Source organism: Kribbella sp. VKM Ac-2568 (genome assembly GCF_004345365.1).
Classification (GTDB): Bacteria; Actinomycetota; Actinomycetes; order Propionibacteriales; family Kribbellaceae; genus Kribbella; species Kribbella orskensis.
The window spans coordinates 1-111,645 of the sequence record NZ_SLVF01000009.1; the positions used below are offsets into that span (position 1 = coordinate 1).

Below are 111,645 nucleotides of genomic sequence, written 5' to 3' on the forward strand. Positions count from 1 at the left end.
GTTGAACGCCTTCGAGATCACCTTCGACGGGCGACTGTCCGCCGGACGCAAGTAACCCAGAGATCAACAGTTACACCGAAAACTAGACAGACCCGCGCGTCGGCCTGGACACGGGGCATCGGGTGTTCAGTCTTCGTGGGGTAGGCCGATGGTGAGGACGTTTCGCCGTGGTTGCCAACTCCGGTGAGGATGTGCAGCTTGGCCGGTCGCGGTTGGGTGTCGCGGCCGGTAGCGGGTACGCGGCAGAGCCGGACCTCGAGGCGGTTTTCGCCGGCGTTGTGGCGCTAGATGGCCTAGCGGGTCATGGATAGGACGTCCCAGAGGCGAATGCCGTCGCCAACGGCTCACTCTGGTTCGGGTCCAGGCTTTCCAAACGGATCGAACACCCCGCCACCGTTGTCGTCGCGACGGCAACCGGTCACCGCCAGGTGACGCGGCGCCCAACTGTTCGCACGGCAGACCTCGCCCTGGATCTGGGTGACGAGGTGGTCGACCTTGAAGTGCTGATTGAGGTACGTGAAGCCGGTCGCGCCTTCGTAACGGTCGGTGCTGCCGGTGAACTCCTGGGTGCCGCCGGCGTGGCCGAGGCCGGAGGCGGTGTCGACGTTGCCGATACTCGTCTCGAGCGCCATCAGCGTCGACCGCACCACTAAGAGCCGCGGCCAGGGCGATCCGCGAAAGGGGTGAACGCGCAGTTCTCAGCCGTTGTGGCGAGCGGTGAGTCCGAGCCCGAACGGTCTGGCGAAGGCGATCGTCTTCGCGACGTCGCCGGCAGACGCGCACTGCACGACCTCGCCGGGCGGAATGTCGTCGAAGTTCGCGATCGCCGGCCGGTGCGCCGCGTCATACCACTGAGAACCGGGCCGGTACATGACACCGCCGACCGCCCGCCAAGAGCAGCCCAGTGCGCGTCCGACACACCGTCCCCCGATTCTCCCGGCACCGTGGTCGTGCATGGTACGGGTCGGCGCCGGGGTGCGCGCTACGCCTCGACAAGCATTGGTTCGCCGGCAGTCACCGCTCGCGCCCTTCACGATCGCCTTCGAGCCCGAGGCGGACTGCCGCCGCCGCGGCCTGGACCCGGGTCTGCACCCCGAGCTTCTCGAGGATGTGCGTTACATGCACACTCGCGGTCTTCGGGCTCATGTACAGGGCGGCCCCGATCTCACGGTTCGTCTTGCCGTCCGCGACCAGTGCGAGGACCTGCCGCTCGCGGTCGGTCAGCGGCGCGATGTTTCCGGCCTGCTCAGCGATCGCCTGAACGTGGTGCTCGCCGGCGGACTCCTCGAGCTGGATCCGCGCGACTTTGCCGAGGTGCATGATCTGCTCCAGCAACGGCGCGGCGCCGAGCACCTCGGCGGTCTGACGTGCGGCGTCGAGCTCGCGGGCTGCCTGTTGGCGCGCCCCTCGCTGAGCGCGTCGGCCGAGCATCGCTTCGGCCGCCCGGAAGCGGGATCGCGCCTCCGGGTATGGCTGGCCCAGCCTGTTCCACTCCTGCGCCGCGGTGAGCCAGGCGGCGGGGTCGGGGTCGCCGAGCAGCCGCGCCCGCTCGCCCTCGACCGTCGCTGCGACGGCCGTTCCGGTCCTGTACTCCAGCGATCGTCCCAGCAGATCCACCAGACGCTCGAACGCCTCGCGGGAACCGACATCGACCGCCGCTTCGAGACCGACCAGCAGCAGGACTCCACAGCCTTGCTCGTCCGCGGTTCCGTGCAACACCTCGGCAGTCGACAGTGCAGCCGACAACGCTTCGGACGCTCGACCTTCCAGCAGGAGCACGGGCACCTGCGTTTCGGCGAAACCCAGCTTGAAAATGGGCTGGTCACCCTGTTCGAGGCGCAGCGACCGCTCCCGCAGCTTGGCGGCGGCGGCGAGGTCACCGCGCGCGGCGTGAACCTGCGCGAGCGGGATCTCGATCATGCCGAGCCCCGCCCACTCGGCAGGATCGGCGCCCCACGTCAAGGCCTCGTCCCAGCGTCCCGCATCGAACAAAGCGGTGACCAGGTTGCCCTCCATGACGTCCTCGAGCCAGTAGCGCTCGATCGTGAGGCGACGCAGCTCCGGCCGGACCAGATCCACGATTCCGAGGACCCGATCGGTCTGGCCCAGCCGCCAGAGCAGATCGGTGAGGCAGACCGCGGCGAGAGCAATGTCCTCGGGCTGGGCGAGTTCGCGGGCGATCGACAGCGCGCCTTCCATGTGTTCGCGGGCCTCGTCGAACCTCAGCCTGCGGTTGGCGATGGTGCCGAGGGAGGCCTGACAACGACAGATCGTGCGCCTGTCGCCGAGGCGACGAGCGATATCGAGTGCGAGCAGAGTCACCGGCTCCGCCTCGGTGTCACGCGTGCAGGTGCTCAGTGCCACACCTCGCTCGCAGAGAATCCGGGCGCGGGTCGCCTCATCCGCGGGTGCCGTCAACTGCTCGGCTCGCGCGAGGTCATCCAGCGCGCCGTCGGTGTCGCCGAGGCCGACCCGCAGCCAGCTACGGCCGAGCAGGGCCCGAACGACGACGGCGTCGGGCGCGTCGGGGTGGGCGAGCGGGTCGTCCAGCACTGCGAGCGCCCTGTCCTGCTGGCCAACGCCACCGAGCAGCGAGGCGGCCATGTCTGCCAGCTCCAGGGTCCCTGGCAGCTCGTCGCCCGGGGATGCGGCGAGGTTCCGCACCGACGATGCGACCGCGTACCAGTGCCCGGCCTCGGCGGGCGCATATGCCGCCTCCGCGGCGCGGGCCGCCCGCACCGACCACCTGAGGGTGGCGTCACGATCGTCGGCGCGACGGTACTGCTCGGCCACCTCCGCCACCGCCGACGCGCTCGCGTTCTCCGTCAGCTGATCCTCGAGGTGCTTCCCGAGCCTGGCGTGCAGGCCGCGCCGCTCCGCGGACAGCAGTTGCTCATATCCGACCTCCGCGAGGACGGGATGCCGTGCGGTCGTACCACGCGCAACATCGCGGATGACCAGTCCCGAGTCGCACGCTTCCCGCACGGCGCCGGTGTCACCACCGACGGCGGCCGACATGTCCTCGTCGGTCAGGGGACGAGCCAGGGTTCCGGTCGCAGCGACAACGAGCCGTGCGGCAGGCGACAGATCCTGCAACCGGGCCGACAGCACCTGACGTAGCGACGTCGACACCGTCGAGTCGCCGTCGACCAGCTCGGCGCTCAGATAGGGGTTGCCGGTGCTGCGTTCGTAGACGCTCGCCACCTGGGCCCCCGACAGGACAGGCTTCAGCCCGCTCAGCTGTTCGGCGGTCTCGTCGAGTGTGAGCCGGCGCAAGGTCAGGTCCACGACCGCGGGATTGCGCAACTGCTCGGCAAGCCAGCTCCGGTGTTCGGGCCCACCGTCATCATCCCGCCACGTGAGCATGACCAGCAGCCTGCGTTCTGGCAGGTTGCGCGTCATAAATGAAAGAAAGTCCAGGGTCGAGCGGTCGGCCCAGTGCACATCCTCGACCACCAGCACCGTCCCCGCTGGCGAGCGGTCGTCCAGCCCTTCGCGGAGCGTGTCCAGCGCCCACGCGCGGCCCGCCGCAGCAGACGGGAAGGGCTCCGCGGTAACACCGCCGCCGAGCACACCCCCCAACGCGGCATCGAGTCCGCTGTACGCCGTCGTACCAGACATCGGGGCGCAGGCACCGCGCAGGATCCGCACACCGTCGCCGGATTGCGCGTCGAGAACCGACCGGACAAGGAAGGTCTTTCCGATCCCCGCCTCACCGCGGACCATCGCGGCCGCCGACCGATTCGGCAGATCCGCGATCAACCCCCTCAGAACTGCGACCTCGACCCCTCGTCCGACCAACAGGCTGGCCATGCTCCATCATGCGCCCGATCGCAGGCTCGTCTGGCACCCGGGGCGCCGGTTTGTGCCGCCGGCGTCCCAGGTCCTCGCTCAGATCAACGCCCCTCACGTCGGGCCACGTCGGCTACGCACACCGAGAGCGAAGACGCACGCACCTCCCGCGGCCGCGGCATGAACCGCGGTCGCCGCGAACCGGTCGGCGCGGATCGTGCAGGTCAAGACCCCCACCCGTGGGTGGCGTGGTCGCTCCTCTGATTGATCCCGACCGACCGGCACACTGCGAACCCCATCATGCCGCTACCTGACCGCGGCGAAGGGATGACGGCAGCCCACTCCCGGGCCTGCCACCGCTGGGGGATACCCCGGCCATGACGAGCGCTACGTCCACACCCCAACGAATCCCCCACAGGAGTTCCGCAGGCTCTCATTCTCCGCTGTTCAGAGATCATGCGCCGGACGGCGCCGACGTCAAGGCCCTTCGACCGCTATCGCGGTCGGGCTACGCCCGAGCCCTGACCCCGACGCCTTACCTCGGCGCGTGCCGATCCCCAGCGAACAAGCAGAACAACGGTCACAAGCACCTCATGACCGGCCCCGCTCCTTCAGGGATGACCTGCGGTTTCTTGGGTGGGGCGGGTGGGACTCGAACCCACGACCCAGGGATTATGAGTCCCCTGCTCTAACCGGCTGAGCTACCGCCCCCGTGCGCGGAAGGATGCGCTCGCAGATGGTATCGGGTTTGGTGGGGGGTGGGGAGAGAGGGCTTGCCGTACCGCGGGGGGTGGCGGCGGGGAAACCAGGGGTGGGTCAGGGGGATGACGGACGGGGTGTGGGCCTGGGGTGGGGGATGATGGGGGTCAGGTCCTACGAAGGGAAGTCTGATGGGCTGGTTCATTCTGCTCGTGCTCATTGTGGGCGCGGTGGCGGCGTACAAGTATCGGGTGCCGTTGATCGCGAAGCTGACCGGGCAGCCGCAGCACCGGATTCAGCGGGCTATCGACAAGCGCAAGGAGAACCGCGGCTGACGGGGGCCTTGGACGGCAAAGAGGCCGGTTCCTGAGTGGAACCGGCCTTCTTGGTTGCTCCCGCGACTGGACTCGAACCAGTAACCTGCCGGTTAACAGCCGGCTGCTCTGCCAATTGAGCTACGCGGGATCGTTCTACTTCCCTGCCCTCGATCCCCGAAGACCTGAGTAGGTTAGCAGGCGCCCGGCGAACTACAAAAACGGGATTCGCCTGCCGGACCGGGGGTCTGAGGTCGCTGCCAGGTCAGATTCCGAACTCGTCGCGGACCGCCGCGAGAGCCGCCTCGGCGCCGTCGACGACACCTGGCTGATCGGGCTCCAATCCCTTGTCCAGAACGAAATTCCAGAACACCGTGTCGTTCAGGTCGGCCGGGTTGCGGCGGCCGACGACGCGGACGCCCTTCTTGCCGGCCAGTGGGACGTGGCGCTGGATCAGGACGCTCGCGTCGATGCGCTCGCGGAGCAGTTGCCCGAAGCGGCCGGGGTCGTCCACCTTGAGCTCGGTGGCGCGCAGCGGAGTACCGAAGGCGGTGGTCTCGTAGACGTGCAGGACTGACGCCTCGGAGTCCCAGCCGGCCCGCTCGATCTTCTCCCAGCCGACCCGGCGGACGGCACCCTCCGTGTCGGTCGGGAGATACACCGCCGCACGACCGCCGGCGACCCACTTACCGTCGGTGAGCTGTACTGCGGCAAGGATGTCCTCCTTGCCGCCCGCGGAGTGCCTGGAGGCGACCTGGACCGCCTCGGTGAGCTCCCGCGGCCACGACGTACGACGAAGTTTCAGCACAGCGCCATAATCGCAGCCGGGTCCAAGCGTCAGGCGGCGTACTCCCGCAAACCGATGCGGCACCTCTTTCGGAGCTCGCGGAGGGCCTCTGCCTCCAGGGCGCGAACACGGTCAGGATCAAGCCGGAGGATCGCCGCGGTCTCCTCGACTGTGGACTCCGCCACACCCCGCAGGCCGAAGCGGAGCCCGAGGATCGCCTGTTTGAGGTCGTCCAGGAACTCGAGCTGGTAGTGCAGGTCGCGCCGCAGGGCGGCTCGCAGGACGATAGCCTCGTCGTCCACGAGCTGGTCGGTCTCGTCTAGGTCGAGGGACTCCGGGCGGATCTTCCAGGCGTGAGCTCGTTCGACCCGGGCGACGGTCAAGGATGCGCCGACGGCCAGCTCGGCGGTGGACGGCTCGCGGCCTAGCCGTTGAGTGAGCTCGCGCTGTACTGCGGTGACGCGGCCGGCGTCGGTGTACGCCTGGGCCGGCATCCGGACGAGCCGCGACCGGTCGGAGATCGCGCGGCCGATGGCTTGGCGGATCCACCAGATCGCGTACGTCGAGAAGCGGTTCCCCAGCCTGTGGTCGAACCGCTCCACCGCCCGCATCAGCCCCAGGTTGCCCTCCTGGATCAGGTCGAGCAGCGAGATTCCCTTGCCGGTGTAGCGCTTGGCAAGTGAGACGACCAGCCGGAGGTTCCCCTCGATCATTCGCTGCCGCGCCGCTTCGCCGAGCAGGACGATCGCCTCCAGGTCCGCGAAGCTCGACGAGTCCGCGACGTCCAGATCCGCGATGGTCGGAGGGTCCGGGGCATCGAGTAAGCGCTCGGCGGCCAGCAGCCCCGCCTCGATCCAGTAAGAAAGCTCGTTGACCTCCTCGACGGTCAGTAGTTCATGACGTCCGATCCCGCGCAGATACGCCACCAGCGCGTTCACATCGGCGGAGTCGCAGTCCAGCTCGGCCATATCGGTTTCCCCTCTGTCACAAGGGATACTGCCGCGATTCACCCGCCCGGAACGGACTACTTCGAGATCGGTGGACAACTACCCTAAGTAACCACCGAGTAACAGAAGGCCTGTGGATGACCGCCCCGGCAACCCCCCGAAATGGCTTACCCTGCCGGCTTGCGAGCCTCGATCAGGAACGCCACCAGTCTGCAGGTCGAGGGCCGACTCGACACCCGCCAGCCGCTCACCGATCAACCACTGATACGCCCAGGACGGCCACTGCTCGGTCGCGCCCCTCGAACCAGGAGAGTCCCACCCCTCGGTCGGTACGGAGTTCCCTCCGCGACCAGATCCTCGAGGCTCCTTATCCAGAACCCGTCAGATGGCGCCTGAGATGGCTTGTTCGCGGAGTTCGGCGCGGTAGCGTTCGAGGGCGATGAGCTCGCCGAACATGCGGTTGTAGTCGTCGGCCCGGTCGATCGGGTTGGTGCGCTGGAGCTTCGACTTCAGGTCGGCGATGCGGCGCAGACAGGTGAGCTCCTGCAGTCGAGCAACGTGGGCTCGCGCGTACTGCTCGTCAGGCTCACGCCCGAGTCGCAGCGGATCCACCGCAAGGGCACTCACCACAGCAGCGGCCGGATCGTTGCCCATGGCCTCCCGTACTGCTACCACCCACGCCTCCCCCGGCGCAGCCAGTGCCGGACCACCCGCCTTCGCCATGGCGGCGCGTACTGCGGCCAGCCAGGGATGCGTGAAGTCCTGGTCGTCCAGTTCGTCGAAGGAGGCACCCACCAACCGCGGGTGCTGCATCAGGATCTTCAGGACGTCCCACTCGATCACGAAGCGCTGGTCCCGTGGCGACGGCAAATCCACGCGCGGCGGCGGAGGCGGCTCGGTCGTCACCTGCACGGGCCCACGCTCGGGAGCGGAAGGCACCGGCGCGGGACGGGAAGCAGCGCGGTGTACTTCGGTCCGGACCTGGTCGACCTCCATGCCGAGATGCCCGGCCAGTTCGCGCGTGAAGGCGTCCACCTTCGACCGGTCCCGGATCGAGATCACCAGGCGAGCCGCGTCGCGCAGCGCGTCGATCCGCGTATCCGCCCGGTCGAGGTCGTACTTCGACAACACGTTGGACAGCACGAACCGGTACAGCGGCACCCGCCGCCCGATCAGTTCGCGAACAGCCGCGTCACCCTTCTGCAGCCGCAGGTCGCACGGGTCGAGCCCGTCCGGTTCCACCGCCACGTAGGTCTGCGACGCGAACGCCTGATCACCTTCGAAGGCCTTCAACGCAGCCCGCTGACCAGCGCTGTCCCCGTCGAAGGTGAAGATCACCTCGCCACGGAACTGGTCGTGGTCCAGCAGCAACTGCCGAAGCACCCGCGCGTGGTCGTCGCCGAACGAAGTACCGCACGTCGCGACAGCGGTCTGTACCCCGGCCAGGTGACACGCCATCACGTCGGTGTAACCCTCGACCACGACGGCCTGGCGGCCCTTGGCGATCTCCCGGCGCGCGAGATCCACGCCGTACAGGACCTTGGACTTCTTGTAGATCGCGGTCTCACCGGTGTTGAGGTACTTGGCCTCGATCTTGTCGTCGTCGAACAACCGGCGCGCGCCGAAGCCGATCACGTCGCCACCGGCATCGCGGATCGGCCACATCAGCCGGCCGCGGAAGCGGTCGTACAGCCCGCGCTGCCCGTCCGCGGAGAGCCCCGCGGCGACGAGTTCGCTGTTGGTGAAGCCGCGGCCGCGCAGGTGTGCGGTCAGCGCCTCGCCACCGCGCGGTGAGAACCCGACGCCGAACAGCACCGCGGCGTCCCGGTCGAAGCCGCGCTTGTCCAGGAACTGCCGGCCGAGCATCGCCTCCGGAGCCCCGAACAGCTGCTCGGCGTAGTACTCCGCGGCGACCCTGTGAGCCTCGACCAGCCGCGGCCGCTGGTTCGGCTGCGACCGCGGCATCGGCGCGCCGGAGTCCTCGTAGCGCAGCTGGATGCCGACCTTCGCGGCCAGCGTCTCGACCGCCTCGTGGAAGCTGATCTGGTCGATCTTCTGGATGAAGTCGATGACGTCGCCGCCCTCTTGGCAGCCGAAGCAGTAGAAGAAGCCCCGGGCCGGCGTGACGTTGAACGACGGCGACTTCTCGTCGTGGAACGGGCACAACCCCTTGAGCGACCCACCGCCGGCATTCTTCAAGGTCACGTACGAGCCGACCACGTCGTCGATCCGAGCACGCTCGCGCACGACCGCGATGTCCTCTTCCTTGATCCTGCCTGCCACGCGGTGAGTCTACGGTCCAGCCGCAACGATCGGGACCACTGGGCCCTAGACCTCCGAGAGGTCGGTGGACGAATCGGCCAAACGAGCGGGGTCGACCTGCTTCTTGGAGCGGATCAGGTCCTGTACTGCGTCCAGCGAGCCCCAGGTGTTCACGTGCATGCCGGCCAGCACGTGATTGTCGTCGTCCAGCCAGAACGCCAGGTACGCGCCCGACGCCGGGTCACCCCGGAGCACCACGTGGTACGACGTGCCGCGCGGTACGTCGCCGGCGTACTCCATGCCCAGGTCGTACTGATCCGTGAAGAAGTACGGGAGCGCGTCCTGGGTCACCTTCTGGCCGAGCATCGCCTTGGCTGCGGTCTTACCGCTGTCCTTCGCGTTCTGCCAGTGCTCGACGCGGATCGAGTGGCCGAGCAGCGGGTGATCCCAGCGGACCACGTCACCGGCGGCGTAGACCTCCGGTACGGACGTGCGCAGGTCCGGCCCGGTGACGATGCCCGAGCCGTCTTCGCGGCTGGCAACCTCGATACCCGCGGCCTCGGCGAGCTCGGTGTTGGGCTGTACGCCGACTCCGACCACCACCAGGTCTGCCGGGAGCACGTCGCCGGTGGAGGTACGCACCCCGGTCACGTGGTCGTCGCCTTCGAAGCTCTCGACGCCGACACCGAAGCGCAGGTCGACGCCGTGCTGACGGTGCAGGTCCGCGTACAGGTCCCCGACCTGCTCCCCCATCACCGACGCGAGCGCGGTCGACTGCGGCTCGATCACGGTGACCTCGCTGCCACGCTCGCGCGCCGCCGAGGCCGCCTCCAGGCCGATCCACCCGGCGCCGACGACGACCACCCGCGGCTTCGCGGCGTACGCGTCGGTGAGGGCCTTGGACTCCGCCGCGGTCCGCAGGTAGTTGATGCCGGGCAGGTCCGCTCCCGGCACGTCGAGCTTGCGGACGCGGCTGCCAGTGGCGATCAGGAGCTTGTCGTACTCGACTTCGGAGCCGTCCGCGAGTGTCACCTTGCGAGCGCCCGTGTCGATCGCGGTCACCTTCGAGCCGAGGCGCAGGTCCACGTTGTTGTCGTCGTACCACGCGCGGTCGTGGAGCTGAGCGACCTCCGGCTGGTCCTTGCCGAGCAGCACGCCCTTGGACAACGGGGGCCGCTCGTACGGCAGCTCGTTCTCCTCCCCGATCAGCACGATCGGTCCGGTCCAGCCCTCGGTCCGCAGCGTCTCCGCCGCGGTCGCGCCCGCCAGGCTCGCTCCGACGATTACCATCCGCTCTGAGTCGCTCATGGCAAGACATTAATCCTTCAAGCGTCTTCGGGCGCGTTCATCCGGAGATGCGGACGGTAGGAGACACCATGCGGATGCGCCCGGGCGCGACTTCCGGGCCCGCATGCGTACTGCGTCAGCGGGTGACGAGTTGGGCGTGCCATGCCTGGGCTGAGGGATCGGTCAAGGAGGCGACCTGGTCGATGATCACGCGGAGCCTGGCGTTGTCGTCGGCCGCCTCGGCGAAGTCGGTGGCGAACGGCAGATCCAGGTGACGCGGCGCCGACTTCCAGAGCGCCTCCACCAGTTCGGTCAGCAGTTCGCGCTGGACCGCCCTGCGAGCCTGCCGCTCCGGGGAGTTGAGCACGTGGAACATGCCGATCCCCTTGAGCAGCGCGATCTCGGTGCGGATCCCGTCCGGCACGATCAGGTCGGCCTCGTAGCGAATCAGCCGGGACCTGCCGAACTGCGCGTGCGTCGCCTGCTCGGCCGCAGTACAGAACCGGCCGATCAGTTGGCTGGTCAGGTCCTTGAGCCCGCCGAGTGAGCGCCGGCTGTCGTCGAAGGCGGCCCTCGGCCAGTACGGCAGCCCGGTCAGCCGCCGCCAACCCTCGTCGAGGTCCACATCCGTTGCCTCGGACAAGTAAAACCGCCGCACCGTATCCCAGTACGGCGCCCGCTCGGCGCCGACCTCGTCCAGATCGATGTGATGGGCAACGATCCCGTCCTCCACGTCGTGCACGGAGTACGCCACGTCGTCCGCGAAGTCCATCACCTGCGCCTCGAGACACCGCCGGTACTGCGGGCCCGGGCCGGCGGCGGAGTCCACCCCGCGGCGCAACCACTCGAACACCTCGGCGTCATCGTCGTACACCCCGAACTTGCGCTCCCCGTCACGCCGGGGCCACGGGTACTTGGTGGCGGCGTCGAGGGTCGCGCGGCTGAGGTTGAGCCCGACGCTGCGACCGGCCGGGTCGAACGTCTTCGACTCCAGCCGGGTCAGCAGTCGCAAGGTCTGCGCGTTGCCCTCGAAGCCGCCGATCTCCTCGGCCAACTGGTCCAGCGCCCGCTCGCCGTTGTGCCCGAAGGGCGGGTGGCCGAGGTCGTGCGCAAGGCAGGCCGCGTCCACGATGTCTGGATCGCAGCCGAGGGTGCTCGCCAGTTCGCGACCGATCTGGGCGACCTCGAGGCTGTGGGTCAGCCGGTTCCGGACGAAGTCGTCGCTGCCGGCCGTGACCACCTGGGTCTTGGCGGCGAGCCGGCGGAGCGCAGCGCTGTGCAGCACGCGGGCACGGTCGCGCGCGAAGGCCGTGCGGCCGGGCCGTTTGACCGGCTCCGCCACCCACCGCTCCGCGTCGTGCTCGTCATACCCCTCATGCTGCTTCCTCATCAGGGCCCAGACTAACCACCGCGACCGACACTTTCGCCAACTCCAGTTGGCTTGCGTCCGAAGAACTGCCGAGCCGTCTCCGCGGTTCATCGGACGCAAGCAGACGGTCAGCCCCAGCCGCCCTGGACCATCGTCTGGAAGTGCCACTCGCCGGCGACCTTGAGCAACAGGTCGCCGTACCGGATCGGCTGGGTGTGGCCGCCGTACGTCATCGTGCCGTCGGTGATCACGAAGACCAGGCTGGCGGACAGGAAGTGCGGCGTCCGGCTCGTCTCCATCGTGACGTCACCGCCGCCGCCCATCACCTCGGCCATCTGGGCCACGAACCCGGCCCGGTCGAACTGCTCCGCCTTCGCCTGCCCCTTGCCGTCGTCGGTCACCTCGTTCAGAGGAAATAAGGCCTGGTCGGCCATCCCCTCGTAGTCCTGCGCCGCCGCCAGCCCGTCGTACCGCTCGAACCAGGCCTGGACGCCGGCCAGATCCGCCGCGTCCGGAACGTACCCGGACGTGCTGGGCATGCTCTGCGTCTCGCTCAAAACGAACTCCTCCACACCGTCGAGAACCAAACTTCGTACAGTGTACCCAGTTAGCCGATCCGTTCAAACCTCTGCCCTCAAGAGAGCCGGAAGGACAGGATCAGGCGGTGCAGTAGCGGAGCCAGACGACGCCGCCCTCGAAGGTCTCGCTGTTCGCGAGCCGCAGGTCCAGGCGATCGGCGAACGACCCATGCCACCGCGCAGCCGAGCCAACGACGACCGGATGCACGAGCAGGCTGACCTCGTCGATCAACCCCAGCTCCAGCAGTACTCCGACCAGCGCGCCGCCGCTGTCGACGCGGACGACCTGAGCGCCTCGCCGGCCGAGCAGCTCGAGGGCCTCGGCGAGGTCGACCCGGTCATAGCCGGTGACGATCTCCTGGATCTTGCTGTCGGGTTCCCGCGCCGGGGTCTGGTCGGAGTACAGCGCGATCACGTCCGACCAGTAGCCGAGCTCGCGCAGGATCTCCAGGGAGCGGACGCGGCGGCGGCTGTCCACCACCGCGAGCAGCGGACCGGCGGCGCGTGGACCCGGCCGCTCGGCGACACGGACCGCGCTCTCCTGGGCCAGGATCGTGTCCGCGCCGGCCAGCGTCACGTCCTCCTGCCACAGCGTCGCCATCGCGTAGAAGCGCGCTTGATCGGCCTCGAACCCGGTTGTCGCACCGTCGATCGAGACCGCCAGATGAGCCACCACATGAGGCCGCATATCCCCGAACCTAGAGATCACCGCCGACAGAAATCTTCCAGAGGACCCTTTGCAGAGGACTCTTGGCAAGTTACCGTGAGGCCATGGACCGACCGATGCGACGGATCGACGCGCGCAGCCTCCGCGGACTCGCTCATCCCCTGCGCATGCAGATCCTGGAGTTGCTGGAGCTCGACGGGCCGGCCACCTCGACCGGCCTGTCGGCGCGGCTCGGCGAGAGCACGGGCACGATCAGCTGGCACCTGCGGCTGCTCGCGGAGCACGGCTACATCGAGGAAGAGGTCGACCGCGGGACCAAGCGCGAGCGCTGGTGGAGGGTGCCGCAGGGGCAGACCGTGCTGAACCCGGCCGACTTCCGCGACGACCCCGAGACCAGCGGTGCGCTCAAGGTCTACCTACGGCATTTGGTAGAGCAGTACTTCGAGCGCGTGCGGCGGTATGTGGCTGAGGACTGGCCCGGCGAGTGGCAGCACGCGGCCGCACTCTCCGACTGGCGAGACCTCAAGCTCACCCCGGAGCAACTGATCGCACTCAACGACGACCTCACCGCCGTCATCGACCGCCACACCGAGCAGAACAAGACGGCCCTTGCGGAAAACACCGGCGACGAGCGGGCCATGCCTGTTGTGGTGCAGTTGCAGTCGTTCCCGCGGCGGCGGCAGTGAGTCTGCTGGTCCGGCACCGCGACTTCCGGTTGCTGTGGACGGGCGAGACGGTCAGCCGGTTCGGCAGTGCGGTGTCCACCGTCGCACTCCCGCTGATCGCCGTATCGGTGCTACAGGCAACAACCTTCGAGGTCGGCCTGCTGAGCGCCGCGGCCTGGCTGCCGTGGCTCGTCATCGGCCTGCCGGTCGGCGCCTGGGTCGACCGCCTGCCCCGCCGCCCGCTCATGCAGCTCGCCTCGGCGGCCTCTCTGCTCCTCTTCGCCACCATCCCCCTCGCAGCCGGAGCAGACCTGCTCACAATCCAACTATTACTGCCGATCGCGGTCCTGACAGGCATCGCGGCCGTGCTCTTCCAGACCGCCTACACCGCCTACCTCCCCACCCTCCTCGACCCACACGACCAGGCCGAAGGCAACGCAAAGCTCCACGGCAGCGCCTCCGCCGCGCAGATCGCCGGAGTCGGCTGCGGCGGCCTGATCGTCCAGCTGACCGGAGCCGTCAACGGCATGCTCGTCGACGCCTCGACCTTCCTCATCGCCCTGCTCTGCCTGACCCTGATCCGCCACCGCGAGCCAGCCATCCACACGGCGAACCACCCAGCCCTGGCCAAGGAGGTCCTCGCCGGACTTCGGCTGGTCGCCGGTGACGTCTGGCTCCGCACGCTGACAATCTTCGGCGGCGTCTCGAATCTCGCACTGATGGGCTACCAGTCGATCATCGTGGTCTTCCTGGTCCGCGAGGTCGGCGTCTCGGCGGGGGTGGTCGGCGCGATGATCGCCGTCGCCAGCAGCGGCGGAGTCGCCGGCGCTTTCGCAGCCCGCCGCGTCGCCGCCAGAGTCGGTACTGCGCGCGCCACCCTCCTGTTCGAGCTGATCCTCCCGACCGCGGCACTCCTGATTCCCCTGACCAGCAAGGGCGCAGGACTGACCCTCTACATGGTCGGCGGATTCTGCATCGGCGTCGGGGTGGTCGGCGGCAACACGATCAAGGCGACCTTCCACCAGTCCTACTGCCCACCCGAACTCCGCGGCCGACTCGCAGCGAGCGCGTCGTTCCTCAACTTCGGCACGATCCCCCTCGGCGCCGTCCTCGGCGGCACGCTGGGCGAAGTACTGGGCCTCCGTACGGCGCTGTGGATCACCACCGCGGGTGTTCCCCTGGCCGGTCTGATCCTGCTCTTCTCCCCGATCAGAGGAACGCGGGATCTACCCGATCACCACGGCAGCGCAGTACCGGCGGTGGCTGCCGCTTCGAGTCGGGCACGGATGGACTGACGCGCCTGGGCATAGACCCGGCCGTCGCCGTCCCGCAGGAGTGACGCCATGTTCGCGGAGTCGTAGAAGGCATTCAGCTCGAAGGCCAGCTGCACCGGATCGGCTGCGAGCTCGCCGCGATCGACCGCTTCGGTGATGGTCTGCTCGACGAGCTGGATCCACTCGCGGTTCACCTCGGCCAGGAAGTCGTGCACCGGGCCGCGGCGAGCGCCGTACTCGTGGGAGGCCTTGGCGAAGAAGCAGCCGCCCGGGAAGACGCGGCGCTTCGAGTACTCGAGCCAGCTCTCGCTCAACGCCCAGACCCGGCCGAGGCCGGGCTCGACCGCGAAGGCGGGCTCCACGACGGAGGTCGCGTAGATCCGCCGGGCCGCGCGGATGGTCGCCAGCTGCAGCTCCTCCTTGGAGCCGAAGTGCGCGAACAGGCCGCTTTTGCTGATCTCCAGCTCCTTGGCGAGCCGGCCGATCGACAGCCCTTCGAGGCCGTCCACCGAGGCGATGTCGACCGCCTTCCGCAGCACAGCCCGCCGCGTCTGGTCGCCCCGCACCAGCCGTCCGTCGACACGCGTCTCCACCGCCACCTCCTGTTCGGGTGATCTTAGTTCGGTTGACGGGAGCACAGACACGAACTAATAATACGATCGTTCGTATAGTTTCCATAGAGCTTCCACGCCGTCAGGAACGGACCTCATGACCTCAGTGCTGAGCGACCTCGATCCCCGCACCCTCGACCAGTCCGCCACGTCCCTCTGCCTGACCGCGGTCACCGCCGTCCGGCCGGACCAGCTCGATCTGCCCACGCCCTGTTCGGAGTGGAATCTGGGCGAGCTGATCGCTCACCTCGTCGCGGAGAACCGCGGCTTCGCGGCGAACGCGACCGGCGTGACCGATCGCGTCGCCTGGAAGCCCGGGCCGCCCGACGAGATCACGCTGGCGAAGTTCCCGGCCTCGGTCGACAAGGTCACCGCGGCCTTCGAGGAGTACGCCGTACTGGAGCGGCCGGTGGAGGTTCGGGAGTTCGGGGTGTTCCCCGGCCGGGTCGCCGTGGCGATGCACTTCGTCGACTATCTGGTGCACGCGTGGGACGTCGCGCGAGCGATCGGACGGCCCGACCCCATTCCCGACAAGCTGGCCGAAGCCGCCCTGCGATTGAGCCCGCTGTTCCCGGTCGAACGACCCGCGGGCGGCGCATTCGCGGCCGTAGTACCGGTGGATGCGGACGCTCCGGCGAGTGAGCGGCTGCTCGGGCTGGTCGGGCGCGACCCGAAGTGGAGCGCGCGATGATCCTCGAGGCGGTGCGAGCGAGCTTGAAGGTATTACCGCCGACCATCGCGGGGCGGGTCGCGTTCGAGCTTTGGCGGCGGCCGTTCAAGCGCGGCCAGGTGCGCGAGAGCGAACGCGAGGTCCACGAGGCAGCCACGGTCGAGGTGGTCGATGGAGTCGTCACCTACGCGTGGGGCGACGGCGCCCGGCCGGTCTTACTCGTGCATGGCTGGCGCTCCCGCGCATCCCGGTTCCACAAGTTCGTGACGCGCCTGGTCGAGCTCGGCTACAGCCCGGTCTCGTACGACGCACCCGGGCACGGCGACTCACCCGGCGCGGCCGGCACGATCCTCGACCACCAGCGGATCATCCGGGGCCTGCAGGACCGGCACGGACCGTTCGAGGGCGCGATCGCACACTCCCTCGGCGTGCCCTTCGTCCTGTACGCGATCCGCGAGGGTGTCTGCGTCGAGCGCGTGGTGACGATCAGCGGCCTCGCCGACTTCGGCTATCTCGCCGACGCCTTCTGCCGGGAGCTCGGACTCGGAGCCAAGGCGAACGCATCGCTGCGGCGCTCGATCGAGCGCCGGCTGTTCGACGGGGACGACGGGATCTGGACCAGGTACTCCGTGGCCGCCGGCGACGTCGACCTGCTGGCGATCCACAACGACGAGGACGACGTCGTGGATCCCACCCAGGCGCCGGTGCTGCTGGCGAAGTACGGGCCGCGGGCGCACTTCCTGCAGACCAACGGCCTCGGTCATCGCCGGATCATGACCGATCCGGAGGTGATCACCGAGGCCGTGGCCTTCGTTCAGGACTCGCTCGGCGTGGACTCAGATGTCGCGGAACGTCTCGATCTGGGCGCCTAGCGAGTTGAGCCGGGTGGCGAGTTCCTCGTAGCCGCGGTTGATCACGTAGACCGACCGCAGTACCGAGGTGCCCTTGGCCGCCATCATCGCGATCAGCGTGACCACCGCGGGCCGCAGCGCCGGCGGGCACATGATCTCGGCGCCGGACCAGTGCGTCGGGCCCTCGACCATCACCCGGTGCGGGTCGAGCAGCTTGACCCGGCCGCCGAGCTTGTTCAGGTCGGTCAGGTAGATCGCCCGGTTCTCGTAGACCCAGTCGTGGATCAGCGTCTGCCCGGTCGCCGACGCCGCGATCACCGCGAAGAACGGCAGGTTGTCGATGTTCAGGCCGGGGAACGGCATCGGGTGGATCTTGTCGATCGGCGCGTGCAGGTTGGACGGCCGGGTGGTCAGGTCGACCAGCCGGGTCCGGCCGTTCTCGGCCAGGTACTCGTCGGAGCGGCTGTAGTCCAGGCCCATCTCCTCGAGCAGCGCGAGCTCGATCTCGAGGAACTCCACCGGCGCGCGCCGGATGGTGATCTCGGAGCCGGTCACGATCGCGGCGGTGAGCAGGCTCATCGCCTCGATCGGGTCCTCCGACGGCGCGTAGTCGACGTCCACGTCGATCTCCGGCTTGCCGTGCACGGTCAGCGTGGTGCTGCCGACGCCGTCGATCTTCACGCCGAGGAGATCGAGGTAGAAGCAGAGGTCCTGGACCATGTAGTTCGAGCTGGCGTTGCGGATCACGGTGACGCCGTCGTGCCGGGCCGCGGCCATGATCGCGTTCTCGGTCACGGTGTCGCCGCGCTCGGTCAGCACGATCGGCTTGCCCGGCGTGACGGCCCGGTTCACCAGCGCGTGGTACTCGCCGCCGGTCGCCTTGATGTCCAGGCCGAACGGGCGCAGCGCGGACATGTGCGGCTCGACGGTCCGGGTGCCGAGGTCGCAGCCCCCGGCGTACGGGAGCTGGAAGGTGTCCTCGCGGTGCAGCAGCGGACCGAGGAACATGATGATGCTGCGGGTACGGCGGGCCGCCTCGGCGTCCATCGCGGCCAGGTTCAGGTGCTCCGGCGGCACGATCTCCAGGTCGCCGGCGTCGTTCAGCCAGGTGGTCCGGACGCCGATCGAGTTCAGCACCTCGAGCAGCCGGTTGACCTCTTCGATCCGGGCGACCTTGCGCAGCGTGGTCCGGCCCTTGTTCAGCAGCGAGGCGCACAGCAGCGCGACCCCGGCGTTCTTGCTGGACTTCACGTCGATCGATCCGGACAGCCGGCGTCCGCCCACCACACGGAGGTGGACCGGACCGCCACCGAGAGAGACAATTTCGGAGTCGAGTGCCTCGCCGATCCGGGCGAGCATCTCGAGAGTGAGGTTCTGATGACCCTTTTCGATCCGGTTAACCGCGCTCTGACTGGTGCCGAGCACATCGGCGAGCTGGGTCTGCGTCCAGCCACGGTGCTTACGGGCGTCCCGGATGAGATTGCCGATCCGGCTCAGGTAGTCGTCAGTCATGCGCCGCACGTTATCTCACATGTGAGATATCGCTTCATCGACCCGCCGCTCACAGCGTAGCCAATGTCACGCCGCACCGACCGGCCACCCCCGGTCACACTGCGGCCCCCTACAGTAGACGCCACCCTGCCCCGCCCGGAGAGGACCAGCAGATGCCCGACGACGTCGGCACCTCGTCAGGTGTGACCGAGTTCGAGGCGGAGTCCTGGCCGCTGGAGGCCGCGGCCGACGGCCTGGCCGCGGTCATCGACGGATTCCAGAACGGCGACACCCGGCCGCTGGTGATCGGCGACGGCGACCAGCCGGTGCTCGTGGTGCTGGCGGTCGCGGACCTGGCCGACTTCCGCGCCCGGATCGCCGACCTGCTCGGCAATCCGGTCGACGCGGGCTGGCTGCGGTACTACCTGCGCTCGAACTTCGACATGAGCTCCGAGACGCTGGTCGAGCAACTGGGGGTCGACACGGACCACGGGCTCTCCTCGCTCGCGAGTCAGGTGAACGTCGAGCAGGCCGCGGTACTGCTGCCCGACCATCTGCGCCGGACCGAGGCGGGCGGCAACCCGCTGATGCTGATCGGCGACGGGATGCTCGCCACGGCCGCGCTGATCGCGTTCCCGGCCTTCTCCGTGCTGCTCGCGATGGAGAACGAGGGCAAGACCGACGACGACTCCTGCGCGTACGACGAGGATGAGAAGCCGACCACTCCGCTGGAGGTGCTGGCCGAGCGGCTCGGGCCGATCTCCACCCAGCTCGTCGCACAGATCAACGCCGGCCGCGAGCCCGGGCTGCCGCGGTTCGACCTGCACTTCGAGGACGACCTGGTCGAGCACCTGCGCGATCTCGAGAAGCGCGCCCAGGCTGCTCCCGGCGGCGGCGCGTACGACGAGCTGAGCGATCTGCTGCACTCGTTCGACCAGATGCGCAGCGGGGAGCTCGAGGAAGAGGACGAGGAGCCCCACGAGGCGCCGTACATCGAGATGTCCGATCTGGCGGCCGCGCTGCCGCTGGTGCGGGACGCGTTCCGCGACGGCGCCGACGACCCGTACCTGATCGGCGTCGACGGGAGCCCGTTCGCCGGGCTGATCTCCTACGACCTGTACGAGATGCTGCAGCAGGTCTCGGTGGACCTGGACGGCACCGACGAAGCGCCGGTGCTGCCGCTCCCCCACCCGCTGTGGGAGAGCGGCCCGCAGGTGCGGACCTTCGAGGCAGCGCTCGAGGTCTGCGGCTCGGTGCTCGAGGACATCTCCAGAGGCGACGGGTCGATGCTGTTCGTGGCCGACGACCAGGGCGATGCCGAGATGGTGCTCGCGCCGCTGGTCTGGCTGTGGGCCTACGTCGACTTCCTCGACCTGGAGCCGACCGAGGTCTGACCTCGGGGCGTTGGGCCCCCTATACGGGCTTGACCGGAAAGAGCGGCTGCCACTCCTGCAGCGACGCGATCTCGTAGACGTCGGCCGGCGTGTAGGGGTCGTCGGCAAGGATCTCGCGCAGCTCGGCCTCGTCGGCGACGTCGTAGATCAGCAGCGCGCCGCTCTGGTCGGCGAAAGGCCCTGCGGTGAGGAGCTTCCCGGCCGCCCGCAACGTGGTCAGGTACTCCCGGTGGGCCGGGCGGACCTGCATCCGCCGGTCGGTGTCGGTGAAGGTCAACTGGAGTGCGAAGAGAGCCATGCCGTCGACCTTATAAGGGAGGCTCGCGGCTCGCGAGGAGAAGTTTGGTGCGGGAAGGGAGTCACGAGCCGCCACAGCGGCTGGTTCAGGTCAGACCCGAAAGTCGACGAGTGATCGCCCTTCCCGCTCGGATATCTTGACCACTCAATCAGCTGGATGCAAGAGGTTGGTTAAGGAGATTTGCTGCAGCCAGTTGAGTAAGGTAACGCTTCGTGATCGAGCCTCCCGCCGCGGCGATGAGAGCGCTGATACAGCCGTACAGTCCGTCACGAGCCTCAGCTGTCAAGGCCCGATGTCCCGAGTACGACGACAGCAGATCGAGGTACTCCGCGGTCGTGTAGCGCCGTTCCCACTCGTAACGGCGGAACTCCACCGGCCCGAACCGCCCGCTCGCGTCGAATTCCGCCGAGTCCGTCGGGATGGCGTCCGCCGGGAGCAGGCCCTCGCCGGGTGGGTCCGGGTTGAAGCGCTGGTAGCAGTCCTCGAAGTCGACGAACAACTGGTGGCTGCCGCCGGCGATGTGCTCGGTCGAGATCACCGCGAGCATCCCGCCCGGGCGCAGTGCGTCGGCTGCCTTCTGCACTCGAATGTCCGGGTCGATCCAGTGGAACGCCGTCGCCGAGAACACCAGGTCGAACTTCTCCGGCGGCAACTCCCAGCTCTCGAAGTCCGCTGTGATCACTTCCAGGTCCGGGAGCTTGGCTCGCGCGACCCGGGCCAGGTCCGGGCTCAGCTCGACCGCCTTGACGGACCAGCCGCGCTTGAGCATCGGGGCGGTCGCCTGGCCGGTGCCCGGGCCGATCTCCAGCACCCGCGGCCGGGTCGGATTCCCGAGCAGCCGGTCGAGGTCGTCGTACAACTTGTGGGGGTAGGTCGGCCGAACCCGGTCGTACAGTTCCGCGTCCTCGCCGAAGGTCTTGCGCAACTCCTGCCGGCTCATGGGGTGGACGCTAGTGCATGACGGCCTGAGAGCTCGATGAATTTGGTGCCGAACTGAGACGGGACCTCGGACACCAACGCGGCACCTCGGACACGAAACAGCCTGCCCCCCAACTCCCCGCGAGGTGTTCCAGGTCCCCGCAACTGCACGCCATCGGGGCTCGCTCGGCGATCGGCCTGCCCGATGACGGGTCGTTCGGCGGCTGGCACTTTGCAAGCCGCCAGCCGGCCAACAGCCAGCCAGCCCAAGCCCGAGTCCGTGCCCCCGGAATCGGCGGAAATCACCACGCACCTGGCGATACCCCCCCGGGGAGCCTGCCGCGTACCGAAGGGCAGTACGTAGTCGCCGAACAGACCGCCCCGGCCAGCAACCCACGCCTGAGGCCTCGGCGACTGCACCAGTACCGCCTGTCGCTCGGTACACCCCACCCCGAACACCACCCCGCACACCGACCTGGGCGCTGCGGTTCGTCCGCCGCTCGGGGACCCGGCGCCACGCGGCGAATCCCGCGGCCTCCCCCCGGAGCAACTCCACCCGATCCGGCTCAGACCTCCCCGCGGGATCCGCGTACCACCCGCGCTGATGCCAAGGGACGACCCTTCCGGCGTACAACCGCCCCGGCGCGATCGATGATCGGGCCGGGGCGGTCGGGACCTCGGGGGTCAGAGCAGGGTGGCCCGGCCGGCTTCCAGGCGCGCCACCGGGATCCGGAACGGCGAGCAGGAGACGTAATCCAGGCCCACCTCGTGGAAGAAGTGGATGCTGTCCGGGTCGCCGCCGTGTTCGCCGCAGATGCCGAGCTTGAGGTCGGGCTTGGCCGCGCGACCACGCTCGGCCCCGGTCCGGACCAACGCGCCGACGCCTTCCCGGTCGATCGACTCGAACGGCGAGACCGCGAAGATGCCCTTCTCCAGGTAGCGGGAGAAGAACGCGCCCTCGACGTCGTCTCGGCTGAAGCCCCAGGTGGTCTGGGTCAGGTCGTTGGTGCCGAAGGAGAAGAAGTCGGCCGCCTCGGCGATCTGATCCGCGATCACCGCGGCGCGCGGCAGCTCGATCATCGTCCCGATCGGCGTCTTCCACTCCACCCCGCCGGTGCCATCGGCCTCCGTCGATCGGTCGACCTCGGCGAGGACCGCGTCCACCTCGTCGCGGGCCAGCTGGAGTTCCTGGACGGCGCCGACCAGCGGAATCATGATCTCCGGGCGCGGATCCTTGCCCTGCTTGCGCAACTCGGCCGCCGCCGACGCGATCGCCCGGACCTGCATCGCGAACAAGCCCGGCACGACCAGGCCGAGCCGCACCCCGCGCAGACCGAGCATCGGGTTCTGCTCGTGCAGCCGCTCGACCGCGGCCAGCAAGGCCTTGTTGCGGCCCGGGTCCTCGCCCCGCTCCTCGGCGATCGCAACCTTGACCGCCAGCTCCTCCATCGACGGCAGGAACTCGTGCAGCGGCGGATCGATCAGCCGGATCGTCACCGGCAGCCCGTCCATCGCGGTCAGCAGCTCCAGGAAGTCCCCACGCTGCAAGGGTTCCAGCTCGGCCAGCGCGGCCTCGCGCTCCGCCGCGTCGTCGGCCAGGATCAGCCGCTCGACCGCTTCACGCCGCTCCCCCAGGAACATGTGCTCGGTCCGGCACAGACCGATGCCCTCGGCACCGAACCGACGAGCCCTGCTCGCGTCGTCGGCAGTGTCCGCATTCGTCCGTACGCCGAGCCGCCGGATCTCGTCGGCGTGGGTGATCAGTCGGTGCACCGCGGCCACCAGTTCGTCACCTGCATCGGGCGCCAGCGAGCCCTCGAAGTACTGCACCACCGGGGAGGGAACCACCGGGACCTCGCCGAGGAACACCTCGCCGGTGGTCCCGTCGATGGAGATCACGTCACCCGCGTTGATCGTCGTACCGTTGACGAGGATCTTGCCGGCGGCTACCTCGACGTCGAGCTCCTCGGCTCCGCAGACGCAGGTCTTTCCCATGCCCCGGGCAACTACCGCCGCGTGCGAGGTCTTGCCGCCGCGACTGGTCAGGATGCCCTGGGCGGCGATCATGCCGTGCAGGTCGTCCGGGTTCGTCTCGCGCCGGACCAGGATCACTTTCTCGCCGCGGTCGGCGGCCTCGACCGCGGCGGCGGAGGTGAAGACGACCTTGCCGGAGGCGGCGCCCGGGGAGGCCCCGATCGCCTTGGTGACCAGGTCCTTGTCCGCGTCGCTGTCGAACCGCGGGAACATCAGCTGGGCGAGCTGGGCGCCCTTGACCCGGCGCAGCGCCTCGTCGGTGTCGATCATGCCCTCGTCGATCAGGCTGGTCGCGATCCGGAAGGCGGCACCCGCGGTCCGCTTGCCGACGCGGGTCTGCAACATCCAGAGCTTGCCGCGCTCGACGGTGAACTCGATGTCGCACAGGTCGCGGTAGTGGCCTTCCAGCTTGGCCATGATCGCCATCAGGTCGTCGTACGACTTCTTGTCCAGCTGCTCCAGCTCGGCCAGCGGGACCGTGTTGCGGATGCCGGCGACGACGTCCTCACCCTGTGCGTTCTGCAGGTAGTCGCCGTACACGCCGGGCTGGCCGCTGGACGGGTCGCGGGTGAAGGCGACGCCGGTGCCGGAGTCCATACCGAGGTTGCCGAACACCATCGAGCAGATGTTCACCGCCGTGCCGAGGTCGGTGGCGATCCGCTCCTGGCGGCGGTAGAGGATGGCGCGCTCCGAGTTCCAGGAACCGAAGACCGCCTCGATCGCCAGGTCCATCTGCTCGCGCGGATCCTGCGGGAACTCGCGGCCGGTGTGATCCTGCACGGCGGCCTTGAAGGTCTTCACCAGCGCCTTGAGGTCGTCGGTGTCGAGGTCCAGGTCGTTCTTGGTGCCCTTGGCCTTCTTGGCCGCCTCGATCGCGCCCTCGAAGACCTCGCCATCCATGTCGAGCACGGTCTTGCCGAACATCTGGATCAGCCGGCGGTACGCGTCCCAGGCGAACCGGGGGTTGCCGGAGTGGTGCGCGAGGCCGTTCACGGAGTCGTCGTTCAGGCCGACGTTGAGCACCGTCTCCATCATGCCGGGCATCGACACGGCGGCGCCGGAGCGGACCGACACGAGCAGCGGGTCGTCCGCCTGGCCCAGCTTCTTGCCCATCTTCTGCTGCAGCGAGTCGACGTGATGGTCGATCTCGTCGGCCAGTTCGGGCGGCACCGAACCGGTCGCCAGGAACACCTTGCAAGCCTCGGCGGAGATGGTGAAACCAGGCGGCACGGGCAGGCCGAGATTGGTCATCTCGGCGAGATTTGCCCCTTTGCCGCCGAGCAACTCCTTCATGTCTTTGTTGCCTTCGGCGAAGTCGTAGACGAGTTTCGGCACGGTGACTCCCTGAGGATGTGGGCGGCGAGTGGTCGCTCTGTCCGGTCGCGGTGTGGTGACCGCTGGCCCGACGACTCCGATGGCGAGGGACGTCTTTTCAGGGTAAGCCCAAAAACCAGTCCAGTTGAACACTGGTCTCACGATGAGATGGTGACGCTGCCCACATGTCGATGGCCGGAAAACCCTTACCCCGTTGACAACCATGGACAATGGCAGGTTTTTCCGAGGAAACGCAAAGGCAGGGAGTACCCCACCTTCGAGATGGGTACTCCCTGCCGGATGAGCGCCCGTCAGCGCCCGGGACGGGCCTGCGTCAGAGCCTGCGGCGGGTTCTCAGGTAGTCGCCTACGACGGCTGCGCCGAGGCCGTCTGCGTCGGGGGCGAGCACCCGTCCGCCGCTGCGGCGGGCGAGCAGGTCGACGAAGGCGTTCAGTCGCGGATCGTCCCCGAGCCGGAACACCGTCAGGGATGCTCCGAGCTTGGCCAGCCGGTCCACCTCGGCGACGGTCTTGCGCAGTGTCGCCGGCCGCGGCGGGTAGTCGAACTCGGCCGTGCCATCCGGTTCGAGGTGAGCCGTCGGCTCCCCGTCGGTGACCATCAGGACCACCGGCTGGGCGTCCGGATGACGCCGCAGGTGCCGACCCGCAAGCAGCAACGCGTGGTGCGCGTTGGTGCCCTGCTCCCAGGTACCTTCCATGCCGATCAGCTGCGGCAGTTCCACCACCTCGGCGTACCGGCCGAAGGTGATGAGCTGCAGGGCATCGTTGCGGTAGCGGGTCGAGATCAGCTGGTGCAGGGCGAGCGCGGTCCGCTTCATCGGCAGCCAGCGACCCTCCTGGACCATCGACCATGAGGTGTCCACCAGCAGCGCCACCGCGGCCCGGGCCCGGTGCTCCGTCTCGGCGATCTCCACGTCGGCCACGTCGAGCTTCACCGAGCCACCTCGCCCAGCGCCCGCAGTACGCAGTACTGCGTTGCGAACCGTGCGCGACACGTCCCACGGCTGGGTGTCGCCGAACTGCCAGGCCCGGCTGGACCCGCTCAGCTCGCCGGCTGCTCCGGCCGAGGCTGCGTCGCGTTCACCGGACTGGCCGCGAGCCGTCCGGAGTACGTCGGCGAGCGCTGTCTGGCCTAGCTGGCGCAACGCCTTCGGGGACAGCTGCAGCGTGCCGTCGGGCGCACGCTCCAGCAGACCCTGGTCGCGCAACTGCCGTTCGAGCTCGGACAACCGCTTGGCGTCGACCGTCGCCTCGTCGCCGAGTTGGCGGGTGAGCGCGTCGAGGTCGATGTCCTCGAGCCTGGCACCCGGGTACGACTGGGCCAGCTGCTCGGCCAGCGCGTCCAGCTCCGCCAGATCGGACATGGCCCGCGCACCCTCGGCGAGGCCGAGCGGGTCGTCGCCACTCATCCGCTCGGACCCGGACCAATCCTCGCCCGGTCTGAGCCCCTGGAGCTGGGCATCCAGGTTGGCCAGCTGCTGGGACAGCTGCGGGTTGCCGAACGCCTGCTGCGAGAGCTGGGCCAGCTCGGCTCGCTGCTCCGCCGTCATCGAGTTGAGCATCCGCTGCGCGGCCGCCGCTCGCGCGGCCAGTACGTCGATCAGCTCGTCGACGTTGCGCGGGTTCTCCGGGAAGAACTCGCCGTGCTTCGCCATGAACTCGTTGAACAACTCGTCGATCTGCGGATGACCCTGCGCGTGGGCGGACAGCAGCGCGTTGAGGTCGGACAACATCTCGTTGATCCGCTCGATGTCCTCCGGCGTCGTGTTCTGCAGGGCCTCCTTCATGCCCTCGAAGCGCGACCCGAGCAGCTCCCGGCCGAGTGTCTCGCGGATCTCCTCGTACTTCTGCCGGGCCTCCTCGGACTGCCAGTCGTAGTTGGCCAGCTCCCGTACCGCGGCCGCCGTACCGGCGGGAAGCGCGTCGAGCTGCGCCTCCCGGAACCGGGCATCGTCGGACGGGTTCGGGAACAGCTCACGCCGCTCGGCCTCGAGTGCCTCGTCCAGCAGCCGCTGCACGTCCCGCAGCGTGCCGTCGAGGTTGTGGCGTCGCTGGATCTCGCGACGTCGCTCCCACAACCTGCGGGTCAGGTCGTCGAGGCCCTGGGTGTTGCGGGTGCCGCGCCGGAGCAACTCCTCCAGCGCGGACCTGGGTGACGACCCGGCCATCACGTCCCGGCCGAGCTCGTCCAGCGCGTCCCGCAGATCCACCGGCGGCGCCAGCGGATCCGGCCCTTCGTGCCACGGGCCGTAGAACCAGCCTTCGGGTATCGCGGCGGTCATGTCAGATCCCGTAGATCGTGGTGTCGTCGTCGGCGTCCTTGGCCAATCGCTTGGAGAGGTAGAGCGCCTCCAAGGCGAGCTCGACCGCGGCCGCGATCCTGCCTGGCGAGTCGTCCGGCTCGACGCCTGCGCGGGCTGCCACGTCGTGGAGGACGGGGAGCTCGGGAAGCGCCGAGAGTACGTCGCGGCCGGGGATCCGCTCGCCCGTGGTGACAAGGTGGCCGTTGGCAACGGCATCCGCGAGTGGGGTGAGGTCGAGCCCGGCGAACCGCTCGCGCGCGGTGTCGGCGACGGACCTGCGCAGGAGGTACTCGAGCAACTCGGTCTCGCGTCCCTCCTCCCCCGGCTCGAACTCGAGCTTGCCCCGCAGTACGGCGGGAACCGCGTCGAGGTCGACCGGCCGGGCGACGGCCGGCTCCTCACCGGTGATCGCGCTGCGGCGGAGCGCGGCGGCCGCGACCGTCTCGGCGGCGGCGACCGCGAACCGGGCCGAGACACCCGAGCGCTGGTCGATCGCGTTCGACTCGCGCAGGTGCCGGACGAACCGGGCGAGCACCTCGAGCAGTGGTTCGCCGACCTCGGCGGTGAGGTGGCTCTCCTGCCGGACGACGTCCACCTCGGCGTCGATGTCCAGCGGGTAGTGGGTCCGCACCTCGGCGCCGAAGCGGTCCTTCAGCGGGGTGATGATGCGGCCGCGGTTGGTGTAGTCCTCCGGGTTGGCCGTTGCCACCAGCAACACGTCGAGCGGCAGCCGGAGGGTGTACCCGCGGACCTGGATGTCGCGCTCCTCCATCACGTTGAGCAGCGCGACCTGGATCCGCTCGGCGAGGTCCGGCAGCTCGTTGATGGCGACGATGCCGCGGTGCGCCCGCGGTACCAGACCGAAGTGGATCGTCTCCGGGTCACCCAGGCTGCGCCCCTCGGCCACCTTCACCGGGTCGACGTCACCGATCAGGTCCCCGACGGAGGTGTCGGGCGTCGCGAGCTTCTCGGCGTACCGGAGGCTGCGGTGCAGCCAGGCGACCGGCAGATCGTCACCGAGCTCGGCCGCGCGGCGCTTCGACGCCGGCGTGATCGGCTCCAGCGGGTGCTCGGGCAACTCGGCGCCCTCGATCACCGGCGTCCACTCGTCGAGCAGGCCGACCAGGGTGCGCAGCAGGCGCGTCTTGCCCTGACCGCGCTCACCGAGCAGTACTACGTCATGCCCCGCGAGCAGGGCGCGTTCCAACTGAGGGATAACAGTGCGGGAGAACCCGACGATGCCGGGCCAGGGATCACGGCCGGCGCGCAACTCGGTCAACAGGTTGTCGCGGATCTCGGCCTTGATCGTGCGGGGAAGGAATCCGGCGGCGCGAAGCTCACCAGCCTTACGAGGAAGCTCAACAGGTGCACTAGTCACCCTGCTGACGTTAGCTCGCCCACCCCAACCCCCACACGCAATATCTCACCCCCTGTACTACGCCCCGCCCCGCCCGACAGCGGGACCTCGGACACCCCGCCGGGGGTTCGGACACCATGACGGGGGTTCGGACACGCCACGTCGAGTTCGGATATGTCGGGGGTTCGAACACTAGGCCGGGGGGTCGGACACTAGGCCGGGGGTTCGGACACTAGGCCGGGGGTTCGGACACCACGTCGGGTTCGGACATGTCGGGGGAGGTTCGGACACCACATCGGGGGTTCGGACACCACGTCGGGGGGTTCGGACACCACGTCGGGGGGTTCGGACACCACGTCGGGTTCGGACATGTCGGGGGAGGTTCGGACACCACGTCGGGGGGTTCGGACATGTCGGGGGGTTCGGACAGCGCGTCAGGGGTTCGGACACCACGTCGGGGGGTTCGGACATGTCGGGGGGTTCGGACAGCGCGTCAGGGGTTCGGACAGCAGGTCGGGGGTTCGGACACGACGTCGGGGGTTCGGACACCACATGACGTGTCCGAAGCCCCGACAACCTGTCCCAGGTCACCATCACCTGTCCGAGGTCACCACCACCTGTCCGCACCCGCGGCGCTAGGCCCCAGCACCAACCACCAACAGCCCGACCGCACAACCACCCGAAGGCTCCGGCAACCCCTGTCGCACAACCAACCGAAGGCTCCGCCGACCCCCGCCGCAACCGTCCGAAGGCTCCGCCGACCCCCGCCGCACAACCATCCGAAGGATCCGCGGACCCTTGCCGCACAACGAGCCGAACGCCAGGGCGACCGCCGCCGGCGACCTTAGCTGCTTCTGTCTTCCCAGGCCCCGGGGCACCCTGAGCCCCGACCGCCTGCGACGTTTTGCATAATCATTCAGGAGAGTGCATACTCTTCCTATGTCCAAGGTCCTTACTTCCCTTCCCATCGGTGAGCGGGTCGGTATCGCTTTCTCAGGCGGTCTCGATACTTCGGTGGCGGTCGCGTGGATGCGCGACAAGGGCGCCATCCCGTGCACCTACACGGCTGACATCGGCCAGTACGACGAGCCCGATATCGACTCGGTGCCGGGGCGCGCGGCGGCGTACGGGGCCGAGATCGCGCGGCTGGTCGACTGCCGCGCGGCGCTGGTCGAGGAAGGGCTGGCGGCGCTCGCCTGCGGTGCGTTCCACATCCGCTCGGGCGGTCGCGCCTACTTCAACACCACGCCCCTCGGCCGGGCGGTGACCGGCACCCTGCTGGTCCGGGCGATGCTCGACGACAACGTCCAGATCTGGGGCGACGGGTCGACCTTCAAGGGCAACGACATCGAGCGGTTCTACCGGTACGGTCTGCTCGCGAACCCGCAGCTGCGGATCTACAAGCCCTGGCTCGACGCGGACTTCGTCACCGAACTGGGCGGCCGGAAAGAGATGTCCGAGTGGCTGCTCGCTCACGAGCTGCCGTACCGGGACAGCACCGAGAAGGCCTACTCGACCGACGCCAACATCTGGGGCGCCACCCACGAGGCCAAGACACTGGAGCACCTCGACACCGGCATCGAGACCGTCGAACCGATCATGGGCGTCAAGTTCTGGGACCCGAACGTCGAGATCCTCACCGAGGACGTCACGATCGGCTTCGAGCAGGGCCGTCCGGTGACGATCAACGGCAAGGAGTTCGCCAGCGCGGTCGACCTGGTGATGGAGGCGAACGCGGTCGGCGGCCGGCACGGCATGGGCATGTCGGACCAGATCGAGAACCGGGTGATCGAGGCCAAGAGCCGCGGCATCTACGAGGCACCCGGGATGGCGCTGCTGCACGCGGCGTACGAACGGCTGGTCAACGCGGTCCACAACGAGGACACCGTCGCGAGCTACCACAACGAGGGCCGGCGGCTCGGCCGGCTGATGTACGAAGGTCGCTGGCTCGACCCGCAGGCCCTGATGGTGCGGGAGTCCCTGCAGCGCTGGGTCGGTACCGCGATCACCGGCGACGTGACGCTGCGGCTGCGGCGGGGTGAGGACTACTCGATCCTCGACACCTCCGGCCCGGCCTTCAGCTACCACCCGGACAAGTTGTCGATGGAGCGGACCGAGGACTCGGCATTCGGCCCGGTGGACCGGATCGGCCAGCTGACGATGCGGAACCTCGACATCGCCGACTCGCGCGCCAAGCTCGAGCAGTACGCCGGTCTGGGCATGATCGGCACGAACCACCCAGCGATCATCGGCGCGGCGCAGGCCGCCTCGACCGGCCTGATCGGCGCGATGCCGCAGGGCGGCGCCGAGGCGATCGCCTCCCGCGGCGACGTCTCCGACGACGACCAGATGCTCGACCGGGCCGCGATGGAGTTCGGCACCGACTGATCTCCACCACACAGGCACCTCCACACCATCGGCCCCAGGCGACCCCCTCCACCGCCTGGGGCCGTGTCTTGTCTCTCTGAGGATCTAAGGGGTTCGGCACCGTATCTGCGGGGGTGCGCCCGATGTGGCTGAGGTACCTGGCAGCCGAGCGTGAGAGCAGGCGGCAACTCCGTCGTCTCAGCTCACCGGGAGACACCATGAACCACACGTACTCAGCCCTCGCCCTGTCCGCACTCGCGCTGGGCACCGTCGTACTCACGACACCCGAGGCATCAGCCCTGCTCAAAGATCCAGGCGGCGCGTCCGCTCCCTACGCCGAAAGCCGGGACGACTAGCCGGCTCGGTGCGAGAGGAGGTGCAGACCGATGATGGCTATCCAGCTAATGGTCCTCGCCGCAGTGGCTGCCGGGGTGGGTCTACTGATCATGGTCAGCTGGTTCAGCCGACTCGAAGAGGACCCGTACGTCGAGTGCGCGAACTGGCGCCGAGTCAACGCAGAAGTGGTCTCCGTACTCCGGGCCGGCGACCGCGTCTTCCTACGAGTCCGCTTCACAGTAGGGACCTCGCTCATCCAGAACGACGTCCGGTACGACGTACCGGGCCCGCTGCCACACGCCGGAGAGCGAGTCGCGATCAAGTGGGACCCGACGGCCCCCGCTCGGCTGGTAGTCGCCCGACCCCCAGCCGCTCAGCAAACGTCGCAACTTCCACCCGGCTAGCGGTGCCGGTCTTCCGCAAGATGTTGAACACATGCACGCTCACGGGGGTCAGGCGGTACGCGGGGTCAAGTGATGCGCGGGGTGACTCGGCCGCTGGTGAAGAGGTGGGTGTTGGTGAAGGTGATGGGGGTCCAGGGCTGGTTGGGGGCGCTGCGGGTGACGAAGTGGTTGCCGTCGGCTGGGGTGGTTGGTAGGAGCTCGTATTCCTGGATCGGTTCCTCGGCGAAGGCGAGGCGGTCGCCTGTTGCCTGGTAGGTCAGCACCAGTTGGTCGTCACGGCGGAGGACCTCCAGCCGAGCGCTGGCCCGTTCGTACACGCCGATGTGCTCGTCACCGGCCCGAACGTCCTCGAGGGGTTCGGGAGGAAGCGGCGCCGCGGCGCCGACATAGTGGGTGAAGACCTCGGAGGCGATGGCGTCAAAGAGGGCCGGAGCGTACGCCGAGTTGGTCAGCAGGCACACCGCCAGCCGGGCTTCGGGGTCGATCCGGAGGAAGGCGAGCTGCGAGATCGTGGTGCCGTCGTGGCCGAAGAGCTTCCGGCCGGACCAGTCGTACAGCCGCCAGGCCAGGCCGATCGCCTCCACGCCGTTCGCGCCGCCCGGGAAGGACACCTGCGGCTCGCGCATCCCGGCGTACAGGCCGTCCGGGTCGTCGAGATGTAGTTGGGCGAAACGGAGGAGGTCGCCGGCGCTCTGGGTGATGAGTCCGGCCGGGCCGATGGAGCGCGGCAGGTTCCAGGTCTGGACCGGGGAGCCGTCCGCGACGTGCCCGAGGGCCGACCTGTGCAGGATCGCCTCCTCCGGCAAGGTCATGGTCGCCGACAGCCCGAGGGGGTCGATCAGGCGGGACCGCAGGGATTCGTCCCAGGTCCGTCCGTCGAGCACCTCGATGATCCGGCCGAGGACGACGAAGCCGGCGTTGCAGTAGGAGTACGCCGTCCCCGGCGCGAACAACTGGTCCACGTCGGCCAGCAGCGCGACGTACCGCTCGAGGCAGTCGTCGCCGCGGCCGGTGTCGGTGAACAGGTCCCCGTCGATGCCGCTCTGGTGGGTGAGCAGCTGACGGACGGTGATCCGTGCGTCGATCGGTGCCTCAGGCAACAGCTTCACCACGGCGTCGTCGAGATCGAGCCGGCCCTCGGCGGCCAGCTGGACGATCATCGTGGCGGTCCACGTCTTGGTGATCGAGCCGACCTGGAAGACCGAGTCGGCCGTCACCTCGACGCCGGTCCCCCGGTTCAGGACGCCGTACGGCGTGATGGTCTGCTCGCCGTCGGCCCAGATCCCGAGTACTGCGCCGGGCACTCCGGCGTCGGCGGCGAGTGCTTCCAGGCGCGAGGTCCAGTCAGGCATGACGCCTAAGTTACTTGGCCGTCTCCAGCTCGTTGAGCACGGCCCGGATCGCAGCCCAGGCAGCCGATTCGTCCAGGCCGAGCCCCTGCAGGACGGTGGTCGCGACACCGGCCTGGTCGCGGTAGAACGCGAGCAGCAGATGCTCGGTGCCGACGTAGTTGTGGCCCAGCGCGAGCGCCTCACCCGCGGCGCCTTGCAGGACGTGCGATGCGCGCCGGGTGAACCCGAGCTCCTCCTCGTTCACGGGTCCCTCACCGGCGGGGACTGCCGCGTTCACCGCTTCGGACACCGCCTGCTCGGTGACGCCGTGGGCAACGAGCACCTTCGTGGCGAGGGCCTCCGGCTGGGTGTAGAAGGCGAGCAGCAGGTGCTCGGTACCGACGTACGAGTGGGTGAGGCCGCGGGCGACATCGGCCGCCGCCTCGACGGCCGCGCGGGTCCGCGGGGTGTAGTGCTCGAACGCGGGCCGGCTCGTCCACGACTCGGCGAAGCGTTTGTGCGCGGCCTGCTTGCTGACGCCGAGCACGGTGCTGATCTCGACCCACGACTTGCCGGCGCCGCGGGCCCGGTCGACGAAGTAGCCGAGCGCGGCGTCGCTGGTGCTGGTCAGTTCGCTGATCGTGCTCGCGGCGGTGCCGAGCTGGTCGAGGACGTCGTCGGTGCCGGCGTCCGCACGGATGGTGTCGATGAGTTGTTGCAGATCGGGCCCAGGAGTCATCCGTCAACCCTAGGTTGACGCGGCGTGGTCGTCAACCCTAGGTTGACAGCCCCGCCGCCCTCAACAACCAGAACGACTGACCCGGCTTCGCCCACCACTCCTCCGCCCCGGAGTGGTGGGCGGACCGCCACCACTCACCAACCACCTCTGACGCGCACCCCAGGAGCCTCGGCAGGCGGACGCAGCATCGCTGCAGCGGGGTTGGTGAGTGGTGGCGGTCCGGCTTCGGAAGGTTAAGGTTCCGGGGTGCAGGAATTGCCCGACATCATCGCGCCTGGACTACGGGTGCTGTTCTGCGGGATCAACCCCGGCCTGGTGTCGGCCGAGACCGGGCACCACTTCGCCCGGCCCGGCAACCGCTTCTGGCCGGCGCTGCACCAGTCGGGCTTCACGCCGAGGCAATTCCGGCCCGACGAGCAGAAGGAACTCCTCGAGCTCGGCCTCGGGATCACCAACATCGTCGATCGGCCGTCAGCCCGGGCCGACGAGCTGAGCCGGGCGGATCTCGCCGCGGGTGGCGAGAACCTGGTGAACAAGGTCCTCGCTTATGAACCCGAGTGGCTCGCGGTCGTCGGCGTCACGGCGTACCGGGTCGCTTTCGGGGACAAGAAGGCGGCGATGGGGCGGCAGGATCGCCTGATCGGTGCGACCAAGGTCTGGATCCTGCCGAACCCCAGCGGCTTGAACGCCCACTACACGCTCCCCAAGCTCGCCGCCGCCTTCGCGGAACTGAAAGCCGCTGCCAGCTCACCGCACTGACAAGTCGGCGACCACCGAGAGAGCCCCGACGAGCGACCCCGGAGGCGGCCGCCGACGCCGGTCAGGCGAGGCCGGAGCGAGGGTGGTGATCGCGAGGTTGATCGCGGCCGTGACGGCGTGCTCGACGCGCAACGCATCGAGCATGACGAAGTCGTGGATGATGCCGCCGAACCGGACGGCTGTGACGGCGACGCCGGCCTCGCGGAGCTCGCGTAGGCCTCGCCCCTCGTCGCGGAGCGCTGATGGCGGCCAATCTGCCCGCCTGACTCCCCTGTTCGGCAGGATGTGGGGATGCATGCGACCGATCTGCTGAGCGCTCTCGATGGACTCCCGTACGGCGAACGCGCCCGGCTGATCGCGCAAGAGGCGAGGCGGCTACGCGGTACTCCGGACCTGGCCGAACTGATCGCCGAACTCGACACCGGCGAGCCCATCGAGCGCGCACTCGGTCTGCAGCTCGCGCAGATCGCGGGCGACACCGACCACGTGGCCCGGCTGCTCGCGGACCCTGATCCGGTAATCCAGGCACGCGCCCTCGCGGCGGCCGGTCGCGGTGTCGCGGTCTCCGACGACGCTCTGCGTGCTCTGTACGACGATGCGCCGGCCGCCCTCCGCGCCAGGCTCCTGTCGGTGATCCGCCGGACGGGTCGGCAGGACCTGGCGGCCCGGCTGATCGACGACCAGCGCGACCGGTGGGGCGACCAAGCGGCGAGCGCGTTGCTCAGCAGCACCGACCGATCCACCGTCCAGCGGCTCCTTTCGGATCTCGCCTACTGCCTCACCGCGGGCATGTGGGAGCGGTTGGCCAGAAGACACCCGGAATCGGTGCTCGACCACGCGACCCAGACTCTGCCCGGCGACGAAGGGGCGCGAGAGGAATGGTGGGGTGGGGTCGGCTTCGGAGTGGTCGGCGCCTTCGATCACGACGCGGAGCGCGTGTTCGCGTTGCTGAAGAATGCGCTCGCTCCGGATCAACTGCCGTCCGCGGTGGTCGGGATCCTTGGCCGGTTGGTTGATCTCGATCCGAGTGGTGTGCTGGCGATCCTGACGACGCCGGAGCGCGCCTCAGCAGTACGGGAGGCGCTGACGCCGGCTGTCCGGCGACGGCTGCATCGGTTCTCCGACGACGAGCTCGCTGCACTGGGCCGACTGCTTTGGCCGGCCGTGGGCGGGTTGCTGTCCGACCTGCCACCGGCTCGTCGTGGTGTCGTGTTCGAGAAGGCGACGAGCTCGATCGAGCTCGCCCGGACCGCGCTTCCCCGTTCTGTCCTGCGGGTTCTCCCCCAGGCCGTCCGGCAGGAGCAGGCACGCCGGATGCTCACGCTGCCGACGATCCGCGAAGACCATCGGCAGAGCTGGGAGGTCACCAGTCATCTGCCGTTCGCGAAGGCGTTCGCCTTGCTCGAGCCGGAGGTCCGCCGACCGGACGTCGACGACCGCGCGGCCGTGTACCGGACCGTCATCAACTCGGCCGGGCTCTCCCGGGAGCCCGCCTCGATCGAGCAGGCGCTCACCTGGGCCACGCGGGTCCGCAACGAACGGGACCAGGTCCGCAACACCGTCCTGCTCGCCGCGGCCGGACTCCCTCCCTCTCTCCTGACCGATCAGCACGTCGCCGCGCTGCAGACCCTCCTGACCGACGCACTCGAGGCGCGCGACCTGTCCTGGAGCTCGCGCTCGGCGCTGAACCAGCTCGCCGAGCTCGCCGTCAGACAAGGAGCCCTAGGCAACCATCAGGGATTGCTCCGGTGGGGACTCGATGCCCATGCCCGGCTGACCGAGAGCCGCGGCACCGTCGGACTCTACGGCCTGATCGACGGCCTGCCCCGCGGCCGCGAGCTCGCGATCTACGAAACCCTGCGCCCGTACGTCGAGAGCGCGGTGAAGCGGCGGGAATTCGACCTCGCCTTCGCGATCGCCGGCGCGTTCGGCCGGCGCGGCTGGACCATCGTCCATCTCCACGCGATCCTCGAACAGGCCGTCTGGTCGAACCAGGAGTACACCGTCGAGCGAGCCGCCCAGCTCTGGCTCGAACCAACCGCCACTCGCTCCGAACGCACCGCCCGGATCATCGGCCGCGATGTCGGCATGGCCCGCTGGCAACCCGTCTGGAATGCCGTCACCGAATACCGCACCGACCTCCTCGATCCGGTGCTCGCCGAGCCGGATCGGATCCGCCGGTTCACCCGCAACCACCCCGCCTGGCAGGTCTCCGACGCGGCTTTGCGCCGCTGGCTCCCCCGCCAGCACCGCCGGTACGCCGAACTGGTGGCCGCCGCCGCGAACGACTCCCGCATGCCCGAGTGGGCTCGCGCGGCCGCGGTGTCGACGCTCGGGCACATCCCCGGTGTCGGACGGGCCGCGGTCGAGCCGTTCCTCACCAGCGACGCGGTCCTTCTCCAGGAGGCTGCACTGGCCGCGCTGGCGTGGACGAACCGACCCGAGCAGGTGTTGCCTGCCTTGCTGCGCCACGGTGGGGACGACCGTGCGCGAGTGGCGCTCTACGCAGCCACCCGGGCCGCGCGATTCGTCAGGCCGAGCTTGCTGGCCGAGACGTTCCGGCCCGTGCTGGTTGGCGAGGGCGTCAAGGTGACCTCGCGCAAGGAGGCCGCGCGGCTCCTCGGCGAACTCCGCGCACCCGGCGCCAGCGAAGTACTGACTGAAGCCTGGGCGGACGCGCATCGGGATGTGAAGGCGGCGATCACCAGTACGGCGTCGCAGTACCTGCTGCATGAGCCGGCGAGTTGGGCGCTGTTGCAGGAGGCTGTGCACGATTCGCCTGCTACTGCGACGGTTCTGGCCCAGCGATCGCCGTCCACGATGGCGTCGAAGTACCGCTCGCACTACGCGGACCTGCTGATCGCCGTGACGAACAGGTCCGAGCCGGAGGTGGTGCGGCTCGCGCTGCTGTCGATGCGGTTCTGGGCGCGCTTCAACCCCGCCGCCGTGCCGGTGTGCGCCGCCTTCATCACGGACCTCAGCATCCGCAACAGCACCTGGTCCGATGGAACCAGCACCCTCGCCACCATTGCCGCCGCCACCCCGGAACTCGCCCTCGACGAAGTGCTCTCGGTGGTCCGTCTCCTCGTCCGGCTGGAGACCAACCCCAACATCCCCAACGCCACCCCGGACCGCGATCGCCCGGCCCGGCAGCGGCTGACGGCCTTCATCAACAGCTTGACCGCGGCCTTCGGCATGAAGTCCACCGAAGCCCGGCAGGCGTTGCGCTTGGTCGCCGACGAGGTCACCGCGCCCGAGTACGTGCACTGCCGGCTGCAGTTGCTCGTCAACGCGCTCCGGTGGGAAGTGCTGTACGACGAACTGTCGGCGCTGGCGAGCCTGGTCGCGGATCGGCCGGTGGCGACGTTTGATGCGGTGGACCAACTCAGCAAGAGGCTGAGCAACTCGCACGCCTACTGGACGCCCGACGACCTGGTAGAGCCGGCCGCCAGGCTTGCGGCGAGGTCCCGTACCGTCGATTCCCTGCTGGCGCTCTCGCTGACGGCGGCAGCAGGTCGGCGAGCGGGCTGGCCGCTGACCTGGCGAACGCAACTGGCCGAACTCCGCAACCATCCCGCTGCTGACGTTCGCCACGCTGCTCTGGATCTCGTCACGGCGTCCGAAAGCTAGCCCTTTTCCTCAACCTCTGACGCGGCCTCGCCTTCTGACTCGGCGGCTCGGCGGGCCGCGGCCTTGCGGCGTTTGCCTTCGTGCATGGCGACGACGCGGGCGATCGGGATGGTGTGGCCCTCCTCGATCAGCTCGGCGGGCAGCGTCTGAGGCGCCGGCAACTGCTCGGCCCACGGGTCGCCGTCGCCCAGGAGCGCTGGAGCCGTGTGCAGGGTGAAGTCCTTGGGTGTCACCTGATCGATGTCGTCCCAGCCGACGGGGAACGACACCGTTGCACCTGGCCGGATGCGCGGGCTGTACGCCGCGACAACCGTCGCCCCGCCGGAGCGGGTCGAGTCGACGAACACCTTGCCTTGCCGCTCTTCCTTGACGTACGCGGTGGTCGCCAGTGCCGGGTCGATCCGCTCGGCCCGTGCAGCGATAGCGCGGGTGGCCGCGGCTGCGTCCTCGATCGAGGCCCGGTCGTCGATCGGGACATAGACGTGGACGCCCTTGGCGCCGCTGGTCTTGACCGCCCCGCTCAATCCGATGTCTGCGAGTGCCTGCCGCACCAGATGCGCCGCCTGCACTGCCAGCTGGAAGGTCTCGCCCTCCGGCGGGTCGAGGTCGAGCACCAGTTGCGTGACGCGATCCCAGCGGGAGGCACGGACCAGCGTTGGGTGGTACTCCACCGCACGCTGGTTCGCGAACCACAGCAGCGTCTTCCGGTCATCGCAAACGGCGTACGACACCTCGCGCTTGGACGCCTCGGCCCACATCGGCACCGTCCGCACCCACTCCGGCGTGTACTTCGGAACGTTCTTCTGCATGAACGGCTGCTGCCCCGGCCGCACCCGGATCACCGACAACGGGCGCTCCCGCAACTCCCGCAGGATCCGCTCGTGCACGGCATCGAGGTAGTCCACCAGATCCCGCTTGGTAGCCCCGGCCCCGTCGAACAGCGGCTGATCCAGATTGGTCAGCGGCACCCCATCACGCGTCTCATCCGGCTTACTCGCCATGACAGGAGACTACGGGCAGACAGGCTCGTGGTGGTGCTGCCGAACAGGTCAGCCGTCAGAACCAAGACGGTCCATGCGGTGTGTACGGCTCTTCGAGTGCCTGGATCTCGTCGTCGGCGAGGTGTACGTCGAGCGCCGCGACGGCTTCGGGCAGGTGGTGCGGCTTGGTCGCGCCCACGATCGGAGCGGAGATGGCGACGTTGTTGAGCACCCAGGCGAGGGCGACCTGTGCCATCGGGATGTGACGCGCTTCGCCGACCCTCTGGACGGCGTTGACGACCGGCTCGTCAAGAGGTGAGTCGAACGACTTGACGACGTCGTCCACCGTCGAACGGTGAGACTGTTCGCCCCAGGGCCGGGCTAGGCGGCCCTTGCCCTGGGGTGAGTAGGGAACGACGCCTACGCCCATATCAGCGCACATCGGCAACAGTTCGCGCTCTTCCTGGCGCCTGAGCAGGTTGTACTGGTTCTGCATGGCGACGAAGCGGGTCCAGCCGCCGAGCGCGGCGGCATGCTGGAGTTTGGCGAACTGCCAGGCGTACATGGAGGAGGCGCCGAGGTAGCGGACCTTGCCTGCTTTGACGACGTCGTGCAGAGCCTCCATCGTCTCTTCAACCGGGGTGTCGGGGTCGAAGCGGTGGATCTGGTAGAGGTCGATGAAGTCGGTGCCGAGCCGGATCAGCGAGGCGTCCACCTGCTCGAGGATCGCCTTGCGGGACAGGCCTTGCCCGCCGGGGCCGTCGTGCATCTTGCCGAAGAGCTTGGTGGCCAGCACGACGTCCTCACGTCGGGAGTAGCGCCTGATGGCTCGTCCGACCAGTTCCTCGGAGGTGCCGTGCTGGTAGACGTTCGCCGTGTCCCAGAACGTGATGCCCAGCTCGACCGCCTGGCGGAAGAACGGCTGAGCCGCTTCGTCGTCCAGTGCCCAGCGATGCGCGGCACTGCTCGTGGGGTCGCCGTAACTCATACAGCCCAGCGCGAGACGACTGACCTGCAGTCCGGTGTTACCCAGCCGGGTGTACTCCATCATCGATCTCCTTTGGCGGCAGTCAGCGCGAGGGCTTGGTGGCCTGATCCGGCTGATGGCCCCAGGAACGAAGCGCCGGAATTACGCCATGCAATCAGGCTTCGGGCGGAGATGGGAGGCACTGGCTATCGGGGTACCGACACAACCCCCTCCATCGGGTGAGTCGTCGTAGCGGCATCAGTCAGCCGCCGGAGACTCCTATTTCGGCGTCAGCCAGGTCGGTGTTGAGGCCGTCGGTGTCGTCCAGCCAGCCTTGGGGGAGGACGACGTGGTCGCGGGGGCTGCCCTGGCGACCGCGGGGGGAGCCGAGCTCCTGGACGGGGAACGGGGCGGTCGGGTCGAGCTGGGCCAGGAGTTCGTCCAGGTGGACCAGGGAGTCGACCATGCCAAGGGCAGCGCGGAGTTCGCCGCCGGCCGGGAAGCCCTTCAGGTACCACGGGACGTGCTTGCGGAAGTCGCGGAGGCCGCGCTGCTCCCCCATCAGGTCGGCCAGGAGCTCGCCGTGCCGCCGCATCACCGCGGCGACTTCGCCCAGATTCGGCAGGTTGAGCGCCTCACCACCGGCGAACGCCACCGCCAGGTCGCGGAACAACCACGGCCGGCCGAGGCACCCGCGCCCCACGATGACCCCGGCACAACCCGTCTCGGAGACCATCCGGAGCGCGTCGGACGCCTCCCAGATGTCGCCGTTGCCGAGCACGGGGATGTTCACGTGCTCCACGAGTTCGGCGATCTTGCCCCAGTCGGCCTGGCCCGAGTACGCCTGGGCCGCGGTACGGCCGTGCAGCCCGATCGCGGCCGCGCCCGACTCCTCGGCGATCTTGCCCGCGTCGAGGTAGGTCTGGTGCGCGCTGTCGATCCCGATCCGGGTCTTCATCGTCACCGGGATGCCGTACGGCGTGGCCGCCTTCACCGCGGACTGCAGGATCGCGCCGAGCAGATTCCGCTTCCAGGGAAGGGCCGCGCCGCCGCCCTTGCGGGTCACCTTCGGCACCGGGCAGCCGAAGTTCAGGTCGATGTGCGCGACGCCGTACTCCGCGCACAACAGCTCCACCGCGCGCCCGACGTACACGGGGTCGACGCCGTACAACTGGACCGACCGGACCGTCTCGCGCTCGTCGAAGGTGAGCATGTCGAGGCTCTTCTGGTCCCCCTCGACGATGCCGCGCGACGTGATCATCTCGCAGACGTACAGCCCGGCGCCCTGCTCCGCGCACAGCCGCCGGTACGCCGCGTTGGTGATCCCCGCCATCGGCGCGAGCACCACCGGCGTATCGATCGTCAGGTCGCCGAGCTTCAGCATGTTGCTCAGGCCTTCGTCACCAGGATCTGGCCGTTGCCGGACACCTGCGCCTTGTAGGGCTGTACTGCGTTGGCGGTCGTCGTCACGTCGCAGGAGATCCCCTCGGACGTGTGCTTGACCACGGCGACGTCGTCCATCGTGCAGGTCACCTTGGCCGCGCCGGCGACCGTCCGCTGCACCGCGTCGACGACCTTCGCCTTCGCGACCGCCACCGAGTCCGAGGTGAACTTGTACGACGCGCTGTACTGCTTGGCGTCGATCGTCAGCTTGCCCGGGTACGACTTGCCCGCATAGGTGACCGTGCACGTCAGGTTGTGCGTGCCCGGCTTCTCCGCGTTGTCGATCCCCGGGCAGTTCACCGTCGTGGTGGCAGCCTTGCCCGCGGCGATCTGGGCCTGCTTGGAGATCGCGAAGCGGATCCGCTGCGCCAGCGGGGCATCCGATGCAGGCTCGCCCTTCACCTTGGGAGTCGGCCACGGCTTCGAGGGCGTCGGCAACGGCTTCAGCGTCGGCGTCGAGGCGGTCGGGATCGGCGCGGTCGAACCCGGCGCACTCGGGTTGGACGCCGACGGGGTGCCTGCGGCGTTGTTGTCCGGAGGTGAGTCCGAGCAACCGGCGACCAGGAAGACCAGCAGCGCGCTCAGACCGAAGACGGCCAGGCCGAACTTGGTGTGGCCCGGCGTCAGAAGTCCCCGCAGCGTCCGTTCGCTCATTGTCAGCAACCCACCAGACGCTGCGCGAGGTAACCGGTGACCTCGGTGAGGGCGACTCGTTCCTGCTTCATCGAGTCCCGCTCGCGGATCGTCACGGCCTGGTCGTCGAGGGTGTCGAAGTCGACGGTGATGCAGTACGGCGTACCGATCTCGTCCTGGCGGCGGTAGCGACGGCCGATCGCGCCGGCGTCGTCGAAGTCGACGTTCCAGTTCTTCCGCAGCTCGCCGGCCAGGTCTTTCGCCTTCGGGGACAGGTCGGCGTTGCGGGACAGCGGGAGCACCGCCGCCTTGACCGGGGCCAGCCGCGGGTCGAAGCGCAGTACGGTCCGCTTGTCCACGCCGCCCTTGGCGTTCGGGGCCTCGTCCTCGGTGTAGGCGTCGAGCAGGAACGCGAGCACGTTGCGAGTCAGGCCGGCCGCCGGCTCGATGACGTACGGCGTCCAGCGCTCGCCCTTCTCCTGGTCGAAGTAGGACAGGTCGACGCCGGAGTGCTTGGAGTGGGTGGACAGGTCGAAGTCGGTCCGGTTCGCGATGCCCTCGAGCTCGTCGAACTCCTTGCCGCCGAAGTGGAACCTGTACTCGATGTCGACGGTGCGCTTCGAGTAGTGGCTCAGCTTCTCCTTCGGGTGCTCGTAGAGCCGCATGTTGTCCGGGTTCAGACCGAGCCCGGTGTACCAGTCCCAGCGCGCCTTCAGCCAGTACTCGTGCCACTCCTCGTCACTGCCCGGCGCGACGAAGAACTCCATCTCCATCTGCTCGAACTCGCGGGTCCGGAAGATGAAGTTGCCCGGGGTGATCTCGTTGCGGAAGCTCTTGCCGACCTGGGCGATGCCGAACGGCGGCTTCTTCCTGGCGGTGCCCATCACGTTGGCGAAGTTGATGAAGATGCCCTGCGCGGTCTCCGGCCGCAGGTAGTGCAGGCCTTCCTCCGACTCGACCGGGCCCAGGTAGGTCTTCAGCAGGCCGTTGAACATCCGCGGCTCGGTGAAGGTGCCCTTGTTGCCGCAGTTCGGGCAGGCGATCTCGTCCAGCTTGACCTCGTCGGCGTCCTTGTTCTTGCGCCGGGCGAAGTCCTCGCGCAGGTGGTCGTCGCGGAAACGCTTGTGGCAGGACTGACACTCGGTCAGCGGGTCGACGAACTCCGACAGGTGGCCGGACGCCTCCCACACCTTGGTGGGCAGGATCACCGACGAGTCCAGCCCGACGATGTCGTCGCGGCTCGTCACCATCGAGCGCCACCACTGGGTGCGCACGTTGTTCTTCAGCTCGACGCCGAGCGGTCCGTAGTCCCAGGCCGACTTGGTACCACCGTAGATCTCGCCGCACGGGTAGACGAAGCCTCTCCGCTTACTGAGGCTGACGACGGCATCGACGGTATCCACGGGCACTTTTCGACTCCAGTTTGGTGGTACGGGAAGGGTCCAGGCTATCGGGCCGGGGAGGCCCTCGTCGCATTCGTGCTCGCGACGATCGATCGCCGCTCAGCGCAGCGGGGCGAACTCGCTCAGGTCGTCGTAGGCGGTCGGCTCGTCGATCGCCTGCGACAGCAGCGGCACCGCCGCCAGCTTCACCTCGTACGGCGAGAGCGCGCGGCGGTAGCTGCCGATGTTCTCCCACTCCATGCTCAGCGCGAGAAGTTCGGGGTCGTCCGCGTTCCGCCCGGTCCGGGCCGCGACGAACCCCTTCTGTCGCGACAACACCTCGACAGCCGTCTCCAGCCGCCCCAAGAACTCCGGCTGCGCGGTCTCGTCGACCCGGAACCTGATCACCACGAACACGCGCGCAAGCGTACGGCGTCACGCAGCGCGATCCACACCGCCCCGGTACGGCGTACTCCCGGCACCCGTCAGCGTTCCTGCTTCGGCCCACTCCGGGACGGTCCAGCCGAGGTGGTCGGACCCCCCGCCCGCCGAACTGCGCCGGATCAAGCGGCCTCGAACTCGAGAGCGGCTGCTGCCCCGCCCAAGCCTGAGCCACAGCCCGCTTCGCGTCGAGCTCGGGCTGCCGCTGCGACTGATTGCCTCAGGACGAGGCCGGGCGGTCGCCGAATCGGTTCAGGCCTGGTTGCCGGTCGTTCGGGTGCCGGTTCAGCCGCGCGCAGGTGTGCTCATAGATGTTGCCGCTCCCCTGCCGCGGCTTGATCGCCAGCAGCTCGCGCCTTGGCTGACCACCTGGCGTCGCCGGACCGCTCTCCCGGAAGACCAGCCGATGGTCGGCCTTCTTCTGCGGATCCGACTGCACATAAGCCGTCACACAGTCCCGCAGATCCCCCTTCCCCGACTCCATACCCCAACGGGTGATGCCCGTCGGTCTTGCCCTCCGCCAGATTCTTGATCTGACTCAGCACTTGCTTCCGGAGAAAGGCTCCTCGACCACTCGGATCCCGACGAGCATCAGCCGCGAGGCGCTGCAGGTCCTGGGCGAACCTCTCCCCCAGGACGATTTCGTACTTCGGCTCGGTCACTGGTCGGGCCGTCTTCGCGGCGGAGGTCCTCCAGATCCTGTACGGCCTCTGGGCCTATCAGGGCGGCGATCTCGTCGAGACTGAACGGTCTGCTGTCCGGGAGGGGCTCCGTTGCGTAGGTGCGCTTGGTGGGGTCGTCGACCACGCCGGCCGGGGGCTCGTCGTCACCGCGGAGGAACCGGTACTGCGACGTCGACAGCACCACCGCCTCGGGCTCGCCCTCTTCACCCCACACCAGCGGGGTCGGGGAGGCGCCGGCCCGGACCGCCGTGAGCTGCCTCGGCAACTCGGACGCCACCTGGGCCGGCTCCAGCACCGACGGCCCGAGGTCGAACTTGGCCTCACCACCGAGATCCTCGAACTCGTCGTACGTCAGGACCACAGCCTCCGGCACCTCGGCGCCGAAGCTGAAGGCACGGGTGGATCCCTCGCGGAACCGGCCCAGGATCCCCGGCAGGTCGCGGCTGATGTCGTCGACTGATGGCGAACCGTTCATCCACAGACTGTAACCAAAAGGCGGTCCGCGCGGAGGCGACTATCCACAGACGACCAGAGGGCTGGAACACTGTGGAGATGAGCAGCGCATCTCCCAGCAGTCAGCCGTCGAGTCCGCTCCGCGCGCGGATCACCAAGTTGAGCTACCCGGTGGTGGCGAAGCTGCACGAGATGCCGAAGCTGACGTTGCCCGGAATCACCCTGGTGCTCGCCCTGATCGGGGTGTTCGCGCCTGTCGCCGCAGGCGTCCCCGCGCTTATTCTGCTCGCGCTGCTGCTCGCCTGGCTCGGCTTCCTGTCGTGGCCGGTGGTGTCGAACGGCCAGCGCGCCATCCGCGTCTTCTCCGTCCTCGTCATCCTGCTCTTCGGCGTCTCCCGCATCGCCAACGGCTGAGCGACACCAACTGGGTCTGGCCTGCAGGGGTGCGGTCAGGCCTGCAGGGTGTCCACAGCGGCTGCGACAGCGGCGGCTCGAAGGTCGGTCGGGTCGACGTGTTCGAACATCACCGCGCAGTCGGAGAGACCGCCGAGGGCGACCATGCCGCGGACCTGCTGGTCCAGGGACGGATCCGGGCCGATCAGCAAGGCGATCAACCGCTGCCGCCAGTCGATGAACTTCGACGCCAGGTCCAGCTGGTGCAGCACGGTCATGTCGCTGAGGGCGACCTGGATCAGCCGCCGGTGCTTGTAGGCCAGGTCGAAGTACGACTCGAGCAACGCGCGCGGATCCGCTGACGCCGCGGCCTCCTGCGCTTCGACATAGGTGTTGAAGTCGTCGAACAGCGGTGTCACCAGGCTGCCGACCAGTTCTTCGCGGGACGCGAAGTGGTAGTACAGCGCGGGCTTGGTCACGCCCAGCCGGTCGGCGATCTGCCGCAGGCTGGTCTGCTGCAGGCCCTGCTCGGCGAACAGGTCCAGCGCCACCGCCTGGATCCTCGCCTTGGTGTCCCCGCTCCGTGCTCTCGGCATGCTGCGAACTTTAGCTGACCTACCGTTAAGTAAGCCATTGACAATGGCCTTCACGATTGCTTACCTTCCGTTAAGTAAGCAATCGGGCGAGGGGGTGGAGGCAATGCAGAACGTACTGATCTCCGGCGCGAGCGTGGCCGGGCCGGTGCTGGCCTACTGGCTGCGGCAATACGGCTTCGAGCCGACGATCGTCGAGCGCACGCCGGCTCTGCGCCACGGGCTGGGAGGTCACGCGGTCGACCTGTTCGGCTCCGGCGTCGAGGTCGCCCGGCGGATGGGGATCGGCGAAGCCGTCCAGGCGGCGCGCACCCGGACCGAGTTGATGACGCTGTTCCGCAACGGCAAGAAGCCGGTCGAGATCAACGTCGACAAGCTCAGCTCCGGCATCTCCGACCGCCACGTGGAGATCCTCCGCGGCGAGCTCACCAGCCTCCTGTACGACGCGACGCGCGACCGGGTCGAGTACCTCTTCGGGGACTCCATCGCCACCCTGAACGACGACGGCCAGGGGGTTGACGTCACCTTCGAGCACAGCGAGCCCCGCCGGTTCGACCTGGTGATCGGTGCCGACGGCATGCACTCCACGGTCCGGCGGCTTGCGTTCGGGCCGGAGGAGTCGATGCGCCGGCCACTCGGCGGCTACCTCGGCGTGTACTCGATGCCGGACGAACTCGCGCTGGGCAACCGGATGTTCGTACACATGGAGATCGGCAAGATCGCCAGCACCTACGGCGTGCACCAGACGGGCCAGGCCCGGGCCGCCTTCCTGTTCCGCCGGCGGGAGGAGTTGCAGTACGACTACCGCGACAAGGACCAGCAGAAGCGGATCCTGGCGGACGAGTTCCGCGACTACGGCTGGGAGGTGCCGCGCCTGCTGAAGCACCTGGACGCGGCCGAGGACTTCTACTTCGACTCGATCACCCAGATCACCCTCGACTCCTGGCAGCGCGGGCGGATCGGCCTGGTCGGCGACGCGGGGTACTGCCCGGGCCCGGCCGTCGGTGGTGGGACCAGCCTCGCCGTCGTCACGGCGTACGTGCTGGCAGGTGAGTTGGCGGCGGCCCGCGCCGATCTGCCGTCCGGGCTGCGGAACTACGAGAACAAGATCCGCCGGTTCGTCGACCTGAGCCGCGCGGTCGGCCCAAAGGTGATGGGATCGATCATCCCGGACAGCGCGACCGCTCTACGGGCGGTCCCGATCGCGGCAAGCGTCCTGCCGCACCTACCTCTCTGGGTGCAACGCAAGCTGTGGTCCCAGAACGGCGTCGGCAAGGCGCTCGACTCCTTACCGCTCCCCGACTACAGCGATCTGATCAGAGTGCCGCAGTCGTAGTCAGGTCGTCAGGTAGGCAACCTGGCCGACTTGCGCGACCTTGGTGAGAGAGAGCTGGGATGAGGTCTACACCGCGCCGGCGCTGAGATCAGACGGTTACCGCGGGATCAGAGCATCTTCTCGGCGCCGGATTCCGCACCGGGCGGAACGGACTCCGGCAGGCTGACCAGGTCGCGGGAGCGGTCGGCGACGGCCAGCGCGGCGAGCGCCGTGGTGAGCGGGACGGCGGCGATGATGCCGAGGCTTCCGACCAGGCCGCGGACGATCTCCTGGGCCACGATCTCGGTGGTGATGACATAGCCGGTCGACACCCCACCGATTGCGAAGGTCATGAGGATCGGCAGCGCGGCTCCGGCGTACGCGAGCACCAGGGTGTTGACGACCGACGCGACGTGCGCCCGGCCGATTCGCAGGCCGGCGCCGATCAGGCTTGCGCGACTGGCTGACGGGTTCGCGGCGGACAACTCCCAGACCGCGCTCGCCTGCGTCACCGTCACGTCGTCGAGCACGCCGAGTGCGCCGATCACCATGCCGGCTACCAGCAGGCCAGTGAGGTCGAGACCGGGCACGTAACTCTTGATCGCCGACGCGCCCTCGGTGGCGAGGCCGGAGAAGTCGCCGACCTTCACGAAGGCCCAGCCGAGGAATGCCGTCAGCCCGAGGGAGGCGATCGTACCGGCCAGCGCCACCGAGGACTGGGCGTTGATGCCGTGGGTCAGGTACAGGGCGATCACCATGATCACCGAGCCGCCGACCACCGCGACCAGCAGTGGATTCGAGCCCTTGAGGATGGCCGGCAGGATGAATTGCGTCAGGGTCAGCGCGGTGACGCCCAGAGCGATCAGCGCGCTGACGCCTCGCCACCGGGACAGGGCGATCACCGCGACCGCGAAGATGCCGGCCAGCAGCATGAGCGGGATCGAGCGGTCGTGGTCGACGTACTGGTACCTGCTCTTCAGCGGCGCGTCCTTCTGTACGCCGAGCAGCACCTTCTCGCCGACCTTGATCGGCACCGCGGCCTGCTTGCCCTTCGGCACCTCAACCGGTACTTCGAGTCCCTTGTCCGAGCCGGGCGCCTTGCGCAGTTTCACGGTCGCCAGATCACAGTCGGCCGGGGTCTTGGCGCACGGCTTGAGCGACACGACCGTGCCGCTCGCGCCGGTCTGCTCGGCCGCCGGCACCTTCAGATCACCGCCCGGCCACATCACGATCATGGCGATCACCGCGGCGGCGATCAGCGGGATCAAGAGGGCGGCGACCACTATTCGGACACGTCGGGCGACCACCGCGTCCGAGTCCACCACCGAGGTATCGACCACCGCGTCGCCATGGCCGTGACCGTGTCCGTGCCCGTGACCGTGCGGAATTTCGATCCGGCGCCCGCGGTTCGACCTGTTGTCGGCTCGCCTGCGCCCCACGTTCCGCCTTGCCATCCGTCAACTCCCTGTTTTGACAACCATCCCCACTTAAATGAAAATGATTGTCATGAGATTCGGTACTCGTGCGGCCGTCGCCGGCCTCGCCGCCCTTGCCACGATCACTCTGGCAGGTTGTGGCGACTCGTCCGCAGGCGGCTCCGGCGGCAAGCTCGACGTCGTCGCATCGTTCTACCCGCTCGAGTTCATCGCCAAGTCAGTGGGGGGCGACGCCGTGAACGTCACCACCTTGACCGCGCCGGGCGTCGAGCCGCACGACCTGGAGCTCACCCCGAAGCAGGTCGGGACCATCGCCGAGGCGAAGCTGGTGGTGTTCGAGAAGGGCCTGCAGCCGGCCGTGGACGAGGCCGTCGAGCAGAACGCGAAGGACGCCGGTTTCGACGTGGCACCCGCCGCCAAGCTTGAGGCCACGGGCGCGAACTTCGAGGAGCACGAGGAAGGCGAGGCAGCCGGCCCAAGCGGTTCCACTCCGACCGGCACGACCAAGCCCGCGGCGTACGTCGAGCCGGCCGCCGCCACCCAGTCCGCGGCGCACACCGAGGACGCGGCGCACACCGACGACGCGCTCGACCCGCACTTCTGGCTGGACCCGGTCCGGTACGCCGGGGTGGTCCAGGCCGTCACCGACAAGCTGGTCGAGGTCGACCCCGCGAACGCCGAGGCCTACAAGCAGCGCGCGACCACCTTGCTCGGCGAGATCACCAAGCTCGACACGGCGTACAAGACCGGTCTGGCGGACTGCAAGCTGAAGACGTTCGTGACCAGCCACGAGGCGTTCGCCTACCTCGCCAAGCGGTACGGTCTGACGATGGTCGGCATCGCCGGTTTCACCCCGGACGCCGAGCCCACCCCGTCGCGGATCAAGGAGGTCCAGGACATCGTGCGCGAGCAGAAGGTGACCACGATCTTCTACGAAGAGCTCGTCAGCCCGAAGGTGGCCGAGTCGATCGCCCGCGACGTCCACGTCAAGACCGCGGTCCTGAGCCCGATCGAGGGGCTCTCGGACGCGAACTCCCAGGAGACCTACCTCTCGCTGATGCGCGAGAACCTGCAGGAGCTCCGGAAGGCGAACAGCTGCGCGTGACACAGGACTCAAGCTCTACCGCGAACGCCGTCCAGGTCGCCGATCTCTCGGTCGACCTGGGCGGTCGGCTCGTACTCCGGGGCGTCGATCTGCAGATCCACCAGGGTGAGGTGGTGGCCGTGCTCGGCACCAACGGCTCCGGCAAGTCCACCTTGATCAAGACCATCGTCGGCCTGCTCCCGGCCGCCCGGGGCGAGGTCAAGCTCTTTGGTACTCCAGTGCCGCGGTTCCGCCAGTGGCAGCGCATCGGTTACGTACCGCAGCGGATCACCGCGGCGGGCGGCGTACCGGCGACTGTCCAGGAAGTCGTGTCATCCGGGCTGCTGTCCAAGCGGCGGTTGTTCCGGCCGTTGAAGGCTGCCGACCGGGCTGCCGTCGAGGAAGCGCTGGAGATCGTCGACATGGCGGACCGGCGCAAGGACGGCGTCGCCGAGCTGTCGGGCGGCCAGCAGCAGCGGGTACTGATCGCCCGGGCGCTCGTGTCGGACCCGGACCTGCTGATCCTGGACGAGCCGACCGCCGGGGTCGACCTGGCCAGCCAGGGCATCTTCGCCGAGGCGATCCGCGAACGCGTCGCCCGCGGCACCACGGTGGTCATGGTCAGCCACGACCTCGGCCCGATGGACGCGCTGATCGACCGCTCGGTGGTGCTGCGCCGCGGGCGGATCGTGTACGACGGACTGCCGCACGCCTCCCAGACGCACGCACACGTCCACCCGCACGGTTCCGCCGACGACGAGGCGGGGTGGCTGTCATGACGATGTTCGAGCTCGAGTTCATGCAGCGGGCGCTGATCGCCGGGCTGCTGACGGGGTTGTCGGCCCCGGCCATCGGCACGTATCTGGTGCAGCGCCGGTTGTCCCTGATGGGCGACGGCATCGGCCACATCGCGATCACCGGTGTCGCCCTAGGCCTTCTGACGGGGACCGCGCCGGTGCTGACCGCAGTGCTGGTCGCCATCGCAGGCGCTACCGCCATCGAGCTGGTCCGGGCGCGTGGAAAGGCCAGCGGTGACGTCGCGCTCGCTCTGCTTTTCTACGGCGGTATCGCGGGCGGGGTGTTGCTGATAGGCCTTGCCGGGCAAGGTGCGGCCACGCTGAACACCTATCTGTTCGGCTCGCTGACCACCGTGTCGCCCTCCGACCTGTACGTCGTCGTCGGGCTGGCCGTGACCGTGCTGGTGGTGGCGATCGGGCTTGGGCCGCAGCTGTTCGCGGTGTGCCAGGACGAGGAGTTCGCCCGGGTCACCGGGCTGCGGGTCCAGCTGCTGAACCTCCTGATCGCCGTGATGGCCGCGGTCACGGTCACCGTCGCGATGCGGACCGTGGGGTTGCTCCTGGTCAGCGCGCTGATGGTGGTGCCCGTGGCTACCGCGCAGCAGTTCACGCGGTCGTTCCGCACGACGTTCATGACCGCGTGTGCCATCGGGGTCACCGCCTGCCTGGCCGGGATCATCACCTCGTACAACGCGAACGTCGCCCCCGGCGCCACCATCGTCGTACTGGCCCTGGGTGGCTTCGTGGTCGCCGCCATCGCCGGCACCCTGGTACGGCGACGCCGTGGCGTCCTCGCGCCGCTGGCCGACGAGGAGCCCGAGATCGGCGTACCGGAGCCCGCGCCGCACGTCGTGAGCACCACCCACCAACACGCCCACGACAAGAAGTGCGGCCACCCGGCCGTCGAGCACGGCGACCACGTCGACTACGTCCACGACGGACACCTGCACGCCGCGCATGGAGACCACTGGGATGAGCACTAGTGCCTCGGGCTGGGGATCCTCCCAGCGATTGCGGTGTCCAGGTACGTGCATCGCGGTGCTGGGTAAGCACCCTCGATGCGGAGCATCGTGGGTGCTTGACCAGTGCCGCGAGGTGCGTGCCTGGCGCCGCAAGCGCGGGAGGATCCCCAGCCCGAGGCACTCAGTTGTTGACTTCTGAGAGAATTGGGCGGGTTGCCGGGGAAATCGCGGTGACGGAATGACAGGAGGAACGGTGGCCATCGGAACACGCTCGACCCGTCAGCGCGCAGCGGTCGCTTCCGCGCTCGACAATCTCGACGACTTCCGGACCGCCCAGGAGATCCACCAGGAGCTCCGCGGCGCGGGCGAGGCCGTCGGCCTGACCACGGTCTACCGGACTCTGCAGGCGCTCGCCGACTCCCGCGAGGTCGACGTACTGCGCACGGCCGACGGCGAGACGGCGTACCGGCGGTGCTCCAAGGGACATCACCACCACCTGGTCTGCCGCAACTGCGGGCGCACCGTCGAGGTGGAGGGCCCGGCCGTCGAGCGCTGGGCGGACAAGGTCGCGGCCGAGCACGGCTACGCCGAGATCAGCCACACCCTGGAGATCTTCGGCACCTGCGCCGAGTGCCAGCAGCCCGGCAAGGCCTGATCAAGCGGGCAGGTGCCGCCGGGACGAGGCCACCACCACGCCGGTGCATGCCAGCGTGATCAGAGCGATCCCGGCCAGCAGTACGGCGTACGGGGCGAGGTCGGCGATCGCCGCCAGGATCGACAGCAACAGGAAGCCCACGTAGGCGACCGAGTAGTAGACGCCGGTCAGCCCGGCCAGATCGGCTCCGCCGTTCGCTGCGGCGATGCGCTGGATCTCGAGGAGGCCGGACACGACCGCGATGCCGTAGGCGGCCCCGAGCAGGACTCCGTCGATCAGGCCGAGCCAGGGCAGGCCGACCTTCGCGACAACCGCGCTGAGGGCTACACCGGCTGACATCAGGATCATCGCGACGACGATGGCCCGGGCGGTCGAGACCGAGTCGAGGCGCTTCGCCAGCGGTTGGACGAGGGCGCCGGTGCCCAGCGTGCAGACCGTCAGCAGCGTCGCGTAGGCCAGGCCCCAGCTGCCTACTCGGTCGCCGACCAGTTGCGGAGTGACGGCGTAGGCGATGCCCGCCGAGCCGAAGATCCACGGTGCCATCGGGAGCACTACTCGCAGGAATCTCCTGTGCGCGACGGCGGGCACCTTCAGGAGCGACCACAGGCTGTCGGCCGAGCGCTGGGTGCGTCCGGGCCGGGTCCGGTGCGACGTGCCGCCTTTGGGGGTCCGGCTGTGCCAGGCGGCCTGTGCGGCGGTGGACTACTCGATGTTCCCGAGCTCCGCGGCGATCGTTGTGGTGTCGCCGTGGCCGGTGTGGACGACCGTGCCCGTGGGCAGGGTGAGCAGCTTGGTGCGGATCGACGTCAGGATCGTGGGTTTGTCCGAGTACGAGCGACCCGTTGCGCCGGGGCCGCCGTGGAAGAGGGTGTCGCCGGTGAAGACGGCCTCGAGCTCCTCCGCGTAGAGGCAGGTGCTGCCGGGGCTGTGGCCGGGCGTGTGGATCGCGCGCAGCGTCGTACCGGCGACCTCGAAGACCGTGCCGTCCTCGAGCTCGTGATCGGGCGCCACCTCGTACTGCGTGTCCCACAGCATCCGATCGGCCGGGTTGAGCCAGATCGGCGCCTTGGTGGCGTCCCAGAAACCGCCGGCGGCGTTGATGTGGTCGTTGTGGCCGTGCGTGCAGACCAGGGCGACCACTCGGCGGTCCCCGACCGCCTCGACGATCGCGGCGGCGTCGTGGGCCGCGTCGATGACGAGCACCTCGTCGTCGTTGCCGACCAGCCAGACGTTGTTGTCGACGTCCCAGGTCCCGCCGTCGAGGCTGAAGGTTCCCGAGGTGATGAGGTGTTCGATCCTGGCCGTCATCAGAAGAGCACCACCGAGCGCAGTACGTCGCCGCGGTGCATCTTGTCGAAGGCGGCCTCCACCTCGTCCAGCGCGATCGTCTCGGACACGAACCGGTCGAGCGGCAGCCGCCCCTGCAGGTGCAGGTCGATCAACAGCGGGAAGTCGCGGCTCGGCAGGCAGTCGCCGTACCAGCTCGACTTGAGCGAGCCGCCCCGGCCGAAGAAGTCCAGCAACGGCATGTCGAGCTGCATCTCCGGCGTCGGCACGCCCACCAGGACCACGGTCCCGGCCAGGTCGCGCGCGTAGAACGCCTGCTTCCACGTCTCGGGACGGCCTACGGCGTCGATCACCACGTCCGCACCGAAACCACCCGTGAGTCCCTGGACGGCCTCGACCACACCGTCGTGATCCAGTCCCTTCGAGTTCACCGTGTGGGTCGCGCCGAGCTCCTTGGCGACGTCGAGCTTCCGCTCGTCCAGGTCGATCGCGATCACCCGGGCGGCTCCGGCGAGCCGCGCGCCGACGACGGCCGCAGTACCGACGCCACCGCAACCGATCACGGCGACGGTGTCACCGCGGCCGACGTCGCCGGTGTTCACGGCGGCACCGAGGCCGGCCATCACGCCGCAGCCGAGCAGGCCGGCCACCTCGGGCTTGACGGCCGGGTCGACCTTGGTGCACTGACCGGCGGCGACCAGGGTCTTCTCGGCGAACGCGCCGATGCCGAGCGCGGGCGACAACTCGGTGCCGTCGGCAAGGGTCATCTTCTGCTTGGCGTTGTGCGTGTTGAAGCAGTACCAGGGGCGACCGCGCAGGCAGGCCCGGCAGTTGCCGCAGACCGCCCGCCAGTTCAGTACGACGAAGTCGCCGGGCTCGAGGTCGGTGACCCCCTCGCCGACGGACTCGACGACACCGGCCGCCTCATGGCCCAGCAGGAAGGGGAACTCGTCGTTGATGCCTCCCTCCCGATAGTGCAGGTCGGTGTGGCAGACGCCGCACGCCTGCACCTTCACCACCGCCTCCCCCGGACCCGGGTCGGGGATCGTGATCTCTTCGATGGTCACCGGTGCGCCCTTGCTGAGGGCGACTACTCCACGCACGGTCTGGTTCATGTGCCCGAACCTAACCGGCGCCGCCACCTCTCGTCTGCCCCAGCGCGCGTCATGCCGCGGATTTCCCGTACTCCGGACCGCCCGCCGCCGGTACTCCGAGCCGCCGCCGGTGGGCGGATCCCCGGCACCCGGCAGCTCGTAGTGCGGGGAGCACGTGGACCGGAGTACAGGGTCTGTCCCCCGATCGGTGGACAGCCGGTCCGTCGTCCGGCGCTCCCGGGCGGGGGTGCGCGGACGGGAAGGTTGACCCATGACCGACAACGACATCGCAGTACGGGTCCGCGGACTCGTCAAGCGCTATCCGGACAAGGTCGCCGTCGCGGGCGTCGACCTGGACATCCACCGGGGCGAGGTCTTCGCCCTGCTCGGGCCGAACGGCGCCGGCAAGACCACGACGACGGAGGTGCTGGAGGGGTACCGCCGAGCGGACGAGGGCGAGATCACCGTGCTCGGCGTCGACCCGGCCCGGGGCGACCGGCACTGGCGCAGCCGGATCGGCATCGTCGCCCAGTCCTCCCGGGACGAGGCCGAACTGTCGGTCGCCGAACTGGTCAGCCACTACGCCGGCTACTACCCCTCCCCGCGCGACCCGGAGGAGGTGATCGCGTGGGTCGGGCTGCAGGAGAAGCGCAAGACGCGGACCCGCAAGCTGTCCGGCGGTCAGCGCCGCCGGCTCGACGTCGCGCTCGGCGTGATCGGCAACCCCGAACTGCTCTTCCTGGACGAGCCGACCACCGGGTTCGACCCCGAGGCCCGCCGCCAGTTCTGGACGCTGATCGAGAACCTGCGGACCGAGGGCACCACCATCCTGCTGACCACCCACTACCTGGACGAGGCCGAGCACCTGGCCGACCGGGTCGGCGTCATCGCGGACGGCCGGATGATCGAGATCGGTACGCCGGAGACGCTCGGCGGCCGCGGCGCCCGCACCGCGCGGGTGTCCTGGCTGGACGCCGACGGAGCGCACGAAGTACGGACCGACCGGCCGACCGCGGAGGTCGCGGCGCTGATGGCACGGTTCAACGGCGAGGTACCCGAGCTCGAGGTACGCCGGCCGAGCCTGGAAGACATCTATCTGGAACTGATCGCGTCCGTGGGCGTCGAGCCCGCTGTTCTCGAAGGAGCCGTCCGATGAGCACGATGACCACCACGACCGCACCGACGCGCACCGCCAAGCCGTTGCCGACGCCGCTGAAGGTCGGACTGTCGCGGACCGGGCTGGAGGTGAAGCAGTTCTTCCGGGAGAAGGAGCAGCTGATCTTCACCTTCTTCTTCCCGATCATCTTCCTGGGCATCTTCTCCGCCGTCTTCAGCGGTACGGAATTCGCCGACGGCGTGGACGCGGCCACCTACTTCACGCCGGGCATGATCGCCTCCGGCATCTTCCTGACCAGCTTCCAGTCGCTCGCCATCACGATCGCGATGGAACGCGACGAGGACCTGCTCAAGCGGCTGCGCGGTACGCCGATGTCGCCGCAGTCCTACTTCATCGGCAAGATCGGGCTGGTCCTGGCGACGTCGGTCATGCAGTTCGCTCTGCTGCTGGTGATCGCCGGGCTCGCGCTCGGGGTGGACATCCCGACGGAGCCGGTTAAGTGGATCAACTTCATGTGGATCTTCGTGCTCGGTACGGCGTCGGGGTCCGTGCTCGGCATCGCCTTCTCCGTCGTACCGAAGTCCGGCAAGGCCGCCTCCGCGGTCGTCACCCCGGTGGTCCTGCTGCTGCAGTTCATGTCCGGCGTGTACTTCGTCTACGGCAGCCTGCCGGCCTGGATGCGGACGGTCTCCGAGTTCTTCCCGCTCAAGTGGCTCGCCCAGGGCATGCGGTCGGTGTTCCTGCCGGACAGCTTCGAGGCGAACGAGCCCGGCGGCTCCTGGCAGCTGGGCACCGGCGCGATCGTGCTGAGCCTCTGGCTGGTGGCCGGACTGTTGATCGCCCAGCGGGTCTTCCGCTGGACCCGCCGGGACGCCGGCTGACCGTCATGAGCGAGCGGCTGCGGTACTGGAGCAAGATAGTGGCCATGGAGCCCACGAGCGACAAGATCGACCAGCCGGTCTGGATCCGCACGCTGGTTGCCTGGCACATCGTCTTCTGGGCACTGCTGGGCGTCACCGCGATCGCGTCGCTGGTCTCGGACCTGAGCAACCGGGACCAGCTCATCTTCCTGGGCCTGCTGGCTACGCTCGGACTCGGCTACGAGTTCGTCGCCAAACCCGCGATGCTCTCCCGCCGCCTACTGCCGTCGTACCTGTATCGCCTGCTGATGATCGGTTGCGTCGCCGGAGCGGTCGCGATCTACCCGCAATCGGTGTTCATCCTGTTCATCGTCTCCCCGCAGATCTGGCTGCTCAGCGACCGGGTCCGCGACGCGATCTTCTTCAGCTTCCTGGTGCTCGCGGCGGTCGGCGCCGCCCAGCTCTGGTCGGCCGGCTGGACCCTCGACGCGTTCTGGGAGATCTTGCCGTGGATGCTGATCAGCCTGGTGGTCAGCATGCTGCTCGGCATCTGGATTGAGAAGGTGATCTCCCAGAGCCAGCAGCGTGCCGAGCTGATCGAGGAGCTCGAGGCCGCCCGCGACGAGCTGGCTGACGCGCACCACACGGCGGGTGTAATGGCCGAGCGCGAGCGGATGGCCCGCGAGATCCACGACACCCTGGCGCAGGGCATGACGTCGATCGTGATGCTCGCGCAGACCGCGGCCGTGGAGCTGTCCCGGGGAGCCACCGATCCCGCCGCCGCGCGACTCGCCGCGATCGAGGACACGGCCCGGGAGAACCTGGCCGAGGCGCGGGCGCTCGTGGCCGCGTTCACCCCGGTGGCGTTGTCCGGCGCCACGCTGACCGAAGCACTGCGCCGGCAGGCCGAGCGGTTCACCGCGGAGACGGGAGTCGACGTACAGGTGTCTCTCGACATGCCGGACGATGAGGTGGCCGCGTTGCCGCAGGGACAGCAGGTGGTGTTGCTGCGGGCGGCGCAGGAGTCGTTGGCGAACGTCCGCAAGCACGCCGGAGCCACCCGGGTGCGGATCACGTTGGGCATGTCGTCCGACGGGGTGGCGATCGAGATCAGCGACGACGGGTCCGGGTTCGAGCCGTTGGCGCCGGCCGCCGGGTACGGACTCGCGGCCATGCGCGGACGCGTCGAGGAGTCCGGCGGCACGGTCCAGGTCGACAGCGCCCCGGGTCGCGGTACCCGCGTGCAGGTGCTCATCCCAGCCACAGGTCAGGAGAATTCGTGACGGACAACGTGCGCGTGCTGGTGGTCGACGACCACCCGGTGGTTCGCTCCGGGCTGATCGGCATGCTGGCCGTCACGGACGACATCGAGGTGGTCGGTGAGGCAGGCGACGGCGAGGAAGCACTTGCCCTGGTCGAGTCCACCCGGCCGGACGTGGTTCTGATGGATCTGCGGATGCCGCGCCGCGACGGCGTCTCCGCGACCGGCGCGATCGTTTCGGGCTACCCCGCGACGAAGGTGCTGGTCCTGACGACGTACGACACCGACACGGACATCCTGCACGCAGTCGAAGCCGGCGCTGCCGGATATCTGCTGAAGGACACCCCGCACGCTGAACTCCTGGACGGGATCCGCGCCGCATCCCGTGGCGAGACGGTCCTCGCACCACCGGTCGCAGCCCGGTTGATGAGCCGCCTCCGTACTCCGGCCGCCCCCGCCGCGGTACAACCGTCTCCCCGCGAACTGGAGGTCCTGGCAGCGGTCGCCCGGGGTCTGAGCAACGCCGAGATCGGCCGCGAACTCTTCATCGGCGAGGCCACGGTGAAGACCCACCTCCAACGCCTCTTCACCAAGCTAGACGTCGACGACCGCACCCGAGCAGTAACAGTCGCCTTGGAGCGAGGCCTACTACCCTCGCCCCGCCGCTAAGCCCGGCAGCTACCTGTCGCGGTCGGCGCCTTGGGACGGGCCGGCGGATCGGTGCCTCAGGTCTTGCTCGGCGGTGCCTTGGCTGACACGTTGCGCAGCGGCCGGCGTCGGGTTCAGGCCGGCACGCGCCGCCGTCGCCAACTCGATGCTCTCCCGCGCGGCGGCATTGGCCTCTTGGCCTCCATCCTCGAGACCCTGCTGGAGGCCGCGCAACCCACCGCGGACGTCCATCACCCCTTCGTCGACGTTCCGACCGGCCCGCCTGATCGCGTCGGCCGCCTCCTCGCGATCCTGCACGCGCTCAGGCGACTGCCGCAGCCTGTCGAGATCCCGGCTCGTCTCCGCCAGCCGCTCACCCGCGCGGTCGGTACCCCGCCCAGCCGCCTCGACGACCTCGCTCAGCGAATCCAGCCGACGCCGCAACCGCGTCGTCGCCTCGCCCTGCTGCCCCGGCAACTGCTCGAGCTCCCCGAGCGACCGCCGTCCAGCTTCCAGCGCGCCCGAGGCCCGCCCCAACTGCCGCCGGACCTCGTCGAGCCCCTCATGCCCACGCCCGATCCGCCTGCCGATCTCCCCGGCCGCTTCCTGGGCATACATCATCTGGCGATCCGGCACGTCCGAGTCGTACATCCGGTTGGCCTGGCTGGCGAGCTCGCCGATCTCGTCCTCGGCCCGCCGCAACCCGGCGTCGACGTCCTGCGCGGCATCGGCTGCCAGCGTCAACGCGGTCTTCGCCGTCACCAGCGCGCTCGCGGTCTCGTCGGTCAGTTGAGCCGCGGCCTGCTCCTGCTGGGTGCTCATCGGCCCGCGTCCTCGTGCCCGGCGAGCTCGTCGTCCTCGGCGATCGCCTTCCGCAGCATCGACTCGACGTCGCGAATCTCCTTCCGCGCGGCTCGAAGACTAGGGTCCGGCGCCTGCACATCCGGTACTCCGGGCATCGGCTCCGTCGGCTGATCCTGCACGCTCGGCCCTTCCTCTCGATCACGCTGAACAATCCCAAGGAGCCTAGACGCCCTCCGGTCCACCGCCGTTCCCACCAGTTCCGCCCTCGCGGAACGCCCTACGCGAGCTTGCGCAGTACCGGCAACTGCACCCCGCCCGCGCAGTACCGGCGTCCGGGCGTGCGGCACACACGAGTGCGGTCGCCCCGCGTTCGCAGTACTGGTCAGGCGGGCTTGACCTCGTTGGGGATGGCGCCGCCGTAGCGGCGGTCGCGCTGGGCGTAGAGCTCGATCGCGCGCCAGAGGTCGCGGCGGTCGAAGTCCGGCCAGAGCGTGTCGAGGAAGACCATCTCGGCGTACGCCAGCTGCCAGACCAGGAAGTTCGACGTGCGCTGCTCACCCGACGACCGGACGAACAGGTCGACCTCGGGGATGTCCGGCGCGTAGAGATGCCGCGCGATCGTCTTCTCGTTGATGCGATCCGGCTTGAGCTTGCCCGCGGCAACTTCCGCGGCGATCGACTTCATCGCGTCGGCGATCTCCGCCTGCCCGCCGTAGTTCACGCAGAACTGCAGCGTGATGGTGTCGTTGTCCTTGGTCCGCTCCTGCGCGTACTCGAGCTCGGAGATCACGCTCTTCCACAACCGCGGCCGCCGCCCCGACCAGACCACCCGCACACCCATCGCGTCGAGCTCGTCGCGCCGCCGGTGGATCACCTCCCGGTTGAACCCCATCAGGAACCGGACCTCCTCCGGCGAGCGAGCCCAGTTCTCGGTCGAGAACGCGTACGCCGAGATGTACTTGACGCCGATCTCGATCCCGCCCTTGATCACGTCCAGCAGCGAAGCCTCGCCGGCCCGGTGCCCCTCGGTCCGCGGCAGATTCCGGGCCTTCGCCCACCGCCCGTTCCCATCCATCACGATCGCCACATGCCTCGGCACCAACTCCCGCGGAATCGCCGGCGGCCTGGCCCCCGAAGGATGCACCTCCGGCGCCACCACCGGCCCCCGCCGACCCGACCCCACCACACCCCGACGACGACCAATAGGCGACATACCCAGATCTTCTCTCATCCCCGTCCTACCCCCAGCAATGGCCCAGGTAGTTGTCCACAGGCCCTCCGACGGCAGCCTCGAGATCCTGTCAGGCTGGGTCTCGTCACTGTCCGCGATTGAAGAGGAGATATACACTTGGGTGCCATTTGTATATACGGAGGTGCGCCGATGACCAAGACGCTGATCGACATCGACGATGCCCTCCTCTCCAAGGCAGCCGAGGCGCTCGGGACCACCACCAAGAAGGACACCGTCAACGCCGCGCTGGCCGAAGTACTGCGGGTGCGCGCGGCCGGCCAGTTCCTGCAATCCGCGCAGGACGGGCTGTACGACGACCTCCTCGACCCCGAGGTGATGAAGGGCGCATGGCGGTAGCGCGCTTCATGGTCGACAAGAGCGCGCTGGCGCGGTCCGCGAGTCCGCCCGTCCAGCAGGTCCTCGCACCACTGCTGGAACGCGGCCTGCTCGCGATCTGCGGCGTGATCGAACTGGAGATGCTCTACAGCGCCCGCAACGGTGACGCTCATCAGCAGATGCGCTACGAACTCGAGTCAGGTCTCGAGTGGCTGGCGACCGAAGACGCCGACTTCCGCCGCGCGACGGAGGTCCAGGGCCTCCTCGCCGCCAAGGCGAACCACCGAGCGGCCTCGATCCCCGACCTCCTGATCGCAGCCGTCGCCGAACGCCACCGCGTCACGCTCCTCCATTACGACGCCGACTTCGACCTGATCGCGCGCCAGACCACCCAACCGACCCGCTGGATAGTCCCCCGAGGCACCCTGCCCTGATCCTGCTGCAACTACCTGCAGCCTGTGGACAACCTCCGGGACGAACACCCTCCGTATGGCAACCTTGTACGGTCTGCAACAGCCATCGAACGGAGCCCCTCCCGCATGATCCGCCGACCGCTTCTCCCCGCCGCGGCCCTGTGCGCCACCCTCGCCCTAGCCGCCTGCAACAACTCCCCCGAAGCCGGTCGCCCGGACACGACCCCCACCTCAACCACCGCCACGCCAACCGCGTCGCCCACCCCGAAGTACACAGCCGAAGAAGAGGCAGCCATCACCGCCGCCAAGTCGCGGTACGTCGCTGCGCGCGGGGCGATCGACATTGCGCTGAGCGCACCAGAGAAGTCCAAGCGCGCGGATCTAGAGAACGCAGGCAACGGCGGAAACTGGCTCATCGGTGTCGTGGACGATGTCGAGTTCCAGCGCAAGAACGGCTGGTATCAGGCCGGCAAGGTCCAAGTTACCTTTGCCGGAGTTACGTCGGTGACGCTGTTGGGCCAGCAGCCTCGGGTCACTCTCAAGGTGTGCGTTGACGCTTCGAAGACTTCAACGCTGTTTCAGAAGACCAAGAAGCCAGTACCCATGGGTCCGAGCGACGGTAACCGGCACCTGACGGAGTCCGTGCTCGTCTACGCGCCGCCGACCGGGAAGACCACGAAGATGTGGTTCCTCATCGACGAGAAGGCCACTGGCTCATGCTGAGACAGGTCAGTCGGCTGCTGATACTCGGCCTGGCGGTAGCTGAACTGTTCTCGGCAGCCCAACTCCCCGCGAGCGCCATTTATCCGGTCGCGATCCCGCCCAAGCCCGAAGGCGACTATGTACTGATTTGCAGGTCGAATCACATCTGCACCTGGTATCTGCGCTCAATGATCCAGGGCGATGAGGAAGACGCGAACACGGGCAAGCCGGCTGCCGAAAAGGCGAAACAGGTCTGTCAGCACCACGGCGCTGCTCAGGCCTGCACCTCGAGTCACGGCAACTGGTCAAACAGCCAGCAGTGTTATCTGCAGTCGCTCAGTCCGCAGCCGCCCCTTTCTGATCCTGCGTGGCAAGGGCATACCGATGGGGCCGTATGGGCCTGCGTGCTCGAGCAGGGGTACGACGAGGGGCGGCACTTGGTGACCCGGTGGGTTTGGTTGCCGGGGGCGCCGGACACGGTTGTGGCTGATCCGGTGACGTTGGCTTATCGGGCCATTGCGGAGATGCAGTTGGCGCCGCCGCCGGTTAGGAGTGCGCCGGGGGTGGGGCAGGTCGGGTTGGTGAATATGCCTGTTTGGTTGTGGGTGGTGAAGTCGGAGAACACTTGGGGGCCGATTGTTCGGGAAGCCAGTGTGCCGGGGTTGACCGTTACTGCCAGGGCGCAGGTTAGGGCTATCAACTGGAATATGGGGGACGGTAAGACGATCCGTTGCGAGGGGCCCGGTACGGCGTACGGCAAGGCGACGGGAGTCAAGGATTCGCCGGATTGTGGGCATCGATATCGGAAGACTTCGCGTGAGCTGGCCGACTGCAAATACAAGGTCACCGCGACGGCTGACTGGGACATCACCTGGCAGAGCACGCTTGGGGATACCGGGCAAATCTCGATGACTCAGCAGGCCGGCATGCAGCTTCGGATCGGCGAGGCTGTGCCCGTGCTTGTCGACCCAGATGGGGATCAGGCCAGTCGGCCGAGCCCGCCGGTTGGATGTTGATCGGCTGGCATGTCACCACCTTCTCCCGCTCGCTCGTTGGTGAGGTGCCGTGGGGTGTACCTAGCGACAGGCAGTACTGGGGCTGGTCGCAGAGGTCGCGGGCGTGAGCCGGCCGTCGGCGTGCCCTGGGTGGCGACTACTTCCGTCGGTACGCCGGCGGTCCCAATGAGTTTCGCCCAATGCTGGTGGGTTGCGCCGATTCCGGGGCTGGCGCTGGCTGGTTGGTCGACGGCTGGCTGGCTGTTCGACGGCTGGCGGCCTATTAGGCGCCAGCGGCCGAACAACCCGACATCGGGAGGCCGGATCGCCGCCCGGGAGGCGAGGTTGCACGGTGGTGGGGACCGGGGACACCTTCTGGCGAGTTGGATCAGGGCATTTCGTGTCCGAGGTCCCGATTGGGTGTCCAAGGTCGCACCTTGTGCGCCAGTTGAGCGTCCGGGGCGGCGGGATCTGCTCAGGGGGTGCACAAGGTGCCGGTTTGGAGGCCGCTCGCCCTCCGGGAAGAGGCCCGGGCCCGGCGCCGTACGTACGGCCAGCGGGAGGAGCGGCAGCAGGTGGCCAGGCCGGACGGGGTCGGCCGGCGGGAGTCAGGCTGGCGGGAGTCAGGCGGGGGGGCAGGCCGGTGGGGGGTCAGGCGGGCGGGGGCAGGGCTTCGGCGGACGGGACCGCGTCGGGGGTTAGGTCTAGGTAAGGGAGGGAGCGGAGTTGGCGGTCTAGGTGCCAGGTTACGAAGGCTGAGACTAGGCCGGACGCTTCTCGGCGGGTTCGGGGGTCGGTGGATTCGGCGGTGGGCCAGTCGCCGGAGAGGAGGGCGGCTAGGAGGGTGACGGTGGTGGGGGCCGGCATGGCGGAGGCTGGGGGGCGGCAGGTGGTGCAGACCATGCCGCCGGCCGCAGGGTTGAAGGCTCGGTGGGGCCCTGGTTCGCCGCATTTCGCGCAGTCGGCGAAGGACGGGGCGTAGCCCGAGATCGCCAAGGAACGAAGCAAGAAGGAGTCGAGTACCAGGCCGGGGGTGCGTTCGCCGCTGGAGAGAACGCGGAGGGCGCCGGCCAGTAGGAGGTGTTGCTGGGTGGCGGGTTCCTTCTCCTCGACGACCAGGCGGTCGGCCGTCTCCAGCAGGACGGTGCCGGTGGTGTACCGGGCGTAGTCGCCGACGATGCCCTCGCCGTACGCCGCGATCGACTCGGCCTGGGTGACCACGTCGAGGGTCCGGCCGGTCGCGAGTTGCAGGTCGACGTAGCTGAAGGGTTCGAGCCGGGCGCCGAACCGGGACGACGTACGGCGGACGCCCTTCGCGACGGCGCGGATCTTGCCGTGACCGCGGGTCAGGAGCGTGGCGATGCGATCGGCTTCGCCCAGTTTCTGGGTGCGGAGCACGATCGCCTCGTCACGGTAGAGCGGCACTGGCCCATTCTCTCAGGTCGCGGACGAATACTCGGTCTCTCAGGTCGTGGACAGGTACTCGGGCAGCCCGATCGGCGGCTGGCCGGTGAGGTCCTCGACGGCGCTCGTCACCACGCTGAGTTCCCCGCTCGCGATCGCGGCGTACGACGTGACCCAGCCGGCCACCTCCCACGCCGGGGCGCCAAACCCTTCGCGCGACCGATAGGCCTCGTCGAGCGTCTCCGCCTCGTACCGCACCGGTCGCCCCTGGGCCTCCGAAATCCACGCGGCAGCCTCCGCCAAGGTGAAAGCGGTCGGCCCGGTCAGGTCATAGGTCATCCCCGAGTGCGCGTCCGAGGTCAGCACCCGAGCCGCGACGGCGGCCACGTCGTCCCGGGCGACAGCGGCGACCCGGCCGTCCCCGGCAGGCCCGCGGATCACCCCGTCCTCACCGGCGAACCCGGGGATGAAGTCCAGGTACATGTTGTCCCGCAGGAAGGTGAAGTCGATGCCGGCGGCCCGCAGATACTCCTCGGTGTGCCAGTGGTCCCGCGCGAAGGTGAAGGTCGCACCCGGCGAAGCACCGACGAACGACGTGTACACGATTCGCTGTACGCCGGCCGCCACCGCGGCGTCAATCGTTGCCTTATGCAAGGACACTCGATCGGCGGTCTCGGACGCGCTCACCATCAGCAGCGTGTGCACCCCGTCGAACGCGTCCAGCAGCGCGTGCTTCTCCCCGTACGGCGCCTGGGCCACCTCCGCGTCCCGCACCGACGGAGCGCGCGCCGGATCCCGCACGAGCAACCGCTGCCGTACTCCGGAGTCCGCCAGCAGGCGGGCGATCCGCGAGCCCAGCTGCCCCGTCGCCCCTGTGACCCCGATCAGCCCGGGCACATCCCCGGGCAGCCAAGACCCCGGAGCAGGCTCGGGATCGGTCTCGAAGCTCATCTGCCGACCAGCTTCATCCCACCCGGGGCGTACCGGTCCCCCGCCACCGCGTCCGCCGGGAACGCCTCGTCCAGCGCGGCGAGATCCTCCGCGGTCAGCGTCACGTCCACCGCGCCCAGGTTCTCGGCGAGGTACTTGCGCCGCTTCGTCCCCGGGATGGGCGCGATGTCATTGCCCTGCGCAAGCAGCCAGGCGAGCGCGAGCTGGCTCGGCAGCACACCCTTGCTCTCGGCGAGTTCCCGCACCTTGGCGACCAGGTCGAGGTTGCGCTGGAAGTTCTCGCCGGTGAACCGCGGCAGCCCGCGCCGCATGTCGTCCGGCTCGAAGTCGTCGGGCGACTTGAGCTGCCCGGTCAGGAAACCCCGGCCCAGCGGGCTGAAGGGGACGAACCCGACGCCGAGCTCGCGCAGCGTCGGCAGCACTCCCGTCTCCGGGTCACGCGTCCACAGCGACCACTCGCTCTGTACGGCGCAGATCGGGTGCACGGCGTGCGCGGCGCGGACGGTGTCACCCGACACCTCCGACAGGCCGAGGTACCGGACCTTGCCCGCCTGGACGGCCTCGGCCATCGCGCCGACGGTCTCCTCGATCGGCACCTCCGGGTCGCGCCGGTGCAGGTACCAGAGGTCGACGTGGTCCACGCCGAGCCGCCGCAGCGACGCGTCGATGGCGGTCCGCGCGTACTCCGGGCTGCCGTTCACCACGTTCGGTACGGCGACGCCGGCCGCGGAGCGCTGGAAGCCGAACTTGGTCGCCAGCACCACCTGGTCCCGGCGGCCGGCCAGTGCCCGCCCGACGAGTTCCTCGTTGGCGCCGTCGCCGTACACGTCGGCGGTGTCCATGAAGGTGCAGCCGGCGTCGATCGCGGCGTGCACCGTGGCGATCGATTCGGCGTCGTCGCCCTGGACGCCGTACGACTGGGACATGCCCATGCAGCCGAGCCCGAGGGCGGAAACGGTCAGTTCTCCGAGGTGGGATTCACGCATACTCCGAACCTACCTTCGCCGGACCGGCCGCGATCGGAGGGGCCGCGGTCGGAGGGAGACGAGATCACCCTCGGCGACCATCCGATACCAGCCCGCCACAGACAAGCCGGGTGCAAGCAACAACTAGGCATCGTTGTCAGCCGACTCCCTGCCGACGACCCTCACGATCCGTAGGTTTCGGCCGGAGGCAAGAAGTCACGGCGGCTGGGGGTTGTCACGCATGTTCCTGCGGCGAGCGCTGAGCTACCGGAGGTCCCAAGCTCTGGTGCTGGCGGGAGTCAGCCTCCTGATCGGGACCTGCGCGACCTTCGCACCGTGGTTCTCGCGGGCGGTGGAACAAACGGTGACCACCGAGACGCTCAGCAACCAGTACCTCTCGGCCAGCTGGCAGGTGGAGGCCAAACCGCCGAACAGTGTCGGCGCCTCGACCCCGAAGCAGCCCGAGGACCTGACTCAGCTCATCCCGGCCGACCTCAAGCCTCTCTTCACCCCGCCCGCCTACGGCCTGAGCGTGGACGTCCTCTGGGGACTCCGCGGGCGGGACCGTGAGATCAGCACCAAGGTGATCTGGCGGGACGGCTACTGCGCCCAGCTCGTGATCGTCCAGGGCCGCTGTCCCCAGGCCGCCGGCGAGGTCGTCGCCTCGATCGTCGACGAGAAGTCGTACGACGCCAAACCGGGCGCGGTGCTCGACGCGACCTCGGACAACTACGCGGGCGGCGGATCGCTGAAGGTGGTCGGCCTCTACCGGCCGGTGGACCAGAACGCACCGTACTGGTTCGGGCGGGGGCCGATCGGACGTTCGGGTCCGGCCACGGCCAAGACCCCGGCGACCTCCGACTACCTGCTCACCGTGCGGGAGACCTTCAACACCGGGGTCTGGGGCTACCGCTCCACCATGGACACCCGGCCGATTCCGGGTGTCGCCACCGCGGACCACCTGGAGCGCATCAAGGCGGTCACCAACCAGGTCGACGGCAACGCGGCCGAACAGGAGCTGGAGGCCCAGAACAGCACCGGGCTGGACGGCCTGATCGACACGATCCAGGCCGAGCGCAAGCAGGCGACCACGATCATCCCGCTGGTGATGGTGCAGGTCGCCCTGTTCGGGGTGGTCGTCCTCGCCCTCGCACTGGGCGCCGTGGTCGACCAGCGACGCCCCGAGGTCGCCGTTGCCCGCCTGCGCGGATCGAGCGCACGGCGTACGGGCAGGTCGCTCTTCATCGAGCTCGGCGCGGCGGTGCTGATCGGCACGCTCGCCGGGATCGTGACGGGCTTCGGCCTGCTGATGATCGTTCGTGCCACCTGGCTGAACGACGGCGCACCGCTCGAGTTCCCCTGGACAGTGCCGGCCGCACTTGCGGTGGCGGCGGTGGTCGGGCTCGCGGTGGTCGCCTGGTCGGTCCGCGCCGTCGTCCGGCAGCCGATATCCACCCTGTTGCGCCGCGTCGCGCCACGCCGTCGCGGGCGGGCCATCGGCATGATCGACCTGTCGATCATCGTGCTGGCCTCGGCCGGACTCGTCGCCGCGCTGACCGGCGGCGGCCGGGGTCCGCTGCCCGTGCTCACGCCGACTCTGCTCGCGCTGGCGGTCGGCCTCACCTTTGCCCATCTCCTGCTGCCGGCCGCCGGCCTGGTCAGCCGACAGGCGCTGGGCAACGGACGAGTCGGCCTAGCACTCGGTGCCCTGCAGGTCTCTCGCCGCCCAGCCGTAACTCGCATCGTCGCGGTCGTCGCGGTCGCGACAGCGCTGGTGTCCTTCGCAGGGCAGGCATCGTCGGTCGCCGGTCACAACCGGGAGGTCCGAGCCGGGTACGAGACCGGCGCCGACGGCATCCTCCTGATGAAGTTCCTCGACCTGGGCGACTTCACCCGGGCGATCGACAAGATCGACCCGGACCGGCACTGGTTCACCCCGGTGGTGTTCGGCCGGCCGCCGTCACCGGATGCGCTGCGCACGCTGATGATCGAGCCCGACAGCTTCCAGCGGATCGCCTTCCGCGGTGACCAGCTCACCGATGCGGAGGGATTCCAGCAGCTGAAGGCGCCCACCGGCCTCGGCCCGATCGACCTGCGGAGCGACCGCCTGCAGGTCACGGCGACCCCCGGCAAGATGACGCCGGTGCTGCCGCGGAGTGCCAGCGGCGAGGCTCCTCCCCCGCAACCGCCCGCGAAGTCCGTGATCATCGAGGCGAACGTGGTCAGCCTCCGCAACGGCGCGCGGTACCTGGTCCGGTTCGACCCGATGCCGCTGGTCACCGGCAAGACGTTCATCCTGAGCACCTCGATCGACTGCCTGGGCGGCTGCCGGCTGCTCCGTCTCGGGATCGGCCGCGACGTGAACGACTCGTCCGGCGTCCGCGGCGAGATCGCGATCAGCAAGCTCGGTACGCCGCGGCAACCGTCGCTCGCGCTGGGCAAAGCTGCCGACTGGAAGCCGATCCCGCAGCTCGGCGGCGACCTCGGCTCCTTGGCGACGAAGGACGGACCGGCCGGTGGACTCACGCTCGACGTGACCAGCCTGTCTGCCGAGCAGTTCGTTCAGTACGGCACCGTGCCGCCGACGATGCCCGCGCTCGTCACCCCGGAGTACTCCGTCGACGAGTCGACCTCCACGCCGGGCGTCGACGGCGGCGCGATGCTGATCCAGAAGATCGACCGCCTGCGCGGCCCGGCCAACCGGTACTCCGAGAAGACCGCCGTCGTCGACCTGGAGACGGTACGCCGGCTGGGTGGTTCGCTGGACTCGGGCAGCACGGACTTCCAGCTCTGGCTGAACGCCGATGGCCTCGCGAACCTCGACAAGATCACCAAGGGGCTCGCCGACGCGGGAGTCACCGCGAGCCTGGTCGACAAGCAGTCGGACCGGACGGACAGCTACGGGCGCTCCGCGAGCTCGCTCGCCCTGCAGCTGACCCCGGTCGTCGGTGTCGCCGGCTGGTCCCTGGCGATCATCGTGCTCCTGCTGATGGTGGTGACCTCGTGGCGGTCGCGCGCCCAGGACTACGCGAGCCTGCGGCTGACCGGCGTACCGGTGGGCACTACCGGACGGGCTGCTCGGTGGGAGCAGACCGGGCCTGTCGCGCTGGCGACGTTGCTCGGCACGGCCTGCGGCATCGTCGGCGCGCAGATCGCGCTGCCGTTGATCCCGCTGTTCGCAGAGACGTTGCAGGCTTCACCGATTCCGCTCGAACTGAGTACGAACTGGACTGTCGCTCTCGTGCTGTGGTTGATCGGCACCCTGGTGCTCACCACGACGACGCTGCTGCTGGGCACCGGCGTCAACCGGCGAGCGCAGTACACCCGGATCCGGGAGGAGCTGTCATGAGCGGGCTGGCGATCAGCACCAGCGGCCTGGTGCACATCTACCGCAGCCAGGGGCATGACGTCGCGGCTCTGTCCGGCATCGGGATCTCCGTACGGCCCGGCGAGCTGGTCGGGCTGCTGGGACCGTCAGGCGCCGGGAAGTCCACGCTGCTGCAGTTGTGCGGCGGGTTGCTGACGCCGAGCGCCGGGCGGTTGCAGATCGGCGAACACAACGTCGCCACGATGACCGAGGCAGAGCTCGACCGGATGCGGGCCGGCGATGTCGGCATCGTGCTGCAAGGAGCCGCACGCAACCTCGTCCCATACCTGACGCCCGAGGACAACGTCCGCTACGCCCAGGGCGCCGCTCCCCGCGACCGGACCCTGCCGTCGCCGGCCGAGGTTCTCGAACTCGTTGGCCTGAGCAACCAAGCCCGTACTCCGCTGGGCTCGCTCACGCCCGGGCAGATCCAGCTCTGCGCGGTCGCCGTGGGGATCGCGACCTTCCCCGGGTTGTTGCTCGCCGACGAGCCGACTTCCCAGCTCGACCACCACGCCCGGGACGAGGTGCTGGCCGCGATCTCGACCATCAACGCGACCACCGGGACGACAGTGCTGCTGATCACCCACGACCCCGAGGTCGCGGAGGTCCTCCCCCGGACCATCACGATCCGCGACGGCCGGATAGCGTCCGAAGGCCGTGCGGGCGAGGAGTTCGCTGTGGTCGCCACGGACGGGTCGTTGCCGCTGCCACCGCACGTCGCCGAACTGCTGCCGCCCGGCACGCTGGTCCGGGTCACCACTGCCGACAACGGCGATGTCCGCCTCACCCCGGTCGAGCAGGAAGGCCAAGCATGATCTCGGTGACGAACCTGACCGTTGCGTACGACGAACTGGTCGCCGTGGCGGAGGTGTCCCTGCAGGTGCCGCCGGGGTACGTCCTCGCGGTCAGCGGGCCGTCCGGCGCGGGCAAGAGCTCGTTGCTGTGGGCAATCGCCGGGGCGGTGCCGGTGAAGTCGGGCGAGGTACAGGTGGACGGGCTGACGATCACCGGGCGTCCCGCCGCCGCCGCTCACGGGGTGGTGCTGATCCCGCAGGGCAACGGTCTGGCGCGGGTGCTCACCGCGCGGGAGAACCTGTCGCTGCCGTTGCTTGCCGACCGCAAGTTGTCCGCCGACGAGGTCGAGCGCGAGGAGGCGCTGGAGTCCGTCGACCGGATCATCGAGAGAGCACTCACGGCGGTCGGGCTCGAGGAGAGCGGCGACCACCTGGTCGAGGAGCTCTCCGGCGGCGAGCAGCAGCGGGTCGCGGTGGCGCGCGGACTGGCTCAGCGCGGCAAGGTGATCCTCGCCGACGAGTCGACCAGCGAGCTCGACAGCTCGAACAGAGAGCGCGTTCTCGAACTACTCCGTGCCGAGGCGGACCGGGGTACCGCCGTCATCATCGCCACCCATGACCCGAGCGTGGCCGCCGGCGCCGACGGCCACGCGACCATGGATGAAGGCCGCCTCAGCTGGGAACGCCGGCTCTAGTCCAGCATGTAGAGCAGGACCGAGAGCGCGGCCATCACGACGATGATCCGGACGATCGCGACGAACTCCGGGTCGAAGCGCTGCCGCCGCGCCCTGTGGGGATGCGGGTCATAAGGCTCAACGGCCACCGTGACCTGCCAACACCGAATCCCGCACCGCCGGAGCCGGTGCCGGTGTACCGACGTCCGGGCCGACGAGGACCGGGTCGAGCTGGATGATGCTGATCCCGGACGGGGCCAGCAGCTCCCGCAGTACGGACTCGTGCATCCGGATCCACTCCTGCCGCGGGCCTGTTGCCGCCCGCAACAACTCCATACTGCTGAACGCGATGCCCACCCGGACCCCATCGGGACGTCGCCCGAACTGCAGCGCCGCCACATCAGCGGCGCCGGCAACCCGGGTGGGCACGAATAACGGAACGCTCATCGACTCTCCTGGCAATCGGCAACTCACATCACCGACGCTAGGCCGCGATCCACCCCCGAACGTCTTCTCTCACAGACTTCCCACACGGTTTCTCACACCCTCAAACACCGCTTCAGAGCTCGAGTTGGAGGGGGTGCTCGGGTGGGCCTTCGGCCAGGAGGGTCTCGAGGAGAACGCCGAGAGAGCGGGGCGAGAAGACGGCGGGGCCGGAGTAGGACTTGAGGTCGGACACGCTCCACCACTGGTGGCCGTGGACGTTCTCGGCGCGGAGCTCGTCGGCGGTGAGGTCGCCCGACGGGGTGAAGGAGTCGATACGAACGAGGAAGTAGTCGTTGATCACGCCGTCGTAGCCGTTGGCGTGGCCGTCGGCAACCACCACCTGGTGCCACAGATGCGGCGGATCGTCCGGCGCCTCGATGCCGACCTCCTCGCGAAGCTCGCGGACCAGAGCGTCATGGGCCGACTCCCCCGGCTCGACGCCACCACCCGGTGCGGCCCACACCGTCGGGCGGTCGTCGAACTCGAACCGCAGCAACAGAATCCGGTCGTCCTGATCCAGCACTACGCCCCGCGCGGCCGGACGCAGGCGTGGTACCGGGACCTTCAGCTCACACTCGACCAGCTTCTCCACCGGCCGGAAACCGAAGCGGGTATTCACCTTCTGCATCGCCGTGTTCGTCTCGGCGGTCCATGTGTGCAACAGCTTCTGGGTGGTCCGGTGCTTGGCCAACTGCTCGAGGTTCCTGAGCTTGAGGTGGGCGCCGAGGTTGTGGCCGCGGTGCTCACGCAGTACGAGGGTGTCGAGTTGCTGCGCGGTGTCCGGGTCGGTCCGCGGCAGGTAGATGACCGTGTAACCGGCCGGTCGGCCATCGGACGTCCGCGCCAGCGTCAGCAGGGACAGCCAGGTCTTGTCGACCCGCTCCTCCTGCGCGCGAAGCTTCTCGACGTCCCAAGGCGCCGGGTCCTTGGTCATGCCACCCGTCGGTATGTCGCGGTCCATCGCGGTCCGCAGGTCGGCGAACGCCTGCAGGTGCTCCTCCGGACACGGCCCCGCCCACGACGTCAGCTCGTATCCGTCAAGTGCCTCCACCTGCACGGAACCCTCGTAGGGAAGCGGCACGACGAGGTGATCCTCGATGTGCTCGACGGTGAAGCCGAGCTTGGCCGCGAAGATGCTCCCGGGCCAGGTCTGGGTGGTGAACCCCTCCGGCACCCCCAGCTCGCACTGGAAGATCGTGCGCTCCACGACCGCGGCGCGGGACCTCGCCCAGCCCCACAGCGCCGTACCGATCCCGCGACGACGTTCGGCCGGTGGGACACAGATCTCCACCTCGATCGAGTCCAGGTTGCTCTCGGTCCAGGTCTCGAAGAGCATCGCGCCGACGACTCGGTCCCCTGCGAAGGCGGCCACCGGCAGCCGCTGCTTCAGCGGGTTGGGAGTGCGCAACGAGTACGCGAGGGCGTCGTGGCTGCTCAAGATCGCGGCCGGCCGGTCGGCGACCGCGCCCGCCCGGTAGACGTCGTACCAGCTGTCGAAGAGGGTCTCGTCGGACGGGTCGATCTCGCGCACGGTGATCACCCGCCCGACCCAACCAAACGACAGGGCCACCCGCCACTGAATATGGCGGGTGGCCGTGGAGTCATCGGAGTCAGCGGGTGGCGCGGTTGATGGCGGAGACGACCGCCTTCAGCGACGCGGTGAGGATGTTGGCGTCCCGGCCGACACCCCAGAAGACCTCGTCGCCGACCTCGCACTCGACGTACGCCGCGGCGAGCGCGTCACCTCCGGCCGAGAGCGCGTGCTCGTGGTAGTCCAGCACCCGTACGTCGTACTTCAGCGGCTGGATCGCGTCGACGAAGGCCGACACCGGGCCGTTGCCCTCGCCGGTCAGCTCGTGCGGTACGCCGCCGGAGTACACCTGCACGCGGAGCTGGTCGCCCTGGCCCTCGCCGGACGTCGAGTTGACCGTGAGCAGCGACAGCTTGCCCGGCGCCAGGTACTCGGCCGCGAAGATGTCCCACATCTGCTGGGGGCCGACCTCGCCGCCCTCGGAGTCGGTGTGCTGCTGGATCACCCGGCTGAACTCGATCTGCAGCCGGCGCGGCAGGTCGAGCCGGTGCTCCGACTTCATGATGTAGGCGACGCCACCCTTGCCGGACTGCGAGTTGACCCGGATGACGGCCTCGTACGAGCGGCCGACGTCCTTCGGGTCGATCGGCAGGTACGGCGCCTCCCAGGCGATCTCGCCGACCGGCTTGCCCTCGGCCGCGGCCTGCTTGTCGAGCGCCTCCAGGCCCTTCTTGATCGCGTCCTGGTGGGAGCCGGAGAAGGCGGTGTAGACCAGGTCGCCCGCGTACGGCTGGCGCTCGGGGACGCGCATCTGGGTGCAGTACTCGACGGTACGGCGGATCTCGTCGATGTCGGAGAAGTCGATCTGCGGGTCGATGCCCTGGCTGAACAGGTTCATCCCCAGCGTGACCAGGTCGACGTTGCCGGTCCGCTCGCCGTGACCGAACAAGCACCCCTCGACCCGGTCCGCCCCGGCCATCAGGGCCAGCTCGGTCGCGGCCACCGCAGTACCGCGGTCGTTGTGCGGGTGCAGGCTGATCGTGCTGTGCTCGCGCCGGGTCAGGTTGCGGCCGAACCACTCGATCTGGTCGGCGTACACGTTCGGGGTCGACATCTCGACGGTGGCGGGCAGGTTGAGGATGATCTCGCGGCCCTCGGCGGGCTGCCAGACGTCACTGACCGCCTCGCACACCTCGAGCGCGAACTCCAGCTCGGTGCCGGTGAAGATCTCCGGGCTGTACTGGTAGCCGAACTCGCAGTCGCCCAGCATCTCGTCGGCGTACTTCATCACCGTCTCGGTGCCGCGGACGGCGATGTTGCGGCACTCGGCCTTGTCCACGTTGAAGACGACCCGCCGGAACAGCGGCGCGGTCGCGTTGTAGAGGTGGATCGTCGCCTTCGGCGAGCCCTGCAGCGACTGCACGGTCCGCTCGATCAGCTCCTCGCGGGCCTGGGTCAGCACCGAGATGGTGACGTCTTCGGGGATCGCGTCCCCCTCGATCAGGCTGCGAACGAAGTCGAAGTCGTACTGGCTGGCGCTCGGGAAGCCGACCTCGATCTCCTTGTACCCCATCCGGACCAGCAGGTCGAACATCCGGCGCTTGCGGGCCGGCGACATCGGCTCGACCAGGGCCTGGTTGCCGTCGCGGAGATCGGTGGACAGCCAGCGCGGCGTCCGGTCGACGGACTTCGTGGGCCAGGCCCGGTCCGGCAGCTGGATCGGCGGGAACGCGCTGTAGCGCTGGACCGGCATGCCAGAGGTCTGCTGAACGGGCTTGGGCTGATTCTTCGGTGCCATGATGCGGGTTCTCCTCGCGGGAAGCGTGTACTACGGGGTCGGGATGCGACCGGCGTACGACGAAACTCCGCGGCGAGGGAACCGGCCTACGTCAGGCCTCGCCGCGGCAGCGAAGGAGAAGAAGCTGGTGCCGCATGATGCCAGCGAGTCTATGCACAACCCCATCCAGAGGTCGAGCCGGGGGTCTCGCCAACCGAGACAAATCCGTCACCGGGAGTAGTACTTCCGAGTGTCACGGTCCGGCCCCTGATCTTGCGTCAGCGCCGGATCAGCGTCACAGTCCGTAACATGGGGACGTGTTCGAGATCCATGAGACCCAGTCGGCGACAGGTCTTACTGGCCGGCACCGTCGTGGCTGCTTCGACTGTCGCGGTCACCGAGACGGCTACCGCCGCCGGGGGCTACGGATCCGGTGACATCGTCGACTGGCGCGGGTTCAGCCGGGCGATCTCGAGCGAGGCGATCATCAGGAGCGTCCTGGCCCGCAACGGGGTTTTCATGTTCGGCGACAGCATCGCGGTCCAGGACGGCAGGTCCCTGGCGACCCGGCTGGCCGGACGGACGGGTGATCCGCTGGCCGTGCACAACTGGTCCGGCCGCCCGACGACCCCCGCCGTCGACGTGCTGGCGCAGTGGGCCCAGAACTATGGACTCCCCCGCCGCATCCTGATGGCGACCGGGACCAACGACATCTTCAATCCTCCGGTCTTCGCCGGCCAGGTCGACCGGACGATGGCCATCGTGGGCCGCACCCGCACCGTGGTCTGGGTCAACGTGCAGATCGCCCGGACCACCCAGCCGGCGGCTGTCCAGGTCGCCGACCAGCGCAACGGCGCCTGGATCAACCTGCAACTGTGCGAGGCGCAGCGACGCCACCCGAACCTGCGCCTCGTGCGCTGGGCCGAGTACCTCGCCGCCAAGCCCACCCGCCTCACGGTGTACCTGCGGTCAGGCGTCCACACCACGGTCCCGGCCGGGCAGAATGCCCGCAACGAACTGATCGTCCTGGCACTGGCGGCAGCCAGGTAGGTCACGACCGCGACCAGGCGAGAACTCTCGGCTACCATCTTCCGGTCTGGACCCGGGAACCGACCCGGGGCAACCGTGTAAGACGATCGAGGGGAACCGGGTGTCCGAGAAGTCGACGCCGGCCAAGCCGCATGTGGTGATGATGGTCGCCAACGACATCAGCAACGACGCGCGGGTGATCAAGGAAGCAGTGGCGCTGGCGCAGACCGATGTGCGGGTCACGCTGCTCGGCGTCGCTCCGGCCGGCAGCGCAGCCAACCTGGACTCCCTCGACCACCGGGTCGTGATGATGCGGTTGCAGGGCGCCTTCCCGCTGCGGGACGACCGGATCCGGCGGCGGAAGCAGCGGCGGGCCCGCCGGCTTCCGCTGGTGGGGTACCGCCTGACCTCCGACTCGGTCGTGCAGCAGATCCGGATCGACGCCCAGCTGGCCGATCTCAAGGCCGAGTCCGGGCGAGCCGCCGCGGACCGCAGGGCGGGATCGGCCGGTGCGCTGGGCTACAAGCTCGGAGTGGTGGGCCGCGGGCTGCGGCAGCGGAGGCTGCGGCTCGGCCAGCAGAGCATCACGGTTCGCAAGGGCCTGACCCGCCGGCAGAACAAGCTGTTCGCGTCCGGCTGGAAGACCTGGGACGACGTCCAGGCCAAGACCGAGCGGCCGGTGAACTGGCGCAAGGTCGTGCCCGAGGCCTACGACTACGAGAAGATCTTCGGTCCGGTGCTCGACGAGCTGGCGCCAGATGTGCTGCACGCCCACGACATGCACCTGATCGGCGTCGCCACCCGCGCCGCCGGTCGCGCATCGCTGCGGGGCCGCAAGCTGAAGGTCGTCTACGACGCGCACGAATACGTTCCGGGCCTTTCCAGGTACCACCCGCGGACACCGCGCTTCATCGCCGCCTGGGCCCAGCACGAGCGCGAGTACATCCGCAGCGCCGACCGGGTGATCACGGTCAGCCCGGCGATCGCGCGCAGGTTGCAGACCGAGCACCGGCTCGACCGTGAGCCGACCGTCATCATCAACACGCCCAGCCAGTTCGAGGGCACGGCCGACGTCGACGACCTGCGCAGCCAGGTCGGGCTGGCTGACGACGTCCCCCTGCTGGTCTACAGCGGTGGCGTCACCCGCGCCCGCGGCGTCGAGACCGCGGTCCAGGCGCTCCCCCAGCTCCCCGGTGTCCACCTCGCCGTGGTCTGTGTGCCGACCACGAAGATGAGGCCCGTCGACGAGTTGCGGACCCTGGCGGAATCGCTGGGCGTCGAGGACCGGGTGCACTACGTCGAGCCGGTCGGGCCGGACGAGGTCACCTCGTTCCTGCGCACCGCCGACATCGGGCTGATCCCGATCCTGCGGTTCCCCAGCCACGAGATGGCCTTGCCGAACAAGGTGTTCGAGTACATCTTCGCCGGGCTGCCCGTGGTCACCAGCAACATGCCGAGCCTGACCGAGTTCGTGAACGAGACGAAGATCGGCGAGGTCTTCGAGGTCGAGAACCCGACCGACCTGGCCGCCAAGGTCTCCCGCATCCTGGCGGACCCGGCGCCGTACCGGGAGCGGGCCGGCGACACCGAGCTCCGCCGCGAGGTCTCCTGGGAAGGCCAGGCCGACCAGCTGCGGAACCTGTACGCCGACCTCGTCGGCAGGGAACTGCCGGTGGATGCCGCTCAGCCGGCCCCACGGCAGGTCTTCATCGGCCCCGCCAACATCGCGGGCCAGGCCGGCCAGTGGGCCAAGGCGATCCAGCGCAACAACCCGGGCAGGTCGGCGGTGTCGATGCGGATCGAGGCCGGCCTGCAGGACTTCCCGGCCGACTGGACCGTCAGGCGGGAGCGGTACAAGTCGAGCGCCGCCTGGCGGGCGGAGACCGCGGACTACCTGCTGCACAACGTTTCTCACGTGCTGTTCGAGAGCGGCAGGCCGATCCTCGGTCAGTCGTCCGACGCCTGGTTCGGCAACGACCTGCCCGTGCTCGACACCGCGGGTATCAAGCACGGCGTGATCTTCCACGGGCCGGAGGTGCGGGACCCGCGCCGGCACGCCGAGATCTACCCGCACTCGCCGTTCACCGACCGCGAGGACAAGGCGACGACTCAGCTGCAGGTCGCCGTCGAGCTGATGCAGGCGCACCTGAAGGACTACGCAGGACCGCGCTTCGTCGCCACCCCCGACCTCCTCGAGTTCGTCGAAGGCAGCGTCTGGCTGCCCGCGGTCGTGGACCTGGATGACGACGCTCCGGCGCAGCCGGTCCTCGAACGCGACAAGCCGGTGGTCCTGCACGCACTGTCCAGGACAGATCTCAAGGGCACGGCCGACATCGACGCCGTCCTCACAGAACTGCACTCGAAGGGCCTGATCGAGTACCAGCGGGTCGAAGGTGTCTCCCATGCCGAGCTGACCAAGCTGGTCCGGGACGCGGACATCGTCGTCGATCAACTGCTGCTCGGTGCCTACAGCGCCTTCGCGGTAGAGGCGATGGCCGCCGGACGAGTCACCGTCGGCCACGTCGCCAAGCATGTCCGGGACCTGCTCCCGCTGGAGCTCCCCATCGTCGAGGCAACCCCGGACACCCTGGGCGACGTCATCGAGCAACTCGTATCCCAGCGAGGACCCGCCCGGGCAGCAGCCGCCGCCGGACCGCAGTACGTCAAGGAACTGCACGACGGGCGCAAGTCCGCCGAGGTCCTCGCGACCTTCCTGCAGTAGCCGGGGAGCTCAGCGGATCGGTTCGAGGAAGCTGAGCACCCGGGTCATCAGGAGGGCGGTCGCGTCCCTGTCGAAGGCCGGCAGGGACGAGTCGGTGAAAAGGTGCTCCTTACCGGGGTAGAGGAACAGTTCTGCCTGGTCGGTGGAGGCGACGAGAGCGCGGGCCGAGGCCAGGTCGCCGTCCTCCTCGGTGAAGAACGGGTCGGCGTCCATCCCGTGCACCTGGACGGGAACACCCTCGGGCCAGGCCTCGCCGAACTCCGAAACCGGGACGCACGAGTGGAACAGCAGCGCTCCCTTGGCTCCCGGACGGGTCTGGGCCAGCTCCTGAGCCGGCATGCCGCCGAGTGAGAAGCCCGCGTAGACCAGCGCGTCGCCGAGCCCCTCGGCTGCGGCGATCCCGCGCTGGCTGACCGTGCCGAAGCCGGTCTGCCGCGCGTAGTCCAGTCCCTCGTCAAGGGTGCCGAAGGTCTTCCCCTCGTACATGTCCGGCAGGTGCACGGTGTGACCCGCCTGGCGCAGTTCGTCGGCGAAGGCCCGCACCCCCTCGGTCAGTCCCTGCGCGTGGTGGTACAGCACTATCTCGGCCATGGTCTGCTCTCTTTCGGCGCGAATGATCCAAATATCTCGAACAAACCGTGATGCTAGTCTAATCCGATCATGGCGATCAATCCCCCGGTCCCGGACTACGACCTCAAGGACACCGTCGAACTCACCACGGCCGAGCAGGTGCGGGCAATCAGCGACCCGCTCCGGACGACGATCCTCGGCCTCCTGCACGAGCGCGCCGCGACCGTGACCGAACTGGCCGCCGCGGTCAAGCGGCCCAAGAGCACCGTCGCGCACCACGTCAACGTGCTCGCCGACGCCGGCCTGCTGCGCGTAGTACGGACCAGGCGGGTCAGGGCGATCGAGGAGCGGTACTACGGGCGCGCCGCGCGAATGTTCTACATCGGCCTGGGCCGGCGGCGCTCGGACGGCAAGGAGCTCCCGAAGGACTTCAACGACTTCGAGGTCGCCGCGAAGGAGTCCGCGACCGCCTATGACCTGGGTCAGCTGCGCTCCTTCATCCGGCACGCCCGGATCCCCGAGGAACGCGCGGCCGAGTTCTGGAAACGCGTCGACCAGGTGATCCACGAGTTCGACAAGCTCCCCCGCTCCGGCGACACGACCTACGGCTTCACCGTCGGTCTCTACCCGATGATCGACTACCCCACTCTCCCGCCCCGCCCCGACGAAGAGGACTGACCAGGCCCCCTCGGCACCCGAGGAGTCCTGGTCGAGCAGTGCCAGTGCGACGGCGGGGGCGGGGGCGGGGGAGACTCCCGAAACCGGCACCTTGTGCACCACTTGAGCAGATCCCGGCGCCCATGCCACTCAACCGGTGCACACAGTGCCGTCCCCCAGACACTCAGCCGGACCCCGGGGTGGCAGAAACTCCCGCAACGGCACTTTGTGCACCAGTTGCTCAGGTCCCTCCCCCACCCGGACGGGGGGCGGCGGTAACTCCCGCGAAATCGGCACCTTGTGCACCACCTGAGCAGACCCCCGCGCTCCGGCTGCTCACCCGGTGCACAAAGTGGCACCTCAGACACGAAGGCGGGTCCTCGGACACCAAGTGGGGTCCTCGGACACGAAGGCGGGACCTCGGACACCAAGGCGGCACCTCGGACACCAAGGCGGGACCGCGGACACCAAGGGGGGTCCTCGGACACGAAGCAACCTGTCTCCAGCCCCCACAAGGTGTCCGCGGTCCCCACAACCGCACCGGCCACCGGCCCCCCGGGCTCCCGGGCTCCCCGAAAGGTGTCCCAGGCCCCCCACTAGGTGTCCCCGGTCCCCATGACTGCACGCCAGCTGGTCTGGGCCGGTGATCGGGGTCCGATGGCGGGCTGTTCGGCCGCTGGCGCCTTATACAAGCCCGCCAGTCGGCGAACAACCTGCCAGCGCCAGCAGGACGAGCGGTACCCGCGCGAGAGCCGCAGGATTCTCGAGCAGTCCGCCGAGGACGCCCTGCTACTCCAGGTTCCGGCGGCTCACCTCGGCCAGGCCCTCGGTGGTGCTGGGCTCTGGCGACCGCTTCAGCGTCCAGTTGAGGAACAACGCCCGCAGGTCCTCGTACCGGGTCTCGGGCATCTCGGTTCTCCTTCGTGGCACAGGATGTCTGTGAAGACTCAGTGCCGCCAGCGTCCCCCAGGCGTTACAGCGGAGACGGATCCGCCTGCGCGTCGTGCCGGGCTGCAACTCGGCTGAACACAGCGCTGGTGAATTTCGTCCTGTTCTGTCCAGAATCGGTTGTCAGCTCCGATCACTGGGCGAGCCGGTACACCGTGACCGGACGCAGCCCGAGGAGAGATGGCCGATGAAGTACATGATCATGATGTTCGGCGGCATGGGCGAGACCCTGCAGGACCGGTCGCCGGAGTGGATCAGCGACATGCAGAAGCTGCTGATGGGCCTCGACGCGGAGCTCCGGGAGTCCGGCGAGCTCGTCGACAGCCAGAAGCTGATGGACCCCGCCGCCGCGAAGACGGTCCGGTACGTCGCGTCGAAGGCCGCCCCGACGGACGGCCCGTTCGCCGAGGTGAAGGAGTCCCTGGCCGGCTACTGGATCATCGAGGCGACCGAGGAACGGGCGCTGGAGATCGCCTCCACCGTGGTCGACTTCATCGAGTTCCCGATGGAGGTCCGGCAGATCATGGACCAGCCCCCGGAGATGTGACGATCCAGCATGGAGCAACCTGTCGAGGACCTGCTGCGCGAGCTCGCCCCGCAGGTCCTCGCCACGCTCGCCCGGCAGTACGGCGACCTCGACAGCTGTGAGGACGCCACCCAGGAGGCGTTGCTCGCCGCCCTGACCCAATGGCCGGGCGAGGGTGTCCCGAGCCGCCCGCGCGGATGGCTCCTGACCGTCGCCCGCCGATCTCTCGTCGACCACTGGCGCCGTGAGAGCGCCCGTCGGCAGCGTGAAGCGCGGGCCGGCGACTCACAGCCCCGCGCCCTCCCGATCCCGGGTGCGGACGAGCAACCGGCGGATGCCGACGACACGCTCACCCTGCTGTTCCTCTGCTGTCAGCCGACCCTCGCGCCCGCCGCACAGATCGCGCTGACGCTGCGGGCGGTCGGCGGTCTCACCACGAAGGGGATCGCCGGCGCCTTCTTCGTCTCCGAGGCGACCATGGCCAAGCGCATCAGCCGGGCCAAGCAGAATATCGGCCACACCTTCGAGCGCCCGAAGGATCTCGCCGCCGGCCTGGGAGCACTGCTCAGCGTTCTCTACCTGATCTTCAACGAGGGATACACCGCGAGCTCCGGGCCCACCCTGCACCGGGTCGATCTGTCCACCGAGGCGATCCGCATCACCAGACTTCTCCGTCGGTTGATGCCCGGCGACGGCGAGGTGGCCGGCCTGCTCGCCCTGATGCTGCTCACCGACGCGCGCCGCCCGGCCCGGACCGACTCCCACGGCTCGCTGATCCCTTTGGAGGACCAGGACCGCTCACTCTGGGATCAGGTTGCGATCCAGGAGGGCATCACGTTGCTGACCGAGACCCTCGGGCGGTTCCCGGTCGGCCAGTACCAGATCCAGGCCGCGGTCGCCGCCGTACACGACGAAGCACCGACGGCCGCCGACACCGACTGGCCACAGATCCTGGCGCTCTACACCACCCTGGAGCACGTCGCACCGGGGCCGATGGTCACCCTCAGCCGCGCGGTCGCCCTTGCGAACGTCCACGGACCACGGGCCGGCCTGGCATTGCTCGAGACCTGGAACGACGAGGACAAGACCACCCACCGCCTGGACGCCGTCCGCGCCCACCTGCACGAACTCGCCGGCGACACCGGTCGAGCCCGTGACCATTACCTTCGGGCCGCCCGGACGACCGCCAGCCTCCCCGAACAGCGCTACCTCCACCTGCGAGCCTCCCGACTCAACCCGCGGTCGATGCCTGGGAGCCGCTCATGAACCGGCACGGCGGCGGTGTGATCATCGAGGAGGACCTCAAAGCTCCGAGCAACATCCGACGCAGGGCACTAGGAGTGACCGATGCAGGATTACCCAGCGATGAGCGCCGCGGTCGACCGGGTGGAGCCGGTGCCCCGGCGGGTGCGGGCGATGGTCGGCGACGAGGTGGTGATCGACACGACCCGGGCGTTGTACGTGTGGGAGTGGCCGAGCTACCCGCAGTTCTACATCCCGGTGGAGGACGTCAAACCCGGCGTGCTCGTCGACGAGGACCATGTCCAGAAGCTGAAGCGTGGCACCGCTCGCCAGCAGGCCTTGCGGGTCGGCGACATCCATCGTCCGGCGGCGGCCCGCCTGTACGGCGACGACGCGGTCACCGGGTTGTCCGGCACCGTGCGGTTCGAGTGGAGCGCGCTGGACGCGTGGTACGAGGAGGACGAGGAGGTCTTCGTCCATCCACGCAATCCCTACACCAGGGTCGATGCGCTCCGCTCCACCCGGCACGTACAGATCGAACTGGACGGCCTGCCGCTCGCTGATTCGTCCTCGACCGTGATGGTCTTCGAGACGGGGCTCCCGACCCGGTACTACTTCAACCGCACCGAGGTCGACTTCAGCCACCTCGAATGGTCGGACACCGTCACGGCGTGTCCGTACAAGGGAAAGACGACCGGCTACTGGTCGGTCCGTTCCGGCGACGTCCTCCACGAGGACCTGGCCTGGGCCTATGACTTCACCACTGCGGCGCTCGAGCCGATCGCCGGTCTGATCGCCTTCTACAACGAGAAGGTGGACATCACGATCGACGGCAAGGCATTGACCAGGCCGGTGACGCCCTTCTCCAAGTGATCCGCTCAGGTGCCCCAGGCAACAGCTCGAGGGCTACCGCGGCCGACGCTCGCGCCAGGCCGAGTACGCCGTACTGGCGACGGCCAGATCCTGCCAGGCCATGCCGACGCCTTTGAAGACGGTGATTCCGTCGGCGGGTGGCACCCGCGGCCGATCGACGAGATCGACGAGGCGGTCCGCCTCGAGAGCACCGGCAGCGATCGCCTGGATGACGTCGCCGGCTTCGCGAAGCGCCGTCACACGATCCTCCACGACCACGTGACGCGCTCGGCTGAAGACCTTGTCGTCGAGCTCGCGAGCGTCCGGCTCGTGCGACCCGACGGCCACGACGCAGGCGTGGTCGGCGAGCAGCGCGCCATCGAAGACCGGCTGCCGAGCCGTGGTCGCGCAGACCACGACATCGGCACCACGAACGGCTTCGGCGGTACCAACCTCAGCCACCAGGTCGTCGGCGCGGAGCTGGTCGACGAGTGCCCGGACTCGTTCGAGGTTGCGTCCGACGACGGTGACCTTGCGGATCGGCCGCACCGCGCGGATCGCCTCCACGTGCCCCCATGCCTGCGGCCCGGAGCCGAAGACGACAAGCGATTCCGCGTCCACCGCGGCCAGGTCACGGACGGCCAGTGCGGACTGGGCCGGCGTCCGCAGCGTGGTGAGCGCCGTACCGTCGATGAAGGCCTGCGGTGTCATCGTGACAGCGTCGAACAGCACGTACACGGCCTGGATCCTCGGCAGCCCGGCTGCGGGGTTGCCCGGTGCGATCCCGGCCAGCTTGATCCCGACGACCTCACCTGTGGCGGCCGGCATCAACAGGAGCTCCCCGCCCGCGGTGGGCAGGGAGCTCCTGGGTGGACCTGACGCGATCCCCGCGGACAGCGCGTCCGCTATCGCCGTGATCGCGTCGCTCCACGAGACCAGCGACATCAGTTCGGACTCATCGATGTACGGCGGCGTCATCCAGCTCCTCAGGTCGGCGTCAGCGGCTGATCACCTTTCCGAGCATTATCGACGCTGGTCAGAAGAGGCGCTCGGCCCTGACTGCCTCCGGCTCCTCGAGGTCGAGTAGCTTCTGCTTGCGCTTGAGGCCGCCGGCGTAGCCGGTCAGCTTGCCGTTCTTCCCGAGGACCCGGTGGCAAGGCACGATGATGGAGACCGGGTTGTGCCCGACCGCCTGGCCGACCTCCTGGGCCAGCGACTTGTCGCCCAACCGCTCCGCGAGCTCCCCGTACGTCGTGGTCTCGCCGAAGGGGATCTCGTCCAGCAGGGCCCAGACCTGCCGCTGGAACTCGTCGCCCGACAGCTCGATCGGCAGGTCGAAGGTGGTGCGCTCGCCCGCCAGGTACTGCTCGAGCTGGCGGGCCGCCTTCGACAGCAGCACATCGGTGTCGACGGCAACCTCTTCGCCGAGCTGCGCGCGCTCCGGCCTGACCCAGTGGTGCGGGAAGTACAGACCGGTCAGCACGCCGTCCGACGCGACCAGGGTGAGCTCGCCCAACTCGGTCTCGACCACCGCGTGGCGGTTGTTCATGACCTCGAATCCTCTCCTCGATTCAGCTCTCACCTGTTGAACGTCTGAACCTGGCGAGGATGTGAGGCTAGCGGCGCTTGTTCTGCAGGTGGACCGAGTGCCAGGCGGTGTCGTCGACCGACGGTCCCCAGGTGCCGCGCTCGTACGAGGTGGGCTGGTCGGGGAGGTCGAGGACCGGTTCGACGATCCGCCACTGCTCCTCGATCAGGGCCTCGTGGACGAAGCGCTCGGGACGGCCGTCCATGGCGTCGTCGAGGAGTCGCTCGTACGCCTCCTGCTGCGGGCCGAGGGCGGTGGCGAAGTCGACGAGCAGGTCGATCGGCTGGCTCTCCGTCCGCGGTCCGGGCGTCTTCGCCTGTACCTCGATCGCGACGCCGCTGTCGTGCCCGAGGCGGAAGCGCAGCAGGTTCGCGTCCGGCACCTCGAGGTGGCTCGGGATCAGCCCGCGCGGCGGCTGCTTCAGCTCGACGACCACCTCGGTCGCAGTACCGGGGAGGCTCTTACCGGCTCGCAGGTAGAACGGCACGCCCTCCCACCGCGGGGAGTCGATCGTCAGCCGGGTGGAGACGAAGGTCTCGGTGGTGGAATCCGGTGCGACGCCCTGCTCGTCCAGGTAGCCGGCGTACTGACCCCGGACGGTCGAGTCCGTGGTCATCGCGCGCATCTGGTGCAGTACGGCCACCTGGGCCTGCCGGAACGCATCGTTGCCGTCGGCCACCGGTGGCTCCATCGCCAGCAGAGCGGCGATCTGGAGCGCGTGGTTCTGCACGACGTCGCGGATCGCGCCGGCCTGGTCGTAGAACCCGGCGCGGCCCTGCGTACCGAACTCCTCGGCCAGCGTGATCTGCACGCTGGCGATGTGGTCGCGGTTCCACAGCGGCTCGAACAGCGCGTTCGCGAACCGCAGTACCAGCAGGTTCTCGACGGCCTCCTTGCCGAGGTAGTGGTCCATCCGGAAGATGCGCTCGGGATCGAAGGTCGACCCGAGGATCGCGTCGAGCTCCCGGGACGACCGCGGATCGCGGCCGAACGGCTTCTCTACGACCACCCGGCCGCGCGCGGCGAGACCGGCCGCGCCGAGGCCGACGATCGCGTCACCGAACACCGTCGGCGGGATCGCCAGGTAGAACAAGGGGCGCTCGGCCGCCTCCAGCCGCTGCGCGATCTGCTGATAGGTCGCGGGATCCGTGTGGTCGCCGGTGACCAGGCTCAACGCCCCGGCCACCTCGCGCCACGCGTCCTCGTCGACGTCTCCACCAGTGGCCTCGACGATCGCCTTCCGGGCGGCCGTCTCCAACTGCTCGTCATCCCACGCAGACCGTGCGACACCGACCACCGGTACGCCGAGCCGGCCGCGGCGGGCCAGCTGGTACAGGGCGGGGAACAGCTTCTTGGAAACCAGGTCTCCGGTGACGCCGAAGATGACCAACGCATCACTGCGGGTACTCATTGACAACCTTCCGATTCAACTCAGGGCGGTACCGCCTCGGGGTATAACAGCGATCGACCCCGAGATATTCGCTCCGCCGGGGAGCCGTTTTGGCCGGATTCCTAGGCTTGGGGCATGACTTCAGATGTTCTTGGCACTCTCGGACGCAGCGGGCTGGGTGTACTGGTCACGATCAAGCGGGACGGGCGCCCGCAGTTGTCCAACATCACCTACCTGTACGACGGGGAGCGGATCAGGATCTCGCTGACCGACGACCGGGCGAAGACCAGGAACCTGCGGCGCGATCCGCGGGCGAGTCTGTACGTGAACGGGCCGCGCGGGCGGTCGTACGTGGTGGTCGAAGGGAAGGCCGAGCTGACCGCGGTGGCGGCCGACGAGCAGGACGAGGTGGTCGAGCAGTTGGTCGCCTACTACCGGGACGCGGCCGGCGAGCACCCCGACTGGGATGACTACCGGCGGGCCATGGTGGCCGATCGGCGGCTGTTGTTCACGATGACGATCGACCACGCGTACGGCATGGCAGGCTGAGCGGCGGCCAGGAACTTCTTGACTGGCGGTAAATGACTCGCCGTGATCGCCTGTCCGGGGGCACGCTGTGCTGGTGGACATTACGAGGCTTTCCCCCGACGACGAGGTCGGGTGTGCTGACGCCGTGGCGCTGATGAGCGCCGCCGAGAAGGTCGACTGCCCGGAATCGTTGCTGCCGACCCCGCGCGGCTACGCCGCCCACCTGAAGTACGGCTGGGACGGCAACCCCGGCGAGGCCTATCTGGCGCGCGACGACGACGGCGTCCTGCTGGCCCAGCTCAGCGTCCACCTGCCGACGTACGACAACACCAACCTGGCGTGGTGCGGCGTGGACGTCCATCCGGATCACCGCGGCCGCGGCATCGGCGGACAACTGATCCGGTACGCCGAAGAACGGGCGCGGGACGCCGGGCGGAACTCCATGGGCCTGAGCCAGTGGGACCTGCCGAAGGCCGACGCGTTCGCCCGACGGCACGGTTTCGAGCGCAAGGCGATCGAGGTGAACCGGCGCCAGGATATCGCCGGCCTCGACTGGACCATCGTTCAGAGCCTGTACGACGAGGCGGTCCGGGCATCGTCCGGCTACGAGCTGATCCGGGTGACCGGTCGCCTGCCCGAGGAGATGCTCGAGGACATGGTCGCACTGACCGCCTCGATCAACGATGCGCCGAGGGACGACCTCGACGTCGAGGACGACGAGTTCAGCCCGGAGAGGTTGCGCGCCTACGAAGAGGCCCAACTGGCGCACGAGCGGACCGTGTACCGGGCGATCGCCCGCGAGCGCGCCACCGGAGCGCTGGCCGGGCACTCGACCATCGTGGTCGAGCAGGAGCGTCCGCACATCGGCGAGCAGCACGACACCGCGGTCGACCGCGCGCACCGGGGTCACCGCCTCGGCGCGCTGGTGAAGACCGGGATGCTGCTCTGGATGCGCGAGGCCGAACCGGCGCTGGCGCAGGTGGACACCTGGAACGCCGAGTCCAACAACCACATGATCGCCATCAACGAGCAGCTCGGCTATCGCATCGTCGCCCGCGCGATGGCCTACCAGAAGACGCTCTGACAGACGTGCTCTGAGCTGCTAGAGCGGCTCGACGAGAGTGACTTTCATCCGGTTGCTGACGGTGAAGCCGAGGCCCTCGTAGAGGCGGATGGCGTTGACGTTGGTGCCACTGGCGTGCAGGAACGGGCGGTTGCCCTCAGCTTCGATGCCAGCGGCAACCGCTCGCATCAGCCGGCTGGCAAGCCCGCGCCCCCGGTACTTCGGATCGGTGCAGACGGCGCTGATCTCGACGTACCCAGGCGGGCGGAATCGTTCGCCGGCCATCGCGATCAGATCGCCGCCGCGGCGTAGGCCGAGATACCCGCCGAACTCGATCGTCCGGGACCGGAACGGCCCAGGCTCGGTGAGAGTCGTCAGCGCGACCATGTCCGCGAGGTCGTCGGGGCCTAACCCGACGGCGTCCGGTTCGACGGCGCCGAACGACTCCGGCGCCACCAGTTGCACGAGGTCGAAGAGGCGGACGACCTTGAAGACATCAGGAACCGACAGCTCCGGTCGCATCAGCGCGGCGACGTTTCCGGTGCCGACCAGCTCCGCCGCGTCCGCCCAGTCCTGGTCGGTCACGTCATCCGGCAGCCCGAGGAAGGGCGCCAGCTGCGCCGGGTAGCGACGGGCCTGCCCCTTGACCTCGGCCAGATCGGCGTGCGCTTCGGCGAGCGCGTAGTACGCCGGGTTGGTCAGCACATCCATCAGAAGCCGAGCTTGCGGAGGTGCTTGGCGTCGGTCTGCCAGTTCTTGGCGATCTTCACGTGCAGGTCGAGGTAGACCGGCGTTCCGAGCAGGGCCTCGATCTGGCGGCGGGCGTTGGCGCCGACCTCGCGCAGCCGGGCGCCCTTGTGCCCGATCACGATGCCCTTCTGGCTGTCCCGCTCGAGGAAGATGTTCGCGTAGATGTCGAGCAGTGGCTTGTCGTCCGGCCGGCCCTCGCGCAGACCCATCTCGTCGATGGTGACGGCGATCGAGTGCGGCAACTCGTCCCGGACGCCTTCCAGAGCGGCCTCGCGGATCAGCTCACCGACCAGGATCTCCTCGGGCTCGTCCGTGACGTCGCCGTCCGGGTAGAGCGGCTGACCGGCCGGCAGCAGCTTCACCAACTCGTCGGCGACCGTGTCGATCTGGTACCCCGAAGTGGCGGACACCGGTACGACGGACGCCCACTCGATGCCGACGGACTCCCCCAGCGTCTGGATCTCGGAGAGGTGCTCGACCATCCGCTCGGGCGAGACCAGGTCCGCCTTGGTCGCCAGCGCCACCTTCGGGGTCTTGGCCACCTTGGCCGCCTCGGTGACCAGGAAACGGTCGCCCGGGCCGATCTTGTCGCTGGCCGGCAGGCAGATCCCGATCACGTCGACCTCGGCCCAGGTGGTCTTGACCAGGTCGTTCAGCCGCTCGCCGAGCAGCGTGCGCGGCTTGTGCAGACCGGGGGTGTCGACCAGGATCAGCTGCGCGTCGGGGCGGTGCACGATGCCCCGGACCGCGTGCCGGGTGGTCTGCGGCTTCGACGAGGTGATCACGATCTTCTGACCGACCAGTGCATTGGTCAGGGTGGACTTGCCCGCGTTCGGCCGGCCGACGAAACAGGCGAACCCGGAGCGGAACTCGCCGCCGGTCGCCGGGGACTGCTCAGGTGTGGACGACATCACGAACCTCTCCGTTGCCATTGGCAACGACTACCGGAAGAGCGGCGCCGCCGAAGTAGCGGACCACCTCGACATCGACCTCATCGGCCTCGGTGACCACCGCGGCGGCCTCGATCCCCTTCACCCCTGACGATACGGCCATCGCCACCGCGAGCTGCAACGCGCTCAGCCGGACGGTGTCCAGCTGCACGGTGCAGGCGGCGTACGTGCGGCCGTCGGTATCGCGCACCGAGGCGCCCTCCGCGGCCCGGGTGCGGGCCCGGGCGGCACGCGCCAGGGTGACGAGCTTGGCGTCCTCGGCCGGGAGGTCAGCGGACAAAGGTCACATCCTTGGGAGTCAGGCGGTCTTGGGTGTCAGGCGGTCTGGATGTCAGCGGTCTTGGGTGTCAGGGGTCTTGGGGAAGTCAGGCGGTCTGGTGGTTGCTGTCCTGGGACTGGTCGGCGAGCTCTCCGCGCCGGACCAGCACGGTACCGACCTGGTTGCGGCGGCCGGACGGCCGCTCCGCGGTGAGCGAGAGCCCGAGGCCCTCAATCTCGACCTGGGCGCCGGGGATCGGCACCTTGCCGAGCAGCTTGGCCATCAGGCCGCCGACGGTGTCGACGTCGTCGTCGTCCAGCGGTACGCCGAACAGTTCGCCGAGCTCGTCGATCGGGAACCGGCTGGAGACCCGGTACGCCCCGTCGGACAACGCCTGCACCGCTTCCGGCGCCTCGTCGTACTCGTCGGTGATCTCGCCGACGATCTCCTCCAGGATGTCCTCGATGGTGACCAGGCCGGCGGTGCCGCCGTACTCGTCGACGACCATCGCGACGTGCATCCGGGCCGCCTGCATCTCGCGCAGCAACTGGTCGACCGGCTTGGAATCGGGGATGTACATGCAGGGGCGCATCACCGACTCGACCCGCTCGGTCGACTCGGACTGCGCGTTGTCGTAGACGCGGCGCATCACGTCCTTCAGGTAGACCACCCCGAGGATGTCGTCCAGCGACTCGCCGATCACCGGGATCCGCGAGTAGCCGCTGCGCAGCGCGAGCGAGGTGAGCTGGCGGAGCTTCTTGTGCCGCTCGATGTAGACCATGTCGGTCCGCGGCACCATCACCTCGCGGACGATGGTGTCGCCCAGCTCGAAGACGGAGTGGATCATCCGCCGCTCGCCGGACTCGATCACCGACGACTGCTCGGCCAGGTCGACCAGCGCGCGCAGCTCGGCCTCGGTCGCGAACGGGCCGGCCGCGAAACCCTTGCCCGGGGTGAGCGCGTTGCCGATCAGGATCAGCAGCTTGGGCAGCGGCCCGAGCACGCTGGTCAGCGCCATGATCGGGCCGGCCGAGAGGATCGCGAACCGGTCGGAGTGCTGCCGGCCGAGGGTGCGGGGCGCGACGCCGATGATCACGTACGAGACGACGACCATCACCACCGAGGTGATCAGGATGTGCTGCCAGGTCACCGTGAAGACGTTCGACAGCGCCTGGGTGACCAGCACGATCGCGGTGATCTCGAAGATCAGCCGGACCAGCAGCAGCGTGTTCAGGTAGCGCGGCGCGTCGGACAGCAGGTCGCGCAGCTTCACCGCGCGCAGGTTGCCCTGCTCGACCTGCTCGTTGGCGCGCACCTTCGAGTACGACGACAGCGCCGCTTCCGCGCCGGCGAACAAGCCCGCGAGCAGCACCAGCACCGCGGCCACTACCAGGAGAACGCCGTCGTCGTAGGTCACTGGAGGGTCATCCCTGTCCGAGCCTGTGAGTCCCTGTGTGTCACTGTCCGAGACTGTTTCCCGGTGCACGCCATGCTTCCAGCAGGCGGCCCTGGACGTCCCACATCTCTGCCTTCTCGGCGGGTTCGGCGTGGTCGTAGCCGAGCAGGTGCAGGATTCCGTGCACCGTCAGCAGCTCGAGCTCGGCCCAGGTGCCGTGGCCGGCCTTCGCGCCCTGCGCGGCGGCGACCGTCGGGCAGAGCGCGATGTCACCGAGGTGGCCGAGCGGCGGCTCGGCGTCGTCGTCGGCGCCCGGCCGGAGCTCGTCCATCGGCCACGACATCACGTCGGTCGGTCCCGGCAGGTCCAGGAACTCGACGTGGTAGCGCGCCATGGTGTCCTCGTCGACCAGCTTGATCGACAGCTCGCACTCCGGGTGCAGGCGCAACGACGACATCACGAAGCGACTCAGCCGCATCAGCCCGTGTGCGTCGATCTCCACGCCGGACTCGTTGTTGACCTCTACGTTCATCTCTTGAGCTCAGCGTCACTTTCGAACGATTCGTACGCCGAGACGATCCGCCCGACCAGCTTGTGCCGGACGACGTCGTGCGAGGTGAGCCGGCAGAAGGTCAGGTCCTCGACGCCCTCCAGGATGTCCTGGACCACACGCAGACCCGAGTTCGTCCCGGTCGGCAGGTCCACCTGGGTGACGTCGCCGGTGACGACCATCTTGGAGCCGAAGCCGAGCCGGGTGAGGAACATCTTCATCTGCTCCGGCGAGGTGTTCTGCGCCTCGTCCAGGATGATGTAGGCGTCGTTCAGGGTCCGGCCGCGCATGTAGGCCAGCGGCGCGATCTCGATCGTGCCGGCCGTCATCAGCCGCGGGATCGACTCCGGGTCGAGCATGTCGTGCAGCGCGTCGTACAGCGGCCGCAGGTACGGATCGATCTTCTCCGACAGCGTGCCGGGCAGGAAGCCCAGCCGCTCTCCGGCCTCGACCGCCGGCCGGGTCAGGATGATCCGGTTGACCTCCTTGGCCTGCAGCGCCTGCACGGCCTTGGCGACGGCCAGGTAGGTCTTGCCGGTACCGGCGGGGCCGATGCCGAAGACGATCGTGTTCTTGTCGATGGCGTCGACGTAGCGTTTCTGGTTCAGCGTCTTCGGCCGGATGGTGCGGCCGCGGCTGGACAGGATGTTCTGGGTCAGCACGTCCGCGGGGCTCTCGACCGTGGCGGCCTTGATCATCACGATGCTGCGCTCGACCGAGTCCGCGGTCAGCCCGTGGCCGGTCCGCACGACCGCGATCAGCTCGTCGATCAGCCGCTCGGCCAGGGCCAGCTCGGCCGGCTCGCCGTTCAGCGTGATCTCGTTGCCGCGGACCATGATGTCAGCGTCGAACTCCTTCTCGACGATCCGGAGGAACTCGTCCCGGGCTCCGAGCAGGGCCACCATGTCGATGCTGTTCGGCACGACGATCTTGTGGGACGCCTTGTGACCGTCACTTGCTGCGCTGCGGGCAGCGCGCGCCGCATCCGGGTGCGACGGCTCGATACTGCGTGGCCTGGACAGCCTTTCCTCCTGATGCCGGGTGTACGTGTCCGACCATGCTAGCCGTCCGCTCCGACAGCACCACCCGATAAACCCCCGCGCACCCCTGGCGAGCCCCCACCCCACCCCCTTTCCGCGGTACGGCGGGCTTCGGCAGGGCCGTGTTCCAGCGCGGCGCGGCGGTCGCGGCGCGGGTGGATCCGGACCGCACCAGCGGAAAGTCGAACTCGTCGGCGTGGGTGTTCCTGCCGTCGTGGATTCCGACCAGATACCCGAGCGTGAACACGTGGAGTGACTGCACCGGAGCTGCCGGGCCTCCCTCGCACACCGAGCCCTCCCGCCAGGCGTGACCACCGCTGTAGCTGTCCTGCCGCGCGTGCGCCGCGGTCCCGAGATGCCGGAACTGGCCTCGCCACCCCACGAGCCGCCCTGAGCTCGCCGAGGATGTACTCCGCGTTCGCCGTCGCCGTGCTGCCTCATCCGGCCTCCCCGACCAGTCTGGTGCGGAGGGTCCCCTGCCGGTCGGAGATGTTGTCAACCTGGAACGCCGCCTCCGCGTCTCTGTCACGTGGCACAACCGGCCGTGGTGTATGACGAGTGCGTGGCACATGAGTCCTCGTGGGATGCGGACGAGGCGCTGACGGCTGTCTATACGGCGCACTACACGTCGTTGGTCCGCCTCGGCGCCTTGCTGCTGCGTGACAACGGCGCGGCGGAGGAGATCGTGCAGGACGCCTTCGTGGCGATGCACGGCCGCTGGCACCGGCTGCGCGACCCGCACAAGGCTCTCGCCTACCTGCGCACCGCCGTGGTGAATCGCTGCCGGTCCCGGCAGCGGCACCTGGTGGTTGTGGACAAGCACACGCCACGCACGCTGCCGGACGAGCCCAGCGCGGAGCAGGCGGTACTGCGGACCGCGGAGACGGACAGGGTGATCGAGGCGATGCGGACGCTGCCGGAGAAGCAACGCACCGTGATGGTGCTGCGGTACTACGGGGATCTCTCGGAGGCGGAGATCGCCGACACGATGGGGATCAGCCGGGGATCCGTGAAGAGCCATGCCGCGCGGGCGACGAAGTCGCTGCGCCAGGTCCTGGAGCAGAGCTTATGAACGACCACCCTGACGACCGGTTCGACGAGCTGATGCGCCGGGCGTTGGCCGAGGAGGCCGACCGGATCGAACCGGCCGACGGTCTGCACGAGATCCAGGCCCGGGTCCGGGACCAGCGCAAGCCGGTCAACCGGAGGCCCTGGGCGCTCGCCGTCGGCGCAGCCGTGGTCGGCACCGCCGCGGCGGTCGGCGCGTTCACGCTGCTCGACGACAACACCCGCAACGCCGACCAGCCCGAGGTCGCCGGCGGCCCCAGCACCACGGCCAGCGCGACGATCCGGCCGAGCACCGAGGCCTCCGCCGGCCCGTCGGCCCCACCCACCTCGGTGCCGTCCGTCAAGCCGTCGCAAACGATCAACTCGTCCACCGAACCCCCGAAGACGGTCGGCGTCCCCGAGCCCGAGGTGAAGGCCAGGGCCGTCCCGGTCTACTGGGTCGGCAAGACCATCGGGAACGACACCGGAGCCGGCGTGCGGCTCTACCGGACCTTCACCAGGATCAGCGGCCGGCCGACCCTCGAGGCGGTCCGGACGATGACCAGCGAGAAGTCCTCCGACCCGGACTACTACTCGCCCTGGATCGGCTCGGCCGTGAACTCCGTGACAAAGTCCGGCGACCTCGTCACGGTCGACTTCAAGCTGCTGCCGCGGGAGAAACTCGACCCGGCCGCTGCGAACATCGCCACCCAGCAACTCGTCTACACGGTCCAGGCGGTGCTCGGTGACTCCAGCCAGAAGATCCTGGTGACCGAGCAGGGGCAAGCCACCCGGGAACTGTTCGGACAGGCCTTGTCCGGGCAGCCGCTGAGCAGGGCGCAGGCCATGGACGTCCAGGCGCTGGTGTGGATCGAGTCTCCCGAGCAGAAGGCGACGGTCCGGAGCCCGGTCACCGTGCGCGGTACCGCCGCGGCGTACGAGGCCACGGTGAACTGGCAGGCCACCAACCTGAAGACCAGGACGGTCGTGAAGAACTACACGAACACCGAGGAGGGCATGAAGTTCTCCCCGTTCTCCTTCACCACCAAGCTCGCCCCCGGCGAGTGGCAACTAGAGGTCTTCATGCTCTCCGGCGAAGACGGCCACATCACCGACACCGACTCGAAAACCATCTTCGTCAAGTAGTCGTCGAGCGGGTCAGTGGGTGAAGGTGAACAGCCTCAGGCCTGGTTCGAGGGGGTGGGGGGTGGTGGTGAGGCGGTTGATGCCGACGGACCACCCGACGTTTTCGGGGGCGTCGAAGGAGAGTTCTTCGAAGCCGGCGTCGGTGAACCAGGCGCGGATGGTGTCGCGGATGTCGGGGTCGTGGCGGCCGCGCGTCCAGATGACTGTCGCGCCGGGGGTGCACAGCTGTGGGAGGGCGCGGACGGTCCGCTCGACGTCAGCCGGGACGATGTTGCCGAAGACGCCGCAGAACAGCACCATGTCGGCCGGTACCGCGTCGGCGTAGCTGTCGATCGCGGCCGCGTCACCCTCGATCACCTCGACGCCGGTCAGGCCGTTGGCCGTCGCTGCCGCGCGGGCGACCGCGACGTTGCGGGGGTCGAGCTCGACCAGTCGGGCGGTCACCCGGTCACGGGCCGGATGGGTCGCGAGCACCTCGATCAGGTCCCGCCCCTGGCCGGCGCAGGCGCTGATCGCGCGGATCGGGCCGTCCGGACGGGCGTCGAGATGCGCACGGATGCCGCGCTGGACCGATCTCAGCCGCCCGCTCAGTTCGGACGTCTCGTCCTCGTACGGCGTGTGCCACTCCAGCCAGTCCGTCGAGTCCATCCAGGTCCTCCTCGATTCCAGCGCGAGTCGTACGTGGTCAGTTCCAGTGCGGGCGAATCCAGGTGCGGTCGACGCGGGTGCGGGCCGATGGCGGACGGTCCACCCACCCGGTCAGATCCAGCGGGATCGGGCGAGGAGGACTGCGGCGGCGGCCACACCGGCGGTGGAGGTTCGCAGGACGGTGTCGCCGAGGCGGACCGGGTCCACGGCAAAGGCCTCCAGCTCAGCAGGCGAGATGCCGCCCTCGGGTCCGACGACGATGACGACGTCCCCTTCGGCCGGCACCTCCAGCGACGCCAACGGCACCTTCGCCTCCTCATGCAGCACCACCGCGAGTCCGGCGCTTCCGACGAGCTCGGCGACCTCCGCGGTCGAGGCGATCGGCGCGACCTCGCAGAACCACGAGCGTCGCGACTGCTTGCTGGCTTCGAAGGCCCAGGCCTGCCACTTGGTCAGCGTCTTGGCCACCCGCTCGGGATTGGCGCGGAACTGGCTGCGCTCCGCGTTCCACGGAACCACAACGTCCGCGCCGACCTCGGTGAGCATCTCCACCGCGAGTTCCGCCCGCTCCCCCTTCGGCAGGGCCTGGACGACGACCAGTCGCGGGCTCGCCGGAGCGACCTCGCCGCGGTGCTCCACGGACACGGTCAGCCCGGTCTTGGAAGCAGCCGTCACCGACCCTTCCGCGAAGGACCCGCGCCCGTCCGTCAGGCGGATCCGCTCGCCCGGTGCGATCCGTCGTACGACGGCCGCGTGACGGCCCTCGGCGCCGTCCAGCACGAGTTCGGAGCCCGACAGGTCAGGCAGGTAGAAGACGGCGAGTCCCATCGTCGCGCGGCCGTAGGCGTTTTCAGTGCGCGCCGAACGCGTCGCGCAGGCGTCCGAAGACACCCTTGTGCGCGGCCTGGACCTGACCCTGCGGACGCTCCTCGCCCCGTGCCTCGGCGAGTTGCTTCAGCAGCGCGGCCTGGGAGTCGTCCAGCTTGGTCGGGGTCTCCACGATCACCTGCACGATCAGGTCACCGCGACCCGCGTGCCGCAGCCGGGGAACACCCCGCGCGGTCAGCGTCATCGCCGTACCGGACTGGGTGCCGGGGCGGATCTCCAGCGGAGTGGTCTCGCCCTCGAGCGTCGGCAGGTCGATCGTGGTGCCGAGCGCGGCCGCGGTCATCGGCAGCGTGACCGTGCAGTGCAGGTCGTCACCGTTGCGGGTGAAGATCTCGTGCTGCTCGACCTCGATCTCGACGTACAGGTCGCCGGCCGGGCCGCCGCCGGGGCCGACCTCGCCCTGGCCGGACAGCTGCACCCGGGTGCCGCTGTCGACGCCACCGGGGATCTTGACGGTGACGGTACGGCGGGAGCGGACCCGCCCGTCGCCGGCGCACTCGACGCACGGGTTCGGGATGGTCGTGCCGAAGCCGCGGCAGTTCGGGCAGGGACGCATCGTCCGGACCTCACCCAGGAACGAGCGCTGGGTGTGGGTCACCTCGCCGCGTCCGTGGCAGATGTCGCAGGTGACCGGCTCGGACCCGGCGGCCGCGCCGGATCCCGAACAGGTCGGGCAGAGCACGGCGGTGTCGACCTTCAGCTCGCGGGTGGTCCCGAAGGCCGCCTCGCCGAGGTCGATCCGCAGCGGGATCAGGGCGTCCTGACCCCGCCGGGTGCGCGGCCGCGGCCCGCGGGTCGCCCCGCCGGTCTGGCCGAAGAAGGCGTCCATGATGTCGGTGAACGTGAACGCCTGGCCGAAGCCGGCACCGCCGGGTCCCCCTCCTGCCGCGCTGGCGAAGGGATCGCCGCCGAGATCGTGCAGCTGCCGCTTCTGCGGGTCGCTCAGCACCTGGAACGCGCGGCCGATCTCCTGGAACTTGTTGTGCGCGTCCTCGGAGTCGTTGACGTCCGGGTGGTACTGGCGGGCCAGTTTGCGGTAGGCCTTCTTGATCTCGTCCGGTGAGGCGTCACGGCTGACGCCGAGGACGGCGTAGTAATCGGTGCTCATACTCCAGACCAAATGTCGGTGGTAGTCGTCATGAGTCGGCCAGGATCTGGCTGACGTAACGCGCGACGGCGCGGACCGCGCCCATCGTGCTCGGATAGTCCATGTGGGTCGGGCCGACGATGCCGAGCGTGGCCAGCGCCTCCGACTTCGACCCGTACGCGGTCGCGACCACCGAGGTGGTGGCCAGTTCCTCGTACGGGTTCTCGTGCCCGATCCGCACCGTCAGGGTCTGTGGGTGCGTCGCCTCACCGAGCAGCTTGAGCAGGATCACATGCTCCTCGAGCGCCTCCAGCACCGGCTTCACGTTGCGCTCGAAGTCGTCGCCGTAGCGGGTCAGGTTGGCGGCGCCGCCGACCGCGATCCGCTGCTCGCCGTCATCGCTGAAGGCCTCCAGCAGCGACGTCACGATGGCGGCCACCAGCGGCCGATCGGACGGCGGGAAGGTCTCGGTGACGTTCGCCAGCGAGGTCGCCGCGTCGGTCAACCGCTGGCCGACCAGCGCGGTGTTCATCCGCGAGCGCAGGTCGGCGATCAGGTGCTCGTCGACATCGTGCTGGGTCTCCACGATCCGCTGCTCGACCCGCCCGGTGCTGGTGATCAGCACCAGCAGCAGCCGCCGCGGCGTCATCGTGACCACCTCGACATGCCGCACGCTCGACCGGATGAGGGTCGGATACTGCACGATCGCGACCTGCCGGGTGATCTGCGCCAGCAGCCGGACGGTACGGCGGACCACGTCGTCCAGGTCGACCGCACCGGCCAGGAAGGACGAGATCGCCTTCTTCTCGGCCGGCGACAACGTCTTCACCGTGCTCAGCTTGTCGACGAACAGCCGGTAACCGGCGTCGGTCGGGATCCGGCCCGCGCTGGTGTGCGGCTGGGTGATGTACCCCTCCTCCTCCAGCGCGGCCATGTCGTTGCGCACGGTCGCCGGGGAGACGCCGAGGTTGTGCCGGTCCACCAGCGACTTCGAGCCGACCGGCTCGTGGGTGGCGACGTAGTCCTCGACGATGGCCCGGAGCACGTCCAGTTTGCGTTCGTCCAGCACGCGCACCCACCCTCTCTCCACGTCGACACCTGTACCCAGCGCAGGGCTCTCCACTGAGGGCACCCTTGGCACTCCCGCGTTTCGAGTGCCAGTCTACCGAGCCGTAGCGACACCTACTCCCGCGTAGCGGCGTGGGACGCGTCTCAGACGCGCGGAGGAGCCGTCTCAGGCCGACTCGGGAGACGCTCCCAACGGTACGGCGGCCGGGCGCTCGACCGTGCTCGCCACGTCCACGGGCTGATCCTGGGCCGCCGCCTCGAGCAGCGACTCCAGTACGTCGAGCACGTGGTAGGCGAGGGCGCCGTTGGCCCGGTGGTCGCCCCCGGTACGGATCGCGCGCGCCATGTCGGCCACACCGACGCCCCGGCCCGCTCCCGCGTACCCACCGGCTACCGGGAGTTCCGTCCAGTCACGGGCGGTCGCGGTGGCGATCTCCACCTTGCCGTCGAAGTTGTTCGGGTCCGGCACCGACAGACTTCCCTCGGTCCCGTGCACCTCGATCCGCGGCAGCCGCGCGGCCCACACGTCGAAGCTCATCAGCACTGTCGTGAGGGCTCCCGACTCGTGCTCGAGGATGCCGGTCACGTGGGTCGGCACCTCCACAGGGAAGGTCTCCCCCGCTCGCGGACCGGTGTGGACCTTTCTCTGGTCATGGGCACGCCCCGCCCGCCCGGTGACCCGGCGTACCGGTCCTAGCAGCGTCACGAGGCTGCTGACGTAGTACGGGCCCATGTCGAGGAGCGGGCCGCCGCCGGGCTGGTAGTAGAACTCCGGGGCCGGGTGCCACAGCTCGTGTCCGGGCGTGACGAACGAAGCCGTCGCAGCAGTCGGTACGCCGATGTCGCCCCGGTCGAGGGCGGCTCGTGCGGTTTGGGTCCCCGTGCCGAGCACAGTGTCCGGAGCACAGCCGATCCGGAGGTTGCCGGCGGCCGCGAGCTTCAGGAGCGGCTCGGCCTCGGCACGATCGACCGCGAGCGGCTTCTCGCCGTACACGTGCTTACCCGCCTGCAGGGCAGCCTGGTTCACCGAGGCGTGGGCCGCGGGAATGGTCAGGTTGAGGATGATGTCGACCCCGGGGTCGGCCAGCAGGTCCTCGGATGACAGCGCCCGGATGCCCGGGTGCTGGTCGGCGATCGCCTGGGCCCGGCTGAGGTCCAGGTCGGCGACCGCGACCACGTCGACGCCGGGCAGCTTGGCGAGGTGTTCGAGGTAGGTGCCGCTGATGACACCGGCGCCGACGATGCCGATGTTGGTCACTTGCTCGCCCACAGCAATCCCCGCTCGATGATGGTGCGGACCTCGGGCACGTCCAGGTCCTCGAGGCTGTGGCCCGGCGTGCAGACGAACACCTTGCCCTCGCCCCAGGTGCGGGTCCAGACGGCCGGCATCGTCGCGCCCTCGATCCACGGGAAGTCCGGGTGCGCCCGGAAGGTGGTGGTCGCGAGCACGTTGTTGGTCGGGTCCGCGTGCACGTAGTACTGCTCGGTGTGCAGGTCGAAACCGGTGATGCCCTCGACGATCGGGTCGTCGGCGACGACCTCGATCCGGTGGTCCACGAAACCGCCCGGGTGCGAGACGAACTGGCCGCCGGTCATGAAGCTGTAGTCGCTGTTGCTGCGGAACGAGTCGACGATGCCGCCGTGCCAGCCGGCCAGCCCGGTGCCCGCGCGCACCGCGGCCTCGAGTCCCTTGACCTGCTCGTTGGTGATCTCGCCCATGCTGATGCACTGCAGCACCAGGTCGGTGCCGGCCAGGTCGAGGTAGCTCTCGGTGCTCTCGGAGACCTCGACCGCGAAGCCGTTGTCCCGCAGGAACGGGATGAACAGTTCGGTCGCCTCGGCCGGCTTGTGCCCTTCCCAGCCGCCTCGTACCACCAGTGCCCGTCGTGTCGTCACGCCGTCCGCCCTTCGCGTCGTTCCGGAAGATGAGCCCGGCGATCTCAGAGATCGGATGAATCACCGTCGCCTAGGCGACCCTAGGCGGCCGGACCCGGCCCTTCAAGTCCCGTCCCGACGACTGGATAGGGCTTACCCGCGGGACCACCGGGTCGCGGCGGTCCGCTGGGGTCGATCATCGCGGCTTTAGGGTCGAGAGATGGGATGGAAGTTCTGGAAGCGTGAGACGAATCCGATGGATCCGCAGCAGCTGCTCGCCCGCGCGCACGGCGAGCAGGCATTTCCCGGGTCAGGTGTGCAGGACAGGCACCGCGTGCAGGACAGCGTGCCGGGCGGAAGATTCGCGCTGACGGTCGAGGATGTGTTCTCGATCACGGGGCGGGGCACGGTCGTGACCGGCCGGGTCACCGCGGGCACGATCAGGATCGGCGACCAGGTCCTGATCACCCGGGCCGGACAGCAGTTCGCGACCAGCCGGATCACCGGCGTCGAGGCGTTCCGCAGGGTGCTCGCCGAGGCCCACGCCGGCGACAACGTCGGCCTCCTCCTCGAAGGCATCCCCAAGGATCTGCTCGTCCGCGGCGACACCATCACCAACTGACCACTCTCCCGCTGGAAGAGGCTGGTGGGGCGGCGGTTAAGGTCGGGGACATGAGCGCATGGGCCGAGCTGGGCGATCGGTGCTGGGTCCGTCGGTATCCGGAGTGGGACCTGAACGTCGGCCTCGTCGTCGGCTCAGAGGGTGCCCTGGTGATCGACACCCGCGCCACCACCGCGCAGGCCGAGGAACTGCTGGCCGAGATCCGCGAGCTCACCGACGCCCCGGTCCGCTGGGTGGTCAACACCCACGCGCACTTCGACCACACCTTCGGCAACGGCGTTTTCGCCGACGCCACCAGCTACGCCCAGGAGAACGCCGCGGCCGCGCTGGCCGAGCGAGGACCCGCACTCCAGCAGCACTACCGCGACAACCCCGGCCCGGACCCGCAGTACCCGGAGATCGCCGCCGAGGTGCTCGCCGAGCTCGCGGCCACCAAACTCGTTGCCATCGACAACACCTTCGCGGTGGCCAAGGTGATCGACCTGGGCGACCGCCGGGTGGAGCTCCTGCACCTGGGGAACGCGCACACCGACGGCGACCTGGTGGTCGTCGTACCGGATGCCGACGTGTACTTCGTGGGCGATCTGCTCGAGGAGTCGGCGCCACCGTCGTACGGCGACGACTCGTTCCCCCTGGAGTGGCCGGACACGCTCGACCGGCTGATCGGGCTGCTGACCGCGACCTCGAAGGTCGTCCCCGGGCACGGCGCGGTGGTCGACGCGGAGTTCGCGCGGGACCAGGCCGGCGACCTCGGCACCGTCGCGAACACGATCTCCGGCCTGCACCACAACGGCACGTCGCTCGAGGCGGCGCTCGCGCACACCGACGACTGGCCCTGGCCGATGACGCACGTGGAGCACGCCGTACGGCGCGGTTACGCGGTACTGGGGACTCCGCGCCGCCCGACCCTTCCGCTGCTCGGACCCGGCAAGTCGGAGTAGTCACCCCGAACCACCTGCACCGATTGTGACGCTGCGGGGTTATCCGTTGACATAGCGTCCCGCATCCCGCACCTTGGTCCGAAACGACTGTGGACGAGGTGGCGACCATGACCCAGACGGCACCATCAGTTGAGCAGATCACCCACCCGGACGGGCGCGTCGAGCTGAGCGATCCGGACGCCATCGCCGCGAGTCCCTACGGCAATGTCGAACTCGCCCCGACCCGACTCCCCGAACGCCGCTGGACGACGTACAACTATGCGGCGTTGTGGATGGGGATGGCGCACAACATCCCGAGCTACCTGCTCGCCGCCGGGCTCGTGGCGCTCGGGATGAACTGGCTGCAGGCGTTCCTCACCATCACCCTGGGGAACCTGATCGTGCTCATCCCGCTGCTGCTGAACAGCCACGCGGGCACGAAGTACGGCATCCCGTTCCCGGTCTTCGCGCGCGCCTTCTACGGCGTGCGCGGGGCGAACTTCCCGGCGCTGCTGCGAGCGTTCATCGCGTGTGGCTGGTTCGGCATCCAGACCTGGATCGGTGGGCAGGCGATCTTCGTGATCGTCGGCGAACTGGCCGGCTCCGGCTGGACCGAGGCGTCGGCCGTCGGCGGGCATCCGTGGACGCTGTGGCTGAGCTTCGCGTTCTTCTGGGTGCTGCAGATGGTGCTGATCTGGCGCGGGATCGAAGGCCTGCGGCGGTTCGAGAACTGGGCGGCGCCGCTGGTGACGGTCGCGTTCCTGGCGTTGATGATCGCGATCCTGGTGAAGGCCGGCGGGTTCGGGCCGATCCTGTCGCAGCCGTCCAAGCTCGGCTGGGACGCGGACTTCTGGAAGATCTTCGCGCCGTCGCTGATGGGCATGATCGCGTTCTGGGCGACTCTGTCGCTGAACATGCCGGACTTCACCCGGTTCGGCAAAGGCCAGCGTCAGCAGGTGCTCGGGCAGATCATCGGTCTGCCGACCACGATGTCGTTCATCGCGCTCGTCTCGATCATCACCACGTCGGGCACGGTGATCGTCTACGGCACCGCGATCTGGGACCCGGTCGAGCTCACTCGCCGCTTCGAGAACCCGGTGGTGGTGACGATCGGCCTGGTGATGGCGATCCTGGCCACCATGTCGTGCAACGTCGCCGCGAACGTGGTCAGCCCGTCGTACGACTTCGCCAACGCCCTGCCGCGCTGGCTGAACTTCCGCACCGCGGGTCTGCTCGCCGGTGTGATCGGTGTCGTGATCCAGCCCTGGCGGCTGATCTCCGACCCATCGATCTACATCTTCGTCTGGCTCTCCTTCTACGGCGGCCTGCTCGCCTCCGTCGCGGGCGTCCTGATCGCCGGCTACTGGTTCGTCAACCGCACCAACCTCTTCCTGGCCGACCTCTACCTCCCCGACGGCCGCTACTGGTACACCGCCGGCTGGAACTGGCGAGCCGTCGTAGCCACTCTCTTCGGCTCCGTCCTCGCGGTCGGCGGCGCCTACTCAGCCCCCGGTGCCGGCCCCTTCCCCGAAGACGGCCTGATCCCCTTCCTCCAACCCCTCTACGACTACTCCTGGGTGGTAGGCCTGATCGCCGGCTTCCTGGCATACCTCGCGCTCACCATCACCTCCCCCATCCGAGAAGCAACCGCCACCCACGCCGCCCCCACCACCTAGTACGACCACCCGCCCACCCCTCCTCCGTCGGCGATTCCACCCACCCGCCCCACCACGCCGCTTCTCCGTCGCGACTCAACGAGGTAGATCCGCAGCGCACGGGTGACTCGTCATGACCGGGTCACGGCGTGCTGCGGATCCTGCCCGGGCAATGCGGCGGACCTAGAGTTAGCAGACTTGACTAGTTAGGGGGATCCCGGCATGGAGGCGGCGCAGTACGACATGCACGAGGCGGAAACTCAGCTCTCCCGCATCATCGATCGCGTCGAGCACGGCGAAGAGGTCATCATCAGCCGCGCCGGCCGCCCAGTGGCGAAGGTGATTCCGCTGCCGAGTGTTGTCGAGCGGCGAGGCCGAGGGGCACTGAAGGGGCAGGTCGTCGCAGCGGCGGACTGGGACGCGCCTGAGACCAACCAAGAGATCGCCCGCGATCTCGGCCTCTCCTCGTGAAGCAACCTCCCCATCGGACCGACTGCTGCTGGATCGAGGAGCGCCGGTCACTGCTCGAAGGTGACGCCGTCCGGCAGTTCGACTGACGCGATGCTGAGGGTCAGGCGTCTGGTGTCATCGACGACCCGTTCGCCGTGGATCTTCCAGCGGGTGAGTTCCTGGCTGTCCTCGGCGGTCATTCCGCAGACGCTACCGGCGAAGGGCTGAGCCGTACGTCGCCTGCCCCGGGGCCCCTCCTGCTCGGGGCGGGCGGCGTACGGAGGTTAGGGGTTTGTCGGGCGGGGGACGAAATGGCTGCGGCGGTGGCCGGCGATGAGGGTGATGCCCAGGGCGGCGGTGCCGACGGCGATGCCGCCGAGGGCGATGGAGGTGGCGTCGAGGCCGCCGCCGGCTTGGGTGGCAACCGGAGTGACCTCGTACTGCGGGGCGTAGTTCGGGTAGTTCGGTGGGTCCGGGTACATCGCGGTCGCTGCAGACTCGGCCGACGGGGCTGGTTCGGTCGCGCTCGCCGGCATGGTGGTCGCCATCAGGAGCAGTCCGGTCGCTGCGCCGCCGGCCGCCAAGCTGGCGAAGGCTTTTCTCGGGGTGTTCGTGGTGTGTGCGGACATGATCCCGGTGCTCCTGTTCTCGCGTCCGGAGGAGCCATCGTTGGTGGTGACCCGGTGACGCCTGGCGCTGATCCCTTTGTCGCGCAGGCGGGTATCGCCCCGGTCTGCCCCGGTATCGCCGCGGTATCACCGCCGTTGACGGACTGCCTGCGGTGGCCGACAGTCGAGACGTGGGTATCGCCGTTCTCGGCCCGCTCACGATCGAGGGAGACCAGGGGCAACCGCAGGTTCTCGGTCGACGCGACCGGGTCGTGCTCGCAGCACTGGCCGTTCGTCCTGGATACGTGGTCAGCTCGGAAGAGCTGGCCGCTGTGGTCTGGGGGGAACAGCCCCCTTCGTCATGGCCGAAAGTGATCCAGGGCTGCGTGGTCCGGCTCCGCAAGATCCTCGGCGTCCACTCCATCGAGACGTTGCCGCTCGGCTACCGGCTCGCAGTACCGCTGGACGAGATCGACGCCCAGCGGTTCGAGCGGGCGATGGGCCGGGCCCGTGCGCTGTTCGCGGCCGACGAGGCCGAGCGGGCGGCGGTGGTTCTCGCGGACGCGTTGACGTTGTGGCGCGGCCACCCGCTGACCGAGCTGGACGGCTGGGACATCGCCCGGATCGAAGTGGAACGACTGGGCGAGCTGCGGCATGCGGCGGAGGAGTTGTATGTCGAGGCCGCGCTGAGCTCCGGGCAGCACGACAAGGTACTGGCGAAGGCCCGGGCGCTGGTGAACGAGGAACCGCTCCGCGAACGGCGGTGGATCCTGCTCGCCACCGCGCAGTACCAGGCGGGTCAACAGAGTGAGGCGCTGCGGACGATCCACCGACTGCGCGGCATCCTGAGTCGGGAGCTCGGCCTGGACCCGAATCCGGAGATCGACGCGCTGGAGCAGGCGATCCTTCGTCAGGACCCCTCTCTCGTGGCCGAGCACGCTATGCCGGAGCCCGACCGCGTCTGCCCGTACCCGGGCCTGAAGGCGTACGACCTGGACGACGCCGACACGTTCTTCGGCCGCGACGCCGACATCGCCGCCTGCCTGCGCAAGCTGACCGACACCTCAGTGCTGGCGGTCATCGGGCCGTCCGGCTGTGGCAAGTCCTCGCTGGTACGAGCCGGAGTCGCGGCCTCGTTGCAGCGAGACGGCCGGCGCGTCGTCGTGATGACCCCGGGCGTTCACCCGGTCGCGGCACTCGCTGCGACCATGCCGACGACCGGCCCGCCACTGGCTCTGGTGGTGGACCAGTGCGAAGAGGTCTTCTCGCTGTGCGGTGATGCAGCGGAGCGGGACACCTTCCTGACCGCGCTGACCGCCCATCAAGCGATGGCTCCGCTGATCCTGTCGTTCCGCGCCGACCGCATCGCCGACATCTCCGGCCATCCGGTCTTCGCCCGCACAATCGAACCCGGCCTCTATCTGCTCTCCGGGATGACGCAGACCGACCTGCGCGCCGCGATCGAGAAGCCCGCGCGGTTGGCGTCGCTGATCGTGGAACCCGGACTGGTCGACCTGCTGGTCAACGAGGTGGCCGACCAGCCGGGCGCCCTGCCGCTGATGTCCCACGCACTCGGCGAGACCTGGCGGCGTCGCGAAGGCCGCACCCTCACCGTGGCCGGCTACAACGCCTCGGGCGGGATCCGCGGCGCGGTCGCCCAGTCGGCCGAGCAGGTCTACGAACACACTCCGCCAGAGCAACGACCGGTACTGCGGGACCTGCTGCTGCGGCTGGTCACACCTGGGCCCGAGGGTGAACTGATCCGCAGCAGGTTGCCGCGACGGCTCGTGATCACCGGCGCCGAGGACGACGCGATGGTCGACCGGCTCGTCGGTTCGCGACTGGTGACCAGCGACGACGGAGTGGTCGGGCTCGCGCACGAGTCGTTAGCGCGGGCCTGGCCACGACTGCGCGGCTGGCTCGAGGACGACCTCGAAGGTCAGCGGACCCTGCACCACCTGGCAGTCGCCGCCGACTCCTGGGACAGCCTCGGCCGCCCCGACAGCGAGCTGTACCGCGGTGTGCGGCTGGCGAAGGCCTCAGACTGGCAGGAACGTAGGACTTCAACGCTGACGCCGACCGAAGGGGAGTTCCTGGCCGCGAGCAAGCGAGCGTCGCAAGGAGAACTGCGAGCAGCCGAGGAGCGCACCCGCCAGCAGGTCCGCGTCAACCGGCGGCTTCGTGGCGCCCTCGCCACCGGCGCACTACTCCTCGTCGGCGCCCTGATAGCCGGCTTCGCGGCAGTCCGCCAGACCGACCGGGCGGAGCAGGCGGTGGTCAGCGAGCTGGCCCGCCAGGTCGGAGCCCGCGCGCTGCTGACCGAGGGCATCAGCCACTCGATCCTCCTCGCCGCCCACGGCGTCCGGCTGGAGGACTCCCCGGAGACCCGAGCCAACCTGATTGCCGCGATCAACAAACACCCGAGCCTCCTCCGATCCATGCCGGCCCCGCTTGGCCGAACCGACGACCTCGATCTGTCCCCTGACGGCCGCCGCATCGTGGCCAGCGACGACAACTCGACCTTCCACTTGTACGACGCTCAGTCCGGTCAGGTGCTCGATTCATACAGCTTCGGGGAGGTATCCGACGGCAGCCAGACCTGGACCTTGTCGCGGTTCAGTCCGGACGGCCGATTCGTCGCCGCGATCGCCGGAAGTGTCCGGGGGCAACTCGCTGATCCGCAGTGGCCAGCGAGGCTGCTGCGCGCTGACACGTTGGAGCCGGTGACTCCACAGTTGGCAGTCCCTGAACCAACAGGGACGGCGAAGTGGTGGTTCAACAGCGTCGCCTTTAGCGGGGACGGGCGTTATCTGGCGACCAGCGTGTCTACGGATAACTTCGCTCAGGCCTCCTTCGGGCTGATCTGGGACCTGCATGCGCCCGATCATGCTCCGCGCAAAATCACCTTCGACAGTGAGAGTTTTGGCGTGGCTCTCAGTCCCGACGGCAGCACCATCTACACCAATTGGCCGCTCGCTGCGTTCGACGTAGCCACCGGCAGGCAAAAGTGGCAACGTCCAAACGTCCGCGGCGACGGCAACATCGAGGTCAGCACAGCAGGCGATCTGCTGGCGGTTCAACAACTCAGGCCCACCCGGCTGGATGCTGCCCCCATGGCGCTGATCGATGCGCAAACCGGCAAGACCGTCAGAACTATGCCCGTTCAATTCGACTCCACCCGCGGCTTCACCTTTTCCGCAGGCGACAAGCTACTGGCGGTAGCTGAGGAAGACGGTGAGGTCATCCTTTGGGACGTGGCGACAGGTACCGTGCGCGAACGCATCGAGACCTCGGAGGTGTCCTGGGCCGTCGACTTCAGTCCGGACGGGCAGACGCTGTACACCGCGGGCGACGAGGGCATCATGCGCGCCCACGACCTGAGCGGTCAGCGGCGCCACCTCGGGCTCACCTCCGCTGTTCCGGCCCGGGATTATCTCCACCTCCTTCCCTCCGCCGACGGCAGGACGACCGCATACCTGTGGCGTGACGCCAAGGGATCCTGGGTGACCTTCGCCGACACCGCCACCGGCGCCACCACCACACCGACCAAGCTCGGCATCGACCTCGAAAGGGAACCGTGGTCGCCCGCCGCCTGGAACCCGGACGGCCGGAAGTTCGCCGTCCACGACTCCGATGCGATCACCACCGTGGACGCCCGGACCGGCAAGGTGCTCGAGCTCAAAGAGAACCTGGACGTCCTCTCGATCAGCTATGTCGACAACGGCGCGCGCCTCCTGATCGGCAGCACGAACGGCATCGTCTTCTACGACCACGATCTCTGGCCCGAGGGACAGGACGTCTGGTGGCCGGCGGACTGCTGCCTGGCGACCTCTGCCGACGGCCAGTCCGCGGTGCTCTTCGAGGACTTCCCGGACGGCGCCGGCGAGCACTGGCGGATCATCAGCACCGACACCGGTTTGGTCGACCTGGAAGGTGATCTGCCTGTCGACCTCAACCACTCGGCCTTTTCCCCGGACGGAAAGCTTGTAGCCGGTGTCGGAGCCAGCGGCGAGGTGGTCACGATCGACGTAGAGCGCGGTCTGATCAAGCGGGCGCCGAAGGTCGGGCACAGCGACGAGGGGTTGTTCGTCCAGTTCTCCCCCGACGGGTCACGCCTGGTGTCGGGAGCGGAGGACGGCACCGTCAGCCTCTGGGACGCGCACACCCTCGATCTCCTCGGTACGGTCTCCATCTCCGCCGAGGACAAGCCGGTCGCCGCCATCCCGCACTTCACCGACGGCAGCGACATCGTGACGATCGCGGCGTACGACGGGAGGACCTACCGGTGGGACACCCGGATCGAACAGACCCTCACCTACGCCTGCGAGATGGCGGGCCGCAACCTCACCCACGACGAGTGGACCCAGGCCTTCGGCAGCCGCCCGTACGAGAAGACCTGCCCGTAGCAGCAGGGACCGCCCCGCAGTACGGGGTGTGTGGTTGAGCAGGAAGGGACGGCGGGCGGATTACGGTGTGGGGGTGGCTGATCGGTATGGGAATGACGTGTTGGCTGGGGACTGGCGGAAGCCCAAGAACGGGCGGACCGTCGAGATCGAGCTCGAGAAGGGGATGGTCGTCGAGGAGCCGTCATCGGGGTTCGTCGGCGCGGTGGTGCGGTGGGAGCACGGCGTGGTCGATCTCGAGGATCGGCACGGGAAGATCCGCACCTACCCACTCGGCCCCGGGTTCTGGGTGGACGGGAAACCCGTCGCGCTGAAGCCTCCCAAGAAGGCTGCACCGGCCAAGAACACCCGTACTGCGTCGGGCTCGGTGGCGGTGTCGAACGTCAGGGCCAAGGTCGCCCGGGCCAGCCGCATCTACGTCGAGGGCCGGCACGACGCGGAGCTCGTGGAGCGGGTCTGGGGTGACGACCTGCGGATCGAGGGCGTGGTGGTGGAGTACCTCGAGGGTGTCGACGACCTCCCCGCGATCGTGAACCGCTTCCAGCCGGGACCGGGCCGGCGGCTGGGTGTCCTGGTGGACCACCTGGTCGACGGGTCGAAGGAGTCGAAGATCGCGGCGCAGGTGACGAACCGGCACGTGCTCGTCGTCGGGCACCCGTTCATCGACATCTGGGAGGCCGTGAAGCCGTCCTCGCTCGGGATCGCGGCCTGGCCGAAGATCCCGCACGGGCAGGACTGGAAGAAAGGCGTGCTGCAGACGTTCGGCTGGCCCGCGACCGACCAGGCCGACGTGGCCGCGGCCTGGAAGCACATCCTGTCGAAGGTGAAGAGCTACGCCGATCTCGAGCCGCAGTTGCTCGGCCGGGTCGAGGAGCTCATCGATTTCGTGACGATGGACTGATCGGCGGCATCCGCTTCTCGATCCAGGCGCGGATCCGGCGCCGCTGGCGGCGGACGTACCACGAGCCGGCGAACAAAGCGCCGCCGACGGTCAGGACGAGTCCGGCGAGCAGCGACGCGATGATCCGCACCCCGGCGGCGTCGACCACGCCCGCGACGACCAGGAGCAGAACGCCCGCACCGACGAACGCCACCGGCAACCACTGCTGGAAGAGCAGTGGCCGGGCCGCGGGTTTGAGGTCGACGTTCTTCACCAGCCGATGCCAGAGGCTGTGGCGGGCCGGCTCGGTGAGCCAGCGGGCGAGCTTGAGCAACCAGGAGTCCGGCTCGTTCTTCCGGGCCGCCATCGCCTTGACCCAGTCGCCGACCTGCGGGCTCAATCCACCGGACACGTCGACCATCCGGTCGGCGAGACCCTTGGTCGTCGCGATGCCTTCCTTGGTGGTGTTCAGCTCGTTCCGCATCGTCGTCAGCGCGCCCAGCCCGGCCTCCACCGGGAAGTCCACGGCCAGTCGCTGCACTCGCTCGGCGACCTTGTCGACCTTCCACTCCTCGGCCTCGAGCACCTGCCGCTGGGTCTCGCGGATCCAGTCCGGGTCGGCGCCGAGCATCGCGCCGAGGTGGGCGACACAGTGCAGCCGGCCCATCAGCCAGTCCCAGCGCCGCCAGTCCGCCGCGCCGAAGGCGCCGAAGTGGCCGACCTGGGTGCCGTAGAGGATCCGGTCCTTCAGGTCGTTGGCGATCGACCCCTCCGGCAGGTCGTCGAGCAACGTCAGCGGGATGTCCGGTCCCAGCCGCAGGAACTGGAACGGAGCACTGCGCTGCTGCGGGGTCCGTGCCGAAGTACAGCGCGACACGATCTCCACCTCGAGCGCCGTCTCGACCACGTCCGGGCCGACGACCTTGATCAGCGCGTCCAGCTCGTCGCCGAGCGCGCGCCGCACCTGGAGCAGTTCGAAGATGTCGTTCAGCGCGACCGCGACCGCCTCGGCCCCGCCGGCGGGCTGCAGATCGAGGTCCGCCTCGGCGAGCTTCTCGGACAGGGCGTCCCGGACTGCCAGCACCTTCTGCAGACTGTCGCTGGTCGCCGTCAGCCGCCGCTCCAGGTCGGGCCGGTCCGCCGGCGGAGCCTTGTCGATCCGCGTGCGCAGGGACCGGAGTACCAGCCGCACGACGCGCTCGGCTGCGCCGGTTCCCCAGTCCCAGCAGGGGTTCTCGTCGATGTCGGTTCGCAGTGGCGCGGTCGAGCCGTCCGGCCCCGGTACCCACGGGTGGCCGGTGTTGAGGATGTCGTCGATCTCGGCCTCGGACAACGCGGTGGCGGCGTCGAGCACGGTCGACTGGTCGTGCGTCGCGATCGTCACCGCCTCCCAGACGCCACCGGCAGCCCGGCCGCGCGAGTACGCCGGTTGCAGCAGCTCGGCGGCCTTCCGCAGCCGGCCCCGCTCGACTGGTTGCTCCACGCAACGATCGAAGAGGCGCTGCGAGTCGGACCAGGATGCGTCCGCCTCCAGCAGCAGCCGCTCGAGCTGCTCCACGTCGGATCGGAAGTCCACCTCGCGCGGGAACTGCGCGGCCGACAGCGCCGACACCCGCCAGTTGGGCTCGGTCGCGTCCACCAGCCGCGTTTCGGCGGACCCGATGCCGGCCGACGGTACGACGTACAGGACGTACCGGCTGGCGCGACCGGTCACAGGGCGCCGGGCGACGACGTCGAGCACCGGGCCGAACGGCGCGTTGTCCAGGACGCCGCCGTCGACGAGCCAGGCGCCGGAGTCGGCCTGGTAGGGACCGGGCTGAATCCGCGGCGGCGAAGCGGCCAGCCTCGGCGTCTCCAGCACCGGCCCGAACGCGGCCGGGAACGACGCGGACGCGCGGGCCGC

General features: G+C 68.9%; 106 protein-coding genes and 2 tRNA genes (1 of these 108 only partly in view). 44 read left to right on the plus strand and 64 right to left on the minus strand.

The genetic code is table 11. From position 1 onward, the window contains the following. Positions 1-344: 344 nt before the first annotated feature. From EV648_RS25475 to EV648_RS25485, 4 genes are all read right to left on the minus strand, one after another. Positions 345-632 carry a hypothetical protein gene (locus EV648_RS25475; RefSeq protein ID WP_158294063.1) on the minus strand — a complete coding sequence of 96 codons (288 nt, stop codon included), beginning with the start codon at positions 630-632 and terminating at the stop codon, positions 345-347. Positions 633-698: 66 nt separating this feature from the next. Next, a complete protein-coding gene (locus tag EV648_RS42700; protein WP_158294064.1) occupies positions 699-872 on the minus strand; it encodes a hypothetical protein in 174 nt (57 codons plus the stop codon). A gap of 142 nt (positions 873-1,014) precedes the next feature. After that, a complete protein-coding gene (locus EV648_RS25480; RefSeq protein ID WP_132296783.1) occupies positions 1,015-3,813 on the minus strand; it encodes a LuxR family transcriptional regulator in 2,799 nt (932 codons plus the stop codon). A gap of 616 nt (positions 3,814-4,429) precedes the next feature. Further along, positions 4,430-4,503 (minus strand) — tRNA-Ile (locus tag EV648_RS25485). A gap of 179 nt (positions 4,504-4,682) precedes the next feature. Between EV648_RS25485 and EV648_RS43355 the strand changes: the two genes are divergently transcribed. Continuing rightward, positions 4,683-4,826 (plus strand): hypothetical protein, encoded by a 144-nt coding sequence (locus EV648_RS43355; protein WP_199234819.1) that lies wholly within the window; start codon positions 4,683-4,685, stop codon positions 4,824-4,826. A 57-nt stretch (positions 4,827-4,883) separates the two neighbouring features. Here EV648_RS43355 and EV648_RS25490 read toward each other — a convergent pair. The 8 genes from EV648_RS25490 to EV648_RS25525 all read right to left on the minus strand — a co-directional run bounded on the left by EV648_RS25490 (position 4,884) and on the right by EV648_RS25525 (position 12,723). Next, positions 4,884-4,956, minus strand: a tRNA-Asn gene (locus tag EV648_RS25490). A gap of 114 nt (positions 4,957-5,070) precedes the next feature. Next, the gene (locus tag EV648_RS25495; protein ID WP_132296786.1) at positions 5,071-5,613 is read right to left on the minus strand and encodes a hypothetical protein; all 543 of its coding nucleotides are present in this window, start codon (positions 5,611-5,613) and stop codon (positions 5,071-5,073) included. A 29-nt stretch (positions 5,614-5,642) separates the two neighbouring features. Next, a complete protein-coding gene (locus tag EV648_RS25500) occupies positions 5,643-6,560 on the minus strand; it encodes an RNA polymerase sigma factor RpoD/SigA (RefSeq protein WP_132296789.1) in 918 nt (305 codons plus the stop codon). Between the two features lie 360 nt (positions 6,561-6,920). Next, positions 6,921-8,822 (minus strand): DNA primase, encoded by a 1,902-nt coding sequence (dnaG, locus tag EV648_RS25505; RefSeq protein WP_132296792.1) that lies wholly within the window; start codon positions 8,820-8,822, stop codon positions 6,921-6,923. A gap of 45 nt (positions 8,823-8,867) precedes the next feature. Continuing rightward, entirely contained in the window at positions 8,868-10,109 is a 1,242-nt protein-coding gene (locus EV648_RS25510) for an NAD(P)/FAD-dependent oxidoreductase (protein WP_132296795.1), read from the minus strand. 115 nt (positions 10,110-10,224) lie between these two features. After that, positions 10,225-11,478 (minus strand): deoxyguanosinetriphosphate triphosphohydrolase, encoded by a 1,254-nt coding sequence (locus tag EV648_RS25515; RefSeq protein WP_132296798.1) that lies wholly within the window; start codon positions 11,476-11,478, stop codon positions 10,225-10,227. A 107-nt stretch (positions 11,479-11,585) separates the two neighbouring features. Beyond that, entirely contained in the window at positions 11,586-12,014 is a 429-nt protein-coding gene (locus EV648_RS25520) for a nuclear transport factor 2 family protein (RefSeq protein ID WP_199234820.1), read from the minus strand. Positions 12,015-12,114: 100 nt separating this feature from the next. Continuing rightward, positions 12,115-12,723, minus strand: a complete 609-nt coding sequence (locus EV648_RS25525; RefSeq protein WP_132296801.1) for a dihydrofolate reductase family protein — start codon at positions 12,721-12,723, stop codon at positions 12,115-12,117. An 83-nt stretch (positions 12,724-12,806) separates the two neighbouring features. Here EV648_RS25525 and EV648_RS25530 point away from each other — a divergent pair, with 83 nt between their 5' ends. Next, positions 12,807-13,388, plus strand: coding sequence for a transcriptional regulator (locus EV648_RS25530; protein WP_132296804.1), 582 nt, complete (start codon positions 12,807-12,809; stop codon positions 13,386-13,388). Beyond that, complete coding sequence (locus EV648_RS25535; protein ID WP_132296807.1) at positions 13,385-14,662, plus strand: MFS transporter; 1,278 nt, start codon at positions 13,385-13,387, stop codon at positions 14,660-14,662. Before EV648_RS25530 ends, EV648_RS25535 begins: the two co-directional genes overlap by 4 nt. Here EV648_RS25535 and EV648_RS25540 read toward each other — a convergent pair. Continuing rightward, on the minus strand, positions 14,602-15,234 hold the full coding sequence (locus EV648_RS25540) for a TetR/AcrR family transcriptional regulator (RefSeq protein WP_132296810.1): 633 nt from the start codon (positions 15,232-15,234) through the stop codon (positions 14,602-14,604). The genes EV648_RS25535 and EV648_RS25540 overlap by 61 nt on opposite strands. A 115-nt stretch (positions 15,235-15,349) precedes the next feature. On the opposite strand from EV648_RS25540, the gene EV648_RS25545 reads away from it, so the two are divergent. Both EV648_RS25545 and EV648_RS25550 read left to right on the plus strand, forming a co-directional pair. Beyond that, positions 15,350-15,943, plus strand: coding sequence for a TIGR03086 family metal-binding protein (locus EV648_RS25545; protein ID WP_132296813.1), 594 nt, complete (start codon positions 15,350-15,352; stop codon positions 15,941-15,943). Continuing rightward, positions 15,940-16,794 carry an alpha/beta hydrolase gene (locus EV648_RS25550; RefSeq protein WP_132296816.1) on the plus strand — a complete coding sequence of 285 codons (855 nt, stop codon included), beginning with the start codon at positions 15,940-15,942 and terminating at the stop codon, positions 16,792-16,794. Before EV648_RS25545 ends, EV648_RS25550 begins: the two co-directional genes overlap by 4 nt. Here EV648_RS25550 and EV648_RS25555 read toward each other — a convergent pair. Continuing rightward, on the minus strand, positions 16,759-18,285 hold the full coding sequence (locus EV648_RS25555; RefSeq protein WP_132296819.1) for a UDP-N-acetylglucosamine 1-carboxyvinyltransferase: 1,527 nt from the start codon (positions 18,283-18,285) through the stop codon (positions 16,759-16,761). The two genes, EV648_RS25550 and EV648_RS25555, sit on opposite strands and share 36 nt — an antisense overlap. A 152-nt stretch (positions 18,286-18,437) precedes the next feature. Between EV648_RS25555 and EV648_RS25560 the strand changes: the two genes are divergently transcribed. Further along, positions 18,438-19,658 (plus strand): hypothetical protein, encoded by a 1,221-nt coding sequence (locus EV648_RS25560; protein WP_132296822.1) that lies wholly within the window; start codon positions 18,438-18,440, stop codon positions 19,656-19,658. A gap of 19 nt (positions 19,659-19,677) precedes the next feature. Here EV648_RS25560 and EV648_RS25565 read toward each other — a convergent pair whose 3' ends face one another. The 5 genes from EV648_RS25565 to EV648_RS25585 form a co-directional block, all read right to left on the minus strand. Then, positions 19,678-19,956, minus strand: coding sequence for a YciI family protein (locus EV648_RS25565; protein ID WP_132296825.1), 279 nt, complete (start codon positions 19,954-19,956; stop codon positions 19,678-19,680). Positions 19,957-20,104: 148 nt separating this feature from the next. After that, entirely contained in the window at positions 20,105-20,896 is a 792-nt protein-coding gene (locus EV648_RS25570; protein WP_132296828.1) for a trans-aconitate 2-methyltransferase, read from the minus strand. 662 nt (positions 20,897-21,558) lie between these two features. Then, a complete protein-coding gene (gene ppdK, locus EV648_RS25575; RefSeq protein ID WP_241995636.1) occupies positions 21,559-24,201 on the minus strand; it encodes a pyruvate, phosphate dikinase in 2,643 nt (880 codons plus the stop codon). A 355-nt stretch (positions 24,202-24,556) separates the two neighbouring features. Beyond that, a complete protein-coding gene (locus EV648_RS25580) occupies positions 24,557-26,524 on the minus strand; it encodes a VWA domain-containing protein (protein WP_132296834.1) in 1,968 nt (655 codons plus the stop codon). Between the two features lies 1 nt (position 26,525). Continuing rightward, positions 26,526-27,923 (minus strand): ATP-binding protein, encoded by a 1,398-nt coding sequence (locus EV648_RS25585; protein ID WP_132296837.1) that lies wholly within the window; start codon positions 27,921-27,923, stop codon positions 26,526-26,528. 918 nt (positions 27,924-28,841) lie between these two features. Between EV648_RS25585 and argG the strand changes: the two genes are divergently transcribed. The 3 genes from argG (at position 28,842) to EV648_RS25595 (ending at position 31,009) form a co-directional block, all read left to right on the plus strand. Beyond that, positions 28,842-30,290: an argininosuccinate synthase gene (gene argG, locus EV648_RS25590; RefSeq protein WP_132296840.1), complete on the plus strand. Its 1,449-nt coding sequence runs from the start codon at positions 28,842-28,844 to the stop codon at positions 30,288-30,290. Positions 30,291-30,487: 197 nt separating this feature from the next. After that, entirely contained in the window at positions 30,488-30,625 is a 138-nt protein-coding gene (locus EV648_RS42705) for a hypothetical protein (RefSeq protein WP_158294065.1), read from the plus strand. Positions 30,626-30,655: 30 nt separating this feature from the next. Next, complete coding sequence (locus EV648_RS25595) at positions 30,656-31,009, plus strand: hypothetical protein (protein ID WP_132296843.1); 354 nt, start codon at positions 30,656-30,658, stop codon at positions 31,007-31,009. A gap of 65 nt (positions 31,010-31,074) precedes the next feature. On the opposite strand, the gene EV648_RS25600 is transcribed toward EV648_RS25595, so the two are convergent. Next, a complete protein-coding gene (locus EV648_RS25600) occupies positions 31,075-32,361 on the minus strand; it encodes a serine hydrolase (RefSeq protein ID WP_132296846.1) in 1,287 nt (428 codons plus the stop codon). 10 nt (positions 32,362-32,371) lie between these two features. Next, positions 32,372-33,079, minus strand: a complete 708-nt coding sequence (locus tag EV648_RS25605) for a Clp protease N-terminal domain-containing protein (RefSeq protein ID WP_132296849.1) — start codon at positions 33,077-33,079, stop codon at positions 32,372-32,374. Positions 33,080-33,325: 246 nt separating this feature from the next. Between EV648_RS25605 and mug the strand changes: the two genes are divergently transcribed. Beyond that, positions 33,326-33,838, plus strand: a complete 513-nt coding sequence (gene mug / locus EV648_RS25610; protein ID WP_132296852.1) for a G/U mismatch-specific DNA glycosylase — start codon at positions 33,326-33,328, stop codon at positions 33,836-33,838. Here mug and EV648_RS43360 read toward each other — a convergent pair. Further along, positions 33,827-34,135 (minus strand): hypothetical protein, encoded by a 309-nt coding sequence (locus EV648_RS43360; RefSeq protein WP_199234821.1) that lies wholly within the window; start codon positions 34,133-34,135, stop codon positions 33,827-33,829. The genes mug and EV648_RS43360 overlap by 12 nt on opposite strands. Between EV648_RS43360 and EV648_RS25620 the strand changes: the two genes are divergently transcribed. Beyond that, a complete protein-coding gene (locus EV648_RS25620) occupies positions 34,130-37,468 on the plus strand; it encodes a hypothetical protein (protein WP_132296855.1) in 3,339 nt (1,112 codons plus the stop codon). The two genes, EV648_RS43360 and EV648_RS25620, sit on opposite strands and share 6 nt — an antisense overlap. Here EV648_RS25620 and ligD read toward each other — a convergent pair. From ligD to EV648_RS25660, 8 genes are all read right to left on the minus strand, one after another. Then, positions 37,465-38,469, minus strand: coding sequence for a non-homologous end-joining DNA ligase (gene ligD, locus EV648_RS25625; RefSeq protein ID WP_132296858.1), 1,005 nt, complete (start codon positions 38,467-38,469; stop codon positions 37,465-37,467). The two genes, EV648_RS25620 and ligD, sit on opposite strands and share 4 nt — an antisense overlap. Before the next feature lie 55 nt (positions 38,470-38,524). After that, positions 38,525-39,499, minus strand: a complete 975-nt coding sequence (locus EV648_RS25630; protein WP_370452742.1) for an aldo/keto reductase — start codon at positions 39,497-39,499, stop codon at positions 38,525-38,527. Between the two features lie 178 nt (positions 39,500-39,677). Beyond that, entirely contained in the window at positions 39,678-40,799 is a 1,122-nt protein-coding gene (gene dusB / locus EV648_RS25635; RefSeq protein ID WP_132296861.1) for a tRNA dihydrouridine synthase DusB, read from the minus strand. Positions 40,800-40,804: 5 nt separating this feature from the next. Next, complete coding sequence (locus EV648_RS25640) at positions 40,805-41,512, minus strand: hypothetical protein (RefSeq protein WP_132296864.1); 708 nt, start codon at positions 41,510-41,512, stop codon at positions 40,805-40,807. Between the two features lie 2 nt (positions 41,513-41,514). Beyond that, the gene (locus EV648_RS25645; RefSeq protein ID WP_132194174.1) at positions 41,515-42,900 is read right to left on the minus strand and encodes a glycine--tRNA ligase; all 1,386 of its coding nucleotides are present in this window, start codon (positions 42,898-42,900) and stop codon (positions 41,515-41,517) included. Between the two features lie 93 nt (positions 42,901-42,993). Continuing rightward, positions 42,994-43,290: an antibiotic biosynthesis monooxygenase gene (locus tag EV648_RS25650; RefSeq protein ID WP_132194176.1), complete on the minus strand. Its 297-nt coding sequence runs from the start codon at positions 43,288-43,290 to the stop codon at positions 42,994-42,996. A 244-nt stretch (positions 43,291-43,534) separates the two neighbouring features. Then, the gene (locus tag EV648_RS25655; protein WP_132296867.1) at positions 43,535-43,798 is read right to left on the minus strand and encodes a hypothetical protein; all 264 of its coding nucleotides are present in this window, start codon (positions 43,796-43,798) and stop codon (positions 43,535-43,537) included. A 107-nt stretch (positions 43,799-43,905) separates the two neighbouring features. After that, the gene (locus EV648_RS25660; RefSeq protein ID WP_132296870.1) at positions 43,906-44,472 is read right to left on the minus strand and encodes a hypothetical protein; all 567 of its coding nucleotides are present in this window, start codon (positions 44,470-44,472) and stop codon (positions 43,906-43,908) included. 77 nt (positions 44,473-44,549) lie between these two features. Between EV648_RS25660 and EV648_RS25665 the strand changes: the two genes are divergently transcribed. Beyond that, on the plus strand, positions 44,550-44,864 hold the full coding sequence (locus tag EV648_RS25665; RefSeq protein ID WP_132296873.1) for a DUF6703 family protein: 315 nt from the start codon (positions 44,550-44,552) through the stop codon (positions 44,862-44,864). A 35-nt stretch (positions 44,865-44,899) separates the two neighbouring features. Here the strand turns inward: EV648_RS25665 and EV648_RS25670 are convergent, their stop codons facing one another. After that, on the minus strand, positions 44,900-45,439 hold the full coding sequence (locus tag EV648_RS25670; RefSeq protein ID WP_132296876.1) for a TetR/AcrR family transcriptional regulator: 540 nt from the start codon (positions 45,437-45,439) through the stop codon (positions 44,900-44,902). Between the two features lie 103 nt (positions 45,440-45,542). Here EV648_RS25670 and EV648_RS25675 point away from each other — a divergent pair, with 103 nt between their 5' ends. Further along, complete coding sequence (locus EV648_RS25675) at positions 45,543-46,772, plus strand: FAD-dependent monooxygenase (protein WP_132296879.1); 1,230 nt, start codon at positions 45,543-45,545, stop codon at positions 46,770-46,772. Positions 46,773-46,879: 107 nt separating this feature from the next. On the opposite strand, the gene EV648_RS25680 is transcribed toward EV648_RS25675, so the two are convergent. Continuing rightward, on the minus strand, positions 46,880-48,205 hold the full coding sequence (locus EV648_RS25680; RefSeq protein WP_132296882.1) for a YibE/F family protein: 1,326 nt from the start codon (positions 48,203-48,205) through the stop codon (positions 46,880-46,882). 52 nt (positions 48,206-48,257) lie between these two features. Between EV648_RS25680 and EV648_RS25685 the strand changes: the two genes are divergently transcribed. The 4 genes from EV648_RS25685 to EV648_RS25700 all read left to right on the plus strand — a co-directional run bounded on the left by EV648_RS25685 (position 48,258) and on the right by EV648_RS25700 (position 51,685). Then, on the plus strand, positions 48,258-49,292 hold the full coding sequence (locus EV648_RS25685; RefSeq protein WP_132296885.1) for a metal ABC transporter substrate-binding protein: 1,035 nt from the start codon (positions 48,258-48,260) through the stop codon (positions 49,290-49,292). After that, a complete protein-coding gene (locus EV648_RS25690; protein WP_132296888.1) occupies positions 49,289-50,050 on the plus strand; it encodes a metal ABC transporter ATP-binding protein in 762 nt (253 codons plus the stop codon). Before EV648_RS25685 ends, EV648_RS25690 begins: the two co-directional genes overlap by 4 nt. After that, positions 50,047-51,051, plus strand: a complete 1,005-nt coding sequence (locus EV648_RS25695) for a metal ABC transporter permease (RefSeq protein WP_132296891.1) — start codon at positions 50,047-50,049, stop codon at positions 51,049-51,051. The genes EV648_RS25690 and EV648_RS25695 overlap by 4 nt, the downstream gene beginning before the upstream one ends. 232 nt (positions 51,052-51,283) lie before the next feature. Next, positions 51,284-51,685: a Fur family transcriptional regulator gene (locus EV648_RS25700; RefSeq protein WP_132296894.1), complete on the plus strand. Its 402-nt coding sequence runs from the start codon at positions 51,284-51,286 to the stop codon at positions 51,683-51,685. Here EV648_RS25700 and EV648_RS25705 read toward each other — a convergent pair whose 3' ends face one another. The 3 genes from EV648_RS25705 to EV648_RS25715 form a co-directional block, all read right to left on the minus strand. Next, positions 51,686-52,228 (minus strand): hypothetical protein, encoded by a 543-nt coding sequence (locus tag EV648_RS25705; protein WP_132296897.1) that lies wholly within the window; start codon positions 52,226-52,228, stop codon positions 51,686-51,688. 159 nt (positions 52,229-52,387) lie between these two features. Beyond that, positions 52,388-52,993, minus strand: a complete 606-nt coding sequence (locus EV648_RS25710; protein WP_199234824.1) for an MBL fold metallo-hydrolase — start codon at positions 52,991-52,993, stop codon at positions 52,388-52,390. After that, a complete protein-coding gene (locus EV648_RS25715; RefSeq protein WP_132296900.1) occupies positions 52,993-54,087 on the minus strand; it encodes an S-(hydroxymethyl)mycothiol dehydrogenase in 1,095 nt (364 codons plus the stop codon). Before EV648_RS25715 ends, EV648_RS25710 begins: the two co-directional genes overlap by 1 nt. Positions 54,088-54,337: 250 nt before the next feature. Between EV648_RS25715 and EV648_RS25720 the strand changes: the two genes are divergently transcribed. The 4 genes from EV648_RS25720 to EV648_RS25735 are packed head-to-tail and all read left to right on the plus strand — an operon-like array spanning position 54,338 to position 57,973. After that, a complete protein-coding gene (locus EV648_RS25720; RefSeq protein ID WP_132296903.1) occupies positions 54,338-55,222 on the plus strand; it encodes an ABC transporter ATP-binding protein in 885 nt (294 codons plus the stop codon). Beyond that, on the plus strand, positions 55,219-56,064 hold the full coding sequence (locus EV648_RS25725; RefSeq protein WP_132296906.1) for an ABC transporter permease: 846 nt from the start codon (positions 55,219-55,221) through the stop codon (positions 56,062-56,064). Before EV648_RS25720 ends, EV648_RS25725 begins: the two co-directional genes overlap by 4 nt. A gap of 5 nt (positions 56,065-56,069) precedes the next feature. Beyond that, positions 56,070-57,326 carry a sensor histidine kinase gene (locus tag EV648_RS25730; RefSeq protein WP_132296909.1) on the plus strand — a complete coding sequence of 419 codons (1,257 nt, stop codon included), beginning with the start codon at positions 56,070-56,072 and terminating at the stop codon, positions 57,324-57,326. Then, positions 57,323-57,973, plus strand: a complete 651-nt coding sequence (locus tag EV648_RS25735; protein ID WP_132296912.1) for a response regulator transcription factor — start codon at positions 57,323-57,325, stop codon at positions 57,971-57,973. Before EV648_RS25730 ends, EV648_RS25735 begins: the two co-directional genes overlap by 4 nt. Positions 57,974-57,982: 9 nt before the next feature. Here the strand turns inward: EV648_RS25735 and EV648_RS25740 are convergent, their stop codons facing one another. The 3 genes from EV648_RS25740 to EV648_RS25745 form a co-directional block, all read right to left on the minus strand. Continuing rightward, complete coding sequence (locus EV648_RS25740) at positions 57,983-58,774, minus strand: hypothetical protein (RefSeq protein WP_132296915.1); 792 nt, start codon at positions 58,772-58,774, stop codon at positions 57,983-57,985. Further along, positions 58,771-58,935, minus strand: a complete 165-nt coding sequence (locus EV648_RS42710; protein WP_158294067.1) for a hypothetical protein — start codon at positions 58,933-58,935, stop codon at positions 58,771-58,773. The genes EV648_RS25740 and EV648_RS42710 overlap by 4 nt, the downstream gene beginning before the upstream one ends. A 203-nt stretch (positions 58,936-59,138) precedes the next feature. Continuing rightward, positions 59,139-59,969, minus strand: coding sequence for an isoprenyl transferase (locus tag EV648_RS25745; protein ID WP_199234851.1), 831 nt, complete (start codon positions 59,967-59,969; stop codon positions 59,139-59,141). 168 nt (positions 59,970-60,137) lie between these two features. Here EV648_RS25745 and EV648_RS25750 point away from each other — a divergent pair, with 168 nt between their 5' ends. From EV648_RS25750 to EV648_RS25765, 4 genes are all read left to right on the plus strand, one after another. Continuing rightward, a complete protein-coding gene (locus EV648_RS25750; protein ID WP_132296918.1) occupies positions 60,138-60,344 on the plus strand; it encodes a type II toxin-antitoxin system VapB family antitoxin in 207 nt (68 codons plus the stop codon). After that, a complete protein-coding gene (locus tag EV648_RS25755; protein ID WP_132296921.1) occupies positions 60,335-60,757 on the plus strand; it encodes a PIN domain nuclease in 423 nt (140 codons plus the stop codon). The genes EV648_RS25750 and EV648_RS25755 overlap by 10 nt, the downstream gene beginning before the upstream one ends. Before the next feature lie 105 nt (positions 60,758-60,862). Then, entirely contained in the window at positions 60,863-61,459 is a 597-nt protein-coding gene (locus EV648_RS25760; protein WP_132296924.1) for a hypothetical protein, read from the plus strand. Beyond that, positions 61,453-62,454 (plus strand): hypothetical protein, encoded by a 1,002-nt coding sequence (locus EV648_RS25765; protein WP_132296927.1) that lies wholly within the window; start codon positions 61,453-61,455, stop codon positions 62,452-62,454. Before EV648_RS25760 ends, EV648_RS25765 begins: the two co-directional genes overlap by 7 nt. A 630-nt stretch (positions 62,455-63,084) precedes the next feature. Here the strand turns inward: EV648_RS25765 and recO are convergent. Genes recO through EV648_RS25780 form a run of 3 tightly spaced genes read right to left on the minus strand, consistent with a single transcriptional unit; the run spans position 63,085 to position 65,774 of the window. Beyond that, entirely contained in the window at positions 63,085-63,858 is a 774-nt protein-coding gene (recO, locus tag EV648_RS25770) for a DNA repair protein RecO (protein WP_132296930.1), read from the minus strand. 39 nt (positions 63,859-63,897) lie between these two features. Beyond that, a complete protein-coding gene (locus EV648_RS25775; protein ID WP_132296933.1) occupies positions 63,898-64,788 on the minus strand; it encodes an SDR family oxidoreductase in 891 nt (296 codons plus the stop codon). Then, positions 64,785-65,774, minus strand: coding sequence for an aldo/keto reductase (locus EV648_RS25780; protein ID WP_132296935.1), 990 nt, complete (start codon positions 65,772-65,774; stop codon positions 64,785-64,787). Before EV648_RS25780 ends, EV648_RS25775 begins: the two co-directional genes overlap by 4 nt. 220 nt (positions 65,775-65,994) lie before the next feature. Here EV648_RS25780 and EV648_RS25785 point away from each other — a divergent pair, with 220 nt between their 5' ends. The 3 genes from EV648_RS25785 to EV648_RS25795 are packed head-to-tail and all read left to right on the plus strand — an operon-like array spanning position 65,995 to position 70,612. After that, complete coding sequence (locus EV648_RS25785) at positions 65,995-69,102, plus strand: FtsX-like permease family protein (RefSeq protein ID WP_132296937.1); 3,108 nt, start codon at positions 65,995-65,997, stop codon at positions 69,100-69,102. Beyond that, positions 69,099-69,938, plus strand: a complete 840-nt coding sequence (locus EV648_RS25790; protein WP_132296939.1) for an ABC transporter ATP-binding protein — start codon at positions 69,099-69,101, stop codon at positions 69,936-69,938. Before EV648_RS25785 ends, EV648_RS25790 begins: the two co-directional genes overlap by 4 nt. After that, positions 69,935-70,612 carry an ABC transporter ATP-binding protein gene (locus tag EV648_RS25795; protein WP_132296941.1) on the plus strand — a complete coding sequence of 226 codons (678 nt, stop codon included), beginning with the start codon at positions 69,935-69,937 and terminating at the stop codon, positions 70,610-70,612. The genes EV648_RS25790 and EV648_RS25795 overlap by 4 nt, the downstream gene beginning before the upstream one ends. Here EV648_RS25795 and EV648_RS44790 read toward each other — a convergent pair. The 4 genes from EV648_RS44790 to leuA form a co-directional block, all read right to left on the minus strand. Continuing rightward, positions 70,609-70,740 (minus strand): hypothetical protein, encoded by a 132-nt coding sequence (locus EV648_RS44790; protein ID WP_255512870.1) that lies wholly within the window; start codon positions 70,738-70,740, stop codon positions 70,609-70,611. The genes EV648_RS25795 and EV648_RS44790 overlap by 4 nt on opposite strands. After that, positions 70,730-71,038 (minus strand): SAV_915 family protein, encoded by a 309-nt coding sequence (locus EV648_RS25800; RefSeq protein ID WP_132296943.1) that lies wholly within the window; start codon positions 71,036-71,038, stop codon positions 70,730-70,732. The genes EV648_RS44790 and EV648_RS25800 overlap by 11 nt, the downstream gene beginning before the upstream one ends. Before the next feature lie 112 nt (positions 71,039-71,150). Then, positions 71,151-72,647 (minus strand): GNAT family N-acetyltransferase, encoded by a 1,497-nt coding sequence (locus tag EV648_RS25805; protein ID WP_241995602.1) that lies wholly within the window; start codon positions 72,645-72,647, stop codon positions 71,151-71,153. A 40-nt stretch (positions 72,648-72,687) separates the two neighbouring features. Further along, positions 72,688-74,406, minus strand: coding sequence for a 2-isopropylmalate synthase (leuA, locus tag EV648_RS25810; protein WP_132296945.1), 1,719 nt, complete (start codon positions 74,404-74,406; stop codon positions 72,688-72,690). Between the two features lie 309 nt (positions 74,407-74,715). Here leuA and EV648_RS25815 point away from each other — a divergent pair, with 309 nt between their 5' ends. Together EV648_RS25815 and EV648_RS25820 are read left to right on the plus strand one after the other, a co-directional pair. Beyond that, on the plus strand, positions 74,716-75,435 hold the full coding sequence (locus tag EV648_RS25815) for a hypothetical protein (protein ID WP_241995603.1): 720 nt from the start codon (positions 74,716-74,718) through the stop codon (positions 75,433-75,435). 100 nt (positions 75,436-75,535) lie between these two features. Next, positions 75,536-78,136 carry a glycosyltransferase family 4 protein gene (locus EV648_RS25820; protein WP_132296947.1) on the plus strand — a complete coding sequence of 867 codons (2,601 nt, stop codon included), beginning with the start codon at positions 75,536-75,538 and terminating at the stop codon, positions 78,134-78,136. 9 nt (positions 78,137-78,145) lie between these two features. On the opposite strand, the gene EV648_RS25825 is transcribed toward EV648_RS25820, so the two are convergent. Next, positions 78,146-78,727, minus strand: a complete 582-nt coding sequence (locus EV648_RS25825) for a dienelactone hydrolase family protein (protein WP_132296949.1) — start codon at positions 78,725-78,727, stop codon at positions 78,146-78,148. Positions 78,728-78,796: 69 nt separating this feature from the next. On the opposite strand from EV648_RS25825, the gene EV648_RS25830 reads away from it, so the two are divergent. From EV648_RS25830 to EV648_RS25850, 4 genes are all read left to right on the plus strand, one after another. Further along, positions 78,797-79,384 carry a transcriptional regulator gene (locus EV648_RS25830; RefSeq protein ID WP_132296951.1) on the plus strand — a complete coding sequence of 196 codons (588 nt, stop codon included), beginning with the start codon at positions 78,797-78,799 and terminating at the stop codon, positions 79,382-79,384. Positions 79,385-80,498: 1,114 nt separating this feature from the next. Beyond that, on the plus strand, positions 80,499-80,858 hold the full coding sequence (locus tag EV648_RS25840) for a YciI family protein (protein WP_132296954.1): 360 nt from the start codon (positions 80,499-80,501) through the stop codon (positions 80,856-80,858). A gap of 9 nt (positions 80,859-80,867) precedes the next feature. Continuing rightward, the gene (locus tag EV648_RS25845) at positions 80,868-82,103 is read left to right on the plus strand and encodes an RNA polymerase sigma factor (RefSeq protein WP_132296957.1); all 1,236 of its coding nucleotides are present in this window, start codon (positions 80,868-80,870) and stop codon (positions 82,101-82,103) included. A gap of 81 nt (positions 82,104-82,184) precedes the next feature. After that, entirely contained in the window at positions 82,185-82,952 is a 768-nt protein-coding gene (locus EV648_RS25850; protein ID WP_132296960.1) for a DUF427 domain-containing protein, read from the plus strand. 33 nt (positions 82,953-82,985) lie between these two features. On the opposite strand, the gene EV648_RS25855 is transcribed toward EV648_RS25850, so the two are convergent. From EV648_RS25855 to zwf, 3 genes are all read right to left on the minus strand, one after another. After that, complete coding sequence (locus EV648_RS25855; protein WP_132296963.1) at positions 82,986-83,909, minus strand: ornithine cyclodeaminase family protein; 924 nt, start codon at positions 83,907-83,909, stop codon at positions 82,986-82,988. 58 nt (positions 83,910-83,967) lie between these two features. Further along, entirely contained in the window at positions 83,968-84,480 is a 513-nt protein-coding gene (locus tag EV648_RS25860) for a methylated-DNA--[protein]-cysteine S-methyltransferase (protein WP_132296966.1), read from the minus strand. A 67-nt stretch (positions 84,481-84,547) separates the two neighbouring features. Continuing rightward, complete coding sequence (gene zwf, locus EV648_RS25865) at positions 84,548-85,930, minus strand: glucose-6-phosphate dehydrogenase (RefSeq protein WP_132296969.1); 1,383 nt, start codon at positions 85,928-85,930, stop codon at positions 84,548-84,550. A gap of 114 nt (positions 85,931-86,044) precedes the next feature. On the opposite strand from zwf, the gene EV648_RS25870 reads away from it, so the two are divergent. Together EV648_RS25870 and EV648_RS25875 are read left to right on the plus strand one after the other, a co-directional pair. After that, positions 86,045-86,458, plus strand: coding sequence for a PPOX class F420-dependent oxidoreductase (locus EV648_RS25870; protein WP_132296972.1), 414 nt, complete (start codon positions 86,045-86,047; stop codon positions 86,456-86,458). A gap of 73 nt (positions 86,459-86,531) precedes the next feature. Next, a complete protein-coding gene (locus EV648_RS25875) occupies positions 86,532-87,521 on the plus strand; it encodes a GNAT family N-acetyltransferase (protein WP_241995604.1) in 990 nt (329 codons plus the stop codon). Between the two features lie 18 nt (positions 87,522-87,539). Here EV648_RS25875 and EV648_RS25880 read toward each other — a convergent pair whose 3' ends face one another. The 6 genes from EV648_RS25880 to EV648_RS25905 all read right to left on the minus strand — a co-directional run bounded on the left by EV648_RS25880 (position 87,540) and on the right by EV648_RS25905 (position 92,310). Continuing rightward, on the minus strand, positions 87,540-88,211 hold the full coding sequence (locus tag EV648_RS25880) for a GNAT family N-acetyltransferase (protein ID WP_132296975.1): 672 nt from the start codon (positions 88,209-88,211) through the stop codon (positions 87,540-87,542). Next, positions 88,211-89,161, minus strand: coding sequence for a GTPase Era (gene era, locus EV648_RS25885; RefSeq protein WP_132296978.1), 951 nt, complete (start codon positions 89,159-89,161; stop codon positions 88,211-88,213). Before era ends, EV648_RS25880 begins: the two co-directional genes overlap by 1 nt. Then, on the minus strand, positions 89,145-89,480 hold the full coding sequence (locus tag EV648_RS25890) for a cytidine deaminase (RefSeq protein WP_132194254.1): 336 nt from the start codon (positions 89,478-89,480) through the stop codon (positions 89,145-89,147). The genes era and EV648_RS25890 overlap by 17 nt, the downstream gene beginning before the upstream one ends. An 85-nt stretch (positions 89,481-89,565) precedes the next feature. Next, positions 89,566-90,876, minus strand: coding sequence for a hemolysin family protein (locus tag EV648_RS25895; RefSeq protein WP_132296981.1), 1,311 nt, complete (start codon positions 90,874-90,876; stop codon positions 89,566-89,568). A 40-nt stretch (positions 90,877-90,916) separates the two neighbouring features. Then, a complete protein-coding gene (ybeY, locus tag EV648_RS25900; protein WP_132296984.1) occupies positions 90,917-91,387 on the minus strand; it encodes an rRNA maturation RNase YbeY in 471 nt (156 codons plus the stop codon). Then, positions 91,384-92,310 carry a PhoH family protein gene (locus EV648_RS25905; RefSeq protein WP_241995638.1) on the minus strand — a complete coding sequence of 309 codons (927 nt, stop codon included), beginning with the start codon at positions 92,308-92,310 and terminating at the stop codon, positions 91,384-91,386. The genes ybeY and EV648_RS25905 overlap by 4 nt, the downstream gene beginning before the upstream one ends. A 697-nt stretch (positions 92,311-93,007) precedes the next feature. On the opposite strand from EV648_RS25905, the gene EV648_RS25910 reads away from it, so the two are divergent. Together EV648_RS25910 and EV648_RS25915 are read left to right on the plus strand one after the other, a co-directional pair. Beyond that, a complete protein-coding gene (locus tag EV648_RS25910; protein WP_241995605.1) occupies positions 93,008-93,517 on the plus strand; it encodes a SigE family RNA polymerase sigma factor in 510 nt (169 codons plus the stop codon). Continuing rightward, complete coding sequence (locus EV648_RS25915) at positions 93,514-94,638, plus strand: Gmad2 immunoglobulin-like domain-containing protein (protein ID WP_132296987.1); 1,125 nt, start codon at positions 93,514-93,516, stop codon at positions 94,636-94,638. Before EV648_RS25910 ends, EV648_RS25915 begins: the two co-directional genes overlap by 4 nt. Positions 94,639-94,650: 12 nt before the next feature. Here EV648_RS25915 and EV648_RS25920 read toward each other — a convergent pair whose 3' ends face one another. The 6 genes from EV648_RS25920 to EV648_RS25945 all read right to left on the minus strand — a co-directional run bounded on the left by EV648_RS25920 (position 94,651) and on the right by EV648_RS25945 (position 100,225). Then, positions 94,651-95,286 (minus strand): methyltransferase domain-containing protein, encoded by a 636-nt coding sequence (locus EV648_RS25920; protein ID WP_132296990.1) that lies wholly within the window; start codon positions 95,284-95,286, stop codon positions 94,651-94,653. 111 nt (positions 95,287-95,397) lie between these two features. Further along, on the minus strand, positions 95,398-96,114 hold the full coding sequence (locus tag EV648_RS25925; protein ID WP_132296993.1) for a 16S rRNA (uracil(1498)-N(3))-methyltransferase: 717 nt from the start codon (positions 96,112-96,114) through the stop codon (positions 95,398-95,400). Between the two features lie 22 nt (positions 96,115-96,136). After that, on the minus strand, positions 96,137-97,282 hold the full coding sequence (gene dnaJ, locus EV648_RS25930) for a molecular chaperone DnaJ (protein ID WP_132296996.1): 1,146 nt from the start codon (positions 97,280-97,282) through the stop codon (positions 96,137-96,139). Positions 97,283-97,310: 28 nt separating this feature from the next. Next, entirely contained in the window at positions 97,311-98,330 is a 1,020-nt protein-coding gene (gene hrcA, locus EV648_RS25935; protein ID WP_132297698.1) for a heat-inducible transcriptional repressor HrcA, read from the minus strand. Positions 98,331-98,495: 165 nt separating this feature from the next. After that, complete coding sequence (locus tag EV648_RS25940) at positions 98,496-99,599, minus strand: Gfo/Idh/MocA family protein (RefSeq protein ID WP_132296999.1); 1,104 nt, start codon at positions 99,597-99,599, stop codon at positions 98,496-98,498. Next, a complete protein-coding gene (locus EV648_RS25945; RefSeq protein ID WP_241995606.1) occupies positions 99,584-100,225 on the minus strand; it encodes a ThuA domain-containing protein in 642 nt (213 codons plus the stop codon). The genes EV648_RS25940 and EV648_RS25945 overlap by 16 nt, the downstream gene beginning before the upstream one ends. A 199-nt stretch (positions 100,226-100,424) precedes the next feature. Between EV648_RS25945 and EV648_RS25950 the strand changes: the two genes are divergently transcribed. The 4 genes from EV648_RS25950 to EV648_RS25965 all read left to right on the plus strand — a co-directional run bounded on the left by EV648_RS25950 (position 100,425) and on the right by EV648_RS25965 (position 103,872). After that, positions 100,425-100,826 (plus strand): EF-Tu/IF-2/RF-3 family GTPase, encoded by a 402-nt coding sequence (locus EV648_RS25950; RefSeq protein WP_132297002.1) that lies wholly within the window; start codon positions 100,425-100,427, stop codon positions 100,824-100,826. Between the two features lie 50 nt (positions 100,827-100,876). Beyond that, positions 100,877-101,767 (plus strand): MBL fold metallo-hydrolase, encoded by an 891-nt coding sequence (locus EV648_RS25955; protein ID WP_132297005.1) that lies wholly within the window; start codon positions 100,877-100,879, stop codon positions 101,765-101,767. A gap of 107 nt (positions 101,768-101,874) precedes the next feature. Next, complete coding sequence (locus EV648_RS25960) at positions 101,875-103,422, plus strand: NCS1 family nucleobase:cation symporter-1 (RefSeq protein WP_132297008.1); 1,548 nt, start codon at positions 101,875-101,877, stop codon at positions 103,420-103,422. A gap of 201 nt (positions 103,423-103,623) precedes the next feature. Next, the gene (locus EV648_RS25965; protein ID WP_132297011.1) at positions 103,624-103,872 is read left to right on the plus strand and encodes a type II toxin-antitoxin system Phd/YefM family antitoxin; all 249 of its coding nucleotides are present in this window, start codon (positions 103,624-103,626) and stop codon (positions 103,870-103,872) included. Between the two features lie 47 nt (positions 103,873-103,919). On the opposite strand, the gene EV648_RS44795 is transcribed toward EV648_RS25965, so the two are convergent. Next, a complete protein-coding gene (locus EV648_RS44795) occupies positions 103,920-104,051 on the minus strand; it encodes a hypothetical protein (protein WP_255512871.1) in 132 nt (43 codons plus the stop codon). 84 nt (positions 104,052-104,135) lie between these two features. Then, positions 104,136-104,480: a hypothetical protein gene (locus EV648_RS25975; protein WP_132297014.1), complete on the minus strand. Its 345-nt coding sequence runs from the start codon at positions 104,478-104,480 to the stop codon at positions 104,136-104,138. 170 nt (positions 104,481-104,650) lie between these two features. Here EV648_RS25975 and EV648_RS25980 point away from each other — a divergent pair, with 170 nt between their 5' ends. Beyond that, the gene (locus tag EV648_RS25980) at positions 104,651-108,865 is read left to right on the plus strand and encodes a BTAD domain-containing putative transcriptional regulator (RefSeq protein ID WP_132297017.1); all 4,215 of its coding nucleotides are present in this window, start codon (positions 104,651-104,653) and stop codon (positions 108,863-108,865) included. 73 nt (positions 108,866-108,938) lie between these two features. Beyond that, positions 108,939-109,763 (plus strand): DUF3097 domain-containing protein, encoded by an 825-nt coding sequence (locus EV648_RS25985; protein ID WP_132297020.1) that lies wholly within the window; start codon positions 108,939-108,941, stop codon positions 109,761-109,763. Here the strand turns inward: EV648_RS25985 and EV648_RS25990 are convergent. Then, positions 109,738-111,645: the 3' portion of a DUF3376 domain-containing protein gene (locus EV648_RS25990; RefSeq protein WP_158294068.1), read on the minus strand. 678 nt of this gene lie beyond the right edge of the window; only the last 1,908 of its 2,586 coding nucleotides appear in the window; its start codon lies beyond the right edge, outside the window — the gene reads right to left on this strand; its stop codon occupies positions 109,738-109,740. The two genes, EV648_RS25985 and EV648_RS25990, sit on opposite strands and share 26 nt — an antisense overlap.

What these genes read in the sequence shown, in the direction of transcription:
- EV648_RS25475 (WP_158294063.1), bottom strand. Translation starts at nt 632, where the DNA reads ATGGCGCTCGAGACGAGTATCGGCAACGTCGACACCGCCTCCGGCCTC.
- EV648_RS42700 (WP_158294064.1), bottom strand. Translation starts at nt 872, where the DNA reads ATGTACCGGCCCGGTTCTCAGTGGTATGACGCGGCGCACCGGCCGGCG.
- EV648_RS25480 (WP_132296783.1), bottom strand. Translation starts at nt 3,813, where the DNA reads ATGGCCAGCCTGTTGGTCGGACGAGGGGTCGAGGTCGCAGTTCTGAGG.
- EV648_RS43355 (WP_199234819.1), top strand. Translation starts at nt 4,683, where the DNA reads ATGGGCTGGTTCATTCTGCTCGTGCTCATTGTGGGCGCGGTGGCGGCG.
- EV648_RS25500 (WP_132296789.1), bottom strand. Translation starts at nt 6,560, where the DNA reads ATGGCCGAGCTGGACTGCGACTCCGCCGATGTGAACGCGCTGGTGGCG.
- EV648_RS25510 (WP_132296795.1), bottom strand. Translation starts at nt 10,109, where the DNA reads ATGAGCGACTCAGAGCGGATGGTAATCGTCGGAGCGAGCCTGGCGGGC.
- EV648_RS25515 (WP_132296798.1), bottom strand. Translation starts at nt 11,478, where the DNA reads ATGAGGAAGCAGCATGAGGGGTATGACGAGCACGACGCGGAGCGGTGG.
- EV648_RS25525 (WP_132296801.1), bottom strand. Translation starts at nt 12,723, where the DNA reads ATGCGGCCTCATGTGGTGGCTCATCTGGCGGTCTCGATCGACGGTGCG.
- EV648_RS25530 (WP_132296804.1), top strand. Translation starts at nt 12,807, where the DNA reads ATGGACCGACCGATGCGACGGATCGACGCGCGCAGCCTCCGCGGACTC.
- EV648_RS25545 (WP_132296813.1), top strand. Translation starts at nt 15,350, where the DNA reads ATGACCTCAGTGCTGAGCGACCTCGATCCCCGCACCCTCGACCAGTCC.
- EV648_RS25550 (WP_132296816.1), top strand. Translation starts at nt 15,940, where the DNA reads ATGATCCTCGAGGCGGTGCGAGCGAGCTTGAAGGTATTACCGCCGACC.
- EV648_RS25555 (WP_132296819.1), bottom strand. Translation starts at nt 18,285, where the DNA reads ATGACTGACGACTACCTGAGCCGGATCGGCAATCTCATCCGGGACGCC.
- EV648_RS25560 (WP_132296822.1), top strand. Translation starts at nt 18,438, where the DNA reads ATGCCCGACGACGTCGGCACCTCGTCAGGTGTGACCGAGTTCGAGGCG.
- EV648_RS25565 (WP_132296825.1), bottom strand. Translation starts at nt 19,956, where the DNA reads ATGGCTCTCTTCGCACTCCAGTTGACCTTCACCGACACCGACCGGCGG.
- EV648_RS25570 (WP_132296828.1), bottom strand. Translation starts at nt 20,896, where the DNA reads ATGAGCCGGCAGGAGTTGCGCAAGACCTTCGGCGAGGACGCGGAACTG.
- ppdK (WP_241995636.1), bottom strand. Translation starts at nt 24,201, where the DNA reads ATGAAGGAGTTGCTCGGCGGCAAAGGGGCAAATCTCGCCGAGATGACC.
- EV648_RS25580 (WP_132296834.1), bottom strand. Translation starts at nt 26,524, where the DNA reads ATGACCGCCGCGATACCCGAAGGCTGGTTCTACGGCCCGTGGCACGAA.
- argG (WP_132296840.1), top strand. Translation starts at nt 28,842, where the DNA reads ATGTCCAAGGTCCTTACTTCCCTTCCCATCGGTGAGCGGGTCGGTATC.
- EV648_RS42705 (WP_158294065.1), top strand. Translation starts at nt 30,488, where the DNA reads ATGAACCACACGTACTCAGCCCTCGCCCTGTCCGCACTCGCGCTGGGC.
- EV648_RS25595 (WP_132296843.1), top strand. Translation starts at nt 30,656, where the DNA reads ATGATGGCTATCCAGCTAATGGTCCTCGCCGCAGTGGCTGCCGGGGTG.
- EV648_RS25600 (WP_132296846.1), bottom strand. Translation starts at nt 32,361, where the DNA reads ATGCCTGACTGGACCTCGCGCCTGGAAGCACTCGCCGCCGACGCCGGA.
- EV648_RS25605 (WP_132296849.1), bottom strand. Translation starts at nt 33,079, where the DNA reads ATGACTCCTGGGCCCGATCTGCAACAACTCATCGACACCATCCGTGCG.
- EV648_RS25620 (WP_132296855.1), top strand. Translation starts at nt 34,130, where the DNA reads ATGCATGCGACCGATCTGCTGAGCGCTCTCGATGGACTCCCGTACGGC.
- EV648_RS43360 (WP_199234821.1), bottom strand. Translation starts at nt 34,135, where the DNA reads ATGCATCCCCACATCCTGCCGAACAGGGGAGTCAGGCGGGCAGATTGG.
- ligD (WP_132296858.1), bottom strand. Translation starts at nt 38,469, where the DNA reads ATGGCGAGTAAGCCGGATGAGACGCGTGATGGGGTGCCGCTGACCAAT.
- EV648_RS25630 (WP_370452742.1), bottom strand. Translation starts at nt 39,499, where the DNA reads ATGATGGAGTACACCCGGCTGGGTAACACCGGACTGCAGGTCAGTCGT.
- dusB (WP_132296861.1), bottom strand. Translation starts at nt 40,799, where the DNA reads ATGCTGAAGCTCGGCGACCTGACGATCGATACGCCGGTGGTGCTCGCG.
- EV648_RS25640 (WP_132296864.1), bottom strand. Translation starts at nt 41,512, where the DNA reads ATGAGCGAACGGACGCTGCGGGGACTTCTGACGCCGGGCCACACCAAG.
- EV648_RS25655 (WP_132296867.1), bottom strand. Translation starts at nt 43,798, where the DNA reads ATGGAGTCGGGGAAGGGGGATCTGCGGGACTGTGTGACGGCTTATGTG.
- EV648_RS25660 (WP_132296870.1), bottom strand. Translation starts at nt 44,472, where the DNA reads ATGAACGGTTCGCCATCAGTCGACGACATCAGCCGCGACCTGCCGGGG.
- EV648_RS25665 (WP_132296873.1), top strand. Translation starts at nt 44,550, where the DNA reads ATGAGCAGCGCATCTCCCAGCAGTCAGCCGTCGAGTCCGCTCCGCGCG.
- EV648_RS25670 (WP_132296876.1), bottom strand. Translation starts at nt 45,439, where the DNA reads ATGCCGAGAGCACGGAGCGGGGACACCAAGGCGAGGATCCAGGCGGTG.
- EV648_RS25675 (WP_132296879.1), top strand. Translation starts at nt 45,543, where the DNA reads ATGCAGAACGTACTGATCTCCGGCGCGAGCGTGGCCGGGCCGGTGCTG.
- EV648_RS25680 (WP_132296882.1), bottom strand. Translation starts at nt 48,205, where the DNA reads ATGGCAAGGCGGAACGTGGGGCGCAGGCGAGCCGACAACAGGTCGAAC.
- EV648_RS25685 (WP_132296885.1), top strand. Translation starts at nt 48,258, where the DNA reads ATGAGATTCGGTACTCGTGCGGCCGTCGCCGGCCTCGCCGCCCTTGCC.
- EV648_RS25695 (WP_132296891.1), top strand. Translation starts at nt 50,047, where the DNA reads ATGACGATGTTCGAGCTCGAGTTCATGCAGCGGGCGCTGATCGCCGGG.
- EV648_RS25705 (WP_132296897.1), bottom strand. Translation starts at nt 52,228, where the DNA reads ATGGCACCGTGGATCTTCGGCTCGGCGGGCATCGCCTACGCCGTCACT.
- EV648_RS25710 (WP_199234824.1), bottom strand. Translation starts at nt 52,993, where the DNA reads ATGACGGCCAGGATCGAACACCTCATCACCTCGGGAACCTTCAGCCTC.
- EV648_RS25715 (WP_132296900.1), bottom strand. Translation starts at nt 54,087, where the DNA reads ATGAACCAGACCGTGCGTGGAGTAGTCGCCCTCAGCAAGGGCGCACCG.
- EV648_RS25720 (WP_132296903.1), top strand. Translation starts at nt 54,338, where the DNA reads ATGACCGACAACGACATCGCAGTACGGGTCCGCGGACTCGTCAAGCGC.
- EV648_RS25725 (WP_132296906.1), top strand. Translation starts at nt 55,219, where the DNA reads ATGAGCACGATGACCACCACGACCGCACCGACGCGCACCGCCAAGCCG.
- EV648_RS25730 (WP_132296909.1), top strand. Translation starts at nt 56,070, where the DNA reads ATGAGCGAGCGGCTGCGGTACTGGAGCAAGATAGTGGCCATGGAGCCC.
- EV648_RS25740 (WP_132296915.1), bottom strand. Translation starts at nt 58,774, where the DNA reads ATGAGCACCCAGCAGGAGCAGGCCGCGGCTCAACTGACCGACGAGACC.
- EV648_RS25745 (WP_199234851.1), bottom strand. Translation starts at nt 59,969, where the DNA reads ATGTCGCCTATTGGTCGTCGTCGGGGTGTGGTGGGGTCGGGTCGGCGG.
- EV648_RS25750 (WP_132296918.1), top strand. Translation starts at nt 60,138, where the DNA reads ATGACCAAGACGCTGATCGACATCGACGATGCCCTCCTCTCCAAGGCA.
- EV648_RS25755 (WP_132296921.1), top strand. Translation starts at nt 60,335, where the DNA reads ATGGCGGTAGCGCGCTTCATGGTCGACAAGAGCGCGCTGGCGCGGTCC.
- EV648_RS25760 (WP_132296924.1), top strand. Translation starts at nt 60,863, where the DNA reads ATGATCCGCCGACCGCTTCTCCCCGCCGCGGCCCTGTGCGCCACCCTC.
- EV648_RS25765 (WP_132296927.1), top strand. Translation starts at nt 61,453, where the DNA reads ATGCTGAGACAGGTCAGTCGGCTGCTGATACTCGGCCTGGCGGTAGCT.
- EV648_RS25775 (WP_132296933.1), bottom strand. Translation starts at nt 64,788, where the DNA reads ATGAGCTTCGAGACCGATCCCGAGCCTGCTCCGGGGTCTTGGCTGCCC.
- EV648_RS25780 (WP_132296935.1), bottom strand. Translation starts at nt 65,774, where the DNA reads ATGCGTGAATCCCACCTCGGAGAACTGACCGTTTCCGCCCTCGGGCTC.
- EV648_RS25785 (WP_132296937.1), top strand. Translation starts at nt 65,995, where the DNA reads ATGTTCCTGCGGCGAGCGCTGAGCTACCGGAGGTCCCAAGCTCTGGTG.
- EV648_RS25790 (WP_132296939.1), top strand. Translation starts at nt 69,099, where the DNA reads ATGAGCGGGCTGGCGATCAGCACCAGCGGCCTGGTGCACATCTACCGC.
- EV648_RS25795 (WP_132296941.1), top strand. Translation starts at nt 69,935, where the DNA reads ATGATCTCGGTGACGAACCTGACCGTTGCGTACGACGAACTGGTCGCC.
- EV648_RS25800 (WP_132296943.1), bottom strand. Translation starts at nt 71,038, where the DNA reads ATGAGCGTTCCGTTATTCGTGCCCACCCGGGTTGCCGGCGCCGCTGAT.
- leuA (WP_132296945.1), bottom strand. Translation starts at nt 74,406, where the DNA reads ATGGCACCGAAGAATCAGCCCAAGCCCGTTCAGCAGACCTCTGGCATG.
- EV648_RS25815 (WP_241995603.1), top strand. Translation starts at nt 74,716, where the DNA reads ATGAGACCCAGTCGGCGACAGGTCTTACTGGCCGGCACCGTCGTGGCT.
- EV648_RS25825 (WP_132296949.1), bottom strand. Translation starts at nt 78,727, where the DNA reads ATGGCCGAGATAGTGCTGTACCACCACGCGCAGGGACTGACCGAGGGG.
- EV648_RS25830 (WP_132296951.1), top strand. Translation starts at nt 78,797, where the DNA reads ATGGCGATCAATCCCCCGGTCCCGGACTACGACCTCAAGGACACCGTC.
- EV648_RS25840 (WP_132296954.1), top strand. Translation starts at nt 80,499, where the DNA reads ATGAAGTACATGATCATGATGTTCGGCGGCATGGGCGAGACCCTGCAG.
- EV648_RS25845 (WP_132296957.1), top strand. Translation starts at nt 80,868, where the DNA reads ATGGAGCAACCTGTCGAGGACCTGCTGCGCGAGCTCGCCCCGCAGGTC.
- EV648_RS25850 (WP_132296960.1), top strand. Translation starts at nt 82,185, where the DNA reads ATGCAGGATTACCCAGCGATGAGCGCCGCGGTCGACCGGGTGGAGCCG.
- EV648_RS25855 (WP_132296963.1), bottom strand. Translation starts at nt 83,909, where the DNA reads ATGACGCCGCCGTACATCGATGAGTCCGAACTGATGTCGCTGGTCTCG.
- EV648_RS25860 (WP_132296966.1), bottom strand. Translation starts at nt 84,480, where the DNA reads ATGAACAACCGCCACGCGGTGGTCGAGACCGAGTTGGGCGAGCTCACC.
- zwf (WP_132296969.1), bottom strand. Translation starts at nt 85,930, where the DNA reads ATGAGTACCCGCAGTGATGCGTTGGTCATCTTCGGCGTCACCGGAGAC.
- EV648_RS25870 (WP_132296972.1), top strand. Translation starts at nt 86,045, where the DNA reads ATGACTTCAGATGTTCTTGGCACTCTCGGACGCAGCGGGCTGGGTGTA.
- EV648_RS25880 (WP_132296975.1), bottom strand. Translation starts at nt 88,211, where the DNA reads ATGGATGTGCTGACCAACCCGGCGTACTACGCGCTCGCCGAAGCGCAC.
- era (WP_132296978.1), bottom strand. Translation starts at nt 89,161, where the DNA reads ATGTCGTCCACACCTGAGCAGTCCCCGGCGACCGGCGGCGAGTTCCGC.
- ybeY (WP_132296984.1), bottom strand. Translation starts at nt 91,387, where the DNA reads ATGAACGTAGAGGTCAACAACGAGTCCGGCGTGGAGATCGACGCACAC.
- EV648_RS25905 (WP_241995638.1), bottom strand. Translation starts at nt 92,310, where the DNA reads ATGGTGGCCCTGCTCGGAGCCCGGGACGAGTTCCTCCGGATCGTCGAG.
- EV648_RS25915 (WP_132296987.1), top strand. Translation starts at nt 93,514, where the DNA reads ATGAACGACCACCCTGACGACCGGTTCGACGAGCTGATGCGCCGGGCG.
- EV648_RS25920 (WP_132296990.1), bottom strand. Translation starts at nt 95,286, where the DNA reads ATGGACTCGACGGACTGGCTGGAGTGGCACACGCCGTACGAGGACGAG.
- EV648_RS25925 (WP_132296993.1), bottom strand. Translation starts at nt 96,114, where the DNA reads ATGGGACTCGCCGTCTTCTACCTGCCTGACCTGTCGGGCTCCGAACTC.
- dnaJ (WP_132296996.1), bottom strand. Translation starts at nt 97,282, where the DNA reads ATGAGCACCGATTACTACGCCGTCCTCGGCGTCAGCCGTGACGCCTCA.
- EV648_RS25950 (WP_132297002.1), top strand. Translation starts at nt 100,425, where the DNA reads ATGGGATGGAAGTTCTGGAAGCGTGAGACGAATCCGATGGATCCGCAG.
- EV648_RS25955 (WP_132297005.1), top strand. Translation starts at nt 100,877, where the DNA reads ATGAGCGCATGGGCCGAGCTGGGCGATCGGTGCTGGGTCCGTCGGTAT.
- EV648_RS25960 (WP_132297008.1), top strand. Translation starts at nt 101,875, where the DNA reads ATGACCCAGACGGCACCATCAGTTGAGCAGATCACCCACCCGGACGGG.
- EV648_RS25965 (WP_132297011.1), top strand. Translation starts at nt 103,624, where the DNA reads ATGGAGGCGGCGCAGTACGACATGCACGAGGCGGAAACTCAGCTCTCC.
- EV648_RS44795 (WP_255512871.1), bottom strand. Translation starts at nt 104,051, where the DNA reads ATGACCGCCGAGGACAGCCAGGAACTCACCCGCTGGAAGATCCACGGC.
- EV648_RS25975 (WP_132297014.1), bottom strand. Translation starts at nt 104,480, where the DNA reads ATGTCCGCACACACCACGAACACCCCGAGAAAAGCCTTCGCCAGCTTG.